Origin of the sequence: Nocardia gipuzkoensis (assembly GCF_021183645.1) — a bacterium.
Taxonomy (GTDB): domain Bacteria; phylum Actinomycetota; class Actinomycetes; order Mycobacteriales; family Mycobacteriaceae; genus Nocardia; species Nocardia abscessus.
Genome location: NZ_CP089225.1, coordinates 6,569,725 through 6,682,488 on the forward strand (window position 1 = coordinate 6,569,725; position 112,764 = coordinate 6,682,488).

The 112,764-nt window shown below is 68.6% G+C and carries 111 protein-coding genes and 1 pseudogene (2 of these 112 cut by a window edge); 59 read left to right on the forward strand and 53 right to left on the reverse strand.

Annotated elements, in window-relative coordinates:
* Positions 1-61 carry the beginning of a family 1 glycosylhydrolase gene (locus LTT66_RS29995; RefSeq protein ID WP_233061919.1) on the reverse strand. The gene continues 1,259 nt to the left of window position 1, outside the view, so the window shows 61 of its 1,320 coding nt (coding positions 1-61); it begins with the start codon at positions 59-61; the stop codon falls past the left edge of the window.
* 390 nt (positions 62-451) lie between these two features.
* Here LTT66_RS29995 and LTT66_RS30000 point away from each other — a divergent pair, with 390 nt between their 5' ends.
* From LTT66_RS30000 to LTT66_RS30030, 7 genes are all read left to right on the forward strand, one after another.
* Positions 452-934, forward strand: coding sequence for a nitroreductase family deazaflavin-dependent oxidoreductase (locus LTT66_RS30000; protein ID WP_233061920.1), 483 nt, complete (start codon positions 452-454; stop codon positions 932-934).
* A gap of 63 nt (positions 935-997) precedes the next feature.
* The gene (locus LTT66_RS30005; protein WP_233061921.1) at positions 998-3,292 is read left to right on the forward strand and encodes a molybdopterin-dependent oxidoreductase; all 2,295 of its coding nucleotides are present in this window, start codon (positions 998-1,000) and stop codon (positions 3,290-3,292) included.
* A gap of 185 nt (positions 3,293-3,477) precedes the next feature.
* Positions 3,478-4,473: a LysR family transcriptional regulator gene (locus LTT66_RS30010; RefSeq protein WP_233061922.1), complete on the forward strand. Its 996-nt coding sequence runs from the start codon at positions 3,478-3,480 to the stop codon at positions 4,471-4,473.
* Positions 4,470-5,132: a transcriptional repressor LexA gene (gene lexA / locus LTT66_RS30015; RefSeq protein WP_181723106.1), complete on the forward strand. Its 663-nt coding sequence runs from the start codon at positions 4,470-4,472 to the stop codon at positions 5,130-5,132. Before LTT66_RS30010 ends, lexA begins: the two co-directional genes overlap by 4 nt.
* Before the next feature lie 71 nt (positions 5,133-5,203).
* Positions 5,204-6,187, forward strand: coding sequence for an NAD-dependent protein deacetylase (locus LTT66_RS30020; protein WP_233061923.1), 984 nt, complete (start codon positions 5,204-5,206; stop codon positions 6,185-6,187).
* 129 nt (positions 6,188-6,316) lie between these two features.
* Positions 6,317-7,159 (forward strand): ABC transporter permease, encoded by an 843-nt coding sequence (locus LTT66_RS30025; protein ID WP_233061924.1) that lies wholly within the window; start codon positions 6,317-6,319, stop codon positions 7,157-7,159.
* A gap of 71 nt (positions 7,160-7,230) precedes the next feature.
* Positions 7,231-7,749, forward strand: a complete 519-nt coding sequence (locus LTT66_RS30030; protein WP_233061925.1) for a substrate-binding domain-containing protein — start codon at positions 7,231-7,233, stop codon at positions 7,747-7,749.
* 9 nt (positions 7,750-7,758) lie between these two features.
* Here LTT66_RS30030 and LTT66_RS30035 read toward each other — a convergent pair whose 3' ends face one another.
* Complete coding sequence (locus tag LTT66_RS30035; protein WP_233061926.1) at positions 7,759-8,616, reverse strand: aminoglycoside 6-adenylyltransferase; 858 nt, start codon at positions 8,614-8,616, stop codon at positions 7,759-7,761.
* 117 nt (positions 8,617-8,733) lie between these two features.
* On the opposite strand from LTT66_RS30035, the gene LTT66_RS30040 reads away from it, so the two are divergent.
* Complete coding sequence (locus tag LTT66_RS30040) at positions 8,734-9,504, forward strand: 2-phosphosulfolactate phosphatase (RefSeq protein WP_233061927.1); 771 nt, start codon at positions 8,734-8,736, stop codon at positions 9,502-9,504.
* 18 nt (positions 9,505-9,522) lie between these two features.
* On the opposite strand, the gene LTT66_RS30045 is transcribed toward LTT66_RS30040, so the two are convergent.
* The 6 genes from LTT66_RS30045 to thrS form a co-directional block, all read right to left on the reverse strand.
* On the reverse strand, positions 9,523-10,140 hold the full coding sequence (locus LTT66_RS30045; RefSeq protein ID WP_233061928.1) for a TetR/AcrR family transcriptional regulator: 618 nt from the start codon (positions 10,138-10,140) through the stop codon (positions 9,523-9,525).
* Between the two features lie 83 nt (positions 10,141-10,223).
* Positions 10,224-11,741: a flavin-containing monooxygenase gene (locus LTT66_RS30050; RefSeq protein ID WP_233061929.1), complete on the reverse strand. Its 1,518-nt coding sequence runs from the start codon at positions 11,739-11,741 to the stop codon at positions 10,224-10,226.
* On the reverse strand, positions 11,738-12,595 hold the full coding sequence (locus tag LTT66_RS30055; protein WP_233061930.1) for an SDR family NAD(P)-dependent oxidoreductase: 858 nt from the start codon (positions 12,593-12,595) through the stop codon (positions 11,738-11,740). The genes LTT66_RS30050 and LTT66_RS30055 overlap by 4 nt, the downstream gene beginning before the upstream one ends.
* Positions 12,579-13,481: an alpha/beta fold hydrolase gene (locus tag LTT66_RS30060; protein WP_233061931.1), complete on the reverse strand. Its 903-nt coding sequence runs from the start codon at positions 13,479-13,481 to the stop codon at positions 12,579-12,581. Before LTT66_RS30060 ends, LTT66_RS30055 begins: the two co-directional genes overlap by 17 nt.
* On the reverse strand, positions 13,478-14,821 hold the full coding sequence (locus LTT66_RS30065) for a cytochrome P450 (RefSeq protein WP_233061932.1): 1,344 nt from the start codon (positions 14,819-14,821) through the stop codon (positions 13,478-13,480). The genes LTT66_RS30060 and LTT66_RS30065 overlap by 4 nt, the downstream gene beginning before the upstream one ends.
* Positions 14,822-14,894: 73 nt before the next feature.
* Entirely contained in the window at positions 14,895-16,133 is a 1,239-nt protein-coding gene (gene thrS, locus LTT66_RS30070) for a threonine--tRNA ligase (RefSeq protein WP_233061933.1), read from the reverse strand.
* A 282-nt stretch (positions 16,134-16,415) separates the two neighbouring features.
* Here thrS and LTT66_RS30075 point away from each other — a divergent pair, with 282 nt between their 5' ends.
* The 5 genes from LTT66_RS30075 (at position 16,416) to LTT66_RS30095 (ending at position 22,709) form a co-directional block, all read left to right on the forward strand.
* Positions 16,416-17,708, forward strand: a complete 1,293-nt coding sequence (locus LTT66_RS30075; RefSeq protein WP_233061934.1) for an ABC transporter substrate-binding protein — start codon at positions 16,416-16,418, stop codon at positions 17,706-17,708.
* Complete coding sequence (locus LTT66_RS30080) at positions 17,705-19,519, forward strand: ABC transporter permease family protein (protein WP_233061935.1); 1,815 nt, start codon at positions 17,705-17,707, stop codon at positions 19,517-19,519. The genes LTT66_RS30075 and LTT66_RS30080 overlap by 4 nt, the downstream gene beginning before the upstream one ends.
* Before the next feature lie 49 nt (positions 19,520-19,568).
* Positions 19,569-21,251: a tetratricopeptide repeat protein gene (locus tag LTT66_RS30085; RefSeq protein ID WP_233061936.1), complete on the forward strand. Its 1,683-nt coding sequence runs from the start codon at positions 19,569-19,571 to the stop codon at positions 21,249-21,251.
* Between the two features lie 122 nt (positions 21,252-21,373).
* Entirely contained in the window at positions 21,374-21,985 is a 612-nt protein-coding gene (gene purN, locus LTT66_RS30090) for a phosphoribosylglycinamide formyltransferase (RefSeq protein ID WP_233061937.1), read from the forward strand.
* Between the two features lie 121 nt (positions 21,986-22,106).
* Positions 22,107-22,709 carry a histidine phosphatase family protein gene (locus LTT66_RS30095; RefSeq protein WP_233061938.1) on the forward strand — a complete coding sequence of 201 codons (603 nt, stop codon included), beginning with the start codon at positions 22,107-22,109 and terminating at the stop codon, positions 22,707-22,709.
* A 112-nt stretch (positions 22,710-22,821) separates the two neighbouring features.
* Here LTT66_RS30095 and LTT66_RS30100 read toward each other — a convergent pair whose 3' ends face one another.
* Positions 22,822-23,439: a DoxX family protein gene (locus LTT66_RS30100; protein ID WP_233061939.1), complete on the reverse strand. Its 618-nt coding sequence runs from the start codon at positions 23,437-23,439 to the stop codon at positions 22,822-22,824.
* Between the two features lie 157 nt (positions 23,440-23,596).
* Positions 23,597-24,544, reverse strand: coding sequence for a non-homologous end-joining DNA ligase (gene ligD, locus LTT66_RS30105; RefSeq protein WP_233069447.1), 948 nt, complete (start codon positions 24,542-24,544; stop codon positions 23,597-23,599).
* Positions 24,545-24,655: 111 nt separating this feature from the next.
* Here ligD and atpE point away from each other — a divergent pair, with 111 nt between their 5' ends.
* From atpE to LTT66_RS30120, 3 genes are read left to right on the forward strand one after another with little or no spacing between them, the layout of a single operon-like run.
* Positions 24,656-24,856, forward strand: a complete 201-nt coding sequence (gene atpE / locus LTT66_RS30110) for an ATP synthase F0 subunit C (protein WP_233061940.1) — start codon at positions 24,656-24,658, stop codon at positions 24,854-24,856.
* 4 nt (positions 24,857-24,860) lie between these two features.
* Positions 24,861-25,325, forward strand: coding sequence for a F0F1 ATP synthase subunit B family protein (locus tag LTT66_RS30115; protein ID WP_233061941.1), 465 nt, complete (start codon positions 24,861-24,863; stop codon positions 25,323-25,325).
* The gene (locus tag LTT66_RS30120) at positions 25,312-25,851 is read left to right on the forward strand and encodes a F0F1 ATP synthase subunit B family protein (protein WP_233061942.1); all 540 of its coding nucleotides are present in this window, start codon (positions 25,312-25,314) and stop codon (positions 25,849-25,851) included. Before LTT66_RS30115 ends, LTT66_RS30120 begins: the two co-directional genes overlap by 14 nt.
* 108 nt (positions 25,852-25,959) lie before the next feature.
* Here LTT66_RS30120 and LTT66_RS30125 read toward each other — a convergent pair whose 3' ends face one another.
* Positions 25,960-27,165, reverse strand: coding sequence for a site-specific integrase (locus LTT66_RS30125; protein ID WP_233061943.1), 1,206 nt, complete (start codon positions 27,163-27,165; stop codon positions 25,960-25,962).
* A gap of 1,160 nt (positions 27,166-28,325) precedes the next feature.
* Here LTT66_RS30125 and LTT66_RS30130 point away from each other — a divergent pair.
* The 4 genes from LTT66_RS30130 to LTT66_RS30145 all read left to right on the forward strand — a co-directional run bounded on the left by LTT66_RS30130 (position 28,326) and on the right by LTT66_RS30145 (position 32,164).
* Positions 28,326-29,279: a coiled-coil domain-containing protein gene (locus tag LTT66_RS30130; protein ID WP_233061944.1), complete on the forward strand. Its 954-nt coding sequence runs from the start codon at positions 28,326-28,328 to the stop codon at positions 29,277-29,279.
* A gap of 63 nt (positions 29,280-29,342) precedes the next feature.
* Positions 29,343-29,978, forward strand: coding sequence for a maltokinase N-terminal cap-like domain-containing protein (locus tag LTT66_RS30135; RefSeq protein WP_233061945.1), 636 nt, complete (start codon positions 29,343-29,345; stop codon positions 29,976-29,978).
* Between the two features lie 104 nt (positions 29,979-30,082).
* The gene (locus LTT66_RS30140) at positions 30,083-30,679 is read left to right on the forward strand and encodes an HdeD family acid-resistance protein (RefSeq protein WP_233061946.1); all 597 of its coding nucleotides are present in this window, start codon (positions 30,083-30,085) and stop codon (positions 30,677-30,679) included.
* Between the two features lie 54 nt (positions 30,680-30,733).
* Positions 30,734-32,164: a S8 family peptidase gene (locus tag LTT66_RS30145; RefSeq protein WP_233061947.1), complete on the forward strand. Its 1,431-nt coding sequence runs from the start codon at positions 30,734-30,736 to the stop codon at positions 32,162-32,164.
* Between the two features lie 182 nt (positions 32,165-32,346).
* On the opposite strand, the gene LTT66_RS30150 is transcribed toward LTT66_RS30145, so the two are convergent.
* Positions 32,347-33,183 (reverse strand): alpha/beta fold hydrolase, encoded by an 837-nt coding sequence (locus LTT66_RS30150; RefSeq protein ID WP_233061948.1) that lies wholly within the window; start codon positions 33,181-33,183, stop codon positions 32,347-32,349.
* Positions 33,180-33,767, reverse strand: coding sequence for a TetR/AcrR family transcriptional regulator (locus LTT66_RS30155; RefSeq protein ID WP_332909647.1), 588 nt, complete (start codon positions 33,765-33,767; stop codon positions 33,180-33,182). The genes LTT66_RS30150 and LTT66_RS30155 overlap by 4 nt, the downstream gene beginning before the upstream one ends.
* A gap of 145 nt (positions 33,768-33,912) precedes the next feature.
* Between LTT66_RS30155 and LTT66_RS30160 the strand changes: the two genes are divergently transcribed.
* A complete protein-coding gene (locus LTT66_RS30160) occupies positions 33,913-34,743 on the forward strand; it encodes an alpha/beta fold hydrolase (RefSeq protein WP_233061949.1) in 831 nt (276 codons plus the stop codon).
* A 44-nt stretch (positions 34,744-34,787) separates the two neighbouring features.
* On the opposite strand, the gene LTT66_RS30165 is transcribed toward LTT66_RS30160, so the two are convergent.
* A complete protein-coding gene (locus LTT66_RS30165; protein ID WP_157230012.1) occupies positions 34,788-35,030 on the reverse strand; it encodes a MarR family transcriptional regulator in 243 nt (80 codons plus the stop codon).
* A 201-nt stretch (positions 35,031-35,231) separates the two neighbouring features.
* Here LTT66_RS30165 and LTT66_RS30170 point away from each other — a divergent pair, with 201 nt between their 5' ends.
* From LTT66_RS30170 to LTT66_RS30185, 4 genes are read left to right on the forward strand one after another with little or no spacing between them, the layout of a single operon-like run.
* Positions 35,232-35,516 (forward strand): hypothetical protein, encoded by a 285-nt coding sequence (locus tag LTT66_RS30170; RefSeq protein WP_043725354.1) that lies wholly within the window; start codon positions 35,232-35,234, stop codon positions 35,514-35,516.
* Positions 35,516-36,109 carry a DUF6879 family protein gene (locus LTT66_RS30175; protein ID WP_233061950.1) on the forward strand — a complete coding sequence of 198 codons (594 nt, stop codon included), beginning with the start codon at positions 35,516-35,518 and terminating at the stop codon, positions 36,107-36,109. Before LTT66_RS30170 ends, LTT66_RS30175 begins: the two co-directional genes overlap by 1 nt.
* The gene (locus tag LTT66_RS30180; protein ID WP_181723136.1) at positions 36,060-36,896 is read left to right on the forward strand and encodes a helix-turn-helix domain-containing protein; all 837 of its coding nucleotides are present in this window, start codon (positions 36,060-36,062) and stop codon (positions 36,894-36,896) included. Before LTT66_RS30175 ends, LTT66_RS30180 begins: the two co-directional genes overlap by 50 nt.
* Before the next feature lie 42 nt (positions 36,897-36,938).
* On the forward strand, positions 36,939-37,112 hold the full coding sequence (locus LTT66_RS30185; protein WP_233061951.1) for a sigma factor: 174 nt from the start codon (positions 36,939-36,941) through the stop codon (positions 37,110-37,112).
* Positions 37,113-37,274: 162 nt separating this feature from the next.
* Here LTT66_RS30185 and nuoN read toward each other — a convergent pair whose 3' ends face one another.
* The 14 genes from nuoN to LTT66_RS30260 all read right to left on the reverse strand — a co-directional run bounded on the left by nuoN (position 37,275) and on the right by LTT66_RS30260 (position 54,025).
* Positions 37,275-38,900: an NADH-quinone oxidoreductase subunit NuoN gene (gene nuoN, locus LTT66_RS30190; RefSeq protein ID WP_233061952.1), complete on the reverse strand. Its 1,626-nt coding sequence runs from the start codon at positions 38,898-38,900 to the stop codon at positions 37,275-37,277.
* Entirely contained in the window at positions 38,897-40,522 is a 1,626-nt protein-coding gene (locus LTT66_RS30195; RefSeq protein WP_233061953.1) for an NADH-quinone oxidoreductase subunit M, read from the reverse strand. The genes nuoN and LTT66_RS30195 overlap by 4 nt, the downstream gene beginning before the upstream one ends.
* On the reverse strand, positions 40,519-42,405 hold the full coding sequence (gene nuoL, locus LTT66_RS30200) for an NADH-quinone oxidoreductase subunit L (RefSeq protein WP_233061954.1): 1,887 nt from the start codon (positions 42,403-42,405) through the stop codon (positions 40,519-40,521). Before nuoL ends, LTT66_RS30195 begins: the two co-directional genes overlap by 4 nt.
* Position 42,406: 1 nt before the next feature.
* Positions 42,407-42,706, reverse strand: a complete 300-nt coding sequence (nuoK, locus tag LTT66_RS30205) for an NADH-quinone oxidoreductase subunit NuoK (RefSeq protein ID WP_036536861.1) — start codon at positions 42,704-42,706, stop codon at positions 42,407-42,409.
* Positions 42,703-43,533 carry an NADH-quinone oxidoreductase subunit J gene (locus tag LTT66_RS30210; protein WP_195068226.1) on the reverse strand — a complete coding sequence of 277 codons (831 nt, stop codon included), beginning with the start codon at positions 43,531-43,533 and terminating at the stop codon, positions 42,703-42,705. The genes nuoK and LTT66_RS30210 overlap by 4 nt, the downstream gene beginning before the upstream one ends.
* Positions 43,530-45,428 carry an NADH-quinone oxidoreductase subunit NuoH gene (gene nuoH / locus LTT66_RS37265; protein ID WP_332909648.1) on the reverse strand — a complete coding sequence of 633 codons (1,899 nt, stop codon included), beginning with the start codon at positions 45,426-45,428 and terminating at the stop codon, positions 43,530-43,532. The genes LTT66_RS30210 and nuoH overlap by 4 nt, the downstream gene beginning before the upstream one ends.
* The gene (locus LTT66_RS30225) at positions 45,421-47,943 is read right to left on the reverse strand and encodes an NADH-quinone oxidoreductase subunit G (RefSeq protein ID WP_233061955.1); all 2,523 of its coding nucleotides are present in this window, start codon (positions 47,941-47,943) and stop codon (positions 45,421-45,423) included. Before LTT66_RS30225 ends, nuoH begins: the two co-directional genes overlap by 8 nt.
* Positions 47,940-49,262, reverse strand: a complete 1,323-nt coding sequence (nuoF, locus tag LTT66_RS30230) for an NADH-quinone oxidoreductase subunit NuoF (RefSeq protein ID WP_233061956.1) — start codon at positions 49,260-49,262, stop codon at positions 47,940-47,942. Before nuoF ends, LTT66_RS30225 begins: the two co-directional genes overlap by 4 nt.
* On the reverse strand, positions 49,259-50,029 hold the full coding sequence (gene nuoE / locus LTT66_RS30235; protein ID WP_233061957.1) for an NADH-quinone oxidoreductase subunit NuoE: 771 nt from the start codon (positions 50,027-50,029) through the stop codon (positions 49,259-49,261). The genes nuoF and nuoE overlap by 4 nt, the downstream gene beginning before the upstream one ends.
* Positions 50,026-51,360 carry an NADH-quinone oxidoreductase subunit D gene (locus LTT66_RS30240; RefSeq protein WP_233061958.1) on the reverse strand — a complete coding sequence of 445 codons (1,335 nt, stop codon included), beginning with the start codon at positions 51,358-51,360 and terminating at the stop codon, positions 50,026-50,028. Before LTT66_RS30240 ends, nuoE begins: the two co-directional genes overlap by 4 nt.
* Positions 51,360-52,136 (reverse strand): NADH-quinone oxidoreductase subunit C, encoded by a 777-nt coding sequence (locus LTT66_RS30245; protein WP_233061959.1) that lies wholly within the window; start codon positions 52,134-52,136, stop codon positions 51,360-51,362. Before LTT66_RS30245 ends, LTT66_RS30240 begins: the two co-directional genes overlap by 1 nt.
* Positions 52,133-52,687, reverse strand: a complete 555-nt coding sequence (locus tag LTT66_RS30250; RefSeq protein ID WP_043691073.1) for a NuoB/complex I 20 kDa subunit family protein — start codon at positions 52,685-52,687, stop codon at positions 52,133-52,135. The genes LTT66_RS30245 and LTT66_RS30250 overlap by 4 nt, the downstream gene beginning before the upstream one ends.
* 51 nt (positions 52,688-52,738) lie before the next feature.
* Entirely contained in the window at positions 52,739-53,107 is a 369-nt protein-coding gene (locus tag LTT66_RS30255; RefSeq protein ID WP_408638874.1) for an NADH-quinone oxidoreductase subunit A, read from the reverse strand.
* 498 nt (positions 53,108-53,605) lie between these two features.
* Positions 53,606-54,025, reverse strand: a complete 420-nt coding sequence (locus LTT66_RS30260; protein WP_233061961.1) for an Rv3143 family two-component system response regulator — start codon at positions 54,023-54,025, stop codon at positions 53,606-53,608.
* Between the two features lie 141 nt (positions 54,026-54,166).
* Between LTT66_RS30260 and LTT66_RS30265 the strand changes: the two genes are divergently transcribed.
* From LTT66_RS30265 to LTT66_RS30275, 3 genes are read left to right on the forward strand one after another with little or no spacing between them, the layout of a single operon-like run.
* On the forward strand, positions 54,167-55,708 hold the full coding sequence (locus tag LTT66_RS30265) for a hypothetical protein (protein WP_233061962.1): 1,542 nt from the start codon (positions 54,167-54,169) through the stop codon (positions 55,706-55,708).
* 3 nt (positions 55,709-55,711) lie between these two features.
* Positions 55,712-56,155 (forward strand): hypothetical protein, encoded by a 444-nt coding sequence (locus tag LTT66_RS30270; protein ID WP_233061963.1) that lies wholly within the window; start codon positions 55,712-55,714, stop codon positions 56,153-56,155.
* On the forward strand, positions 56,152-57,744 hold the full coding sequence (locus LTT66_RS30275) for an FHA domain-containing protein (protein ID WP_233061964.1): 1,593 nt from the start codon (positions 56,152-56,154) through the stop codon (positions 57,742-57,744). Before LTT66_RS30270 ends, LTT66_RS30275 begins: the two co-directional genes overlap by 4 nt.
* 28 nt (positions 57,745-57,772) lie before the next feature.
* Here LTT66_RS30275 and LTT66_RS30280 read toward each other — a convergent pair whose 3' ends face one another.
* Complete coding sequence (locus LTT66_RS30280) at positions 57,773-58,627, reverse strand: class I SAM-dependent methyltransferase (RefSeq protein WP_233061965.1); 855 nt, start codon at positions 58,625-58,627, stop codon at positions 57,773-57,775.
* 61 nt (positions 58,628-58,688) lie between these two features.
* Positions 58,689-59,552 carry a LysR family transcriptional regulator gene (locus tag LTT66_RS30285; RefSeq protein WP_228820753.1) on the reverse strand — a complete coding sequence of 288 codons (864 nt, stop codon included), beginning with the start codon at positions 59,550-59,552 and terminating at the stop codon, positions 58,689-58,691.
* Positions 59,553-59,709: 157 nt separating this feature from the next.
* On the opposite strand from LTT66_RS30285, the gene LTT66_RS30290 reads away from it, so the two are divergent.
* Genes LTT66_RS30290 through LTT66_RS30310 form a run of 5 tightly spaced genes read left to right on the forward strand, consistent with a single transcriptional unit; the run spans position 59,710 to position 64,622 of the window.
* Positions 59,710-61,152, forward strand: coding sequence for a form I ribulose bisphosphate carboxylase large subunit (locus tag LTT66_RS30290; RefSeq protein WP_195068237.1), 1,443 nt, complete (start codon positions 59,710-59,712; stop codon positions 61,150-61,152).
* Between the two features lie 20 nt (positions 61,153-61,172).
* Entirely contained in the window at positions 61,173-61,595 is a 423-nt protein-coding gene (locus tag LTT66_RS30295; protein ID WP_233061966.1) for a ribulose bisphosphate carboxylase small subunit, read from the forward strand.
* Complete coding sequence (locus tag LTT66_RS30300; protein ID WP_233061967.1) at positions 61,585-62,601, forward strand: AAA family ATPase; 1,017 nt, start codon at positions 61,585-61,587, stop codon at positions 62,599-62,601. The genes LTT66_RS30295 and LTT66_RS30300 overlap by 11 nt, the downstream gene beginning before the upstream one ends.
* Positions 62,602-62,616: 15 nt before the next feature.
* Positions 62,617-63,732, forward strand: a complete 1,116-nt coding sequence (locus LTT66_RS30305) for a class 1 fructose-bisphosphatase (protein ID WP_233061968.1) — start codon at positions 62,617-62,619, stop codon at positions 63,730-63,732.
* Positions 63,733-63,743: 11 nt separating this feature from the next.
* The gene (locus tag LTT66_RS30310) at positions 63,744-64,622 is read left to right on the forward strand and encodes a phosphoribulokinase (RefSeq protein WP_195068240.1); all 879 of its coding nucleotides are present in this window, start codon (positions 63,744-63,746) and stop codon (positions 64,620-64,622) included.
* Positions 64,623-64,690: 68 nt separating this feature from the next.
* On the opposite strand, the gene dinB is transcribed toward LTT66_RS30310, so the two are convergent.
* On the reverse strand, positions 64,691-65,932 hold the full coding sequence (gene dinB, locus LTT66_RS30315) for a DNA polymerase IV (RefSeq protein WP_233061969.1): 1,242 nt from the start codon (positions 65,930-65,932) through the stop codon (positions 64,691-64,693).
* A gap of 161 nt (positions 65,933-66,093) precedes the next feature.
* Here dinB and LTT66_RS30320 point away from each other — a divergent pair, with 161 nt between their 5' ends.
* The 3 genes from LTT66_RS30320 to LTT66_RS30330 are packed head-to-tail and all read left to right on the forward strand — an operon-like array spanning position 66,094 to position 68,516.
* Positions 66,094-66,441, forward strand: a complete 348-nt coding sequence (locus LTT66_RS30320) for a BlaI/MecI/CopY family transcriptional regulator (protein WP_063048914.1) — start codon at positions 66,094-66,096, stop codon at positions 66,439-66,441.
* Between the two features lie 17 nt (positions 66,442-66,458).
* Positions 66,459-67,388: a M56 family metallopeptidase gene (locus LTT66_RS30325; protein ID WP_233061970.1), complete on the forward strand. Its 930-nt coding sequence runs from the start codon at positions 66,459-66,461 to the stop codon at positions 67,386-67,388.
* Positions 67,389-68,516: a winged helix DNA-binding domain-containing protein gene (locus LTT66_RS30330; RefSeq protein ID WP_233061971.1), complete on the forward strand. Its 1,128-nt coding sequence runs from the start codon at positions 67,389-67,391 to the stop codon at positions 68,514-68,516.
* Here LTT66_RS30330 and LTT66_RS30335 read toward each other — a convergent pair.
* Positions 68,497-69,264, reverse strand: a complete 768-nt coding sequence (locus LTT66_RS30335; protein WP_233061972.1) for a TetR/AcrR family transcriptional regulator — start codon at positions 69,262-69,264, stop codon at positions 68,497-68,499. The two genes, LTT66_RS30330 and LTT66_RS30335, sit on opposite strands and share 20 nt — an antisense overlap.
* Before the next feature lie 98 nt (positions 69,265-69,362).
* Here LTT66_RS30335 and LTT66_RS30340 point away from each other — a divergent pair, with 98 nt between their 5' ends.
* Together LTT66_RS30340 and LTT66_RS30345 are read left to right on the forward strand one after the other, a co-directional pair.
* Positions 69,363-70,325 carry an ATP-binding cassette domain-containing protein gene (locus LTT66_RS30340; RefSeq protein WP_233061973.1) on the forward strand — a complete coding sequence of 321 codons (963 nt, stop codon included), beginning with the start codon at positions 69,363-69,365 and terminating at the stop codon, positions 70,323-70,325.
* Complete coding sequence (locus LTT66_RS30345; RefSeq protein ID WP_195100286.1) at positions 70,322-71,146, forward strand: ABC transporter permease; 825 nt, start codon at positions 70,322-70,324, stop codon at positions 71,144-71,146. The genes LTT66_RS30340 and LTT66_RS30345 overlap by 4 nt, the downstream gene beginning before the upstream one ends.
* Positions 71,147-71,215: 69 nt before the next feature.
* On the opposite strand, the gene LTT66_RS30350 is transcribed toward LTT66_RS30345, so the two are convergent.
* Both LTT66_RS30350 and LTT66_RS30355 read right to left on the reverse strand, forming a co-directional pair.
* Positions 71,216-72,646 carry an MFS transporter gene (locus LTT66_RS30350; protein WP_233061974.1) on the reverse strand — a complete coding sequence of 477 codons (1,431 nt, stop codon included), beginning with the start codon at positions 72,644-72,646 and terminating at the stop codon, positions 71,216-71,218.
* 13 nt (positions 72,647-72,659) lie between these two features.
* Entirely contained in the window at positions 72,660-73,460 is an 801-nt protein-coding gene (locus LTT66_RS30355) for an acyl-CoA thioesterase (protein WP_233061975.1), read from the reverse strand.
* A 54-nt stretch (positions 73,461-73,514) separates the two neighbouring features.
* Here LTT66_RS30355 and LTT66_RS30360 point away from each other — a divergent pair, with 54 nt between their 5' ends.
* The 6 genes from LTT66_RS30360 to LTT66_RS30385 all read left to right on the forward strand — a co-directional run bounded on the left by LTT66_RS30360 (position 73,515) and on the right by LTT66_RS30385 (position 77,175).
* Complete coding sequence (locus LTT66_RS30360; RefSeq protein ID WP_233069449.1) at positions 73,515-73,988, forward strand: winged helix-turn-helix transcriptional regulator; 474 nt, start codon at positions 73,515-73,517, stop codon at positions 73,986-73,988.
* Between the two features lie 55 nt (positions 73,989-74,043).
* Positions 74,044-74,457, forward strand: a complete 414-nt coding sequence (locus LTT66_RS30365; RefSeq protein WP_233061976.1) for an NUDIX hydrolase — start codon at positions 74,044-74,046, stop codon at positions 74,455-74,457.
* A 32-nt stretch (positions 74,458-74,489) separates the two neighbouring features.
* Positions 74,490-74,990, forward strand: a complete 501-nt coding sequence (locus tag LTT66_RS30370) for a hypothetical protein (RefSeq protein WP_233061977.1) — start codon at positions 74,490-74,492, stop codon at positions 74,988-74,990.
* 184 nt (positions 74,991-75,174) lie between these two features.
* On the forward strand, positions 75,175-75,915 hold the full coding sequence (locus tag LTT66_RS30375; protein WP_233061978.1) for an MSMEG_1198 family transcriptional regulator: 741 nt from the start codon (positions 75,175-75,177) through the stop codon (positions 75,913-75,915).
* A 165-nt stretch (positions 75,916-76,080) separates the two neighbouring features.
* On the forward strand, positions 76,081-76,872 hold the full coding sequence (locus LTT66_RS30380; protein ID WP_233061979.1) for a DUF2599 domain-containing protein: 792 nt from the start codon (positions 76,081-76,083) through the stop codon (positions 76,870-76,872).
* Between the two features lie 15 nt (positions 76,873-76,887).
* Positions 76,888-77,175, forward strand: a complete 288-nt coding sequence (locus LTT66_RS30385; protein ID WP_233061980.1) for a hypothetical protein — start codon at positions 76,888-76,890, stop codon at positions 77,173-77,175.
* A 22-nt stretch (positions 77,176-77,197) separates the two neighbouring features.
* Here LTT66_RS30385 and LTT66_RS30390 read toward each other — a convergent pair whose 3' ends face one another.
* A complete protein-coding gene (locus tag LTT66_RS30390; RefSeq protein ID WP_233061981.1) occupies positions 77,198-80,956 on the reverse strand; it encodes an nSTAND1 domain-containing NTPase in 3,759 nt (1,252 codons plus the stop codon).
* A 163-nt stretch (positions 80,957-81,119) separates the two neighbouring features.
* On the opposite strand from LTT66_RS30390, the gene LTT66_RS30395 reads away from it, so the two are divergent.
* Positions 81,120-82,556 (forward strand): phenylacetate--CoA ligase family protein, encoded by a 1,437-nt coding sequence (locus LTT66_RS30395; RefSeq protein WP_233061982.1) that lies wholly within the window; start codon positions 81,120-81,122, stop codon positions 82,554-82,556.
* Positions 82,553-83,695, forward strand: coding sequence for a ThiF family adenylyltransferase (locus LTT66_RS30400; RefSeq protein ID WP_233061983.1), 1,143 nt, complete (start codon positions 82,553-82,555; stop codon positions 83,693-83,695). The genes LTT66_RS30395 and LTT66_RS30400 overlap by 4 nt, the downstream gene beginning before the upstream one ends.
* Positions 83,696-83,702: 7 nt before the next feature.
* Here the strand turns inward: LTT66_RS30400 and LTT66_RS30405 are convergent, their stop codons facing one another.
* The 5 genes from LTT66_RS30405 to LTT66_RS30425 form a co-directional block, all read right to left on the reverse strand.
* Positions 83,703-84,455 (reverse strand): MSMEG_1198 family transcriptional regulator, encoded by a 753-nt coding sequence (locus tag LTT66_RS30405; protein WP_233061984.1) that lies wholly within the window; start codon positions 84,453-84,455, stop codon positions 83,703-83,705.
* Positions 84,456-84,567: 112 nt separating this feature from the next.
* Positions 84,568-85,167, reverse strand: a complete 600-nt coding sequence (locus LTT66_RS30410) for a GTP-binding protein (RefSeq protein ID WP_181719691.1) — start codon at positions 85,165-85,167, stop codon at positions 84,568-84,570.
* On the reverse strand, positions 85,148-85,522 hold the full coding sequence (locus LTT66_RS30415; RefSeq protein WP_233061985.1) for a DUF742 domain-containing protein: 375 nt from the start codon (positions 85,520-85,522) through the stop codon (positions 85,148-85,150). The genes LTT66_RS30410 and LTT66_RS30415 overlap by 20 nt, the downstream gene beginning before the upstream one ends.
* The gene (locus tag LTT66_RS30420; protein ID WP_043691167.1) at positions 85,519-85,944 is read right to left on the reverse strand and encodes a roadblock/LC7 domain-containing protein; all 426 of its coding nucleotides are present in this window, start codon (positions 85,942-85,944) and stop codon (positions 85,519-85,521) included. The genes LTT66_RS30415 and LTT66_RS30420 overlap by 4 nt, the downstream gene beginning before the upstream one ends.
* Before the next feature lie 2 nt (positions 85,945-85,946).
* Entirely contained in the window at positions 85,947-88,295 is a 2,349-nt protein-coding gene (locus LTT66_RS30425; RefSeq protein WP_233061986.1) for a sensor histidine kinase, read from the reverse strand.
* A 253-nt stretch (positions 88,296-88,548) separates the two neighbouring features.
* Between LTT66_RS30425 and LTT66_RS30430 the strand changes: the two genes are divergently transcribed.
* A complete protein-coding gene (locus LTT66_RS30430; RefSeq protein ID WP_233061987.1) occupies positions 88,549-90,102 on the forward strand; it encodes a succinic semialdehyde dehydrogenase in 1,554 nt (517 codons plus the stop codon).
* Between the two features lie 68 nt (positions 90,103-90,170).
* On the opposite strand, the gene LTT66_RS30435 is transcribed toward LTT66_RS30430, so the two are convergent.
* Both LTT66_RS30435 and LTT66_RS30440 read right to left on the reverse strand, forming a co-directional pair.
* Positions 90,171-90,665: a DUF779 domain-containing protein gene (locus LTT66_RS30435; RefSeq protein WP_233061988.1), complete on the reverse strand. Its 495-nt coding sequence runs from the start codon at positions 90,663-90,665 to the stop codon at positions 90,171-90,173.
* 73 nt (positions 90,666-90,738) lie between these two features.
* Positions 90,739-91,953 (reverse strand): helix-turn-helix domain-containing protein, encoded by a 1,215-nt coding sequence (locus LTT66_RS30440; RefSeq protein WP_233061989.1) that lies wholly within the window; start codon positions 91,951-91,953, stop codon positions 90,739-90,741.
* 142 nt (positions 91,954-92,095) lie between these two features.
* On the opposite strand from LTT66_RS30440, the gene LTT66_RS30445 reads away from it, so the two are divergent.
* The gene (locus LTT66_RS30445) at positions 92,096-92,518 is read left to right on the forward strand and encodes an MmcQ/YjbR family DNA-binding protein (protein WP_233061990.1); all 423 of its coding nucleotides are present in this window, start codon (positions 92,096-92,098) and stop codon (positions 92,516-92,518) included.
* Between the two features lie 4 nt (positions 92,519-92,522).
* Here the strand turns inward: LTT66_RS30445 and LTT66_RS30450 are convergent, their stop codons facing one another.
* The 4 genes from LTT66_RS30450 to LTT66_RS30465 all read right to left on the reverse strand — a co-directional run bounded on the left by LTT66_RS30450 (position 92,523) and on the right by LTT66_RS30465 (position 95,121).
* Positions 92,523-92,846, reverse strand: coding sequence for a hypothetical protein (locus tag LTT66_RS30450; RefSeq protein WP_043691216.1), 324 nt, complete (start codon positions 92,844-92,846; stop codon positions 92,523-92,525).
* 94 nt (positions 92,847-92,940) lie between these two features.
* Positions 92,941-94,080, reverse strand: coding sequence for an alkaline phosphatase family protein (locus LTT66_RS30455; RefSeq protein ID WP_233061991.1), 1,140 nt, complete (start codon positions 94,078-94,080; stop codon positions 92,941-92,943).
* A gap of 42 nt (positions 94,081-94,122) precedes the next feature.
* Positions 94,123-94,434 (reverse strand): nuclear transport factor 2 family protein, encoded by a 312-nt coding sequence (locus LTT66_RS30460; RefSeq protein ID WP_043691172.1) that lies wholly within the window; start codon positions 94,432-94,434, stop codon positions 94,123-94,125.
* Between the two features lie 60 nt (positions 94,435-94,494).
* Positions 94,495-95,121, reverse strand: a complete 627-nt coding sequence (locus tag LTT66_RS30465) for a TetR/AcrR family transcriptional regulator (protein ID WP_233061992.1) — start codon at positions 95,119-95,121, stop codon at positions 94,495-94,497.
* A gap of 38 nt (positions 95,122-95,159) precedes the next feature.
* Between LTT66_RS30465 and LTT66_RS30470 the strand changes: the two genes are divergently transcribed.
* The 7 genes from LTT66_RS30470 to LTT66_RS30500 all read left to right on the forward strand — a co-directional run bounded on the left by LTT66_RS30470 (position 95,160) and on the right by LTT66_RS30500 (position 101,639).
* A complete protein-coding gene (locus LTT66_RS30470; RefSeq protein WP_233061993.1) occupies positions 95,160-95,633 on the forward strand; it encodes a Rossmann-fold NAD(P)-binding domain-containing protein in 474 nt (157 codons plus the stop codon).
* 523 nt (positions 95,634-96,156) lie between these two features.
* Positions 96,157-97,503 carry a type 2 lantipeptide synthetase LanM gene (locus tag LTT66_RS30475; RefSeq protein WP_233061994.1) on the forward strand — a complete coding sequence of 449 codons (1,347 nt, stop codon included), beginning with the start codon at positions 96,157-96,159 and terminating at the stop codon, positions 97,501-97,503.
* 2 nt (positions 97,504-97,505) lie between these two features.
* A complete protein-coding gene (locus LTT66_RS30480; RefSeq protein ID WP_233061995.1) occupies positions 97,506-98,774 on the forward strand; it encodes an MFS transporter in 1,269 nt (422 codons plus the stop codon).
* Positions 98,775-98,966: 192 nt separating this feature from the next.
* On the forward strand, positions 98,967-99,203 hold the full coding sequence (locus tag LTT66_RS30485; protein ID WP_233069450.1) for a transposase: 237 nt from the start codon (positions 98,967-98,969) through the stop codon (positions 99,201-99,203).
* Between the two features lie 226 nt (positions 99,204-99,429).
* Entirely contained in the window at positions 99,430-100,494 is a 1,065-nt protein-coding gene (locus LTT66_RS30490) for an SDR family oxidoreductase (protein WP_233061996.1), read from the forward strand.
* A gap of 11 nt (positions 100,495-100,505) precedes the next feature.
* A complete protein-coding gene (locus tag LTT66_RS30495) occupies positions 100,506-100,706 on the forward strand; it encodes a hypothetical protein (protein WP_233061997.1) in 201 nt (66 codons plus the stop codon).
* A gap of 48 nt (positions 100,707-100,754) precedes the next feature.
* Positions 100,755-101,639, forward strand: coding sequence for an LLM class F420-dependent oxidoreductase (locus LTT66_RS30500; protein WP_195068263.1), 885 nt, complete (start codon positions 100,755-100,757; stop codon positions 101,637-101,639).
* On the opposite strand, the gene LTT66_RS30505 is transcribed toward LTT66_RS30500, so the two are convergent.
* From LTT66_RS30505 to LTT66_RS30520, 4 genes are all read right to left on the reverse strand, one after another.
* A complete protein-coding gene (locus tag LTT66_RS30505) occupies positions 101,620-102,894 on the reverse strand; it encodes an MFS transporter (RefSeq protein ID WP_233061998.1) in 1,275 nt (424 codons plus the stop codon). The two genes, LTT66_RS30500 and LTT66_RS30505, sit on opposite strands and share 20 nt — an antisense overlap.
* A complete protein-coding gene (locus tag LTT66_RS30510; protein ID WP_233061999.1) occupies positions 102,891-104,018 on the reverse strand; it encodes a PLP-dependent cysteine synthase family protein in 1,128 nt (375 codons plus the stop codon). Before LTT66_RS30510 ends, LTT66_RS30505 begins: the two co-directional genes overlap by 4 nt.
* Positions 104,019-104,119: 101 nt before the next feature.
* A complete protein-coding gene (gene lpqS / locus LTT66_RS30515; RefSeq protein ID WP_233062000.1) occupies positions 104,120-104,548 on the reverse strand; it encodes a putative copper homeostasis (lipo)protein LpqS in 429 nt (142 codons plus the stop codon).
* Between the two features lie 166 nt (positions 104,549-104,714).
* Positions 104,715-105,332: a TetR/AcrR family transcriptional regulator gene (locus tag LTT66_RS30520; protein ID WP_233062001.1), complete on the reverse strand. Its 618-nt coding sequence runs from the start codon at positions 105,330-105,332 to the stop codon at positions 104,715-104,717.
* A 139-nt stretch (positions 105,333-105,471) separates the two neighbouring features.
* Here LTT66_RS30520 and LTT66_RS30525 point away from each other — a divergent pair, with 139 nt between their 5' ends.
* The gene (locus LTT66_RS30525) at positions 105,472-106,536 is read left to right on the forward strand and encodes a Rieske 2Fe-2S domain-containing protein (protein ID WP_233062002.1); all 1,065 of its coding nucleotides are present in this window, start codon (positions 105,472-105,474) and stop codon (positions 106,534-106,536) included.
* Between the two features lie 61 nt (positions 106,537-106,597).
* Positions 106,598-107,683, forward strand: a complete 1,086-nt coding sequence (locus LTT66_RS30530; protein WP_233062003.1) for an NAD(P)H-dependent amine dehydrogenase family protein — start codon at positions 106,598-106,600, stop codon at positions 107,681-107,683.
* A 12-nt stretch (positions 107,684-107,695) separates the two neighbouring features.
* Here the strand turns inward: LTT66_RS30530 and LTT66_RS37535 are convergent, their stop codons facing one another.
* Both LTT66_RS37535 and LTT66_RS37270 read right to left on the reverse strand, forming a co-directional pair.
* Positions 107,696-107,824, reverse strand: a complete 129-nt coding sequence (locus LTT66_RS37535) for a TetR-like C-terminal domain-containing protein (protein ID WP_408638693.1) — start codon at positions 107,822-107,824, stop codon at positions 107,696-107,698.
* Positions 107,825-107,973: 149 nt separating this feature from the next.
* Positions 107,974-108,195 (reverse strand): annotated as a pseudogene (locus tag LTT66_RS37270) (WHG domain-containing protein); the annotation flags it as partial.
* A 186-nt stretch (positions 108,196-108,381) separates the two neighbouring features.
* Between LTT66_RS37270 and LTT66_RS30540 the strand changes: the two are divergent.
* Both LTT66_RS30540 and LTT66_RS37275 read left to right on the forward strand, forming a co-directional pair.
* On the forward strand, positions 108,382-109,569 hold the full coding sequence (locus tag LTT66_RS30540; RefSeq protein ID WP_456299741.1) for a lipase family protein: 1,188 nt from the start codon (positions 108,382-108,384) through the stop codon (positions 109,567-109,569).
* Positions 109,570-109,875: 306 nt separating this feature from the next.
* A complete protein-coding gene (locus LTT66_RS37275) occupies positions 109,876-110,517 on the forward strand; it encodes a hypothetical protein (protein WP_332909649.1) in 642 nt (213 codons plus the stop codon).
* 46 nt (positions 110,518-110,563) lie between these two features.
* On the opposite strand, the gene LTT66_RS30550 is transcribed toward LTT66_RS37275, so the two are convergent.
* A protein-coding gene (locus LTT66_RS30550) for an FHA domain-containing protein (protein WP_233062005.1) crosses the window boundary here: on the reverse strand, positions 110,564-112,764 show its 3' portion. Its footprint extends 262 nt past the window's final position; the window shows 2,201 of its 2,463 coding nt (coding positions 263-2,463); its start codon lies off the right edge, out of view; it ends in the stop codon at positions 110,564-110,566.

The following is a 112,764-nucleotide window of genomic DNA, read 5'->3' on the forward strand; positions in this document are numbered from 1 at the left end:
CGAGCAGGACCGCGGTGACGGCCGCGAGAGCGGCCGAGACGCGGCGGTGGTGGAAACGCATCGAACTCCTGTTCCGAGATGGATGACGGCGCTCGTGGACCTCCGGCACGCGATCGGGTGGGGGTGGAGTCCACGGGGGAGAGGGTAATTGGTCACTTGTCCGTTTTCTCGGTGTCGGGGGAGGGAAGTGTGGGTCGGACGGGTTGTCGACGTGCCCGGTGATGGTCGGAAGCTGTGGCCCGATGGGGGAATGAGGGCCGGTCAACCTACTTTAAGCATGTGGATACATAGATATGCGCATCTAACAATTTATCCCACCTCACTTCCTTGTAACCGCACAAAAACAAAACCAGCAAGGAAGGAGAGGGGCAGGACGAATGCTCGGTGTGACATGACCCTCTGTACGGCGCGCTGATTCATCTCGGCACGAGGGCCGTGTCAGGATTCGTGCATGGTCGCGAATCCGTTGCCGCGAGTGGCGCGGCGGCTCGCCCAGCGGCGCTGGGTGATGCGGTCGGCGCCGCTCGTGCTCCGGGTGGAGCGGTTGCTGCGGCGGGTGAGCGGTGGGCGGATGGGCGTCCTGGACTTGGCCGGGTTGCCGTCGATCGAAGTCACCGTGGCGGGGCGCAGGACCGGGCTCCCGCGCACCACGTCACTGCTCTACGTCCCGCGCGGTGCGGACTTCATCGTTCTGGGGTCGAATTGGGGAAGTCCCGCGCATCCGGTGTGGTCGGCGAATCTGCGTGCCGCGCGGACCGCTTCGGTCCGGCACAAGGGGGAGCAGTTCCCGGTCACGGTACGGGAGATCACCGGTGTGGAGCGAAAGCCGTTCTGGGATCTAGCGGTCGCGTTCTGGCCGGGCTACGCGATGGAGTACGAACTGTCCGGCGGCCGGGTGTTCCGAATCTTCGAGCTGCGTCGGCAATCTCTCTGAGCCGGTGTGGGATCGGGAATCGAGCGGCGGCCCGGTGTCGGTGGGGGCGGTTACGGTGGGCAGGTGACCACGCATCTGACTCACTGGGGTGCCTTCGAGGCGGACAGCGACGGCGAGCGGCTCACAGAGGTACGGCCGTGGCGTGGTGATCCGGAACCGACGCCATTGATCGACAACGTGGCTTCGGCGCAGCATCATCCGACTCGGATCGACCAGCCGTACGTTCGCCGTGGTTGGCTGGAGAACGGGCCGGGTCCCGGTCCGCGCGGGTCGGAAGCCTTTGTCCCGGTGTCGTGGGAGCGGGCGTTGGACCTGCTGGCCGGCGAACTCGGTCGGGTGTATCAGCAATATGGCGCGGAGGCGGTTTACGGCGGCTCGTACGGCTGGGCCAGCGCGGGGCGTTTTCATCATGCCCAGAGTCAGCTGCACCGGTTCCTCAACTGTTTGGGCGGCTATGTGCGCCACGTGAACAGCTACAGTCTGGGCACGTCGACGGTGTTCCTGCCCTATGTCATCGGCGATATCGGCTGGGTGACGCAACAGGCGACAGCGAAGGCCGTGCTGGCCGAACATTCCGAGCTGGTGGTGGCCTTCGGCGGTCTGTCGCCGAAGAACGCGGCCGTGTCGCCGGGCGGCGTCTCGCGGCACAACACGCGCGGCTGGATCGCGGCGGCGCGGGCGCGGGGCTGCCGGTTCGTGTCGATCAGCCCGCTGCGCGACGACACCCCGCCCGAGGGTGACGCCGAATGGATCGCCCCGTTGCCGGGAACCGACGTCGCGATGATGCTGGCGCTGGCGCAGGTGCTGGACGCGGAAGGGTGGACGAACCAGGAGTTCCTGCGCGAGTGCACGGTCGGCTACGACCGCTTCGTGGCGTACCTGCGTGGCGCGGTGGACGGCGTCGCGAAGGATCCGGAGTGGGCCGCGGCGATCACCGGTGTGCCCGCGGGCCGTATCCGGGCGTTGGCGCGTGAGATGGCTGCCGCGCGGACGCTGGTGACGGTGAGCTGGTCGCTACAGCGTGCGCGGCATGGTGAGCAGCCGTTGTGGGCGGGTGTGGCGCTCGCGGCGATGCTGGGGCAGATCGGGCTCCCCGGCGGCGGGTTCGGGCACGGCTACGGCTCGGCGGCGAGCGTGGGGGAACCGGCGCGTGTGCCGGTGCCGCGGCTTCCGCAGGGGCGCAACGGCATCGACGTCTTCATACCGGTCGCGCGGATCGCAGATATGCTGCTGAATCCCGGTATGGCCTACCGGTACAACGGCCGTGAATTGGTGTATCCGGATGTGCGGTTGGTGTATTGGTGCGGTGGAAATCCGTTCCATCACCACCAGGATCTGGCCCGTTTGCGTGCCGCGTTCGCGCGTCCGGACACGGTCGTGGTGCACGATGCGTTCTGGACGGCTACCGCGCGGCACGCCGATATCGTGCTGCCGTCGACGATGTCCATCGAGCGTGACGACTACGGCGTGGGCGAGGGCGACAGTGTGTTCTTTCCCATGAAGGCGCTGACCAGCCCGCGTGCGCAGGCGCGCGACGACTATTCGATTTTCGCCGCGGCGGCCGATCGGCTCGGTGTCGGTAAGGAGTTCACCGAGGGACGCTCCGCCGGTGAGTGGTTGCGGCAGCTGTACGAGCAGTGGCGCGTCACGCAATCACGTGCGGGCCACGAGCTGCCGGATTTCGACACGTTCTGGGCGGGCGAGAGTCTCGAGCTCCCGGTGCCGGACCCGCGGCAGGTGCTCGCCGCGGATTTCCGGGCCGCCCCGGACCGGTACCCGCTCACCACGCCCAGCGGGAAGATCGAGATATTCTCCGAGACCATCGCCGGTTTCGGATACGCCGATTGCCCGGGGCATCCGGTGTGGTCGGAGCCGGAGGAGTGGCTCGGTGGTCCGGCGGCAGAGCGGTACCCGTTGCAGTTGGTGGCGAATCAGCCGCGGACCAAGCTGCACAGCCAGCTCGATGTGGGGGCCTACAGCCGGTCGGTCAAAATCCAGGGACGGGAGCCGATTCGGATGCATCCTTCGGACGCCGCGGCCCGTGGTCTGCGTGCCGGTGCGGTCGTGCGGGTGTTCAACGAGCGGGGTAGTTGTCTGGCCGGACTGGTGGTGGACGACGGTGTGCGGGCGGGTGTCGCGCAGCTGTCCACCGGGGCGTGGTACGACCCCGACCCGGCCGACCCGACGTTCTGCCGTCACGGCAATCCGAATGTGCTCATCGCCGACCGTCCCTCCTCCACGCTCAGTCAAGGCTGCGCAGGGCAACTCACGCTGGTGGAGGTCGAGCGCTATGCGGGTCCGATCACCGAGGTGGACGTGATCCGCCCGCCACGGACAGCGGATGTGCCCGAACTGTAGGCGCCGTTCACCGCGGTCGCCGTTGGTCGGCCAGCTCGGTACCTACCGATCGGATGAACATCGAACGGTTGTAGGTTGATCCTCGCCTGATCGCGATTTCTGGTTCATATGAGCAGGGAAGTTCGCGGAGGTCGCATAAGGGCACGGCAATATGGACAACGGTTGGTTGTCGATGGAGGTCTCCTGTGGAGCTGGATCTCGCGGCGTTGCGCGCGTTCGTCGTGGTGGTGGAGGAGGAGCAGTTCGGTCACGCCGCGGCTGTGCTGGGAATCAGTCAGCAGGCGGTGTCCAAGCGCATCGCGAAGCTCGAATCGCAGTTGGGGGCGGAACTTCTCGACCGCGGGCCCGGTAGCAGTGTGCCGACCGGCGCCGGTCGTCGGTTGTTGCCGCATGCGCGGTCGCTGCTCGCGGGCGCGGAGGCCGCGGTGCGGGCGGTGCGCGCGGAGGTGCGGCCGTTGCGGGTAGCGGTGCTGGGCAAACGTATGGCCGCGACCGAATTGATGGAGTTCTATCTCGCGCGTCATCCGCATTCCGACACCGAGGTGGTGATCTCGAACATGATCACGACCTCGCGGGAGGCGTTGCGCAGCGGCATCGTCGACGCGGCCCTCGCTCGCGCGTACGGCGGCCCGGTGACGTTGCCCGATGACATTGTCGCCGCTCCGGCGTATCTGGAACCGTTGTATCTGCTGGTGGGCAAGGATCATCCGTTCGCGGGACGGTCGACTATCGCGTTGCGGGAGATCGCCGGGCAGCCGGTGTGGGTGCCGGGGGCGGCGGTGCCGTCGGAGTGGGCGGACTTCTATCGAGATCTCAGCGCGTTCAGCGGGATTCCCGTCGACACCACCGGCCCGTTGGTGAATATGGCGGAGATCGTCGAACGCATCGCGCATTCGTCGTCGCTGACGACCTTCACCGGAGACGGGGGCCAGACGCCGTGGCATCCGAACGTGCGCCGCTTGATGATCGTCGATCCGACACCGGCTTATCCGCTGGCGCTGCTGTGGTCGGCGGGCAATCGGCATCCGGGGCTGCGGCATCTGATCACGCACGTCGCCGACAACTACAACCGGGACACCGCCGCCGCCTGCTGGGTTCCCGAATGTGATCGGGAACTGTTCGCGGTGCCTGTCGCGCCGGGCATGGATCGTCGGCCGGTGCCTCTACCATTCCCCAGGTGACCGGATACGACCAGCTCGACGCGTTCGAGCACCTCGACACCTCGACGTTGCCGCCGCGACAGCAGCGGATTCTCGCTACGATTCGGGACTGGGTTCTCCGGCACGGGTATCCGCCGAATACGCGCGAGATCGGTGACGCGGTGGGTCTGCGGTCGGCGTCGTCGGTGTCCAAGCATCTGAAGAGCCTGGAGGAGCGCGGTTTTCTGCGGCGCAGCCGGACGGTGTCGCGTCCGATCGACGTGCGGATGTTCCTGCAGCCGCCCGCGCGGCGGGAGACCGCGGACGACGCGGTGGCGGTGCCGGTGGTCGGCGATATCGCGGCGGGCGCTCCGATCCTGGCCGAGGAGCATGCCGAGGACACGATGACGTTGCCGCGTGAGCTGGTCGGGCGGGGCACGGTGTTCGGGCTGCGGGTGCGCGGTGATTCGATGATCGAGGCGGCTATCTGCGACGGCGACATCGTGGTGGTGCGCAAGCAGCACGAGGCGCATTCGGGCGAGATCGTGGCGGCGATGATCGACGGGGAGGCGACCGTGAAGGTGTATCGGCGGCGCAACGGTCATGTGTTTCTGGAGCCGCGCAACCCGGCCTATGAGGTGCTCGACGGCGACGAAGCGATCGTGCTCGGCAAGGTCGTGTCGGTGATGCGGCGGGTCTGACCTGGGTGGACCCGCGCGGCGCGGAGTGCCCGGCGCGGCCTTCCCGCGGCGAGCGCCGTACCCTGAACACCATGTCGGACGTCGCGCGGACGCCTCCCGGGGCCGGGTTCGAGCAGCTGGTGCGCTTGCTCAGCGGGCGCCGGGTCGTCGCGCTGACCGGCGCGGGGATTTCGACCGACAGCGGGATCCCGGACTATCGCGGTCCGTCCTCGCCGCCGCGCAACCCGATGACCTATCAGCAGTTCGTCGGCGATCCGGTGTTCCGGCAGCGGTACTGGGCGCGTAATCACGTCGGCTGGCGGCGCATGGACGGGTCGCGCCCCAATCCCGGGCATTTCGCTCTGGCGCGGCTGGAACGCATGGGCGTGGTCACCGGGCTGATCACCCAGAACGTGGACTTGCTGCACACCAAGGCGGGGCATCGGCGGGTAATCGACCTGCACGGTACCTACGCGCGGGTGCGTTGCCTGGGCTGCGCGGCCCTGGTCTCGCGGATGTCGCTGGCCGATCGGCTGGAGGCGGTCAATCCGGGCTTCGCGGCGGCCGCGATGACCGACGGGCTGGAGGTGGCGCCCGACGCCGACGCGGTGGTCACCGACACCGGCGGTTTCCGGATGGTCGACTGCGTGCACTGCGGTGGGATGCTGAAACCGGACATCGTCTATTTCGGGGAGAACGTGCCCAAGGAGCGCGTCGCTGCGGCGTACGAGCTCGTCGACGCCGCGGACGCGCTGTTGGTCGCGGGGTCGTCGCTGACCGTGATGTCCGGGCTGCGATTCGTGCGGCGCGCCGCGCAACGCGGCCGTCCCGTGGTCATCGTCAATCGCGGTCGCACGCGCGGCGACGAGCTGGCGGCGCTCACGCTGGACGCGGGGTGCTCGACCGTGCTGCCCGCCCTCGCCGAGCGGCTGGACGAAACTGGCATCAACGCAACGGCTCCGGGCCGCGAAGCCGGGATGGCCGAATCCGCTCGGTGCGATGCACTCGACCGGGACGACCGGCCGGGCAAAATCCGAGCCCAGGCAGCGACTGCGCGTAGCCCGCATCGTTGCTGATGGGGGCGGTGATGAGCACAGAGGCGGTGCCGCGCACGAGTTCAGGATCGTGCTGATCGCAATCATTCTGTGAACCGGTCGCGCGCCTTACTGTTCCGGACAGTACTTCTCGTGTGAGGACCGTGTCCGATGACGTTGCAGTTGGATCCGACCACATCTGCGCCCCCTTCCCCTCCGGCCGGGGCGACCGCCGAAAGCTCGGCTCCGTTCACCCGCAGGTTGTTCGGCCTGGCCAGGGCCTCCTCTGGACTGATTCTGGCGGTGATCATCTGGCAGCTGGGCGCCAGGTCCTGGCTCGGCACGACCACGCCCGCGCCGACGGAGGTGCTCGAGGCCGGGTGGGAGCTGATCCGCTCGGGTGAGCTGTGGCAGCATCTGGCCGCCTCCGGGCGGCGGGTGGCGGTCGGGCTGGCGATCGGTATCGGCATCGGCCTGGTGTGTGGCGTGGCGGCCGGTTTGTTCCGGATCGCCGAGGATCTGGTGAACGGCCCGCTGCAGGCGTTGCGGATGCTGCCGACGCTGGCGCTGGTGCCGGTGTTCATCATCTGGTTCGGCATCGGTGATTCGTTCAAGATCGCGCTGATCATCGTGGCGCCCATCTTCCCGATCTACCTGAACGTGCTGGCCGGTATCCGTGGCGTGGACCGGCGTCTGGTGGAGGCGGCGGAATCATTGGGACTCAATCGGTTCGAGCTGACCACGACGATCATCCTGCCTGGCGCGCTGCCGCAGATCTTGGTCGGACTGCGGCAGGCGCTGGGCATCGGCTGGCTCACCTTGGTCGTCGCGGAGATGCAGACGACGCCGGTGGGTCTGGGCTTCTTGATGAACGATGCGAAGGAGTTCCTGCGGACCGACCAGATCTTCCTGGTTCTGGTGATCTACGCGGTTCTGGGTTTGCTCACCGATCTGTTCGTGCGCATGCTGGAACACCGGTTCCTGTCCTGGCGCACCGGATACGAGGGGAAGTAGATGACCGCCACCGTCGGGACCGGTGTCCGTATTCGCGGGGCGGCGCGCGCCTTCGGCGGCCGCAAGGTGCGTTGAAGGCGGAGGGAATTCAGGCGCAGCTGGTTCATCTGCTCGCCACCGACGCCGAAGCTCCGCTCAACGGTGGTGATATCGCGGCGGTCGCGCTGCCGGATGTGAACCCGTCGTCGTTCTTCCAGTCGTTCCTGGCCAAGGGCTTCCACCAGGTCGACTCGATTCACGACAACCATCCCGATCTCGCGGGGACCAGCTCGTCGGTGAGCAGCCAGGAGTTCCTCGACAGCCATCCCGATTTCGGCCGCGCTTGGCAGTCGGTGCTGGTGGAGGCCAACCGGTATGCGAAAGAGCATTGGGACGACTACGTGAATTACGAAGTTTCCCAGTCGAAGTCGCCGGAAGCGGCGGTGCGTGCCACAGCGCGTCCGGGGTACATTCCCGATGAGATCTTCGCGCCGATCGGCATCCAGTTGCTGACGGGCACCAAGCAGTTCCTGGTGGATCAGAAGAAAATCCGGGAGGACTTCAGCCTGGAGGAGTGGTTCTACCGGCCGGATCGGCCCGAGCAGAGCTGAGGGCGCGGGTCAGTCGATGGATGCGTCGGGCCGGGCGGTGCTGATCCGCTCGGTGTTGGCGAGCACCCTATCGCGCAGATCCAATGCCGGACAGTTGTTTTCGCGGCAGACATCGGCGGCGAGTGCGCTGAACGTGTGGGCGAGGGCGTGGACTGCGGTGAGGATCTCGCGGCCGGTGTAGCGGGGGAAGAAGTCCGATGGGGCGTCGCGGAATCGGGGGTCGAGCCACTCGTGCAGGTGATGGCCGTTGTGCCAGTGGTCGATGCGGCCGCCGGAGCGGGCGGTGGTGTGCCATTCGGCCATCGTCAGCAGCGATTCGCGCAGCTCGGCGAGGCGCAGCATCGCGGGCCACAGATCGCCGCGCGCGACGTAGACGGGGATCTGCGTGGCCTCGAACCAGAATTCGCGCTGGGTGGACTCGATTTCGGCGGCGGTGGGCCGGGCGGGGGTGTGGCTGCCGGTGGCGGGCGGAAGGGCGGTGGTACTGCCGTCCTTGTCCAGCAGCACGCGGTAGCCGCGCTGATACAGCTCGTCCAGACCCTCGGCGATCAGGTCGTCGAGTCGGCCGGGACCGGCCAGGGTGAAGTCGACTTTGCGGCCCTCGGCCAGGACCACCAGGCAGGTCGGCCAGTGCGGCTCGTCGTTGTCCAGGTGGATGTTCACCAGGACCGGGCCGATCGCGCGCAACCAGTCGTCGGCGCCGACGAGCTCGCCGGTGCCGGGGCCGATGAGTTCGATGTCGAGATCGGAGAACTCGTCGACGCGGGTTCCTCGCGCCCGCGATCCGGTCTGGATCACCGCCGAGATGCCGGGGTGCGCGGCGGCGAACTCGATGATCCGGTCGACGACGAGGTCGGCGTCCTCCATGCGTTCCTTTCCCTTCGAAGGAGGGTGTCCGGTGTGACCGTCATCCTTCCCATCGGGTAGCGGGGACGCCATAGATTTTCCAGATGATCGGAACGGCCGGTTGTGGGAGGGATGTGCGTGCAGGAGATCGCCGAGTGGGCGCGGCAGCGGCCTTGGGGTGTGGGGCTGGAGTGGGGCTCGGCGGGGGCGATGGCGCTCGGGCCGGGCAGCGCGTGCGTGGTCGTGGTCGACGTCCTGTCGTTCACGACGTCGGTGTCGGTGGCGGTGGAAGCTGGGACACGCGTGCTGCCCTATCCGTGGCGCGACGGTGGGGCCGCGGAGTTCGCGGCCCGCCGTGGTGCGGCGCTGGCGGTGGGGCGGCGCGCTGTCTCCGAGCGGCAGCCGTGGTCGCTGTCTCCGGCGGCGTTGCGGGCCGCGCCGGTCGCGGCGCGGCTGGTGCTGCCCTCACCCAATGGTTCGGCCATCGCCGCGGCCGTCAGCGGGGTGCCCGTGGTCGCGGCGTGCCTGCGCAACGCGAGCGCCGTCGCCCGCTGGATCGTGGCGCGGGGATGGGGCACCGCGCAGCGGCCGGTCGCGGTGATCGCCGCGGGCGAGCATTGGCCCGGTCGCGACGTACTGCGGCCCGCGGTCGAGGACTGGCTCGGAGCAGGCGCGGTCGCGGCGGCGCTGGCGCGCGAGGGAGCCGGACCGCTGTCGCCGGAGGCCGGCGCCGCCGCGGCGACCCAGCAGGGGATCACCGACGTCGCGGCGCTGATCCGCGATTGCGCTTCCGGCCGGGAACTGGCCGACGGCGGGTTCGCGCAGGATGTCGCGGTGGCCACCGAACTGGACGTGAGTTCGGTGGTGCCGGTGTTGGCCGAGGGAGCGTTCGCCGACGCCGCCGGATGACCTTGCGCGCCGCGGCACCTAGATGTGCGGGCCGACCAGCGCGATCGCGGATTCGACCGCGACGTCGACGATGCCGGCGATGTCCTCGCCGTCTTCCACGGTGGTGGCGATGAGTTCCCGGAAGCCGCCGAACAGGATCGTCGCCACCTGGCGCGACGGCGGGCGCAGTCCGGCGGCGGCGAATTCCGTGGTGTCGGCGAGCTTCTGGATCAGCGCGACGAACGTCTCGCCGACCTCGCGCTGCAACTGGCGGGCGTCGTCACCGAGGGCGGGTACGACGCGGATCCAGCTGAGGGTGATGGACAGATCGTCCTGTGACGTGCGGATCCAGGCCTCGATGGCTTGGCGCACCTGGGTGCGCCACGGCATGTGCGGGTCGACCGCGGCATCGATCTGCTGGATCGTCTCCTTGTTCCGCTCGGTCAGCAGCGCGATGAAGCAGTCTTGTTTGCTGGTGAAGTGCTCGTAGAAGGTGCGTCGGGAGGTGCGGGCGTGGCGGACCACGTCGGCGACGGTCGAGTCCTGGTAACCGCGTTCGCGCACCGCGACGGCCATGCCGTCGAGGAGGCGACGGCGAAACCCTGAATCCGGGCCGTCGTCGGCGGAGCTGCGGGGTACGGGCTCGGCGCGTGTCACGAGAATCAGGTTAGTTACTCCGGTCGGCTCCTCGCCTCCCGCCCGAATCCCGCACCGGGCCGCGGCCCCGCGTCGCAGCGCTGTCAAGCCGTGACCTGCTCGGAATTGTGTCCCGGTTGCGCGTGCCCGCTGCCGGTGGCGTCGGCGGCCGGGGCGCCTCGGCGGGTGAAGCGGATGGTGCCGTCATCGATGCGGCCGTAGCGCAGCGCGATCACGTCGTGGCCGTAGCTCATCCCCAGCCGCCACGGGGCCCGGGAGCCTGCCTTGGGGAATCGGTCGATGGCGCGCAGCACGTAACCGGCCTGGAAGTCCAGCAGCGGCGTGGGTGACACGGCGGGGTCGGGCCACGGGGTGGTTTGCTGGTAGCCGCCTGCGTCCATGTGCCGCAGCAGGCGGCAGACGAATTCGCTGACCAGGTCGGCTTTCAGCGTCCAGGACGCGTTGGTGTAGCCGATGGTGAAAGCGAAGTTCGGCACGCCGCTCAGCATCATTCCCTTGTAGGCCATGGTGTCCGGCAGCTCGACTTCCCGTCCGTCGACGGTGAGCTGGATACCGCCGAGTGCGAGCAGACGCAGACCGGTCGCGGTGACGACCACGTCGGCCTCGAGTTCGCGTCCGGACCTCAGGCGCATTCCGGTCGCGGTGAATCTGTCGATGTGGTCGGTGACCACGGTGGCGCGGCCCTCGCGGATCGCGCGGAACAGGTCGCCGTCCGGCACCAGGCACAGTCGTTGATCCCACGGCTGGTAGACCGGTTTGAAATGGGTGTCGACGTCATAGCCGTCGGGCAGTTGCCTGACGGTCAGGTCGCGGATGAATTTCCGCATGCGCTGGGGCCGTCGTCTGCTGAATTGGTAGATGAGGGTGCTGATCAGCACGTTCTTCCAGCGGACGATGGTGTATGCCCGCCGTGGTCCCAGTAGTCGCCGCAGCCGGTTCGCGACCGTGTCCTCGGCGGGGACGGGGAAGATGTAGGTCGGTGATCGCTGCAGCATGGTCACTTGTGCGGCGGTCTCGGCCATGGCCGGGACCAGGGTCACCGCGGTGGCGCCGCTGCCGATGACGACCACCCGTTTGCCCGCGTAGTCCAGCTGTTCGGGCCAGTGCTGCGGATGCACCAGTTGGCCGCCGTATTCGCCGAGTCCGGCGAATTCCGGCGTGTACCCCTCGTCGTAGCGGTAGTAACCGCTGCACACGAGCAGGAAATCGCAGGTGATCTCGCGGGTGGCGCCGTCGTGTTCGACGAGCACGGTCCAGCGTGATTCGCTGCTGGACCACGACGCCGCCGTCACCCGATGCCCGTACCGGATGAATCGGTCGATTCCGGCGTCGGCGGCGGTGTCGCGGATGTAGCGCAGGATCGCGGGACCGTCGGCGATGGCTCGGGCCTGGGTCCACGGGCGGAATCGGTAACCGAGGGTGTGCATGTCGGAGTCGGAGCGGACGCCGGGGTAGCGGAACAGATCCCAGGTGCCGCCGAGAGTGTCACGTGCCTCGAGGATCGCGTAGGTGCGGTGGGGGAATGCCGCCTGCAGGTGGTGGGCCGCGCCGATGCCGGACAGCCCGGCGCCGACGATCAGGACGTCGAGGTGTTCGCTCATGCTCGCGCTCCCGTCGTGTCGCGGGTGCGCAGGCTGCGTTCCAGCAGCGCGACCACGCCGTAGTAGTGGGTGGGGGTCACCCGGGCCAAGAGGTCGAACAGGTAGGCGTCGGGTCCGACCAGGATGCGGGACTTGCCGTGTTCGACGCCGCGGCAGATGATTTCGGCCGCTTTCTGCGGCGTGGTCAGGGTGACCGCCTCGAATTCCGCCGCCATCTGCTCGTGCGTGCGCCCCCGGCCTTCGGGGTCCTTGCGGACGCGGGCGTTGCGGGCGATGTTGGTCCTGATGCCGCCGGGGTGGACGTTGACCGCGGACACCCCGGTGCCGCGCAGTTCCTGCCGCAGGGCGTCGGTGAACCCGCGCACGGCGAATTTTGCCGCGCAGTAGGCGCTCTGGTTGGGCATGCCGAGCAGCCCGAACACACTCGAGGTGTTGACCACGACGCCGTGATCCTGCTCGACCAGGAGGGGCAGGAACGCGCGGGTGCCGTTGACGACGCCGTCGAAATTGATCCGCCGCAGCCATTCGTCGTCTTCGGGGACCGCGTCGAGCACCGAGGAAGACGTCGCGACGCCGGCGTTGTTGAACACCGCGGCCAGCGGCGCGGTCAGCCAGTCGCGGACTTCGTCGGCGAAGGCGAGCTGGTCGGCGGCGTCGCGCACGTCCAGGACGCGGGTGAGCACCGGGCCGGTCAGCGCGGCCGCCGTCTCCTTCAACCCGACCCCGTCGATATCGGCGATCGCGACGGGCGAGCCGCGGCGGGACAACAAGTGGGCGAGGCTGCGGCCGATTCCGGAGGCCGCGCCGGTGATCATGACCGGGCGGCCGGACAGCGGTCTACGGGTGCGGGGCATCGGTGCTCCTGCTTTCGGACGTGCGGATGTGTTCGTGGATGAGGTCGACGAGCATGGGCCACACCGCGGCGGGCAGGTCGTGGCCCATGCCCGCCAGAGTGCGCAGGCGAGCGCCCGCGATGGCGCGAGCGGTCGCGGCCGCGCCGGTCGGGGCGACCATCAGGTCCCGGTCGCCGTGCAGGACCAGTGTCGGCGCGGTGACCGCGCGCAGTTCGCCGGTCCGGTCGCCGGATTTGAGGATGCCCGCGAGCTGCCGGGCGACGCCCGCGGCGGGGGCGGGGTCACGGTCCCAGGTCATGGCCGCGGTCGCGCGCACCGCGGGCTCGTCGAACGGGTATCCGGCCGAGCGGATGTGCCGGTATATGCGCACGGTCCGATCGATGTGCTCGTCGCGGGTGCGGGCCGGGCGGCTGAACATCAACCGCCAGGTGGACCAGGCGGGGCGGCCGACCCCGGCGGCGCCGGTGGTGGACATGAGCGAGGTCAGGGACGCGACCCGGTCGGGGTGCCGGGCGGCGACGGTCTGGGCGATCATTCCGCCCATCGACATGCCGGCCAGATGCGCCGAAGGCAGGTCGAGCGCGTCGAGCAGGCCGACGGTGTCGGCGGCCAGATCGGCCAGCGTGTACTGGTCGGGATGCCAGCGCCCGCCCAGCATGCCCAGCGGTCCCGGTGGCGGGAAGCGGCCGTGCGTCGAGCGGCCGACGTCGCGATTGTCGAAACGGATGACGTGGTAGCCGCGTGCCGCCAGCAGCTCGCACAACCCCTGCGGCCAGTCGTGGAATTGCTGCCCCAGCCCGGAGATCAGCAGCAGCGGGACGCCGTCGCCGTGCTGGGTGTAGGCGAGGGTGATGCCGCGGCCGACTTCGGCGAACTGCTCGGTCATGCCGTCACCTCGGCGGCGCGCTCCAGGGTAGACGCGGTGTTGCGTGGTGCGCGACGACGCACCACGGCGCGGCCTTTCTTCGCTGGGACGAGGGCGACGCCGCGGAAGTGTGCGCGTTCGTCGCGGGCGTCGGTCGGTTCGAGGGTGAAGTCACGCAGCAGCGTGCGCAGCACGACGTTCATCTCCATCGTGGCGAACGCGGCGCCGATGCAGCGGCGGCTGCCGCCGCCGAAGGGGATCCAGGTGAACGTGCCGGGCCGGACACCGACGAATCGATCGGGGTCGAAATCGCGGGCGTTCGGGAACAGGTCCTCGTTGTCGTGCATGAGCCGGATGCTGACGACGATCTTCTGCCCCTTCGGCAGCGTCCACCGGCCCAGCCGCAGCGACTCCGCCCGCACCTGACGGGCCGTCGCGTCGATGACCGGCCGTACCCGCTGCACCTCCAGCAGCGTCGCCTCGCGCAGCTGCGATCCACCGGCGTCGGCTTCGGCGACCAAGCGGCGCAGCACATCCGGGTGCCTGCGTAGTCGCTCGATCGTCCATGACAGGGTCGTCGCCGTCGTCTCGTGCCCGGCGGTGAGCAGGGTCAGCAGTTCGTCGGCGATCTCACCGCGCGACATGGCCGAGCCGTCGTCGTAGCGGGCTTGCAGCAGCATGGCCAGCACGTCGTCGCGCTCGTCGATGCGGTCGTCGGCCGCGCGGTCGATGAGCCGGCCGACGATGGCGTCGTAGCTGCGGCGGTAGGCCGCGAACCGGGCCCAGGGGCCGAATCGGCCGAGTGTCCGTTTGGGCACCGGAATCGCGGCGAGGGCCGATCCGATCAGGACCAGTTTGGGCAGCAGCTCGCGCAGTTGCTCGAACTCGGCGCCCTCGGCGCCGAACACCGCGCGCAGGATCACGTTCAGCGTGATCCGCATCATCGAGTCCATCGTGGCGAACTCCTGCCCCGTGGGCCACGTCGCCATCTCGCGGACCGTTTCCTCCTCGATCAGCGATTCGTACACGGTCAATCGGCGGCCGTGGAACGGTGGGGTCAGCAGTTTGCGCTGCTTGCGGTGTTCGGCGCCGGTCAGCGCGAACAGCGACCCCGGCCCGAGGAATTCGCCGAGGTTGACGTCGATGTTGTCGACGACGTCGGTTCCCGCGGTGAACAGCGCTTTGATCTCGGCGGGGTCGGCGAGCACGACCGACCGTCCGAATCTGGGCATCTGGATGGTGAAGGCCGAGCCGTAGCGGTCGTGCATGCGCCGCCACGTGCGGGTGCGGCCGGTCAAGATCTGCAGGTTCTGCACGATCGGCGGGGTGGATGGACCGTCGGGCAGTCGCACAGCGGGCATAAGCCCACCTCCTCGCGTGGTACTTCGATGTACCACTGGTACGGTACGCTCACGTACCGCGGTGTGACAAGGGTTACACCGACACTTCTTCGCCCGCGGTATCCCACAGTTCGCCGCTGTGCGCGGCGAGAAGGTTCCCGATGCGGGCCAGCGCCTCGGCGACGGGCAGCGGGCCGAGCCGGCGGCCGTCGCGCAGCCGCAGCGCCACACCGTCGGCAGCGGCCTCCTCGGCGCCGATGACCGCCTGATACGGCACGAGGCGATGGTCGCGGATGCGTGCCCCGAGGCTGCCGCGATCCGGTGGCGAGACCACCACGCGCAGCCCGAGATCGCGGCAGCGCCGCTCGAACTCCGCGCCCGCCGCCTCCTGGACATCGGTCACCGGCAGCACGGCCAGCTGGATCGGCGCCAGCCATGCCGGGAACCGGCCGCCGTGACATTCGATCAGATGGGCCACGGCTCGCTCGACGCTGCCGATGATGCTGCGGTGCACCATGACCGGCCGGTGCGCCGCGCCGTCGGCGCCGGTGTAGTGCAGGTCGAACTGCTCGGGCTGATGGAAATCGACCTGCACGGTGGACAGGGTGGACTCCCGTCCCGCGCTGTCGCGGACCTGCACGTCGATCTTCGGGCCGTAGAACGCCGCTTCGCCTTCCACTGCCTCGTAGGCCAGGCCCGAGGCGTCCAGGACCTCGGTGAGCACCGCGATCGAGCGCTCCCACAAGTCCGGTGCGGCAACGTATTTCCCACCCGGTCCGGGCAGGGACAACCGGTAGCGGGCCGCGCGGATACCCAGCGCGGCGTAGGCGTCACCGATCATGGCCAGCGCCGCGGCGACCTCGGCGGTGACCTGATCGAGGGTGCAGAAGATGTGCGCGTCGTTGAGCTGGATCGCGCGCACCCGGGTCAACCCGCCCAGCACGCCCGAGAGTTCGCAGCGGTACATGCCGCCCAGCTCGGCGATCCGCAGCGGCAGCTCGCGATAACTGTGCGGGCGGGAGCGGAACAGCAGCGCGTGGTGCGGGCACAGACTGGGGCGCAACACCATCTGCTCGCCGCCGAGGTCCATCGGCGGGAACATGTCGTCGCGGTAATGCTGCCAGTGTCCGGAGGTTTCGTAGAGCTCGCGCTTGCCGAGCACCGGCGAATACACATGGCGGTAGCCCGCGCGGCGTTCGGCGGCGCTGATGTAGTCCTCCAGCGCTTGGCGCACGGCCGCGCCGTCGGGCAGCCAGAACGGTAGTCCCGCGCCGATCAGCGGGTCGGTGTCGAACAGATTCAGCGCGCGGCCGAGTGCGTGATGGTCGGGCATGGTGGTCTCCTCGTGAACAGCGGGCGAGTGACCACAAGACGAAGCCCCGGGGCACTCGCCCCGGGCTTCGATGAAAGCGTCGATCAGCGCACCGGGACGGATTCCGGCGTCGTCGTCACAGCAGCGCGCTTCACGCCGGCGACGTTAGCAGACGCGGCAGCCGCGAGGCACGGGGAATTTCGGCGGGCGGCGAACCGGTCGCGAAGATCGCCGAGTGCCCACCGGCGCGACGGATTTGACGCATAATCGAGTTCGATTGGCACGCAAAGGCATCGGGGGACGATGGGGACGCGCAGAGCGGTGCTGCGAGCGGGAGTGGTGCTCCCGCTGACTGCCGCGTGCGCGCCGGACCTGCTGCTGGGCAGCTCGGAGGCGGTGCGCGTCGGCGTGTCCTGGAGCGGATCGGAACTGGCCGCCTTCCACGCCGTACTGAAGGGACTGGAGGTAGCCTTCGACGTCGAAGTGATCCCCCTCGGGGACAACACCGACACCGCCTTCACCGCAGGCGGCCGGTCCGCCCCCGACGTGGTGTTGCTGCCGCAGGCGGGGCGGGTGCGGGAGCTGGCCCGGCGCGGCGAACTGCGGCCGATCCCCGAGACGGTGTGGACCGATGAACGCGGTGCCCGCTACGCCCAGCACTGGCAACTGTTGCTGCGCCACGAGGGCCGTGCGTTCGGCGTGCCGTTCAAAGCCGCCGACAAATCACTGGTGTGGTTCGATCGTCAGCAGTTCGCCACCTACGGTTTGGGCGATCCGACGGGATGGACCCTGCCCGACTGGGTGGACCGGATGGAGGTCCTCGCGCAGTCCCCGATTCGCCTGCTCGCCTTGGCCGCCGCCGACGGATGGGTGCTGACCGACTTCTTCGAAAACGTCCTGCTCGCCGAATCCCCGAGGTTCTACGACGAATTGGCATCGAAGAACAGGCGAGAATGGGACAACCCGGCGGTGCGGGCCGCCCTGAAACATCTGGGCATTCTGTGGGGACATCGGCACGCGTTCCCCGGAGGCGTCGGAGTCGCGTTGACGCGGCAGTTCTCCGACGCCGTGCGGGATGTGTTCCAGCATCGCCGCGCCGCGGCCGTCGTCGCCCCCGATTTCGCGGAACCGATCGTACGCAGCGGGGTACGCGCGTCCGGCCGCCAGGTCCGGGACGTCGTCGGTGTGGCGCCCTTCCCCGCGGTCACCCCCGCGTCGGGGCGGCCGAAGATCGTCGGCGGCGACGTGCTCGTCGTGACCCACGAAGCGAACCGTCGCGCCGAAGACCTGGTCGAGAAACTGGCCGGTGCCCGCGCCCCACTGCCCTGGATCGAGCGCAACGGCGGCTTCCTCGCCCCGAACCTGCGCACCGAGGCGGAGTACTCGCCGCTGCTGGCGTCCTCGGCGCGTGAATTGAACGCCCGCAGCGCCTTCGACCTGTCCGACCGGATCGGCGCCGTGGGCGGACGGGCCGGATTGTGGCGGGCGCTGACCGAGTTCCTGATCGCCATCGGCGACGGAGCGCCGACACCGGTGGCCGAGGCCACCGACCGCGCTATCGCCGCGCTGGACGACTTCGAGCGGCGGCGCCGATGACGCTGCCGCCGGATTTCGAAGTCAACGGGCTGCGCATCGAGCTGGCCACCCGCCGCATGCGCGGACCGCTGGTCCCCGGCGGCCGGCCGCGGCGCTGGCTCGGGCGGCTCACCGGACTGCCCGCGGCGGTCCTGACGGTAGCCCTGCTGGTCCTGCCCGCCGCGTGGACCGTGGTCATCGCCACCCGGGCCCGCCCGGCGGAGGTGCTCGCGTGCGCGATCGTCGCGGCGAGCGCGCTACTGCCGGTCGTGCTGCGCAGACGGACCGCGCTGCCACGGAGCCGAATCCCGCTCTGGCTGACGGCGATCGGTGGTACGGCCGGCGGGCTATGGCTGCTCGTCGGCACGATGAGCCCCGACGGGAGAGGCGCCTACCTGCGCACACTGGTGTGGGTGGGGTTCGCAGTCGGGCTCCTGCTGCTGGCGTTGGCGATCGCCTGGTGGGGGCGTGCGGCGCGCTGGCTGTGGCTTCCGCTGATCGTGCCCTTCGGAGTGTCGGCGTTCGTGTCCGGCGTGGCGTTCCGGGTGATCTTCGGTTCCGGCGCACGATGGCTGCACATCGAGGACGCCGGGATCTACCGATGGTGGCTCGCGGCGATGCTGGGCTCGGCGTTCCTGTGGACCTGGCTGGGTTTCCTCACCGCGCTGTTCCGAGCCGGAATCCATGCGATAGAAGCCGATCCGGCGCGCGCGGGGTACCTGTATCGCGACGACGGCCGGCCGCTGGTGTTGCGGCTGTACGAATTGCTGCGGCCGGTGCTGCTGATCGCCGGGCTCGCGGTAGGGGTCGCGGCCGCGCGAGTCTTCGACGTCGTGCTGATCGGCGTCCCCGGTGCACTGGAGTACCAGGTGGACAGCGCCACCGTGCACTGGTGGCGCCTGTCCGCCGACACCGGCTCCGGCGCCGCGGCGGCCTACGCGCTACCGCTGGCGGTGCTCGTGGGCGCGGTCGCCTGGCTACTGCAGGTGGACGTGCGCAGACATCGCGCGAGCTGGTCGGCGGTGCGCGCGATGACGGTGCCGGGGCGGCGTCGCATCGGCGCGGTGCGGGCGGCGGGCATCGGGCTGGTCTCGGTGCTGGTGCTGTTCCCGATCGGCGTGCTCGCCTACACCGGCGTGCGCGGACACGACGGATTCGGATTCGCGGCCGTCGCTCTGGTGTGGGGCGACGACGGACTGTGGCGTTCGCTGCAGACCACCGCGTGGGTCGCGGGGATCGTGACGGTGGTCGTGGTGACCGCGGCGGCTCCGGTGGCCTACCGGCTGGCCGCGCTGCGCCCCGACGGCACCGCCGCGCGAGTGGCCGTGGTGGCGCTGGTGGTGCTGGCCGTGATCCCCGCGCAGACCTACCTCGGGCCGATCGATGGTCTCGTCGATACCTATGAACTGTCCGGGACGCGGATTCCGCTGATCCTCGTGCACGCCGCCGCCGGTTTGCCGATCGCCATCCTCGTGCTGCGCGGCGCGATGCTCGCCCCGCCGGGCAGCGGCGCGGCCGACGCCCTGCACGGTCTGGCCAGTCCCGGCACCATCGCGCGGCGGTTGCTGGCGACCTCCGGGCCCGCGCTGGGAGCGGTGGCGGTGCTCGAATTCGTCCAGGTGTGGAACGACTTCTTCATCGGGCTCGTCGTCAGCGGGGCAGGAGCCAGCCCGTGGTCGCTGCTGCTGTGGGGCGAGGCGCGCCAGTTCGGTGAGAACGCCGCACAAGTGGCCGCCGGATCGCTGGTCTCGGCGGTGCTGCCGGTGGCGCTGCTGCTGGCGACCTGGCGGCGCTGGGTGGTGCCGGGACTGACCGGGGGAGTGCTGCGATGAGGCGGGCCGTGCGGGCGCGGTCGCGCGGCGCGGCGAGGAAGGAGCCGCGGTGAGCGCGCCGACCGAACGCACCGAGCCGGCCGGGCAGACCGCCACGCCGAGATCGACGGTCTGGCTGGGGTTTGTGGGCACCGCGTCGGTGGTGGCCTACACGGTGCTGTTCGAATTGGTGCGCACCCTGGTGGTGAATTCGTTCGGCGAGAACAGCGTGGTGCAGTTCTTCAACGGCCCGCTGCGATGGTTGTCGGTGCTGTTCATCGCCGCGGCGGCGACGTACGCGCTGTCCCGGTTCGCCGGCGGATATCGCACCAAGCTGCGCACCGCCCGCGAGATGGATCTGATCGCGGGTCTGGTCGAACCGGGGCCCGCACTGGCCGACCCGAGACCACGGGCAGCCGTGCCGCGGCCGCGCCGGGTCGCCGCCCTCGACGGGCATCTGATCGCCGCGGTACTGCGCGACCTGCCGGTGCACGACTACGAGACGGTCGCGCTGTTGGCCGTGCTCAACGCCATTCGCGACACACCCGGCCGGCTGCCAGTGGCGCGGGAACCCTCGGCCCGCACCGCGCCGATGCTGCTGCAGGGCCTGTGCCGCCGCGGTGTTCTCGCGCAGGCCGGCGCCCAGCGGTTCAGTGTGCGGCAGGTGCCCAGGCTGCCGGATCGCGCGACGGTCACGGCGGGCCCGCAGTGGGGTGCGGCGCTCACCGCGCTGCTGCACCACTACGCGGACCGAGCAGGACGGTGGGCGATCGCGCTGGAATCGCGGCGCTTCGCCGTGGGCGCGCGCCGGTGGTTCGAGGTCGAGGAGCCGTATCTGCGCACTCTGGTGTCGGCGTGCGCGAATCCGGGCGCGGATTTTCCCGCCGCGGCGCTCGCGCACCTGATCGGCATCGGCGACGCACTGGACGTGTGGTATGCGCGCATCGGATTGCGAGCCAACGAGCGTGGTGTGCCCGAGGATCTGTGTTCGCTACCCGGGCTCGATGAACTGAACCGGGATCTGGTGAAGCTGCGGGCAGACCGGCTGGCCGAACGGCCGCGGGGCTATCGGCCCCGGCGGCTGTCCACGAGCCTGGCCGCCCGCTGGGAACACCACACCGCGCTGGCCGGACTGGGCGCCGCGCCGCTGGATCTGGACGGAGTCGCCGACCGGCTCGAAACCGCGTGGTGGCTGTTGCCCCGCGACGATGTCGCGGGCGAGGTGTGCGCGCTGATCAACCTCGCCGTCGTGCACATCCGGCAGGGACGCCTCGACGCCGCGCAGGATCGGCTGGAGCTGGCCGAATCCCTCACCCGCGCCGGCATCGATCCCGACGGCCGCGCCCAGACCCACGAGACGATGGGCGTCCTGTGGTGGGCCCGCGGCGAACCCCGCCGCGCCCTGCGCTGCTGGCAGCTCGCCCTCACCGCGTACCGCGCCCTCGACGACGACCCCGGTATCGGCCGCTGCCTGCAACATCTCGGCTCCGCCGTGATCGTCGCGCCCGACCACGCCACCCTGCTGCTGCCGGACCCGTCCCTCACCCGCGTCGAGGCCCTGCGTCAAGCCACCGGATGGCTCGCCGAAGCCCGCCGCAGGCACCCGGCGGCTCGCCACGCCGAAAGGTATACCGCACAGGCTCGTTCGGCTCTGCGCGCCGACCGGGGATTCCGCGACCTGCTCTCGTCCCGCGCCCCGCTGTCCCACATCGACCGATGGCCCGCGGCCGTCGAAGACGACGCCCCTCGCTGACCGCGCCGTGGTGCGTCGGTGACCGTCGAGTCCGGCCGTCGGCGCGGCACTCGGTCGGGCCCGTCCTCGGCGGCGCGTGTGCCGTCGCCGGTGAACGAGCGTGTGTGCGAGACTACCCAATCATGCCGGAGCTTCGTGTCGCTGTGATCGCCTCCCACAACGGGTCGAATCTGCGTGCGCTGCACCGAGCTTCGCTCGTCGCGGACGCACAGTTCCGCATCGAGCTGGTCATCAGCAACAACAGCGACTCCGGCGCGCTGCGCTACGCCCGGGACAACCGGATCCCCGCCCGCCACCTGTCCGGGCGCACCCATCACGACCCGGACGAAGCCATCCGCGCCGCACTCGTGGAGCACTCGGTCGACCTGGTGGTGACCGCCGGATACCTGAAGAAGATCGGGCCGCGAACCAGGAGCGAATTCGCCACCCGGATCATCAACGTCCACCCCGCGTTGCTGCCCCGCCACGGCGGCCCCGGCATGTACGGCAGGCACGTGCACCAAGCCGTGCTGGAGTCCGGAGACCTCGTCAGCGGCGTATCGGTCCATCACGTCTCCGGCGAATACGACGCCGGACAGGTCATCGCCCAGGTCGAAGTGCCGGTGCGATCGGGCGATACCGCCGAGACGCTCGGTGCGCGGGTCCTCGAAGCCGAGCACACCTTGCTTCCCGACGTGGTGCGGCAGATCGCCCACGACTCGGCCGCGCGCCCGCCCACCCGAGCCCACCTGTGAACGATCACCCCACCGACATGCGCTCGGCCCGCCGCGACAGCAGGCAGCACGCCTGCCGAACCGTCCCCCAGCGGCAGGTGCCCGCCGCCTCGGCGGCGAACGTCGAAAACGCGCAGCGGTGATGACGCGATCCACCGTCCTTCTGATTCGTCACGCGCAGCCTTTCATCCCCCACCCAGGCGGCCCCGATGACTATGAGCGCTCGCTGACCGACGAAGGCGAACACCAAGCCCAGCGACTTGTCACCGAGCTGGCCGCCGCGGATCCCGCCGCGATCTACTCCAGTCCCTTCCTGCGCGCCATCCGAACGGTCGCGCCGCTGGCCCGTTTCACCGGCATCCCGGTCGAGACCGACAACGCATTGCGGGAATGGGACTCCGGCATCGGTCCGACACCCGACTACGCCCGTCACTACTCCGCGAGCTGGGCCGAGCCCTCGTCCGCCAGACCCGGCGGCGAGAGTCTGCGACAGCTCTCCGACCGCGCCACGGCGATCCTGACAAAGTTGGCTCAGCGGCACCGCGGGCACACCATCGTGATCGGCAGCCACGGAACCTTCATCTCCCGCGCGCTGGTCGGCTTCGGTCGCCACGACGTGGGCTGGACCTTCCACCGGGAGATGCCGATGCCCGCGGTCTACCGGCTGGACTTCGAAGACGAAATCGTTCGAGCCAGGGGGCCGGGCCTGCCACCGGCGGCGCCGAGAACGAGAAGTGGCTTGTAGAAGTCGCCGATATCGAACGCGGCGTCGGTGAAGCTCGAGGCCCGCCTCAGCGCGGTTTGCGCGTTCGAATCGGCGGACACAATTGGGCTGCAATGTATCTCGCGGCGAATTGCTATTCGGCAGTCCAACCGAGCTCAACTGCGTTGTTGTGCATGAAGTCTTCGACCGTGGGCAGCGTGAGGAAGGAAACGGCATACAGGACAACGAGCATCCCGATGGCAACGGCCCAGTCGCGAGGGCGGGTCGTCGGCAGACCGGCGCCGTCGTGTCGGACGGCAGCGGTGCGGGCCGGACGCAGCCCCATCTGCGGGAGCCGACGGTAAGCGGGCCTGAGCTTCCACGACGCGATGGCGCAGATCGCGAACATCAATGGCACCGACCACGACTCGACACTGTCGCCGACTGCCAGGTGTGACACCACGGCACCCGACCACAGGAGAAAGGCACCCGTGTACGCCCATTCCTTGATCAGCGCGAATCCGGGCGCAATGATCGCGACGGCCGCACCGACCTGCCACGCACCCAGAATATAGGCGAAGAAGTGCGGGTATCCCAGGTGTTGTAACTGGATTTCTATCCATTCGATCGTCAGCAGGTTCCACACCGATCCGGAAACCAGCTCGAAGACGATGACAAATGTGGTGGCCCAGTATGCGAGGGCTCGGATCCGGGTTCGGTCGCTTCGCGTGACGGGGCCCGACTTCTCCGTCGTCGCGGTTGTGGTCTTCATAGTGTGGAGGGCGTCTTGTTCGGTCATGCCCTCGAGACACCGCCGAGCACTGAAATATGACACGATACGACGTGACATGCGCCACTGAAGCTGTCTCCGTAGGCGACCCCGTCGGCCAGCTACGATGCCCCAACTCACCAAGAACGTCATGTGGCATCTAACTGAATAATCCCCATTTCGCTTCGTGCGGGGACTTGTCGGGGCGCAACCCCCGCCAGCTGGGGTGGCGCAGCCCCTCGGAGGTCGCCTCGCGATACTCGATGTCTGCGACGAGGACGGGCTCCACCCAATGGGCGGCCGCGGCGACCGCGCGCGGCGGCGGAATGTCGAAGGGGGTGTCCGGACGCGACAGCTCGTTCAGGCGGGCTTGCAGGGAGCGCCGGTCGCGCATGGTCCAGCCGGTACCGACATTACCCACGTGCACCAGCCGGTCGTGGTCGTCGTAAGCGCCGAGCGCGAGCGAGCCGAACGTCGCGGAGAAACGACCCGAGCCGGGCAGCCAACCCGCGACGACGACCTCCGTCGTCTTGCGCAGCGGTGTTTTGATCCACAACGGGGAGCGGCGGCCGGGGTAGTAGGCCGAATCGAGGCGCTTGGCGACGATTCCCTCCAGATCGTGCTCGCGGGCGACGTCCGTCAGGGTGCCGGGATCGACATCCGAGTAGTACGGCGGAGTGCGGGCAAGCGGCCGGTCGAGCGCGAGTGCCGCCAAGCGCTCGCGGCGCTCGGTATAGGGCAGCTCCATGATGGAGTTACCGCGCACAGCCAGCAAATCGAAGGCGAGATACTGCGCCGGGAATCCGCGCAGCAACTCCGCGCTGGGCGAGACCACATGCATACGCCGCTGTAAGCGACCGAACGACGGTACCCCCGTCGCGGGATCGGGCGCGACGATCTCCCCGTCGAGAAGTATTCCACCGTGCTCACCGAGATCTTGCAGCACGGCCGTGAGCTCGGGAAACGAGCCACTGAGATCTCGATTGTTGCGACTGTAGAACCGGCAGTCCTCGTCTCGGCACCGCGCGATGGCTCGGATGCCGTCCCACTTCATCTCGAACGCCCACCGTCCGCGCTCCTGCGGTGGCCGTCCGGAGACGGCCAGCATCGGCGCCGGCACTGACAGCACCGCCTCAGCATATCTTCAGCAATCGATGCGGGTGAGGAGTCGTGAACAAGGACGATCGTCCAGGCGGCGGCCCTGCTGGCGGGCGGACTGATGATGGTCGGCGGCGCGATCGGCGCGGGCTACGGCAACGGGATGGCGGGCTCGGCGCTGATCAACGGCATTTCCCGGCAACCGGAGGCCGAAGGCAGGCTGCGCGGCAACTACCTGATGGCGGTCAGCCTGGTCGACGCCGTCTACTTCATCAACCTGACGTTCATGGCCCTGTTCGCGTTCGCGGCGCCAGGAAAATAGCGCCATGGCCACCGACAACCGGGCCGAGCAGAATTTCCTGATCCCCAACGGCACCTTCTTCGCCGAACTGGCGATATTTCTGCTCGTGCTCGCCGTGATCTGGCTGTTCGTCGTGCCGCCGATCCGCGACGTGCTCGCCGAACGGGAAGCCCGCGTGACCAAGACCGCCACCGATGAGCAGCGGGCACGTGAGCTCTTCGGGGCGGCCGAGCACCGGTATCGGTCCTCGGTGGCACAGGCACGCGGCGAGGCGGCGCGGCTGCGTGCCCAAGCCCGGTTCGACGGCCGGGCGACCCTGATCTCGACCCGCGAGCAGGTGCAGGAACAGTCCGACGAGATGGTGGCAGCGGCCACGATCCAGCTGCGAGCCCAGGCCGACGCGGTGGCGGCGGGGCTGCGCGAACACATCGACCCGCTTGCCGGGGAACTGGCCGAGCGAGTGATCGGAGGAGACGGTGAACGAACGTGACGGCATCTACGACATCACCTGGAACTGGCCGGTATTCCTCAGTCAGCTGTTCGGCTTCGCCGTCATCGTGGGCGCACTGGTCAGATGGGTTGTTCCGCAGGTGCGGGCGATGATGCTGCGCGCGCAGCAGACGATTCAGCGACAGCTCGAGGAGAGTTCGCAGGCCACAGCTCGATTGGCCGCGGCCGAGCAGGCTTTCGCCGAGACGGCCGTGACAGCCCGCGCCGAGCTGGCCGAAATTCATGAGCAAGCGAGCGCCGACGCGGAGCGGATCATCGCGGAACTGCGGGGAGCGACTGCCGCGGAGATCGAGCGGGTGCGCCGACACGGCATGGACCGCGTCGAACAGGTGCGCAGGCAGTTGCGCGAGCAACTCGGGCACGCCCTCACCGTCGCGGTGCTCGACCGTGCCGAGTCCGTGGTGCGCGAGCGCCTCCAACTGCCCCGAGCCAGATCCGACAGCATCGATCGATTCCTGGATGATCTGGCGGTTCAGGCGGAACTCGCCGATGAACTGCGCGGCTAGCCGCGATCTCGTTGCTCTTCCGCGCAACCCGAGGCCACTCTCTTCGTCACCGAAGGAGGGGTGCCGGGAAACCGGGGAGTGTGGGTGGTGGCCGCACGCTCGTATCGCCTACAGGCCGAGTTTGGTGACCGCGTTGTCTTCCAGCGGGTTGGCGGTGCGAATGTAGCCGTGGACGGTGCGCGGGTTGGACCAGCGGCCTTGGCGCATGATCTCGCGGTCGCTGGCGCCGCCGAGGGCAGCCTGCGTGGCGAACCCGGCGCGCAGCGAATGACCGGAGAACAGGGCGGGGTCGAGCCCGGCCCGGGCGGCATAGCGCTTGACCAGCTCGGCGACCGCGCGCCCCGACATGGCGTGGTCGCCGATCACGCCGTGGCGGTTGATGGTGGGGCACAGGGGCAGGTCCGCGTCGGTGAGCGTGGTACCGGTGAAGCCGTGGCAGCGGTGGATCTCGGGTGCCGTCGGCTGCGCGTCGGTCAGCCAGGCTCGCAATCCGGAAGTGCCGGTCGCGGCGTGGATTTCGCGCATCCGCAGCCAGTCGGCGAAAGCGCAGACGGGGCAGGTGGCGGGTCGGCGGCCGCGCGGCAGAGCCACCCGCTGTTCCGCGGCACCGGTCGGGTCGGTTTTCGTCGCGGGCAGCCGGATCAACAGGATCGGTTCTCCGGTGGTGTGGTCGAGGCCGACTTCGACATCGCCGACCCGCAATCCGGCCAGTTCGCTGCGGCGCAACGCACCGGCGAAACCGATGAGCAGCACGAGCGCGTCCCTACGGCGAGCGGGTTCGGTGGGCCAGCCCGGTTCGGGAAGCCCGCTCAAGAGCTGATCGAGGGTGTGCAGTAGGACGGGGCGTTTGCGTTTGGGCTGGCTGCGCCGGGTGCGGCGGATACCGCGCAAGGTCAGGCGCACCACGTCCGACCGCGTCGGTGACGGCAGGCCGTTCGCCGCGTGCACCGCCGCGATGGCGGCCGACTTGCGCTCCAATGTCGCTGGGCTGAACGCCCATCCGCCGGTGTCGCGGCGGGCGTCGGCGGCCGCGGCGAGGTAGACCGCGACATCGAGCGCATCGGCGGGCAGCGCTTGCCTGCCTTCGGTGCCGCACCACGCCGACCAGGCCACCCAGTCGGACCGGTAGGCGCGCAGCGTGTTCGCCGATTGGGACGCTTCGAGATACCGGCGCAGCGAACCGGCTTGGTCGTCGTCGAAACGGTCCCGCACCAGCCGCAAGGCCGCGGCATCGACCAGCACGCTGCGCACCCCGCGACGCAACTCGGTGCGCACCGACTCCGGGACCACCACCACGCTGGATCGATCGTCCATGGCTCCCGCGTTCACCTCGGCGACTGACTGTCCGCGCCAGATCACTCGGCGCGAGAATTCAGCCTACGGCACCGTGGGCGCGCGCCCGCGATCAGAAGGGGCGATGCGCGGCGGAAGCCGACGGTCGTCACCGGACGCCGCGCCATTCGTCTTCGACCCACGCAATCAGCAAGCGTCACAGTGACGTTGACGGAAGGGCTTCCCCCGTGTCGCGCAAAGGGTTGGCGTCGACGTCGGCCGGTGGCCTAGCAGCCCTGACCTTCACCCCCTGATAGGGCGATGACCAGCCAATATCCGGCCATCATCACGAGAATCCCCATGCTGCTCACGGCACGCCAGGTCCGGCCGATCCGATGGCGATACGTCCAAAAACACGCCGGCAGGAGAACTCCGGCGGCCAGCATGACTCCGGCGCTGGAGACCCGAAAGACTTGAGCAGCTCTGAATTCCGTATCGCGTAATGCCTTACCGGCGCCGGGCGGGCCGTCGTTCAAGAAATGCCCAAAAGACCTGTCGCAGTAGTCACCGCCCCCCGCGAGTGAAGAGTGCGTAACCGCCCAAGAAGATGGCCGGCTCGACGAACACTCCCGCTTTCCGACCACAACACCCATCACCGACAGTATCGAACAGACACGATCGCCCACGGCAACCCGCGGCCCTGGCCGTGCGCGGGGACCAAGGCGGCATGGACGACGAGCGTTTCCGTCAGACCGCAGGAGACTCCGACAGATCAGATGCCGACCTGACAGGTCTCCGATCAGGGGTGCCCAGTTTTCGGATGATTCCGTTGCAATTACGTTTCGTAGTTCACAACGCTACGTAACGAAATATTTCCGTGGATGTCGACCCTCCGGTGGAATCTCTAGCCCCCGATAAGGTTCACTTATCGGGTGTCAGGGCGTACGCGACGATCCAGTCCGGGCGAGTCCCTTCATGCCTTTCGTTTCGTGGTAATTCGTCGTAGATAACGAAACAAACGCTACGATTCCGTGGTGTCGAACGTGTGCAACTATCCGGGCTGTTCCCGTCCCATCACGCGAGGAGCTGGGCCCGGCCGTCCCTCGGAGTACTGCGACCGCGCCGATCACACGCGCTGGCGTGCATGGCGGGAACGGCAACGGCAACAACAGGAAGCGGAAGAGGCGACCACTACCGTCACTGTGACGCAACCGGGCCCGGTGACCGTTGCCCGCTTGCGCGCCGATGAGTTGCTCACCCAGTTCCGCGGGCTCGCTGAACAGCTGAACACCACGCTGCATGCCGCGGTCGCGGAGTTGTCCACACTCGCCGACCCGTCGGTCGCCGAGGCCCAGGTGCAGGCAGTTCAGGTCGAGGCGGCACGGCGGATCGCCGAGGCGGAAGGCGCCACCGTGGCGGCCGAGCAGGCGCGGCGGGAGGCGCAGGAGGCCAGGCAACTGGCCGAATCCGCCGCCGAGGACGCGGCAGGCGCCGCCGAGCGGGCGGAAGCGCTGATCGCCGAGGCGAACTCGGCGCGCGACGACGCGCTGCGTGAGGTCGAACGCGTCACCAAACAGGCCGCCGACGAGGTGTTCGCCGCTCGCAGCGACGCCGAAGCCGAGGTCCGCGCCGTGCGCCGCGAGGCCGCCGAGCAGATCGAACGCATCGAACAGCACGCCGCGGAACAAGTCCAGCGCGCCGAGCGCCGCGCCGAATCCGAGATCGCGCACGCCCAGCAGGAAGCGGCGGCGCGGGTCGCGGCCGCCCACTCCGAACGCGATCTCGCCGCGCAGCGCGCGGCCGACGCCGAACGGGCGACCGAGCGCGCCGAACGAGCCGCCGCCGAGCGCGCCGAAGCCGCCGAGGAGGCGCGCGCCGAATGGCGCCGGGTCCGCGCCGAACTCGACGCCGCCCGAGCCGAACTCACCGAAACCCGTCGCGCCGCAGCGGCCGAGCTCGCCGCCGCCCGAGCCGAGGCCGCCGCCGCCGTCGAGAAGGCACGCGCCGAAGCAGCCGAGCGTCTCCAAGCGCTCGACGAGGCCCGCGCCCAGACCCTCGCTCGCGCCGAACGTGCCGAAGCCCAACTCGACGAACTGCTCGCCGAGACGCGCCGCAAATCGGCCGCTACCGGACCGGATGCTCGCCACGACGGCTGACGAACGAAATGCCCGATCTAGACTCCCGGTACCGCCGTGGGCGACTTGGAGGAGGACGCGGGCATGTCTGTCATCTATCGAACCACCATGGTCCCGACCAAACTGCAGCTGCTGGCCGCTTGGTTGCCCGGCCGCACCTGGTACCGCGGTGGACAAGATCCGGATCTGCGGAAAGCCGGCGGTTTCCGGCTCGATGACCCGGACGGGGAAGTCGGGATCGAATTCATGGTGCTCACTGATCACTCCGGCGAGCAGTCGCAGACCTATCACGTCCCGCTGACCTACCGCGGCTCGCCCCTGCCGGGCGCGGAGGAAGGACTCGTGGGAACCTCTGAGCACGGCGTCCTCGGCACCCGCTGGGTGTACGACGCCACCCGTGATCCGGTCGCGGTGTCGCGGATCGTCGCGCTGCTCACCGGGAATGCGTTGCCTCAGGCCCAAAGCGAAAGCGACACCCCCGACTTGTCGGTGTCGGTGCAGATCACAGAGACGCTGTCTCTCACACATGGATTCGGAGTTCCGCACGACGGATCGTCCTACACCGACATCCCGGTAGGCGAGCGGATCGTTCGGGTCGGCCGACTGTTGGAACCCACTGCCGCGCCGGACGAAGTGGCGACCGCCGGCAAGGTCAGTGCCCCGTGGCGTGTCGACGAGGCGACCACCGCACGCGGCCTATTCCTCTGGATGGCGGCGTGATTCGGGAAAGCCGATTCGCTTCTGACTCGATCCGCTTGCGACGAATAGGCGCCCGGGCGGGGCAAATAGAGCGCTAACCCCGGTCTCGGTCATATCATGTAGCTATGCCCGAAACCGGAGTCGAAGGGCGTACGCAACCACTGGCCGGCGAAGCCCGGCAGGCGGTACTGGTGGCCGGTGCCTGTTCGATGATCATGGGTGTGGCCCTGGCGGTGTGGCCGCACAAGTCGTTGCTGACGGCCGAACTGCTGTCCGGCGGCTATCTGCTGCTCAACGGAACTGTTCAGCTGGTCGTCGCGGTCGGCGCTCGTTTCGCCACACCGCTGCGAGTGCTGGTGGTCGTGAGTGGCGTCCTGTCGGCCTTGCTGGCGATGTTGTGCTTCGCGGGCGGGAATTCGACGCTGTTGCTGTCGTTCTGGATCGGGTTGGCGTGGGCGATCCGCGGGATCTGTCATGCCACCGTGGCGGTGTGGGTCGACGACCTGCCCGGCCGCGGGCGGCAGGAGCTGTTCGGCCTGGCCACACTGACGTTCGGCGTGCTGGTCGGTGCGCTGCCGTTCGAGTCCCTGGACGCACTCGGCTGGGTGGCCGGTACCTGCCTGCTCGCACTCGGTGCCACCGAAGCGTTCTTCGCCGCGGGCACCCGGCGTGACCCGGTCGCGGCGCCTGGCGTCGCGCCGACGGTGCATCTGCACGGCTGAGCCGCACAGCGCATCCGGTGGCGGGCCATCCGCAACCCAGGTTGACTGGATGCCATGGCATCCCAGCATTCAGAGCTCCGGTCGCCCGCGGAGCTGATCGTGGTCACCCATGGCGCCGACACCGCGATCACGCCCATCGCGCTGCGCGAAAGCCGCAGCGTGCAGGCTCATCTGGGTGAATTGCTCCCCGCCGGAGGCGAACTGGTGCGCGTCTTCGGACCGGCCAACCGCTTGGAGCGCAGGCTCGCAGGCACTGCGCACGAGGATGCCGGTGCGGAGTACCTCAATTACTTCTCCGTCCAGGGCGTCGCCGGCGAGCTCGATGAGCTGGCCACGCGGTTGCGGGCCGCCGACGAGGTGGCGGCGGCGTATGTGAAGCCACCCGCCGAACCGCCGATCGCGCCGGACGCCGCGGTGGCTGTCACCGATCGCTCGACCGACGAAGCGCCCCCGGTGACGCCGGATTTCGGCGAACGGCAGGGCTACCTGGACCCCGCCCCGCAGGGAATCGACGCCCGCTGGGCCTGGACGGTGAAGGGTGGCCGCGGGTCCGGCGTGCGCGTGGTGGACATCGAGGGCGCGTGGCGGTTCACCCACGAGGACTTGCGGGTCGACCAGGGCGGCGTGATCGGCGGCAGCCCCGCGCCACAGCTGGGCTGGCGCGACCACGGCACCGCCGTCGCCGGTGCGATCAGCGGCGACGTGAACGCCTACGGCATCACCGGCATCGTGCCGGAGGCATACATTCGCGCGGTGTCGATCTTCGGATCCGGGTCGGCGGCCGCCATCCGCTCGGCCGCGGACGTGCTGAAGCCCGGCGATGTGATACTGCTCGAAGTGCACCGTCCCGGACCGCGTTTCTCCTATGCCAACCGGGTGGATCAACGCGGCTACATCGCGATCGAATGGTGGCCCGACGATGCGGCGGCGATCCGGTACGCGGTCGCTAAAGGCGTCATCGTGGTGGAGGCCGGCGGAAACGGCGGCGAGGACCTCGACGCCGCGCTCTATGACACCCGGCCCGCGGAGTTCCCCAGCACCTGGCGCAATCCGTTCCGCGGCGGCGAGGCCGACTCCGGAGCGATCATCGTCGGAGCCGGCGCACCCCCGCCCGGATTCCACGGCCGAGACCACGGCCCGGCTCGCTCCCGATTGGAATTCTCCAACTACGGTGAGCGAGTCGACGTGCAGGGATGGGGCCTGGAAGTCACCACCACCGGGTACGGCGACCTGCAGGGCGGTCCGGACGAGGACCTCTGGTACACCGACGTGTTCAGCGGAACCTCCAGCGCATCCCCGATCGTGGCCGGCGCTGTCACCAGTTACCAAGGAATGAGCGCGGCCGCGGCCGGGCGCAAGAAACCCGCCGAGGTGCGCGCCAGGCTCCGCGAAACCGGCTCGCCGCAAACCGATGCGCCGGAACGGCCCGCCACCCAGCGCATCGGCAACCTCCCGGATCTGAAGTCGATGATCCTGCCCCGGTAAGCCGAAACTCTCGCGGAACAGCACGGCGTTTGTTCGGCCATCCGCGGTTCCGATTTCGCACAAGTCAATCAGCCCGAGGCATAGTTGTGCATAGTGGAATCGGCGTGCTCGAGCGGCGTTCGCAGCGGCTTTCGGCTTCGCACACTGGCAAGGGAACTTTCGCGCCCGTTGCCGAGCGACGGTCAGCCCACGCGTGCGGCCAGCAGCAGTTCCAGCAGCTGCTGGGCGAATTCGGCGGGCGCGTCGGTGAATCCGCTGTGCCCGCCGGGGAACTCGGTCAGCGGGATGTTCAGTTGCGCGGCGAGTGCCTCCGCGGGACGGTGGGGAAGTTTGCCCTTGCTGTCGCGGCCCGCGCCCAGCACCAGACGGTCGGTGACCGGCGCCAAAGCCGCCACGTTCGGCAGATAGGAGGTGATCGGACGCAGTTCGTGCGCCATGCTGCGCGGGGCGTTGGCGTGCAGCCGTTCGATCATCGCGGCGGCGCGCGGCGACAGGCCGGCCGGATCCGGCATGTCGACGCCACCACCGATGCCCTCGAGGAAGCGCGCGCCCGCGGCGGCCAGACCCTCGGTGGCGAACAGTGCGCACACCTCCTCGACGAACGCCTTGTGCTCGGCGGCGTCGGGCAGCACGCCGAACGACGGCGGTTCGTGCGCGATCACCAGCCGCAACCGCCGCGGACGCCGGGCGAGCAGGTCCAGCGCGACCACCGCACCGCCGCTGCCGCCGAATACATACGCCTCTTCGCCCTCGGGCGTGAGGTGTTCCAGCAGCAGGTGGGCGTCCTCGCTCTGCACTTCGACCTCGATGTCGGCCGGTGGTCCGGGGTCGAGCACACTGCGGGAGTAGCCGCGCGGATCCACGGCCACCACGGTGAAATGCTCGGCGAGCGGCTCGATGACGGGATCGAAAACCGCCGCGTCGCCTCCGCTGCCGGGCAGCAACAGCAGCACCGGCCCGGCACCGCTGACCTCGTAGTACAGCGTGGCCCCGGGGACTTTCACCGTCTCGGATCTCATGATTTCTCCTTGTCGTCGGACGGCCACTGCTCGAGCGTGATGTGCAGGGCCTCGATGATGCGTTCCCAGGACTCGGCGGTGGGGCGCGCATGCCCGAAACCGCCGGTCGCCTCGAGCACGCTGTATCCGTGGAAGGTGCTGCGCAGCAGGCGGACCGCGTCGGTTCGGTCGGGTTCGGCCAATCCGTAGGCGCGCAGCATCCCGTAGGTCAGCTCGACGGCGCGCAACGCGCCGGTCGCGGTGCGCGCCACCTCGGGGTCGAACGGGAGCTGGGTCGCGGCGTAGCGGCCGGGGAAACGCAGTGCGAAGTCCCGCCAGGCATGGGCGTAGGCGACGAGCGCGTCGCGACCGGCGCGACCGGCGATCGCGGCGGCGATCAGCTCGGTCTTCTCCGTGGCCGCCAGCACGGCCACTCGGGCGCGCAGCTCGCGGAGATTCTTGACGTGCGAATACAGGCTCGCGTCCTGAACGCCGAACTTCTTGGCCACCGCCGACATGGTGAGGTTGTCCAGCCCGATCTCGTCGGCGAGATCGGCCGCGGCCCGCGTGACCCGCTCCGCGGTGAGCCCTGCTCGCGCCATCATGTGCCCACCTCCAGAAAACTAGGATGATTAGTTTATAACCTAGGCAACATAGGTTTAGCAATCGCGGCGAGGCCCGGCGATGAATCGCGCTCGTGCGCACCGTCTGCATTCGCGGACGGGAAAACCGATCGCACGAGGAGAATTCATGACCCGGATACCGCCGGCGGTCACCGCCGCAACGCTCGACGTCCCAGGCGCGCACCTGTACTACGAGCTGCGCGGCACGGGTCCGCTGCTGGTGCTGGTCGGCGCGCCGATGGACGCCGCCGCGTTCGCCCCCGCGGCCGAACTGCTCGCCGCCGACCACACCGTGCTCACCACCGACCCGCGCGGACACCGCAGCAGCACACTCGACGATCCCACCCGGGACTCGACTCCGGAACTGCGCGCCGAGGACCTCGCCCGGTTGATCACGCAGGTGCACGCCGGGCCCGCTACGGTCTTCGGTTCCAGCGGTGGCGCGGTGACCGCACTCGCGCTGGCGCAGGCGCGTCCGGATCTGGCCACCACCGTGATCGCGCACGAACCCCCGATCAACGCGCTGCTCGCCGACCGGGACGCGCACCGCGCCGCGACCGAGGACATCATCGCGGCCTATGCCGCAGGCGACGTGCTCGGCGCGTGGCGCAAATTCTTCGCGTCGGCGAACATTCCTATGCCGGAGGAGGTGCTCGCGCATATGTTCGGCCCGCAGCGCGACCCGCAGCAGATGGCAAGCGAGCGCTATTGGTTCGCCCACGAGATCCGTGGCACCACCACCTGGGAGCCCGACCTCCTCACCCTGCAGGCTGTGCCTGTCCGTCTGGTGGTGGGCATCGGCGCGGATTCGGCCGGGCAGTTCTGTGATCGCACCTCGCGCGCGCTGGCCGCGGCGCTCGACGTGGCGCCCACGATGTTTCCCGGCGGACACACCGGGTTCGCCGACGATCCGGCCACCTTCGCCGTCCGGCTGCGCGAGATCTCGAGCACGTCATGACACCGGAAGGCGCCGAATCACCGTGACCATGGCGCCGATTCAGCTCACAAAGTGAATCGGCGTCCCTTCGCGGCCCACTCGCCCCGGCCCCTCGGCGTGATGGCCCAGCGGCCCCGGTGCCGGCAATCCATGATCAAACCGCGCGACTGTAGACGCAGCAACGCGCTGCGCACCGACCATGCGGTCAGTCGCGCCTGCTGAGCCAGTTGCTCGACGGTGAGCAATCCGCCCGGCGCCAGCACACCCAGCACCGCGAAATCGGCGGCAGTCCTGGGTCGTCTCATCATGTCGGAGCCTTTCCTTCGGGGAGAAGGACAACCGGGGGAACGACATCGCCGCGATGGCCCCGAGTTGCCGAATCGACGGTAGAAGGCGCACGTATGCGCCCGCCACGATTTTGCGCGACTTTGCGAACCACGTTGACCGGCAACGCCTGCGGTGGGGACGATTGCACGACATCGTCCGCTAGCTCTCGCAAAGGATCAGCTATGAACCTGCGACTTCTCGGATCCGGATCCGACCATGGAGCTTGTCCCGCCGTGTACGCCACCGACACGGGCGTGCTCGTGGTGCAGGGCGATGCCACCGACCGGACCGGGACGGTTCTCGTGCCACACCAGTTGTTGGACTGGCTGGAACCAGGGATGCGGCTACGGGTCGAGGCGAGCGGGACGTGTGGAGCGGTGCTGGTGGCCGGTGAGCCGGTCACCGATCCCGAACTGCTCGCCCAGTTGACTCTCGACTGTCACGAAACCGCCGTGGTGGTGCGCTGATGCTGCACGTGGTAGGCGACCGCTGTTTCGAGCCGCTGTTCCGGGCGGCTCGATGGCGCGCCTTCCATCTGGAGGTTCGAGACAACTACGTGCTGGAGGACGAGCAGGAAGCGCTGCGCCGCTTCGGCGCCGGAGTAGCGTACGAACGAGAGGAACAGCCCGAGTCATGGAAAGCCTGGGATGCTCTGATGGTCGAGTCCGCCGGTCGCGGGGTGGTGCTCGAACGACTAAGGGTCGTGACGGTCCCGCACTCCGACTACACCCGGTGGCTGTTGTCGGCGACCGACGACAACATCGCCACCGGCGAAATAGTGCGCTGGCTGCCGCGGCATCTGGTCGAGCCGGCGGACCTGCCGCACGACGACTACTGGCTTTTCGACACGAACACGATCGCGTTCAACACCTTCGCCGAGAGCGGGGCGTTCGTGGGTCTGTCGATCACTACTGACCCGGCGCTGGTCGCCCGCTGCCTGCAGGTGCGGGAACGGCTGTGGCCCAAGGGCATTGATCATCAGCGATATTGCGAGAGCGAGCACGTACCCGATGAACGGAGTGTCGGACGCACGCGAGGTGCTGGGTGCGCGCCTGCGTGAACTGCGTCGCGCCGCCCACCTGACCGGCCTGGAACTGGCCGCGAGGTGCGGCTGGCATTCGAGCAAGGTCTCCCGGATCGAGGGCGGCAAGCAGACGCCTTCGGAAGCCGACCTCGCCGCGTGGTGCGAGGCCTGCGGCAATACCGCCGTGCTGGACGACTTGGTCGCCAACGCGCGCAATCTGCAGTCGATGTATCTGGAATGGCAACGCAGCGTCGCCTCCGGACACGCGCACAGGCAACGGCAATCGATCGACCTGGAGGCGCAGACCACACAGATCCGCTGGTACGCTCCCGACACGCTGCCGGGACTGCTGCAAACCGAGGGTTACGCACGCGCGATCCTGACCGCCTGCATCGCCGTCACCGGCGGACGCGACGACCTGGAGGACGCGGTGGCCGCGCGCATGGCCCGCAAGCAGGTGCTCTTCCGGGTGAAACACCGATTCCACTTCGTGGTCAACGAGACCGCGCTGTGGCGCACGGTCGGCGACGCCGCCACCATGGCCGAGCAACTCGCCTACCTGCTCGCGGTGATGGCCAACCCGAGGGTCCGGCTGGGCCTCATCCCGATCTGCGCCGACTACCGCGCCCCCGCGACGAACTTCGTCATCTACGACCGCGCGCAGGTGCTGACCGAAACGGTCTCGGCCGAGCTGACCATCACCCGGCCGTCGGAGATCGCACTGCACGAGAAGACCTTCGCGATCCTCGCCGACCAGGCCGAGTACGGCGACCGTGCCCGATTGCTGATCGCGAACGCGCTGGAACGCCGGCGCGGCGGCTAGGGCGTTTGGACGCGGCCTGCGGACATGGCCCCCCATTGGCTGATGTCGCTCAGTACGCGCGAGGGCGATCTGTTCGAGGGCTTCCGAGCTCGCGCGGAGGCGATCGCCTACCGGCTGCTGGGCTCGGCCGGTGACGCCGAGGACGCGGTGCAGGAGGCGTTTCTGCGGTGGGATGCGACGCCCGCCGAAGCGGAGAACCACTCCGCTGGGTCGTGACGCGGCGCCGCGGTCGCACGCGGCCGCGTGCCGAACCGCCGGTCCGCACGGCGTGGACCGGTGGCTCGGTAGGCACGGAACTTCCCTGGCCCGGCACGCCGGGGAGACAGCGGTGCCGCCCCGCTGTCGCGCGGCGGCGGCACCAGAGCACCTGCGGCTCGGTCAGCGCACGAATGTCGCCGCGTGGTCGGCCAGATCCAGCAGTGGCTGCGGATAGACGCCGAGCACGATGGTGACCGCGGCGGTGATCGCCACGATCGTCGTGGTCAGCGGCGGGCTGACCAGCACCGGAGCGTCAGCGGGCGGGTCGGTGAAGAACATCAGCACGATGACCCGCAGGTAGAAGAACGCCGCGACGGCACTGCAGATCACGCCGATGATGACCAGCGGTGTCGCGCCACCCGAGGCGGCGGCCTCGAACACGGTGAACTTGCTGACGAAGCCGCTGGTGAGCGGCAACCCGGCGAAGGAAAGCAGGAACAGCGCGAAAACCGTTGCCAGCCATGGAGAACGGCGGCCGAGGCCGGCCCACCGCGCCAGGCCGGTGGCCTCGTCCCCGTCCGCTTCGCGGACCAGGCTGACCACGGCGAACGCGCCGAGCGTGCCGATGCCGTAGGCCGGCAGATAGAACAGCACCGCCGCGACGCCGCGGTCGTTGGCGGCCACCGGGCCGATCAGCAGGAAACCGGCATGGGCCACCGAGGAATACGCGAGCATCCGTTTGACGTCGGTCTGGGTGATCGCCATGACCGCGCCGACGGCCATGGTCGCGATCGCGACGGCCGCGAGGATCGGTCGCCAGTCGTCGCGCAGACCCGGCACGGCGACCTGCAGCACGCGCACCAGCGCACCGATCGCGGCGATCTTGGTGGCCGCTGCCATGAAGCCGGTGATCGCGGTGGGGGCGCCCTGGTACACATCCGGCACCCAGGACTGGAACGGCACCGCACCGATCTTGAACAGCAGACCGACCGCGAGCATCGCGACGCCGAGCACCGCCAGCGTCGCGTTGTCCGGATGCTGTGCGATCGCGTCCGCGATGCCGCCGAGCCGCACCGTGCCCGCCTGGCCGTACAGCAGCGCGACGCCGTAGAGGAAGAACGCCGAGGAGAACGCGCCGAGCAGGAAGTACTTCAGCGCTGCCTCCTGCGACAGCAACCGCTTGCGCCGGGCCAGCCCGCACAGCAGATACAGCGGCAGCGACAGTACTTCGAGGGCGACGAACATGGTCAGCAGGTCGTTGGACGCCGGGAACAGCAACAGGCCGCCGACGGCGAGCAGCGTCAGGGGAAACACCTCGGTGGTCGCGATACCCGCGCGCAGCGCCGCTGCTTCGGCCGCGCTTCCGGGCACCGCCGAAGCCTGCGGTGTGAACGCGTCCACACCGCGTTCGAGGGTGGCGGCGGCCCGGCTCCACGTTCCCGGGCCGGATCGAGCCTGCTGACGTGGTTCGGCGCCACGCTCGGCGATGAACAGCACACCGAGGATCGACACGACCAGGATCGTGCCCTGCAGGAACAATGTGACGCCGTCGATGGCCACGGCGCCCGCGACAGCGGTGCTTTCGGTGCCCGCGAGCGCCACGACGGCGGCCAGCGCGGCGGCCAACCCGGCAAGGCTCAGCACCAGATGAGTGGCGTAGCGGTAGTGCCGGGCGACGAACGCTTCGGCGAGGACGCCGAACACGGCGACGCCGAACACGATGAGCATGGGGGACAGGGCGCCGTATTCGATGCTCGGCGCGGGAATGCTCGCGGCGAGCGTCGTGGTGGAGGCGAGGACGTTCACTTGTGGGCACCTCCGGGATGCTGGGCCGGTCCCGCTTCGGGCCGTGGGGGTGCCGAGGGTGCGGGATCGGTCCGGCCGATGGTGGTGAGCGTTTGGCTCACCGCGGGATTGATGAAGTCGGTGAGGACTTTCGGGTAGATGCCGAGGAACAGCAGCGCGGCGATCAGCGGGACCACCACGGCGAGTTCGCGCGGCGCCAAGTCGTAGATCCGCTCGTTGCCTTCCTTCACCGGCCCGGTCATCATCCGCTGGTAGAGCCACAGCACGTACAGTGCGGCGAGCACCAGCGCGACGGCGGCGACCACGGCGGCGAACTGGTAGCGGGCGAATGTCCCGATCAGCACGAGGAATTCGCTCACGAACGGGGCGAGGCCGGGCAGCGACAGCGTCGCCAGACCGGCGATGAAGAACGTGCCCGCGAGCACCGGGGCCACCTTCTGAACGCCGCCGTACGCGGCGATGAGCCGGGTTCCCCTTCGCGACACCAGAAATCCGGCCACCAGGAACAGCGCGGCGGTCGAAATGCCGTGATTGACCATGTACAGCGTCGCGCCGGTCTGGCCCTGGCTGGTCATGGCGAAGACGCCGAGGATGATGAACCCGAAGTGGGAGATCGAGGTGTAGGCGATCAGGCGCATCACGTCGGTCTGCCCGATGGCCAGCAGGGCGCCGTACACGATGCCGATCACCGCGAGCGTGATCACCAACGGCGCATAGGTGTCGGACGCGTCGGGGAACAGCGGCAGGCAGTAACGCAGCATGCCGAAGGTGCCCACCTTGTCGACCACCGCCATCATCAGCACCGCGCTGGAGGGAGTGGCCGCGACAGCGGCATCCGGCAGCCAGGTGTGCAATGGCCACAGCGGCGCTTTGACCGCGAAGGCGAACATGAACCCGAGGAACAGAGCATTGAGCACCGCGGGTCCGGCGCCGAGCTCTCCGGCGTTGGCCGCCGCGACCACGGTGCGGAGATCGAAGGTGCCCGAGGAACCCTCGCCCAGTCCTTCCCGGGCGGTGAGCACATACAACCCGATGACCGCGGCCAGCATGATCAGCCCGCCGAACAGGTTGTACAGCAGGAACTTCACCGCCGCGCGCGAGCGCTGCCTGCGCTGCAGCGCGTCCCCGGTGCGTGGCCCGAATCCGCCGATGAGGAAGTACATCGGGATGAGCATCGCCTCGAAGAACACGTAGAACAGCAGGATGTCCAGGGCGAGGAAGGAGATCAGCACCATCGCCTCGACGAGCAGGATGAGCGCGACGTAGGTGTGCGCCACCCGCTTTCCACCGCCGACTTCACGTTCGTCGTGCCAGCCCGCCAGGATCAGCAGGGGAACCAGGCCCGCGGTCAGCAGCACCAGCACCAGCGCGATGCCGTCCAGCCCGAGGGTGTATCCGGCGCCGAACGTCGGAATCCACTGATGGGATTCGACGAACTGGTATCGGTCACCTGCGGTGTCGAACCGCACGGCGAGCCCGATGCCGAGACCCAGCACCAGCACCGAGATGCCCAGTGCCACGGCGCGTGCGAGGGTGCGTCGCGCGGCGGGCAGTACGAGCACGATCGCGGCACCGGCGACCGGAACCAGCCACAGCGTCGTCAACCAGGGGAACTCGCTCACCACAACCTCACCGCCAGCAGGGCAGCGGCCACCAGGGCCGCGCCGGTGAACATGGACAGGGCATAGGACCGCACGAACCCGGATTGCACTCGCCGGGCGCGCGCGGACAACCCGCCGATCAGCGCCGCGGTGCCGTTGACGACGCCGTCGATGCCACGGTTGTCGAGGAAGACCAGCGCCCGGGTCAGGTGCTGTCCGGGCCGCATGAACGCGGCTTCGTTGACCGTGTCGCCGTAGAGGTCGTGGCGTGCCGCGACGGTCAGCCCGGAGACGGCTTCGGGGGCGGTCTCGGGGATGTCGCGCTGCGCGTACTGCGAGTAGGCCACCGCGACACCGACGGCGACCACGCCGAGCGCGAGTATCGTGACCAGCGCCGCGGGCACGGTTTCGGTGCCGTGGTGGGCGCCGACGACCGGTTCGAGCCAGTTCTGCAGCGAGGAGCCGAAGACGAACACCGCGCCCGCGCCGACCGAGCCGAGGGCGAGCAGGATCATGGGACCGGTCATCACCGCGGGGGACTCGTGCGGGTGGGTGTCCGGTTCCCAGCGGCGCTCGCCGAAGAACGTCATCAGCATGACGCGCGTCATGTAGAACGCGGTGAGACCCGCGCCGAGCAGCGCGACCAGACCCAGCGCGATCCCGCCGACGCCGCCTTGGTTGAACGCCGCCTCGATGATCCGGTCCTTGGAGAAGAACCCGGCGAACGGCGGGACCCCGATGATGGCGAGGTAGCCGAGGCCGAAGGTGACGTAGGTGATCGGCAGCAGGGTGCGCAGGCCGCCGTAGCGGCGCATGTCGGTTTCGTCGTTCATCGCGTGCATCACCGAACCGGCGCCGAGGAACAGTCCGGCCTTGAAGAACCCGTGGGTGAGCAGATGCATGATGGCGAAGGCGTATCCGGCGGGGCCGAGTCCGGCGGCCAGCACCATGTAGCCGATCTGGCTCATGGTGGAGGCGGCCAGTGCCTTCTTGATGTCGTCCTTGGCGCAGCCGATGATTGCGCCGAACAACAGGGTGACCGCGCCGACCAGCACCACCCCGAGCCGGGCGTCCGGGGCGAGGTCGAAGATCGCGTTGGAGCGCGCGATCAGGTACACACCGGCGGTGACCATGGTGGCGGCGTGGATGAGCGCCGACACCGGGGTGGGGCCCTCCATGGCGTCACCGAGCCAGGATTGCAGCGGCACCTGGGCGGACTTGCCGCACGCGGCCAGCAGCAGCAACAGGCCGATCGCGGTGAGCGTGCCCTCGCCGGCGGCGGGCGCACCGCCGAAGACGACCGCGAAGTCGACCGATCCGAACGTCGCGAACATGACCATCATCGCGATCGCCAGGCCCATGTCGCCGACCCGGTTCACCACGAACGCCTTCTTGGCGGCCGTTGCCGCGGAGGGCTTTTCGTGCCAGAACCCGATCAGCAGGTAGGAGGCCAGGCCGACGCCCTCCCAGCCGAGGTAGAGCACGAGGTAGTTGTTCGCCAGGACCAGCAGCAGCATGGCCGCGAGGAACAGGTTGAGGTAGGCGAAGAACCGCCGCCGCGCCGGGTCGTGGCTCATGTAGCCGATCGAGTAGACGTGGATCAGCGAGCCGACGCCGGTGATCAGCAGTGCGAAGCACATCGAGAGCTGGTCGAGTTGCAGCGCGAAGTCGGCCTGGAGGCCGGCCACCGGAACCCAGCTGAACAGGTCCACGTGTACCGCGCGGTCGGCGGTGTCGCGGCCGAGCATGTCGGTGAAAGCGAGCACGGCGATCCCGAACGAGGTCAGCGCCGTCGCGGTGCCGAGCAGATGACCCCACTTGTCGGCGTAGCGTCCGGTCAGCAGCAGGACGATCGCACCCGCCAGGGGGAGGGCGGGCAGCAGCCAGAGCGTTGCGGTGTCCACGTCAGAACTTCAGCAGGTTGGCGTCGTCGACCGAGGTCGAGCGGCGGGCGCGGAAGATGGTCATGATGATGGCCAGGCCGACGACCACCTCGGCCGCGGCGACCACCATCGTGAAGAACGCGAACACCTGCCCGTCGAGGTTGGCGTGCATCCGGGCGAAGGTGACGAACGCGAGGTTCACCGCGTTGAGCATCAGCTCGATGCACATGAACACCACGATGGCGTTGCGCCGCAGCAGCACGCCGGCCGCGCCGATCGTGAACAGCAGGGCGGACAGGAACAGGTAGTTCTCGGGATTCACCGGTTGCCTTCCTCGTCGCTGGGGGTGTCGGTCCCGTCCGATGCGGGCGTGGTGCCGACCGAGATGACGGCCGCTTCGGTCAGCGCCCTGGTGCGGCGGTGCCGCAGGATGGTGCTGACCGACAGCTCCTCGAACGACCCGTCGGGCAACCGCGCGGGGACGTCCACCGCGTTGTGCCTGGCGTAGACGCCGGGGGTGGGCAGCGGTGTCGCGCGATGCCCCTTCTCGCGGAACCGGCGGCGCGACAGCTCGCGCTGGTCGGTGCGGGGCCCGAACTGCTCGCGATGGGCCAGCACCATGGCGCCGATGGTGGCGGTGATCAGCAGGGCGCCGGTGAGTTCGAAGGCCCACACGTAGCGCAGGAAGATCAGCTCGGCCAGTTCGCCGATCACATCGCGGCCGGCGAATCCGGATGCGGGGAAGGTGATTCCGGATTCGCGGACGCCGTGAGCGATGCCGCCGCTGAGCAGCAGCCCGAAGCCGAGGCCGACCGCGGCGGCGGCGAGGCGCTGGCCGCGGATGGTTTCCTTCAGCGACTCCGCGGAGTCGACGCCGACGAGCATCAGCACGAACAGGAACAGCATCATCACCGCGCCGGTGTAGACCACGATTTGCACGACGCCGAGGAACAGCGCGTCCTCGGCGATGTAGAACGCGGCCAGCGCGATCATGGTGGCCGCCAGGCACAGGGCGGAGTGCACCGCCTTGGGGGCGAAGACCATGCCGAGCGCGCCGAGCACGGCCAGCGGGGCGAGGATCCAGAACTGGACGGCCTCACCGGTGGAGGCGCGGGTCAGCGGCTCCGCGGCCAGGATCAAATCGGTCACCGTGGTGCTCCTTCCACGCCGGCGGTGGCGGGTTGCCTGGGCGCGTCGGTGGCCGTGGCGCCGCTGGTGGCCGGTGCGTCGCCGGGGACCCGTCCGAGGTAGTAGTCCGCCTCGTCGGTGCCGGGATGCATGGCGTGCGGCGGTGCGGTCATCCCGGGCTGCAGCGGGGCGAGCAACCGGTCCTTCTCGTAGATCAGGTCGGCCCGGTTGTCGTCGGCCATCTCGTAGTCGTTGGTCATCGTGAGCGCCCGGGTGGGGCAGGCCTCGATGCACAGTCCGCAGCCGATGCAGCGCAGGTAGTTGATCTGGTAGACCTGGCCGTATCGTTCACCGGGCGAATAGCGTTCGGTCTCGGTGTTGTCGGCGCCTTCGACGTAGATCGCGTCGGCGGGGCAGGCCCATGCGCACAGTTCGCAGCCGATGCACTTCTCCAAGCCGTCGGGATGCCGGTTGAGCTGGTGCCTGCCGTGGTAGCGCGGCGCGGTCGGCGTTTTCTGCTCGGGGTAGAACTCCGTGTTGGGCTTCTTGAACATGGTCGCGGCGGTGACCGCGAAGCCGGACAGCGGCTCGAACAGGCTGCTCTTGGCGCGGGTGGCGTCGCGGGCGTGCGCGTCGGCGGGCAGTGGCGGCACCGGGAAGCCGAGGAACACCGTCGAATCGGCGGAGTCCGCGTCCACGGGTTCCTCGACCGGTGGCGGTGTGCCCGCCGCCCGGCCCGCCCGCAGGAACCGCAGCACCAGCAGTCCGGTGACCGCCAGGCCGCCGATCACCAGGATCGGGGTCTGCACCGGGTAGCCCTCCGCTTGCAGCACCCGTGCCGCGGCCACCACCATGACCCAGGCCAGCGAGGTCGGGATCAGCAGTTTCCAGCCGAGATTCATGAACTGGTCGTAGCGCAGCCGGGGCAGTGTGCCGCGCAGCCAGATGAACACGAACAGGAATGTCCAGACCTTGGCGGTGAACCACAGCACCGGCCACCACCCGGAGTTCGCGCCGTCCCACATGTTCAGCGGCCACGGCGCCCGCCAGCCGCCGAGGAACAGTGTGGTGGCCAGCGCGGAGACCGTCGCCATGTTGACGTACTCGGCCAGCATGAACATGGCGAACTTGAGCGAGGAGTACTCGGTGTGGAAGCCGCCGACCAGTTCGCCCTCGGCCTCGGGCAGGTCGAACGGTGCCCGGTTGGTCTCGCCGACCATCGAGACGCAATAGATCAGGAACGACGGCAGCAGCAGGAACACATACCAGGTGCCTTCCTGCGCGGACACGATGCCGGAGGTGGCCATGGTGCCGCCGAGCAGGAAGACGGTGGCGAAGCACAGCGCCATCGCGATCTCGTAGGAGATGACCTGCGCGGTCGAGCGCAATCCGCCCAGCAGCGGATAGGTGGAGCCGGAGGACCATCCGGCCAGCACGATGCCGTAGACGCCGATGGAGGTGATCGCGAGGATGTACAGCACCGCCACCGGAAGGTCGGTGAGCTGCAGCGGGGTGGTGACACCGAAGACGGACACTTCCGGCCCGAAGGGGATCACCGCGAACGCCATGAACGCGGGGACCACCGAGATGACCGGGGCCAGAATGTAGATCGGCTTGTCCACGATCGCCGGGACGATGTCCTCCTTGAGGGCCATCTTCACGCCGTCGGCGATGCTCTGCAGCGAGCCGAACGGCCCGGTGCGGTTCGGGCCGATCCGCATCTGCATGCGGGCCACGATCTTTCGCTCCGCGAGCACCGCGACCAGCGGAATCAGCATCAGATAGACGAACACGGCGACGGCTTTGGCGATCACGAGCCACAGTGGGTCGTGTCCGAAGCCGGTCGGGGTGTACGGGGCGGCGGAGGCGGCGGGTGTCACCGCGGACGCCGTGACGAGCGCGGCGAGATCACTCATGGCGGTGCTCCTTCATCCTCTCGTCGGCGTGCCGCAGGTGCACGATCGCGCCGGGCTGGACGGCGAGCTGCTCGGCGATGGAGCAGCCGGGGGAGTGCTGCGGCAGCCATACCACGCGGTCGGGCAGGTCGCTGATCATCAGGGGGAGCGTGACGGCGCCGCGGCTGGTGGCGACGGTGACCGGATCGTCGGGTTGCGCGCCGAGCTCGGCGGCGGTGGCGGCCGACAGGCGCACCACCGGGGGACGGGCGATGCCCGCCAGATTCGGTTCGCCGTCCTGCATGCGGCCCTCGTCCAGCAGCATCCGCCAGCTGGCGAGCACCGCGGTGCCCGGTTCGGGGCGTGGCAGCGGATGCGGCCGGTGCGTGGGCGCGGTAACGGGCGCGCCGTCCCACACGCCGAGTTCGGCGAGTTCGGCGCGGGCGGATTCGACGTCCGGCAGGTTCAGGCGCACCGACATCTCACCGGCGATGGCGTGCAGTACCCGCTGGTCCGACAGTGGCGCGGTCTGACGGCGGACCATGTCGTCGCCGAGCGCGGCGGCGAACGGGCGCGGCCGCCCCTCCCAGGTGCGGAAGGTGCCGGGTTTCTCCATGGCCGCGGCCACCGGGAACACCACGTCGGCGCGTTCGGTGACCGGGCTGCGCCGCAGTTCCAGGCTCACCACGAACCTGGCCGCGTCGATGGCGGCCAGCGCGGCGGCCGGGTCGGGCAGGTCGGCCACGTCGACGCCGCCGATGACCAGCGCGCCGAGGCCGGAGGCCGCCTCCAGGATGGCCGTCGTGTCACGGCCTGCGCCGACCGGCAGCTCCGGCACGTTCCAGACCGCCCGAACCTGTTGGCGGGCGCGGGGATCGGCCACCGGCCTGCCACCGGGCAGCAGGCAGGGCAGGGCGCCCGCTTCGACCGCGCCGCGTTCGCCTGCCCGGCGCGGCACCCAGGCGAGGGCGGCTCCGGTCTCGTCGGCGAGACGTACGGCGGCCGACAGCGTGCCCGCCACGCCCGCCATCCGCTCACCGACCATGATCACCGCGCCGGGTTCGCGCAGCAGTCGGGCCAGATCCGCGAGCTGCGCCGGATCTGCGCCGGGCGTGGTGATCTCGCCGGTGCGGATGGCGTCGAGCAGATGCGGTTCGGCGCCCGGCACGGCCCGCATCAGCCGCCCGGACATGCGGTCGAGCCCGCGCGAGGAGTACGGCGCGAGCGAGTAGATGGGCAGGCGGCGTTTGCGGGCGGCCTTGCGCAGTCGCAGGTAGACGATCGGTGACTCTTCTTCGGGTTCGAATCCGACGAGCAGGACGACCGGCGCGGCCTCCATGCTGTCGTAGGTCACCGTGCCGTCCTGACCGGCGACGCGGGATGCGAGGAAGTCGGCTTCCTCCGCCGAATGCGCGCGGGAGCGGAAGTCGATGTCGTTGGTGCCGAGGGCGACCCGCGCGAATTTGGCGTAGGCGTAGGCGTCCTCCTCGGTGACCCGGCCGCCGACGAGCACGCCCGCGTTGCCGAAGGAGGCGGCCAGCCCCTCCGCGGCCGCGGCCAGTGCCGCCGACCAGGAGGCCGGGGCGAGTTCGCCGTCCCAGCCGCGCACCAGCGGGGTGGTGAGCCGATCGGGTTCGGTGGCGTAGGCGAAGGCCCAGCGGCCCTTGTCGCAGTTCCACTCCTCGTTGACCTGCGGGTCGTCACCGGCCAGCCTGCGCAGCACCTTGCCGCGCCGGTGGTCGGTGCGCTGTGCGCAACCGGAAGCGCAGTGTTCACAGACGTTCGGGCTGGACACCAGGTCGAACGGGCGGGCGCGGAATCGGTAGGCGGTCCCGGTGAGCGCGCCGACGGGGCAGATCTGCACGGTGTTGCCGGAGAAGTAGGAGTCCAGCGGTTCGGCCTGCGCGGTGCCGACCTGTTGCAGCGCACCGCGGTCCATCAGCTCGATGAACGGGTCGCCGGCGATCTGCTGGGAGAAACGGGTGCAGCGGGCGCAGAGCACGCAGCGTTCCCGGTCCAGCAGCACCGCTGTCGACAGCGGAATCGGTTTGGGATAGGTGCGTTTGCGTCCCTCGAACCGGGATTCGGCGCGTCCGGTGGACATCGCCTGGTTCTGCAACGGGCACTCGCCGCCCTTGTCGCAGACCGGGCAGTCGAGCGGATGGTTGATCAGCAGCAGCTCCATCACGCCCTCCTGCGCCTTGTCGGCGGCAGGGGAGGTGAGCTGGGTGCGGACCACCATGCCGTCGGCGACGGCCATGGTGCAGGAGGCGACCGGTTTGCGCTGCCCTTCCACCTCGACCAGGCACTGGCGGCAGGCGCCGACCGGGTCGAGCAGCGGATGGTCGCAGAAACGGGGGATCTGGATGCCGATCAGTTCGGCGGCCCGGATCAGCAAGGTGCCGGGCGGCACGCTGACCGTGGTGTCGTCGATGGTCACGGTGACCAGATCGGCGGGAGCAGGCGCGCTGGTCTTGCCGCTCACCGTGGCCCGGCCGCCGCCGGTGATCGAATCGCTGCGCGAGACCGGTTTCATCGGACCTCTTCTCCTGACTCGGCCCATGCGGTGGCGCGCGCCGGGTCGAATGGACATCCGCCGAGCCGCAGGTGTTCGGCGTACTCCTCGCGGAAGTACTTCAGCGAGGAGATGATCGGGCTGGCCGCGCCGTCACCGAGGGCGCAGAACGACTTGCCGTTGATGGTGTCGCTGATATCGAGCAGCTTGTCCAGGTCGGACTCGGCGCCGGTGCCCGTTTCGATCCGTTCCAGCAGCTGCACCAGCCAGTAGGTGCCCTCCCGGCACGGGGTGCACTTGCCGCAGGATTCGTGCGCGTAGAACTCCGTCCAGCGCAGTACCGCTCGCACCACGCAGGTGGTGTCGTCGAAGATCTGCAGCGCCTTGGTGCCGAGCATGGATCCCGCGCTCGCGACGCCCTCGTAGTCGAGGGGCACGTCGAGGTGTTCCTCGGTGAACAGCGGCGTGGACGAGCCGCCCGGAGTCCAGAATTTCACCCGGTGCCCGGCGCGCACGCCGCCCGCGTAGCCGAGGAGTTCGCGCAGTGTGATGCCCAGCGGCGCCTCGTACTGCCCCGGCCGGGTTACGTGACCCGACAGCGAGTAGAGGGTGAAACCGGGGGACCTCTCGCTGCCCATCGAGCGGAACCAGGTGATGCCGTTGCGGATGATGGGAGGCACGCTGGCGATGGATTCCACGTTGTTCACCACGGTCGGGCAGGCGTAGAGGCCCGCGACGGCGGGGAACGGCGGGCGCAGGCGGGGTTGGCCGCGGCGGCCTTCCAGCGAGTCCAGCAGCGCGGTCTCCTCGCCGCAGATGTAGGCGCCCGCGCCCGCGTGCACGAGGAGTTCGAGGTCGTAGCCGGAGCCGAGGATGTCGTGACCGAGGAAACCCGCTTCGTAGGCCTGGGCCACCGCGGCTTGCAGCCGCCGCAGCACCGGAACTACCTCGCCGCGCACGTAGATGAACGCGTGTGCGGCGCGGATGGCGTAGGCGGCGATGACGACGCCTTCGATCAGCGCGTGCGGCGCGGCGAGCATGAGCGGAATGTCTTTGCAGGTGCCCGGTTCCGACTCGTCGGCGTTCACCACCAGGTAGTGCGGTTTGGTGACGCCGTCGGGTCCGGCGCCCTGCGGGATGAAACTCCACTTCATGCCGGTGGGGAAGCCCGCGCCGCCGCGGCCGCGCAGGCCCGCGTCCTTGACGGTCTGGATCACCTGGTCCGGTTCCATCCGCAGGGCGGTGCGCAGCGCCTGGTAGCCCTCGTGGCGCAGGTAGGTGTCCATCGTCCAGGACTGCGGGTCGTCCCAGTAGGTGCTCAACACCGGAGTGAGCGTCATCGCGAGACCTCCGGATCCTGGTGCGGTGCGGGCGCTTTCATGCCCCGCTCCCGAGCGACGCGCAGACCGGCGAGTGTCGCCTCGCCCGCGGCGCCGTCGAGGACGCCGGGGCGCTCGTCCGGGAACCCGGCCAGGATGCGCGCGGTCTGCTTGAACGTGCACAGCGGCGCGCCGCGGGTGGGGGTGACCTGCGCTCCGGCACGCAGGGCGTCCACCAGGGCACGCGCGGATTCGGGGGTCTGGTTGTCGAAGAACTCCCAGTTGACCATGACCACCGGCGCGAAGTCGCAGGCCGCGTTGCACTCGACGTGTTCGAGCGTGATCGACCCGTCCGCCGTGGTCTGGCCGTGCCCGATGCCGAGGTGGCGTTCGAGCGCGGCGAGGATGGCGTCGCCGCCCATCACCGCGCACAGCGTGTTGGTGCAGACGCCGACGTGGTAGTCGCCGGTGGGTGTGCGCCGGAACATCGAATAGAAGGTGGCGACGGCGGTGACTTCGGCGCCGGTCAGCCCTAGTTGTTCCGCGCAGAACTCGATTCCGGTGCCGGTGACGTAGCCCTCCTCGGACTGCACCAGGTGCAGCAGCGGCAGCAGTGCGGAGCGCGGGTGCGGGTAGCGCGCGATGATCTCCTTGGCGTCGGTTTCCAGCCGCTCGCGCACGAAGGGCTGGTAGGGCTCGGGCCGGGTTTCGAGCTTCAGCAAGACTGGCGTGCTACCTGCCACGCGGCCACCGCCGTCGGTGGATTCGCTGTGCGATGTCGGGTTCATCGGTCCACTCCGCCCATGACCGGGTCGATGCTGGCGACCGAGGCGATGACGTCGGCGACCATGCCGCCCTCGCACATCGCCGCGACCGCTTGCAGATTGGTGAACGAGGGGTCGCGGTAGTGCACACGGTAGGGCCGGGTGCCGCCGTCGCTGACCATGTGTACCCCCAGCTCGCCGCGCGGCGACTCCACGGCCACGTACACCTGGCCCGCCGGAACGCGGATGCCTTCGGTGACCAGTTTGAAGTGGTGGATCAGCCCCTCCATGGAGGTGCCCATGATCTTGCCGATGTGCCTGGGGGAGTTGCCGAGGCCGTCCGCCCCGATCTGCAGGTCGGCGGGCCAGGCGATCTTCTTGTCGTCGATCATCACGGGGCCGGGCCGTAGCCGGTCCAGGCACTGCTCGACGATCTTCAGCGACTCCTTCATCTCCTCCACGCGGATGACGTAGCGGCCGTAGCAGTCGCATCCGGTGGTGGTGGGGACGTCGAATTCGTAGTTCTCGTAGCCGCAGTAGGGCTGGGCTCGGCGCATGTCGTGCGGCAGGCCGGTGGCGCGCAGCACCGGGCCGGTGATGCCGAGCGCCATGCACCCCTGCAGGTCGAGGTAGCCGATGTCCTGCGTGCGGGACTTCCAGATCGGGTTGGCGGTGAGCAGGTGTTCCATGTCGCGCAGCCGTTTGGGCAGCAGGGCGAGCAGTTCACGGACCTTCGTGACGCCGTCGTCGGGCAGATCCTGCGCCAGGCCGCCGGGGCGGATGAACGCGTGGTTCATGCGCAGCCCGGTGATCGTCTCGAAGACGTCGAGGATCAGTTCGCGTTCCCGGAAGCCGAACAGCATCGGGGTCAGCGCGCCGAGTTCCATGCCGCCGGTGGCCAGGGCGACCAGGTGGGAGGAGATGCGGTTGAGCTCCATCAGCAGCACGCGGATGATCGTGGCGCGCTCCGGAATCTGCTCGGTGATGTCGAGCAATCGCTCCACGCCCAGGCAGTACGCCGTCTCGTTGAAGAACGGCGACAGGTAGTCCATGCGGGTGACGAAGGTGACGCCCTGGGTCCAGTTGCGGAATTCGAGGTTCTTCTCGATCCCTGTGTGCAGGTAGCCGATTCCGCAGCGGGCTTCGGTGACGGTTTCGCCTTCGATCTCCAGGATCAGCCGCAGCACACCGTGCGTGGACGGGTGCTGCGGGCCCATGTTGACGACGATGCGTTCCTCGCCCGCGCCGGCCAGCGTGTCGGCCACCTGGTCCCAGTCCTGCCCCGCCACGGTGATCGTGGTGGGCTCGGGCGCGGTGCCCTCGGCGAGGCCGGGCTCGGTGTCGGTGTCGTTCATCAGCTGTATGCCCTCCGCTCGTCGGGCGGCGGGATGCGCGCGCCCTTGTATTCGACCGGGATCCCGCCGAGCGGGTAGTCCTTGCGCTGGGGGTGGCCGCGCCAGTCGTCCGGCATGGTGATCCGGGTCAGCGAGGGGTGCCCGTCGAACCGGATGCCGAAGAAGTCGTAGGTCTCGCGCTCGTGCCAGTCGGTGGTCGGGTACACCTCGTAGAGCGAAGGGATGTGCGGGTCGGCGTCGGGGGCGGAGACCTCCACCCGCAGGCGGCGGTTGTGCGTGATCGACATGAGGTGATAGACGGCGTGGAGTTCGCGGCCGGAATCCTCCGGATAGTGCACGCCGTTGACGCCCAGGCAGAGCTCGAAACGCAGTGCGGGATCGTCCCGCAACGCGCGGGCGACCGACGGCAGATGCTCCCGGTGCACGTGCAGGGTGAGTTCGCCGCGGAAGACGATCACCTTCTCCAGCGCCGTGTCCAAGCGGGTGCCGATGGCGGTGAGCGCGGCATGCAGCGCGTCGACCACCTCGTCGAAGTACCCGCCGTACGGGGCGGGAGTGCTGCCCGGCAGGATGACCGGGCGGACCAGGCCGCCGTAGCCGGAGGTGTCGCCGGTGCCGGACACGCCGAACATGCCGCGGCGCACGCCGATCACCTCGGCGCCGGGCTGCGCGGAATCCTCTTCGGGCAGGGTGCCCTCCGGGCCCGCGGTGGCAGCGGCATCGATCGCGTCGTGCGCGGGCGGGGCGTCGGTGTCGTCGGGGGTGTCGAAGGTCATCGGAGCAGACCCTCCATCCGGATGGTCGGGGTCGAGGCGAGCGCGGCCTGTTCGGCGGCGCGGATGGCCTCCTCACGGTTGACCCCGAGCGGCATCTGCTGAATCTTGGCGTGCAGTGCCAGGATCGCGTTGAGCAGCATCTCCGGCCGGGGTGGGCAGCCGGGCAGGTAGATGTCGACCGGAACGACGTGGTCGACGCCCTGCACGATGGCGTAGTTGTTGAACATCCCGCCCGAGGACGCGCAGACGCCCATCGCCAGCACCCATTTCGGTTCGGTCATCTGGTCGTAGACCTGGCGCAGCACCGGGGCCATCTTCTGGCTCACCCGGCCGGCGACGATCATCAGATCGGCCTGCCGCGGCGAGGCGCGGAACGCTTCCATGCCGAAGCGGGCGATGTCGAAACGTCCCCCGCCGGTGGCCATCATCTCGATGGCGCAGCAGGCGAGCCCGAAGGTCGCCGGCCATAGGGAGCCCTTGCGCAGGAATCCGGCGAAATCCTCGACCGTGCTCAGCAGGAAGCCGCTGGGCAGTTTTTCCTCGAGACCCATGTTCTACTGACTCGCTTCCATTCGTCGGCTACGAATTCGGCTGCGCGGCATTCAGTCCCAGCTGAGGCCGCCGCGCCGCCATTCGTAGGCGTAGGCCACCGAGACGTTGAAGATGAACAACGCCATCGCGGCGAGACCGAAGAGACCGAGCGCATCGAAGTGCACTGCCCACGGGTAGAGGAACACGATCTCGATGTCGAAGATGATGAACAACATCGCGGTGAGGTAGTACTTCACCGGAAAGCGTTGTCCCGTAACGTTTCCTGGCCCACCGGCCACGGCATGCGGCGTGGGTTCGATACCGCATTCGTAGGGTTCCAGTTTCGCCCGGTTGTGCCGTTTCGGGCCGACCAGGGCCGATAGGGCGATGGAGAACAGCGCGAACGCCGCCGCGATCGCGCCGAGCACAAGCGTCGGCATCTCGATATTCACGACTGCACTTCCCCTCCTTGCGAGCGGCAGCTGACAACAGCGTCCGAGGCGGGCTGACGTCGTTGTCCGCCTCGGCCAGACTCGCCCCTCGGCTTCACCTGGGAGCGGTCATTACCAGTTCCGCTTCCATGTGAGGTACGGCACAGCCTACAACCGAACGGGCGGCCCGCACCGGGTTTGGCGACGTCGTTTCATCGAATTCGGTACAAGCATTTATGACCGAAACGGTGGTAATCCGCGCGGCGGGCCCGAACTCTTGGCTGAACGGTCAGTTGGCGGCCGGAAATGCCGGGTATCGCGACGTCGAATGTGGTCCCGAGCGGGTTCGGAGTCGGCAACGGCGACAGCGACGCGAAGGCCGGGAGCCTCGACCGCACCGGGGTTCGGGACCCGTTCGACCGGGAGCGCGGCACGGTCGTGCGCGGAGGAGCACTAATTCAAGATCGCTATGAATAGCTGACGCGGGCGGAGGGGAGTAGGCGACGATCAGGCCGCGGAACGGCCGCGCAGCAGTGCCACGACGGCCTCGGTGAGCCGGAGCGGGTCGATGGGGTGCGCCACCGCGGCCTCCGCGCGCGACCAGCTGGCCAGCCAGGCGTCATCCGGACGGCCGGTGAGCACCAGCAGCGGCGGGCACGGATCGACTTCGTCCTTCAACTGCTTGGCGATGCCGAGCCCGCCCACAGGGGCCGCCTCGCCGTCGAGCACGGCCAGGTCTATGCCGCCCGCGTCCAGCTGCGCGATCACCACGGGGGCGGTGGCCACCTCGAGGTACTCGAACGCCGGTAGTTCCGGGTGCGGGTGCTTGCCCAAGGCCTGGATCACCTGACGCCTGGTGTCGGCGTCGTTGCTGTACACGAGAACCCGCAGAGGGGTGGAACGAGTGGAATCGGCCACGATCGGCATGGTACGTCCGAGAGGGCGGGGCGCGTGGCAGGTTCGGCGCAGTTTGTTGCCGCGCGTCGTCCACCGCGCGTCACCGGTGTGGTCGCGGGTCGAAAGCCGATGACAAGCAGTTGACAAGAATCTGCCGGTAGAGTCCGCCCAATGCGGGGAGATATCACGCAGGCCCTCGTCGACACCGACGTGTGGACCGATGAAATGCTGGGCAACGCCGGGATTCCGGTGATCGACGTTCCGTTCGTGACCATCGGCAGTGGGATCGGATCGTTCGTCACCTATGACACGCTCCGGATCTTCGGTGTGCCCGCCGAGGCGATGGCGGTACTCGGTCCGCAGGAGCACCCCTGGGCCTCCTATGAGTATCTGACGAGGGTCTCCCAGATTCCCCGCGGCGAGCGCCTGCGCAGCGACTCGGCCTCGACGCCGGACAACATCTGGGGCTTCCCCTCGTACGCGGTGCGCGAGGCCATCGCCGACAAGTCGCTCAAAGCGCTGTGGAACGTCTTCGTCGAGCCGATCTTCGCCAATTACTACACCCCGCGCGCCGGTCAGGCGTTCGACGCCATGGAGCGCGAGTTCCACCGCATCGGTTACGCGCGCTCCCTGCATCGCGGCCACGTGCGCATGGTGCGCAAGCGCCACGGCGGCGGATACTTCACCATCCTCACCCCGCCCGCCGGGTCGACGCCGACCAAGCGCGTCGCCTTCCGCAGCACATATGTCCATGTGGCGGTGGGTTATCCGGGCTTGAAGCTGTTGCCGGACCTGCAGGAGTATCGCGAAACCCATCGTGATCCGACGCGCGTGGTCAACGCCTACGAGCCGCACGAGCACGTCTACCAGGCGCTGCAGCGGCGGCCCGGCACCGTGCTGATCCGCGGCAGCGGAATCGTCGCGAGCCGCGTCCTGCAACGGCTCATCGACGACCGGGACAAGCACCGGCTCGACACCCGGATCCTGCACCTGTTTCGCACCTACATCGCCGGCCCGCACGGCAAGAACATCTTCAGCAGACGCAAGGGCGGCGACGGATGGGCCTACCAGGGGTTCAACTATCCGAAGTCGGTGTGGGGGGGTCAGCTCAAGCAGAAGGTGCGCAATCTGCAGGGTGAGGAACGGGCGCGGGCATACAAGGAGATCTCGGGTACCAACACCCCGATCCGGGACAACTGGCAGGAACAGCTGCGCCGTGGCCGCCGAGAGGGGTGGTACCAGGTGATGGCGGGCACGATGCGGGCTCCGCGCCCGGCCGGGGGACGGCAAGGCGTGGTCGCGACGATTCTTCCGGACACCGGTGCGCCGCTGCCGTTTCCGCCGCCTGCGCAACCGTTCGACACGACCGTCGACTACATCATCGACTGCACGGGCTTGGAAGCCGACATCCGCGAGCACCGGCTGCTGGCCGACCTGCTCGACCACACCGGCGCCGGGCGCAATCCGCTCGGACGGCTCGACGTGGACACCACATTCGAGCTGATCGGCACCCGCAGCGGCCCCGGACGGATGTATGCCTCCGGCAGCGCCACGCTCGGCGGGCCGTTCGTCGGCGTGGACACCTTCCTCGGGCTGCAGATCGCCGCGCAGGAGATCGCCGACGATCTGGCCGCGGTCGGATTCTGCCGCAGGATGGGGCCGCTGCGCTCGACGCGGCAATGGTGGTTGTGGGTTACAAACGAGAAGATCTGAGCGATGCTTCCTACTTTGAACGGGCGAATCCAGACCCGGCTTCTCGCGCTGAGCGTGATCGGCTTCGTCGTCGCGCTGATCATCACCCCGGTTCTGCCGACCGGTTCGTTGAGCATCGGTCAGGCCTACCGGGTGACATTGTCGGTCCTGCTGGCGACCGTTCTGGTCGGTGTGCTGTGGGAATTGCTCTACCATTTCCTGCAGCAGTTCCGCTGGGAAAAGGACTGGCCGACCCTGTTCGGTTTCGTCACCATCCTCAACGAGGGAGCGCTGATGTGGGTCCTCGTGCGTCACACCACCGTGGTGCTGCCCGAGCATCTGCGTCCGTCGCTCACGGCGTTCGGAATCCAGTTCGTCGTCACGTGGGTCGTCTTCTGGCTCACCGTGAACGGGCCGATGCGGGTGGTGTTCCACCGGTGGCGATTCCAAGGCGGCCGGTTCCTGTGAGCGGGCAGATCGAGGCGTTGCCCGGCGCCCATCTGGTGGCGAGCGCGGGCGGCGCGGTCGTGGTCGTCGCGCACCGTGGCGCCGGCGCCGTCACGGCGGACACGGTGGCGGCCCGGACGATGACGGCGCTGCTGGACATCGTGCGCGAAGCCGTCGCGCGCGACCGGCGCCGCAGCGGGCGCGCGGTGGCGCGGCTGGCCACGACCTGGCTGATGAGCCTGTCCAACGGTGAAGAGGACGAGGTCGAATTCGGGGTGATCACGCCCGTGGACAATGGCCTGGCGGTGTTCCTGCACGGTGGGGTCACCGCGGTGCTCGCAGGGTCCGGCCACACGGAGGTGCTTCGCGGCCGGGACGCCGGATTCACCGTCGACCGTATGGTGACGCCGGCGCCGGGCAGCGGCGCGGGATTGTTCGTGGACGAGGCCGGGTGGACCGCCCAGTCCCTGCCGGAGCGCGGGATCTTCGCGCTCGGCGCGGGGACGGTACCGGGGTCGGGCGCGGTGCTGTGGTCGGTGGCGGCACCGGGGGTGATCGGCGGCGAACCGGCGATCGACGGCGTCACCGAGTCCCTGGGCCGACCACGGGCGGGTTCCGCGCCCCCACCGCCCCTCGCCGAGCCCCACGCGGCATCGGCGCCGGAGCCGACCCCCGGACCGCAGCGGGCAGCGGAGCCGCCGCGCGTCGAGCCCCGATCGGCTCCCGAATCGCGGCCCGCCGCGCAACAGCCGCTCGCCGCCGGGTCGCAATCACAGGTCGCCGCCGGACCGCAGGCGCTGCCGGAACCGCACCGACGCGAAGCACGGCCGGAGTCCGAGCAGGCGTCCGCGCCGCCGCCCCAGCGGGCGCCGAGCCTGCGCAAGGACGAGGAAGCCGCCGACGCCGCGACCGAAGTCGACCTGCAGGCCTCCGCGCGGCAGGCGACGCCGCGCCAAGGCATGACACCGTCGGTGGCGCAACCGCTTCCGCCCAGCCCGGAGCAGGCGCGGCCCGCGCACCGCACCGATCGGGACTACGCGATCGCCAACGATGCGAACCTCGCCGAGACGATGGTGCCCTCCGCCGAGGTAGTCGCGGACGCGCTCGGGTCGACCGGCTCGAACACACTCGGGCATCGGGTGATCGTGCACGGATTCCAATGTGCCCGGCATCATCACAACGATCCGCGGGTGTCGTTCTGCGCGGTGTGCGGGATCCGGATGGACCAGCTCACCTGCGTGCTGAGCGAGGGGGTGCGCCCCCCGCTGGGTGTGCTGCTGCTGGACGACGGCACGTCGTTCGTCCTGGACAACGACTGTGTCCTGGGCCGCGAGCCGGAGCACTCGGAGGCCGTCGCGCGCGGGGCGCGCCCGGTGCGGCTGGAGGACAGCTCGGGGGGCATGTCGCGAGCGCACGCGGAGATCCGCCTCGTCGACTGGGACGTGACGGTCGTGGACGGCGGCTCCACCAACGGCACCCACATTCGTCATCCCGGACGCCAAGACTGGGTTCGCGCGGTGCCGGGCCATCCGGTCACCCTCGCACCCGGCGCCCAGATCCAACTGGGTGGCCGCGTCCTGACCTTCGACTCCCAGCACGGGCAGCTGTAGCCGCGCCGGCCGATGCGGCGCACCGCGCTCAGGCGTGGCGGAAGCGGATGATTCCCGACCAGGGATTGCGCATGGGTTTCCGTGGGTCGGGCTGGGGCAGGTAGGTGAACGGGCGCAGGTACCACGGCGCGCGGCGGAACTTGCGGGCGTGCAGCAGGAGGCTCTCCAGCTCGATCGGCTGCCAGCCGAGTTCTTCGAAGAAGCGGACGCCCTCGGGCGGTTCGAACTTCATCGGCGCGTTGGCGAAGGTGTCGCCGGAGCGCATCTTCTTCATACCGAGGCTGAGGTCGAGCAGCCACCAGGCGATCTCGGGGCGGGCCAGGGCGTTCGCCAGATCGGTGACGGTCTCCGGGTCGAGATACATCAGCAACCCTTCGGTGAGCACCAGGGCCTTCGACGCGGGAGCGGTGACCGGGCCGATCGCGCCGAGCGCCTCGTCGAGGAACTTCGCCCTGGCATCGGGATCGGCGAGATCCACTGCTCGGCGGACGAGCACGCAGTGCGGCGCCGCATCGGCGAGCGCCTCGTCCTTCTCCGCGACGATCCCGGGCAGGTCGGCTTCGATCCACAGCAGATCCGCCGGTAGCTCGAGCCGATAGGGGCGGGTGTCCAGACCGGCGGCGAGGTTCAGCACACGGTCGCAGCCCTCGCCGATCGCCTTGGCGATCAGGTCGTCGATCAGTTTGGTCCGCGTGACGATCGGCCAACCGTTGCGCATCACCGAGGGCGCGGCGGCGGCGATGGCGTGGCCGCGTTCACCGGCGAGCCGGTCGGCCAGCGGGTCGCGAAAGAGCGCGTCGGAACGCGCCGTCTCCCGCGCCCGGTACGCGGCGACCCAGCGTGCGGTGTCCGACACGTTGGACGGTATATCCCCTCCGGTCATGCGGCCAGTTTGTCATAGCCGCGGCCGGTGGTTTCGTCCCGTGCCGGGAGGGGCGGGCAGGTCAGTGCGGGTGGAAGGCGTCGGAGCCGACCTCGGCGGGGTCGAGCAGATGGGTGAGGAACAGGCGGGTGGTCGGGGTCGGGGTGCGGGTGGTGACGGCATGCCACGGACGGTCCAGCGGGGTGCCCTCCACCGGGAGGACGCGCAGCACGCCGTTCTCCAGATCCTGGGATATCGCGTCGCTGTGGATCAGCGTGACGCCCAGACCTTCTCGCGCGGCGGCCAGGGCAGCGCCGTGTGAGCCGAGGGTGAGCGTGGGCGGTTCGATCCGAAGCTGGTCGAGCAGCGCGAGGGTGGCTTCGCGGGTGCCCGAGCCGCGGCCGCGCAGCAACCAGGTGGTGTGCAGCGGGTCCAGTTCCGGCAGGCCGACCACGACCAGGCGGCTCGATCGCCGCGCGCGCACCACCAGCCCCGTGCCCCGTGGCGGACGCCCCGCGATGACGAGATCCGTTTCGTGGTGCTGCAATTCCAGGAACAGCGCGTCGCGCGGGTGCACCGACAGGCTCAGCTCGATATCGGGGAACCGGCGGCGGAACGAGGCCAGCGGCCGCAGCAGGACGTATTCGCCCGCGGTGGCGACCACGCCGATCCGCAGCCGTCCGGTCTCGGCACGGCGCACGGCGGCCTGGGCCTCTTTCATCAGCCCGAGAATTCCGCGGCAGTACTCGGCGTAGACGCGACCCGCCTCGGTGAGCGCGATCCCGCGCCCGGCTTTCGCGACGAGCTTGGCGCCCAGCTGTTTCTCGATGTGCGCGACGGCCGCGGAGACGGCGGCCTCGGTGATGTGCAGCTGCGTGGCGGCCCGGCGGATGCTGCCTTGGCGGGACACGGCCAGGAAGGTTTCCATCCGAGCCGCACTCACCATACCCACCGAAGAACGGTAACAAACTCAATGAATATGTTGGGTGTCGCGAGGAACAATCAAATTGTTTGTCGGTATCCGGCCCGTCATCCTGGAAATCCCAAGGCACGCCCGTTCACCCGGGTGCGGGTGTCCCCCCAGTGGCACAGCAGGAGGAACGATGGCCGAAGAAATCGAACGTGACCGCTGGGATCCGGGTGTCCAATCCTATGCGTCGATGGGCTATTACGCCCCCGACTACCAGCCGTCGGAAACCGACGTGCTCGCCGTGTTCCGGGTGACCCCGCAACGTGGCGTCGATCCGATCGAGGCCGCTGCCGCGGTGGCGGGTGAATCCTCCACGGCGACGTGGACGGTGGTGTGGACCGACCGGCTCACCGCGCACTCGCGCTATCAGGCGAAGTGTTACCGGATCGATGAGGTTCCCGGGCGACCGGGAGAGTACTTCGCCTATATCGCCTACGATCTCGACCTGTTCGAGGAAGGGTCGATCACGAACTTGACCTCCTCGATCATCGGCAACGTGTTCGGATTCAAGCCGCTGCTCGCGCTGCGGCTGGAGGACATGCGCATTCCGGTGGCGTACGTGAAGACGTTCCAGGGGCCGCCGCACGGCACGGTGATGGAACGCGAATATCTCAACAAATACGGCAGGCCGCTGCTCGGTGCGACGGTGAAACCGAAACTCGGGCTATCGGCGCGCAATTACGGCCGGGTGATCTACGAGGCGTGCAAGGGCGGCCTGGATTTCACCAAGGACGACGAGAACATCAACTCGCAGCCGTTCATGCGCTGGCGTGACCGGTACCTGTTCGCGATGGAGGGCGTGAACCGGGCGATGGCCGAGACCGGCGAGATCAAAGGCCACTACCTGAACGTGACCGCGGCATCGATGGAGGAGATGTACGAGCGCGCGGAGTTCGCCAAGGAGCTCGGCAGCGTCGTCATCATGATGGACCTCACCGTCGGATTCACCGCGATGCAGTCGATGTCGCACTGGGCGCGCCGCAACGGGGTGCTGCTGCATCTGCATCGCGCGGGGCATTCCACCTACACCCGGCAGAAGACCCACGGTGTCAGCTTCCGTGTGCTGGCCAAGTGGTGCAGGCTGATCGGCGTCGACCATCTGCACGCGGGCACCGTGGTCGGGAAGCTCGAGGGCGACCCGGCGACGACGAAGGGGTTCTACGACACATTGCGGGAGAACCACATTCGGACCGAGCCGGCCAACGGGATCTTCTTCGACCAGCACTGGGCGAGCCTGCCGGGTGTGATGCCGGTGGCCTCCGGCGGCATCCACGCCGGGCAGATGCATCAGCTGCTCGACCTGTTCGGCGACGACGTGGTGCTGCAGTTCGGCGGCGGCACGATCGGGCATCCGCTCGGCATCGCCGCGGGCGCGGAGGCGAACCGGGTGGCGCTGGAGGCGGTCGTGCAGGCCCGCAACGAAGGCCGTGACCTACTGAAGGAAGGGCCGGAGGTGTTGCGGAAGGCTGCCGAGATCTGCCGCCCGCTCGACGTCGCGCTGGCCACCTGGGGCGATGTCACCTTCGACTACACCTCCACCGACGCGCCGGACGCCGTGCCGACGGTCAGTCGCTGAGCAACCAGGAAGGACAAGCCATGTATCTCCGGCACGGAACGTTCTGCTACCTCCCGCCGCTGACCGACGAGCAGATCGCCGCGCAGGTGCGCTACGCGCTGCTCAACAGCTGGCCGGTCTCCATCGAGTACACCGACGATCCGCATCCGCGCAACGCCTACTGGGAGATGTGGGGGTTGCCGCTGTTCGATCTGGACGAGCCCGACGGCGTGCTGGCCGAGATCAACGCCTGCCGGGCGACTTTCCCGCGCCACTACGTGCGGGTGCTGGCCTACGACGCGCGCTACACCAGGCAGAGCACGGCGCTGAGCTTCCTGGTGCAGCGCCCGCCCGACGAGCCCGGCTTCGTGCTCACCCGCACCGAGGGCCCGGACCGCCGGCAAACCTACGGCCTGCACTCGTACGCCACGACCGTCCGCCCGGGAGACCGGTATGGCGGCTGAGCGCAACGGCTCGGGATTCCGTCTGCACCGTCCGGGGGCCGAGGTCCCCGGCGCGGTGCGGACGGCGCCCGCCGAACCCGAGGCGCCGGAGATCCTGGACGAGGACGCGGTGCTGGATCTGTCCACCGACATCGCGGGCCACGACGTGGAGGAGACGCTGCGCAGGCTGGACGCGGAACTGATCGGGCTGGCGCCGGTGAAGCGGCGGGTGCGCGAGATCGCGGCGCTGCTGCTGATCGATCGCGCCCGTCAGCGGTTCGGGCTGAGCTCGTCGCGGCCCACCATGCACATGAGCTTCACCGGCGGGCCCGGCACCGGCAAGACCACGGTGGCGTTGCGGATGGCGCAGATGCTGCACGCCCTCGGCTACATCCGGAAACCGAAGGTGCACACCGTCACCCGGGACGACCTGGTGGGCCAGTTCATCGGGCACACCGCGCCGAAGACGAAGGAGGCGCTGGCCAAGGCGGCGGGTGGCGTGCTGTTCATCGACGAGGCCTACTACCTGTTCCGGCCGGAGAACGAACGCGACTACGGGCAGGAGGTGATCGAGATCCTGTTGCAGGAGATGGAGAACGAGCGCGCCAGCCTGGTGGTGATCTTCGCCGGGTACCCGGATCGGATGGACCGCTTCTTCTCCGCCAATCCGGGACTGTCCTCGCGGGTGGCCCATCACCTGGAGTTCGCCGACTACACCCACGCGGAACTGCTCGGCATCGCCGAACTCATGGTGGCCGCGGAGAACTTCCGCTTCGAGGACGCGGCGCGGACGGCGTTCGGCGAATACCTGGAACGACGGATGGCCCGTCCGCGCTTCTCCAACGCGCGCAGCGTGCGCAACGCCCTCGACCGGTGCCGGCTGCGCCAGGCCAAACGTCTCGTCGAGCTGCGCAGACCGCTGACCAAGACCGATCTGATCACGCTGACCGACCGGGATGTCTACGGCAGCAGCGTGTTCACCGAACCCGAGCCACCCGGCGGGCCGGCCGTGCGAGCCCTCCGGTGACGAGATCGAGGCGCGATGCCAGAAGGACTGAAAACCCTCACCCGCTACACGATCGAGCAGGAGCACCGGCATCCCGGATCCTCCGGTGAGTTCTCCGCCTTGGTGAACGTGATCGCGACGGCGACGAAGATCGTCGCGAATCAGGTCACCCGGGGCGCGATCGCCGGATCGATCGGTGCGGTGATCAATCCCGCCCGACTCCCACCCGTGAATCCGGACAATCCGCCACCGACCGTGCATCGCGAGCTGGACGCGATCAGCAACGACATCATGGTCGCCGAAACTCAGTGGACGGGTCATCTTTCGGCGTTGCTGTCCGAGCAGATCAGCGACATCCATCCGGTGCCCGACACGCATCGGCGCGGCAAGTACCTGTTGGCGTTCGATCCCCTGGACGGTTCGTCCAACATCGACGTCAACCTGCCGGTGGGCACGATCTTCAGCGTGCTGCGTGCGCCCGCGCGGGGCGGCGGCGCCACCAGCACTCCGAGCGCGAAGGATTTCCTGCAGCCGGGCGTCGAGCAGGTGTGCGCGGGGTTCACCCTGTACGGGCCCGCGACCATGCTGGTGCTGACGACCGGTAGCGGGGTGGACGGATTCACCCTGGACCGGGAGATCGGCGCGTTCGTGCTGACCCACCCCCGGATGCGCATCCCGGAGGACACCTCCGGCTTCGCGATCAACGCGGCCAACGAGCGATTCTGGGAACGGCCGGTGCGCCGCTACGTGCACGAGTGCCTGGACGGCGTGGACGGCCCGCGCGAGCGCGATTTCAATATGCGCTGGGTGGCCTCGCTGGTCGCCGACACCTTCCACATCCTCACCCGTGGCGGGGTCTACCTGTATCCGCGCGACACCCGCCCGCCCACCCGCCCGGGCCGGGTCGCGTTGCTCTACGGCGCCAATCCGATCGCGTTCATCGTCGAACAGGCCGGCGGTGCGGCGACCACCGGCAGCGAGCGGGTGCTGGAGGTGACGCCGGGCGAGGTCCACCAGCGGGTGCCGCTGATCTTCGGCTCCCGCAACGAAGTCGAGCGCATCGAGCGGTATCACCGCGAACCCGACGAGGGACCCAGCTTCGACAGCTCGCTGTTCGGCACGCGCTCGCTGTTTCGCCCGGCCCAGCGCTGAAGAGGAGAACCATGTCGGTCAAGCACCCCGTCGTCGCGATCACCGGGTCCTCCGGCGCGGGGACCTCCAGCGTGACCCGGACCTTCCAGGAGATCTTCCGCCGCGAAGGGATCAACGCCGCGATCGTCGAGGGCGATTCGTTCCACCGCTACGACCGCAACGAGATGAAATCGGCCATGGCCGAAGCCGAGCAGAACCGCAATCTGCGGTTCTCGCACTTCGGTGAGGAGGCGAATCTGCTGAAGGAATTGGAGACGCTGTTTCGCGACTACGGCGAGACCGGTGTCGGGACCGTGCGCCGATATCTGCACGACGAGACCGAGGCCAAGCCCTACGGGCAGCCACCAGGGACCTTCACGCCGTGGGAGGAACTGGCGCCCGGCAGTGACCTGCTGTTCTACGAAGGTCTGCACGGCGCGGCGGTCACCTCCACGGTGGATGTGGCTCGGCACACCGATCTGCTGGTCGGCGTCGTGCCGATCATCAACCTGGAGTGGATTCAGAAGGTGATCCGGGACAAGACCGAGCGCGGATACTCCAGTGAGGCCGTGATCGACACGATCCTGCGGCGGATGCCGGACTACGTCACCTACATCTGCCCGCAGTTCTCCCGCACCTACGTCAACTTCCAGCGGGTGCCGACCGTGGACACCTCGAATCCTTTTATCGCGCGGACCATTCCGACCGCCGACGAGAGCTTCGTGGTGATCCGGTTCGCGGATCCGAAGGTCATCGACTTCCCGTATCTGCTGTCGATGCTGCACGACTCGTTCATGTCGCGGACCAATTGCATCGTGGTGCCCGGCGGCAAGATGGAGCTGGCCATGCAGCTGATCTTCACCCCGCTGATCCTGCGGCTGATGGACAAGCGGCCGAAGCGGTCGTACTGAGCATGCGCGGGTCCGGTCCTGGTCGGCTGCGCAAGGGCTGGACGGGCGTTCGCGTGCGGCTGAGCTGGTCAATCGGGCAGCAGGGGTACCGAAAGGCCCTCGCCGCGGTGCAGGAGGGCGGCGCGGGTGACGGCGGCGGAGCCGAAGCGCTTGCGCAGGTCGTCGAGGGTCGTGTCGAGGGTGTTGGCGGCGCGGGGCTCGAAGGGCAGGGTGAGCTGCACGGCGTCGGCGTCGTCGAGGTTGGTCAGCGCGAGACCGATCAGAGTGAGACCGCGTTCCTGGATCAGCGGCATCGCCGCGGTGAGCAGCGCGCGGGACGCACTCAGGATCGTCGCGGTGTGGTCGGTGGCCTCGGCCAGGGTGTGGGACCGGGTGGCCCGGGTGAAATCGTCGAAACGCAGGCGAAGCACCACGGTTCGGCACACGCGGTTGGCCGCGCGCAGGCGTCTGCCGAGCCGATCGGTGAGTCCGTGCAGGTAGGCCTCGATCTCGTCGGGGGGACGACGCCTGCGACCGAGGGCGCGCTGGGCGCCGATCGAGCGCCGCCGCCGACCGGTCTCGACGCGGCGCGGGTCACGCGCCCAGGACAAGGCGTGGAGATGGCGGGCCGCGGCGGGGCCGAGTATCGCCCGCAGCGGGCTCTCACCCAGCTCGGCCAGCTGACCGACCCGGGTGATACCGTGCTCGTGCAACGTGCGTGCGGTGACATCGCCTACACCCCATAGCCTTTCGACCGGCAGCGGATGCAGGAAGTCCAGTTCGCCCCCCGGCGGCACCAGCCGCAACCCGTCGGGTTTGGCGACCGCACTGGCCACCTTGGCCAGGAACTTGGTACGGGCGATCCCTACCGAGATCGGCAAGCCGACGCGCTCGCGCACTTGGGCGCGCAGCCGCGTCGCGATGGCGACCGGCTCACCCGAGATCCGGCGCAGCCCGCCGACGTCGAGAAACGCCTCGTCGATGGAGACGCCCTCCACGACGGGAGTGGTGTCGCGGAAAATGTCGAAGACGGCTTTGCTGGCCTCGGCGTAGGCGGACATGCGCGGGGGCACCACGATCGCGTGCGGGCACAACCGGCGCGCCTGCCCGCCGTTCATCGGGGTGCGCACGCCGAACGCCTTCGCCTCGTAGCTGGCGGCCAGTACCACCCCGCCGCCGACGATCACCGGCTTACCGCGCAGCCGTGGGTCGTCACGCTGCTCGACCGAGGCATAGAAGGAATCGAGATCCGCGTGCAGGATCGATGCGTCCGCCCGCGCGAGTATCCGGGGCCTGCCGGATCGGGGGACGGGCGCTTCGGACACGAACATATGTTCGCACAAGGCTCCGACATGCGCCGTCGAGCCGGGTCGATCTACTGGTTGCCTCAGTAGTAACCCGCCTCTGCCGGTAACCTGTTCCCACGACGGGGCACAGCGCGGATGAGGGAGTCGGTACGGTGCGTGGATTCGGGGATCTGGAGGCGGTGATCATGGACCGCATCTGGGATCAGGACGCAGAGGACACAACGGTGCGCGAGATCTTCGACGAACTGTCGGCTCGGCGGGACATCGCCTATACAACGGTGATGTCCACCATGGACAACCTGCATCGCAAGGGCTGGCTGGCACGCGAACGCGCGGGCAAGGCCTATCGATATTGGCCGACGCTCACCAGGGAAGAGCACAGCGCCCGGCTCATGCTGGAGGCATTGGGTTCCGGTGGCCGCTCGGATCTGGTGCTGAGTCATTTCGTCGACCGGATCAGCGCCGAGGAGTCGGCCGGACTGCGTGCCGCGCTGCGCAGACTGGCGGCGCGCAAGTCACCAGAAGTGCCGTGAGCCTTGCCATAGCTCTGATGCTGTACGGCAGCGTCGTGGCGACCTTCGGTCCGCCCGTGCTGCGCGGTCTGACCCATCGCGGTATCGCGCCGCGGCTGGGTGTGATCGCCTGGGTCGTCGCGATCGTCGGTGCGCTGAGCGCGTGGGGAATCGCGGCGACCCTGGTGACCGTCGAGTTCGCCACCTACTGGGGACATCCGAAGGACGCGTTGCGCGCCTGCGTTTCGTTCCTGTGGTCCCCGATGCACGTGCACGGCGCCGCGGCCACCCGAGCGGCCACGTTCGCGGTGGCGGCGCTGGTCGCCACCGGTACGGCCGCGCTGGTGGCGCGCGCGGTGGGCGTCGTAGTGGACATGCGCAGGCGGACCAGCGTCCATGCGCGGGCGGTCCGGCTGGTCGGCAGGCCGGTGCCGGGTATCGGGGCGGTGGTGCTCGATTCGCCGGAGCGTCAGGTCTACTGCGTGCCGGGACGGCCCGACACCATCGTGGTCACCACCGCCGCCCTGGACGCGCTGGACGACGATCAGCTGGCCGCGGTCCTCGCGCACGAACGCGCGCACCTGTCCGGCAGGCACGCGGTGTTGACCGCGGTGCTGCGTGCGGTGGCCACCACGCTGCCGGGCCTGCGGTTGTTCCCCGTCGGCGCGGCAGAGATCGCGCGCCTGCTGGAGATGTGCGCCGACGACAAGGCCGCCGACGAGCACGGGTCGCTGTCGCTGCTGGGGGGACTGCTGGCGATCGTCGGCATCGTCGAGCCCGCGCCGCCGGGTGCGCTGGCCGCGGCGGGCACCGCGGTGCTGGCCCGTGCCGAACGGCTGGCCGACCCGGTCGGCTCGATCCGGCGAGCCACCACCCGCACCGCCCTGCTCGGTGTGATCGCGATGACGGTGACCGGGTCGGCGCTGGCCGTGGCGATGGTGGCGGGTCTCGGCGCACTGCTGAGCTGAGTGATAGGGGAACACCAGTTGCAGGTCACCTGGGATCAGGTCTTCGCCTGGCGGCTGCATCGTCAGTATGTGCGGTCTCGTGCGGACGAGGGGGTGGCGGCGATCGCCGAACGTCTGTGTGGCGTGCAGGCCCAGGTCACCTCCGCGGCGGAACTGGCGGTCGCATTGCGCAGCCTGCAACCGGAACCGGGCGGACTGGTTCGCGCGCTCGAGGACGGCACGTTGCTGAAGACCTGGGCGATGCGCGGCACCCTGCACGCGCTCACTCCGGACCTGGCCGCGGCCTGCCTGGCGCTGATCGGCTCGGCACGCACCTGGGAGAAGCCGTCCTGGCAGAAGAACTTCGGCGCCTCGCCCGCGGAGGTGGCGGCGCTGACCGAGGCGGTCGCGGAGGTGCTCGACGGCGCGGTGCTCACCCGCGAGGAACTGGTCGAGGCTCTTGTGTCCGAGCCGGGATTCCACCGGCTCGGCGAGGAATTGCGCTCCGGCTGGGGCGCGCTGCTCAAACCCCTGGCCTGGCAGGGGGTGCTGTGCCACGGTCCGGCGCGGGGCACCAAGGTGACCTTCACCAGTCCCGCGCATCTGGTGCGCGACTGGCCCGGACTGCCCGAACCGGATGCCGCGGCGCACGTGGCGGTGCTCGGCTATCTGCGCGCCTACGGCCCGGCGACGCCGGAGACCTTCGACGCCTGGCTCAGCCGCAACAGTCTGCGCAAGACCACGGTCCGGCGCTGGTTCGCCGAGCTGGGTGAGTTACTCACCGAAGTCGAGGTGGAGGGCCGGCGCGCCTTCCTGCCGACCGATCAGGTCGACGCGGTGGCCGACGCCGCGCCGAGCGCGTCGGTGCACCTGCTCGGCGCCTTCGACCAGTACGTGCTGGGGCCCGGCACCGGTGACACCGTCGTGCTGCCCGCCGCCCACCGCGGGAAGGTGAGCCGCACCGCGGGCTGGATCTCACCGATCGTCGTCGTCGGCGGACGCATCGCGGGCATCTGGGAACTCACCGAGGACGCCGTCACGATCACGATGTTCGACGGTGCGCCGCTGCCGAAGCGCGGGCTGGACGCGGCTGTCGCGCACGTTGCGCTGGCGGCCGGGCGCGAGAAGCTCACGGTGCGAGCGGCGTAGCGCGGTCGCGGTGGGTCACATAGTGTTCCAGGCCGTCGAGGATGCGCTGTAGCCCGAAACCGAAGTGGTCGAAATCCGGGCCGAACGCGTCGTCCGACAGCGCGGCCATGACCGGGTAGCGGCCGCTGGCCATGGCTTGTTCCAGCTTGGGGACCTGCGCCTGCCAGAATTCCGCGTCGGTCAGGCCCGAGACGCGTTCGGCCTCTTGCTCGTACAGCTGCGTGCGGGCCGCGCCCAGCACGTAGCCGGAGACCATGATCACCACCGACACGAGTTCGCGATCGGGCAAACCCATCGGCCGGATCGCGCCGAGCACATTCTCCATGCCTTCCATCGCCCCGGGGCCGAGCACCGGGCGTGACTGGTTCACTCCGATCAGCCATGGGTGGCGCCGGTACATGGCGAGGGATTCGTAGGCGAGGGTTTCCAGTGCGCCACGCCATCCGTCGAGACGATCGCCGAGGCCGTCGATCGGGGCCTGCACCCGGTCGAGCATCAGATCCAGCAGTTCGGCCTTGCCGGGCAGGTACCGGTACAGCGACATGGTTCCGGTGCCGAGCTCGGTCGCGACCCGGCGCATCGTCACCGCGGCGAGGCCCTCGCCGTCGGCCACCGCGATCGCCGCGTCGACGATCCGGTCCAGCGACAGACCGGGTTTCGGCCCACGGCTCGGCCGGGGGCCCGCACCCCAGAGCAGGTCGAGGGTGCGGGCGATGTCGCCGCTGCCGCTGGTCTCCGTGCCGGTCATGATCGTCAGCTTATCCGCTTGGCAGAAAACTGGGTACGCAGTACTCTAATTCGAGTACGTTGTACCCAGTTTTCGGGTACACCACGGGAAGGTGAGTAGTGAACGATTTCGCGGTCCTGGCCGAGGGACTGGAGAAGAGATACGGGGACAAGCGAGCCCTGGACGGATTCGATCTGACCGTGCGGCGCGGCACGGTGCACGGGCTGCTCGGGCCCAACGGCGCGGGCAAGACCACCGCGGTGCGCATCCTGTCCACGCTGATCCGGCTGGACGGCGGCCGGGCGAGCGTGGCCGGCATCGACGTCGCCCACCGGCCGCGGGAGGTGCGCGCCCGCATCGGGCTGACCGGCCAGTACGCCGCCGTCGACGAAGTGCTCACTGGGCGGCAGAACCTGGAGATGTTCGGCCGGTTGTTCCACCTCGGCGGACGCCGGGCCAAGCGGCGGGCCACCGAACTGCTCGAGCGTTTCGACCTGACCGAGGCCGGTGACCGCGGCGTCGGCAAGTACAGCGGCGGCATGCGCCGCAGGCTCGATCTGGCGGCGTCGATGATCCTCGCGCCGGACGTGCTGTTCCTCGACGAGCCCACCACCGGACTCGATCCGCGCAGCCGCGGCGAGGTCTGGGAGTCGGTGCGCGCCTTGGTCGCCGACGGCACCACGGTGCTGCTGACAACGCAGTATCTGGAGGAGGCGGACAAGCTCGCCTCCCGGATCACCGTCATCGATCAAGGACACGCCATCGCCGAGGACACCCCGGACGGATTGAAGAGCACCGTGGGCGGCGACCGCATCGAGGTCGTGGCCGCGGACGTGGCCGACCTGCCCGCCGTCGCCAAAGTGGTAGCCCGGGTGTGCGACGGCGAACCGGAGACCGACGACGCCGAACGACGGGTATCCGCGGCGGTCACCGAGCGCGTCGCGGCGCTCACCGAGGTTGCGCGCACACTCCAGGACGAAGGTGTGGACGTGGAGGACATCGGTTTGCGCAGACCCAGTCTCGACGACGTCTTCCTGCAGTTGACCGGCCACCGCACGACCACCGAGGAGGCGACCCGATGAGCACCGTGGACCTCACCCCGAGCCGTACGCGTTCCCGCGCCTACTGGGCGATCGCCGATTGCTGGAATATCGTGCGCCGCGGGCTGACCCACTATCAGCGTCAGCCGATCAACATCGCCTGGCAACTCGGCTTCCCGATCCTGTCGGTACTGCTGTACGGCTATGTCTTCGGCAGCGCGATGAGCGTGCCCGGCGGCGGTGACTACCGCAGCTTCCTGATGCCGGGCATGTTCGCCATGACGATGGCGTTCGGCTTCATCAACACCGCGACGGTGGTCGTCTACGACGCCACCAACGGCGTGATCGACCGCTTCCGCTCGATGCCGATGGCCTCTTCCGCGGTGGTGTCCGGGCGCGGCGTCACCGATCTGATCGTGGCCTGCGCCGAGTTGGCGATTCTGATGCTGACCGCCCTGGTCATCGGGTGGCGGCCGGACGGAGGAGTACTGCGTGGCGCCGCGGCCTTCGGTCTGCTGCTGTTGCTGCGATTCGCGCTGATCTGGGTGGGTGTGTGGCTCGGGTTACTGGTGCCGAACCCGGAGGCCGCGGGCGGGCTGTTCGCGGTCGCCTTCCCGCTCACCATGATCTCCAGCATCTTCGTCGCACCCCAGCTGATGCCGGACTGGCTGGGCGTCATCGCGGCGTGGAACCCGATCTCCTCCACGGTGGCCGCGACCCGGGAGCTGTTCGGCACGCCGGTCGGCAGCGGAGATTCCTGGGTGGAACAGCACGCGTTGCTGATGGCCGTGGTGTGGCCGCTGATCATCACCGCGATCTTCCTGCCGCTCGCGGTCCGGCGATTCCAGCGCCTGAGCCGCTGATCCGTCGCCGTGTGAAACCCCGGTCGACGCCCGGCATCTGCTGATGCCGGGCGTCGGCCGCGTCCGGGCTCAGGCGACGACCGACTCGGTGACCGACGCGGATTGCACGGCAGCGGTTTTCGGCATGCGGGCGGCCATGCCGACCAGACCCGCGATGACCGCCACCGCGGCCGTCGCGTACCACCCGCGCCGGAACGCGTCGAGTGCCGCCTCCGGACCGGTGGGTGTGCCGAGCACGGCGACCAGGACCGCGACCCCGACCGCCAGACCGATCTGGCGCGCCATGCTCAACACGGCCGATCCGGTCGCGAACCGCTGCGGCGGCAGTCCGCTCGTGCCCGCCGCGAAGGCGGTCGGCAGGGTGAGGCCGACGCCGATACCGCTGACCACCATCCCGCCGAGCAGACCGCCGAGGTAGTCGGGCGTCAGGGTGATCGCCCGCGCCCACCACAGCATGCCCGCGCCGAAGACGACACCGCCCGCGGCGATGACCGGCCCCGCCCCGATCCGGCCGATCAGCCGCCCCGCCAGGACGGCGATCACCGGCACCATCAGCGGGCCGGGCGCGATGGCCAGACCGGTGCGCAAGGCCGACCAGCCCCAGACGTTCTGCGCCCACAGCACCACCGACAGCAGCATCGCGCCGAAGGCGACGTTGAAGAACACCGCGTTGGCGGTCATCCATGCGAAGTTGGGTGCGCGCAGCAGCGCCGGATCCACCACCGGACTGTGGTGGCGGGCCGAGGAGAAGACGAACGCGACCGCCAGTATCGCCGCCACCGCGAAAGCGACCAGCACGCCCGCCGAGGACCACCCCCAGTCCGCGCCCTTGACCAGTCCGAGCACCAGTCCGGCGATCGCGCCGACCAGCAGCGCCGCACCCAGCAGGTCGGGCAGCCGCCCCCCGTCGCCCGGCGGATCGGGCAGCATCCGCACTCCGGCGACTACGGCGATCAGGCCGATCGGCACGTTCACCAGAAATACCCAGCGCCAGCCGAATTCGACGAGAACGCCGCCGAGCACGGGACCGAGCGCGGCGCCGAGCCCGCCGAAGGCGACCCACAGCCGGACCGCCGCCGCGCGGCGCTGCGGCGGGCTGGCCGCCAGCACCAAGCCGAGCGAGGCGGGCGTCAGCAGCGCGCCGCCCACGGCCTGCACGACGCGGAACACGACCAGTGACCCGACGTCCCACGCCGTCGCGCACAGTGCCGACCCGGCGACGAACACCACGAGCCCGAGCAGGAAGGTGGTGCGGATGCTGCGGCGGTCGCCGAGTCGTCCCGCCGGGACCAGCAGGGCGGCGAACACGATCGCGTAGGCGTTGAGCACCCAGGACAGCCCCGAGATCCGCGCTCCGCCGAAATCGGCGGCCATATCCGGCAGGGCGACATTGACGATGAACAGGTCCAGGCTCGACAGCAGCACGCCGATCGAGACGACGGCGAGCACGGCCCGGAAGTCGGCGGCGGCCCGGCTCGGCTTCGTAGCGGAGGAATGCACGATCGTCTCCGTTTCAGCCGAGCACACGGCGGGTCTGCCGGGCCGAGGCGAGCAGCAAGCCACTCCGGTCCCAGATCGAGGTGTCGTCCACCGACCAGCCGCCGCCGGTCGACGCGTTCACCGTGCGCACCAGCACCGGCAGCCCGCCGGTGGGTTCGGCGTGCAGGTGCATCGACAGCGCGACGGTGGGGATCGCGACGGGTGCGCGCAAGGTGGGAAAGACGGCGGGCGGCAAGGCGTCGGCGAGGATGGCCAGCGCCGCCGCGTCCGCGGGGATCTCGGGAACGAGTCCGATCCACGCGCACATCATCCGTTCGTCCGCGCCGGTGAGCGGCAGTGGTCCGGCGGCGGGGCGGATGTCGAAATGAGCTCCCGCCGGCACGATTTCGGGTGGGAGGGCGAACGGCGCACAGGCTTGGGGATCGGGTACCCGTGGTGCGGGCGGGCCCGCGTACTCCTCGACGCCGGTTTCCACGGTGCGTCCGAGTGTGACCGACGCCGCGGCGATCGGACTGCCGTCCTGGTCGGCGCGCACCTCCAGCGCGACGGTGCTGCGGCCGACGACGTGCTCGGTCGCGTCGAAGGTCAGCACGCCCTCTGTGGGGCGGCCCGAGAACCGGAGATCCACGGCCCGTACCGGCAGCGGTTCGGTGGCCGCCGCGCGTGCGACCTCGATGAGCAGTGCCGCGATCACGCCGCCGTGCGGTCCGGTCCATCCCCGCCAGGAGCGGTCGACCCGCGCTGCCCAACCGCCGGAACCGGTCTCGGTGAGCGCGAATTCCTCGGCGAGAGTCCGCGTAGTGAGTTGCTTCATGCAACGAACCATAAGGTGGTGAGTTCTATGAAGCAACTGACTATGCTGGTGGATATGCGCAGGACGAGCTTCGAGAACATGAACTGCTCGCTGGCCCAGTGCCTGGAGGTGGTCGGGGAGTGGTGGACGCTGCTGATCGTGCGCGACGCCCTGTTCGGCGTAACGCGCTTCGACGACTTCCGCGCGCGCCTCGGGATCGCCCGCAACGTGCTCACCCAGCGCCTCGAGCACCTCGTCGAGCACGGAGTGCTGACCAAGGAGCCCTACCAGGACAACCCGGTGCGCCATGACTACCGGCTCACCCCGAAAGGCCGCTCGCTGTGGTTGGTCGTCACCGCGATGCGTCAATGGGGGGACGAATGGGCCGCGCCGGACGGCCCGCCGGTGCAGACGAGGCACACCGGTTGCGGACACCTCGCGACCGTCGAGCCGGTGTGCTCCGAGTGCGGCGAACACATCGCCCCGCGCGACCTGCGTCCGGTTCTCGGCCCCGGAGCCAAGGACGCCTCCCTGCTCCCGTCCCGCTGAGGCGAGCGGCGACGCCCGTCCCGCGTCCGGCGCGGCGCGGCGTTAGGCTGCGGCGGTGGCGGACGGGCGAGTGCGGCAGTTGATCGACACGGTGGCGTGGGTGCGCATCGAGGAGGGGCGGATCCTCTGCGCCAGGCCGCGGGGTAAGGACGTCTTTTATATTCCCGGCGGCAAGCGCGAAGGCGGCGAAACCGATCTGCAGACGCTGCTGCGCGAGATCGAGGAGGAACTCACCGTCGCACTGCTGCCGGAGACCGCCGCGCACGTCGGCACCTACGAGGCGGTGCACGGCCCGGCGGACGGTGCGGTGGTGCGGATGAGTTGCTATACCGCCGACTATCGCGGCACCCTCGCCGCCAGCAGCGAGATCGAGGAAGTCGCGTGGTTCCGCTACGCTGACCGCGCCCTGGTCCCGCCGGTCGACCAGTTGCTGTTCGACGATCTGGTGCACGCGGGCCTGCTGCGGTGAATCGCGGGCCGAACAGCGCTACCGTCGGCGGTATGTCGTGGCTTCGGGCACTCCTGCGTTACGCCGCCTACGCGCTACGGGTACTGCCGCTGGCCGTGCGGCGGATTCCGACCCGGCTGCGCGTGCCGCGGCGAATGCTCGGCGAATCGGTTCTCCCGCACAAGTTCTCGGCGGCGCGATCGGTGTCGCACTCCCTGCTCAGTGGCGCGGTCGGTTTGCTGACCTGGTTCCTGGCGGTGCTGGCGGTCATCGCCGCGTTCCGGGGCATCTGCTATCCGCTCGTCACAGGAGAAGACGATCTCGCGGGCTCCTGGGGCGGGCCCACCTTGGCGGGCGCATGGGCGGTGCACGCGGCGCTCGGCATCGGGCTGCTGCCGGTCTGGCTGCTCGTCCTGGCCGGGCTCGGCGCGTTCCAGTTGCGGCTGGCCCGCGGGCTGCTCGGCCGGAACGGACCGTGGTGGCCGGTTCCGGTCGCGGTGGCGCTGGCCGTGGGCGGCGCCCTGCTGTTGCGCGCGTGGCTGCGGCAGGTGTGAGGCAGGTCCGCCGTCGCCTGGGTCACCGGTCACCCGCTCGCGGGCGCGTTCGGATCGTTTCCGCCCGGCGCGCCCGGTGACGAGCAACATGTTGCTCGACGGAGGCATTCCGGAGCGAAATCTGTTGCGAAGCACCGCATTCGGGCTCTTGCGTTGATCGGCATCCACCGTCGAATATCGCGCTATGGAATCAAGCTTGCGGCTGCTGGTCGCCTCACCGCTGGGTCAGATCATCGCTCCGACTCTGTCGCAGGCGTTTCCGGCGTCGAATGTCTGCGTGGCCGGCGACGGAGACGCCGTCCGCGGCGAGGTGGTCGGGCGTTTCCGCTTCGACGTCGTGCTCTGTGACCTGATCTGGAACCATCCGGACTCGGAGTATCGCTTCGATGGCTTGGACGTCATCGACCTGCTACGCGACAGCAACCGCCATACCGCGGTTCTGCTCGCGGCCCAGGGCCACAGCATGGAGCGTGACCACCTCGACGAGGCCCGGGATCGGTCCGGCGAGATCGCCGAGTACTACGACAAATCCTCGGGCGTGCCCGCCTTGCTCGAGGCCGTGCGGCGGGCGGCCACCGGCGGGAGTACGCCCCTGTCGCCTCCGCGGGAGGGACCACCGTCGTTGTGCACGCTCTTCGGCGATCCGCATGGCCGCACCGCCGCACGACTGGCCGGCGCGATCGCCGCCGGATCGGCATGGGACTACCCGTCACTGGCGCGGGTGGCCAAAGTGGGCGGGCACACCGCGAACAAGGCGACGAACGCCTACATCGGACCGATCATTCGGGAACGCGGAGAGCTACCCGACGATACGCCGCTGACCCAGGGCGCGGTCTTCCGATGGTGCGGTGAGCACGCGCACTATCTGATCAGCTGGTGCCGACGCAACGGGCACGCGGATGTACTCGGCCCGCGATTCGTCTGACGCCCCGCGCCGCCCCAGCGTCGGCAGTTCCAGCGCTGCGGCAAGATCTTGCCCGGCACGCCGAGAATCGGCTGTTCCTTGCCGATTGCCACAAGGTGGCGGTCAATCCTGTCCTCCGTGCTTCGATGACCGTTCTTCCTCGATTTCTCGTGCTTCCATCGAAGTGTGCCTGCCGATAACTGGCGGCATTCCCCCGCACCTACGCTGGAGTACTTCATGTTCCATGAGTCCCTGCGCTCTGCGCGCTTCCGTGGCGCGGCGCTCGCGACCGTCCTCTGTGCGCTCGTGTTCGGCGCGGTGTTGCCTGCCCCGGCGCAGGCGGACGCGCGATACCCCGTGGCGTGGACCAAAATCGGAATCTACCCGCAAAGCGCTCCCTCCATGGGTTCGGGGCAGATCGGAAAGGCGCTACCGGACGGCGCTGTGGTGACGATCGTGTGCGAGCAACGGGGGCAGTCGGTGTCGAACGGCTTGAACACCACCGATATCTGGGAGCGGCTCGACACGGGCGCGTGGTTGCCGAACGCCTTCATCAAGACCGGTGTCGACGGCTGGACGCCCGGCGTTCCCCGGTGCGACGAACTCGCGAAGAAGGCACCGGCGAACACCCAGGATCGCTCGGCCGACCGAGCCGAAGTCGAAAAGGCGACTCGCTCGGTCTGCGGGGACTACGTGGCCTCGTTCAAGTGGATCAAGCGAGACGGCGTCGAATCGCTGAGCGTGGTGCCGACCGACTGCGGACGCTTGACCGCGTTTGTCAACAAGCAGGCGTCGTTCGACGAGCTGTACCACAAGGTTCGCGCCAACTGGGCCGACAATGTCTACTGGAGCATGCACAATCAGTGGACTTGCCACGCGGACTGGGCGCCGCCCTATCTCAAGAACGAATGGAACCTGGAGCAGGTGCGGCCCAATGTCGGCTATTGGAACACCGTGTTCAAGGGTTGCAATCCGTAGAAGGGTCGGGCCGTCGTGTTGCTGCTTCCGGTGATGCTGATACTCGCGGGCGCCGCGGGATTCGTTCTCCTCCGTGGGCCCCGAGCCCGGCTTCCGCGAATCTGGAGCAGTGCCTTCGCGGTCGCCGGATTGGTGTCGGTATGCGTCGGTGCGGTGCTCTTGTACAACTCAGCGATCGAGGCCGACGAGCGCGGGGTGTCGGCTTCGGAGACGATGTTGTGGTGGGAGTACGCCGTTTTCGTCGCTGGACTCGTGTGCACGGTGTCGGCGTGCTTCGTGGCGCTGCTGTGGCGACGGCGATGAACGTCGAGGCTCCCTTGCGGAACTAGCCTGCGCACAGGTCGTACCGTGGGACGCCGGGCAGGTAACGCTGCCATTCCGTAGCGGTCAGGAGCGTGCTTCCACTGCGGCACAGGGCGGCGGCGACGTGCTCGGGTTCGGTTGCCCACAGCCGTACCACCTTGTCCGGCCCGGCCGCGAGCAAGAGGTCTCCGCGCAGACCGTAGACGGCGTCGTTGACTCTGCCGGTGTAGGCGCTGAGCACGGCGGATCGTCGCGGCCGGCGGGGATCGGAGATGTCCCACACCCAGATTCCGTTGTCGCTGGCGCCGCCGACGAGGCGCGTGCCGTCCGGACCGAAGCTGACGCTGATGATCGCGTCGGCGGCCCCGGCGAGCGTGGACAGCGGTCGCGGCGCGCCTGATTCGGAGACATCGAACAGCTGCACGGTATGGTCCATGCTGCCCGCGGCGAGGACCTGAGCCGTCGGGCTGAATGCCACGGAGGTCAGGTCGTTGGTGAACCCGGACAGTCTCGGCAGTTCTACCGGGCGGGCGCGATCACGGATGTCCCAGCGGCGCACCGACTCGTCGGAGGTGGCGACCGCCAGGTTGTCCCCGGTGCTGTCGATGGCCACGATGCCGGGCAGCCCTGGTCCCGCATCGAGGTCGGCCAGCCGTTGCGGCGCGGCGGGATCGGTGGTGTCCCACGCGGTCACGACGGGATCGTCCTGACCCGCGACCACCAGTATCGTGGCGTCCGGGGAGTAGGTCAGGCTGGCGACGATGCCGTTGACGGCGCTTATGGTCGATGTCAGCCGGGGCTGCCACGGATCGCGAACATCCCAGAGCAGCACGCGACCGGATCTGGTGGCGACCGCGGCGGAGGAGCCGTCGAGCGACAGGGCCACCGCGCCGCAGGTCTTCTCCTCCGGGCCCACGGGAAGTGCCGGGTACTCGACCGGGGTGGCCGGGGCGCCGACGTTCCACAGGTGGGCGGTGCCGTCGCCGGCGCCCGCGCCGACCAGCACGAGTTCACCCCTGCGGTCGATCGGCGTCTGGAAGACGACACTCTGCGCCCCGCGCAGGATCGGGCCGGGCAACGGCCAGATCCGCACCGCGCCGTCCAGGCTTCCGGTGATCACCGCACGGCCGTCCAAGGCGAATCGAACCGAGACCACGATGACCGGATTGGGCAGTTCCATCTCCAATTGCCCGGAGTCCAGCCGCCATACCCGGGTCTTGTTGTCCGAGCTGCCCGCGGCCAGCCGGCTGCCGTCCGGACTGAACGCCACGTCGTTGACGTAGCTGGTGAACCCACGCAGCGGTGCTTGGGCGGCCGGGCGCGCCGGATCGCGCACATCCCAGCGGCGGACCTCGTTGCCGCGTCCGGGGGCGGCGAGGACGGTGCCGTCCGGTCCGAACTTCAGTGCGTGCGCCTGTGCCGTCGACCCGTCGGGAGCAACGTCGGCCAGCAGCGGTGGCGAAGCGCCGCTGCCGGCCCAAATGCGCAGCGAGCCCGCCATTCCGGCAGCGGCGACGAACCGGCCGTCCGGGCTGAACGCGACCACCGGCGCACCCGCGGGTAGTTCGAGTGCGCCCAGTGGCACCGGGGCCCGGGGATCGGTGATGTCCCAGCGCGCGATGGCCGACGAGGCGGTGCCCGCGGCGAGCGAACGTCCGTCGGCACCGATGGCGAGGTTGCGATACACCGCGGCGGCGGCTCCCAAGGTGGACCGGCGCTGCGGAGCCGCGGGATCGCTGAGATCCCAGAGATCGATGTGGTCGTTGAACGAGGCGGCGAGCAGCGATCCGCTCGCGGTCATCGATATGGCGCCGAGTACGTCGCCGGGCTTCGCCGCCGTGATGTGACCGGCATGCTGGGCCGTGCCGCCCGGGGCCAGACGCAGGATGTCGATGGAGGAGTCGCTCCTGCCGACGGCGAGAACGCCTCCGGCCTGGTCGGTGGCGACCAGCGCGCCGCCGTCGGGGCCGAGCAGACGGTTCGGGGTGTGCACCGCGGAACTGTCCAGCAGTGCCGAACGCGCCTCGAGGGTCGGCTCGAGCCGGAACGCGGCGAGGGCGAGCTGAGCCGACAGGGCGGGATCCGTGCCGCGCAATCGTTCTGCCTGCGCGGCGATCTGACGCGACATCGCCTCGTCACGGGCCTGCGCCGCGTTGGAGCGCGCGACCAACGCCACGACGGTCAGCACGATCGCCGCGACCAAGGCGATCGCCAAGCCGACGACCATTTCCTGCAGGATACGGGTACGGCGTCGTTCCCGTGCGCGCACCTCGGCCTGGTGCGCGACGCTCGCGGCGATGTACTCGCGCTCGCTCTGGTTGAGATCGCGATCGTGGCCGTCGGTGTTCGCCCAGTCCTGGACGAATTCCAGTCTGGCCGGGCCGAGCAGCAGACTCGGGTCGTGGTCGTTGTCGAGCCAGACGTGGGTGGCCTCGGTCAACCGGCGGTGCACCGTGAGGGTCTCGCGATCCTGGTTCACCCATCGCGTCATCCGCGACCACGCGCCCACCAGCGCCTCGTGCGTGATCTCGACGGTTTCCTCCTCGACCGTCAGCAGCCGGTGCGAGGCGAACCGCTCGATCACGATGTTGACATCCGACACGGAGTCGTCGTCGAAGAACAACTCCGGGCGCTGCACCCGCCGCCGGGTGATCGCCTCCTCGTCCACGTTGAGCAGCCGCAAGAACGTCCGGCGCGCGATCTGCCGTTGCGGCTCGGTGAGTCCTCGCAGCACCGTCTCGGCGGTCTGCTCGACCGCGCCGGCGATGCCGCCGACGGCGTTGTAGTCCGCCACCGTCATCCGCCGACGGGTGGAGCGCTGCCAGGTCTCGAGCAGCGCGTGCGACAGCAACGGAAGCGCGCCGGTGTCATGGGCGGCCGTCGATCCGCGCGGCGCGAGCTCGACCACGAGCAGGTGAACCAGCTCGTCCTCGACCGTCCAATTGGCTTTGCGAGCCGGTTCGACGATCGCTTCCCGCAGTGCTTCCTTGGTGAGCGGGCCGACCAGCACCGACTGGTGGGCCAGCGCGTCGTGCAGGACTGGCTGCTCGGCCGCATGGTGGTAGAAGTCGGCTCGCAACCCGAGCACGTAGGTCCGCTCCGGAGCGGCGGTGGTGAGCGCCGTGAGGAATTCGGCTCGCTCGGCAGGGTCCGGGCACAGCGTCCAGGTCTCTTCGAATTGATCGATGATCACGACCTCGGCCGCTGTCACCGCCGCGAGCGCGCGGGCTGGATGGGCCCCCGGCGTGATCACCGACACCGTCCTGCCCGCCTGCCGCAGCGCGGGCAGCAGTCCGGCACGCAACAGCGACGACTTCCCGGAGCCCGACGCGCCGATCACGACGAGAATCCGGTGTGGCGACCCGGTCAGCGCCGCGATGCGCTGGTGCAACTCCTCCGTCAATTGCGTGCGACCGAACAGCCATTCGGCGTCGTCCGGTTGAAAGGCCTCCAGGCCGAGGTAGGGGATCGGGCCCTGGTGACGTTTGCGGCCGGTGGTCGGGCGGACCTGCCGGACGGCGGCCAGCCACCGCTGCTGCGCCTGGGCATCGTGAACGCCGCACGCGGCCAGCACATCACGAAACATCCGCTCGTTCTGCTCAGTGGGCACATGATGACCGGCGAACCATCCGCTAACAGTGCCGTGCAGGCATCCCGACCGTTCGACCACCTGCCGCACGGTGAGCCCGGCGTCGGTGCGCAGGCGCCGGAACGCGACCGCGAATTCCTCCCGATTGGAGACCGGCAGCGATTCCGGCCCCGTTCCTCCCCCGTGTGCCATGAGGGGATTCTATCGGCCGCGGGGTGCGGCCGCCGCGTGTCGTACGGACCTTGTATTGACTACTTTCTGCCGCGTCCACGCTGCTCAGACGATCTTCTCAGCCCGCAGTTCGCCGACGCCGACCGTGGCACGCACAGCGGCGGGTGGGAAGGAATCACCGAATATGTCCGCTCCACTGTTGTTACCCGTCGACACCACTCCCGGATTCGACCGGGCATTGGATGTCTTTCACCGCGCGGCGCATCATGTGCCGGCCTACCGCGAGTTCCTCGCCCGGCATGAAATCGACCCGGCAAACGTCCGGACTGCGGCGGAATTCGCCGCTGTGCCGCCGATGACGAAAGGGAACTACCTGCGGCACTATCCGCTCGAGACATTGCTGTGGCACGGCGACGTCACGCAGGCGGGCACCTGGTCGTGCAGCTCCGGATCCTCCGGCCGGCCGACCTATTGGCCGCGCGACCTCGTCGCCCACGAGGAGGCGATCGAGCTCTACAGCCGGATGTTCCGCGGGCACTTCCAGACCCACCGGCGTTCGACGCTGCTGGTGATCTGCTTCGCCATGGGCAACTGGATCGGCGGCACGTACACCTACACGGCGGCGCTGGCATTGCGCGGCCGTGGACACAAACTGTCGGTCATCACCCCGGGTATCGAACTCGAGACGATCCTGGCGAACATCGCCGAGCTGGGTCCGCGCTACGACCAGGTCGTTATCGCCGGATATCCGCCGTTCGTCAAAGACGTGCTCGATCATGCGCCCGAGGAGGTACTGCGGCGGGATCTGCGGGTGCTGCTCGCGGGCGAGGCCATCACCGAGCAGTGGCGCGACTACGTTCTCGAACGGATCGGCAAAGCCGGGCGCCCCGACGACATCTGCGTCGTCTACGGCACGGCCGACGCGGGCATCATGGGCTGCGAGACCCGGACCACCATCGCGGTCCGGCGAGCGGCGCAGCGGGATCCCGCGCTGCGGGAAGCTCTGTTCGGCGCCGGGCATCACCAGCCCACCTTCGTGGAGTACGACGCCGACTTGCGATACACCGAGGTGGACAGCGAGGGCCGGTTCCTGTTCTCCGCCGACACCGCTATTCCCCTGGTGCGCTATCGGGTCAACGATGTCGGAGAGGTCATGTCCGCCGCGCGTCTCGCGGACACGCTGCGCGAGCACGGCCACCGGTTGCCGGTCGTCACCTCGACGGACTCCTGCGGTTTCCTGGCGCTGCACCGGCGCACCGATGTCGCGGCATCGTTCTACGCACTGGAGATCTATCCGGAGAACATTCGCGCCGCTCTGGAGGACCCGGTGGTCGCCCGCACGGTCAGTGGCAAGTTCGTGCTGGCGGTCGAACACGACGACCGGTTCGAGCAGAGGCTGCATCTGCGTGTCGAGCTGCGCGAGGGCGCCTGCCCGGCAGGCGGGTTCGGGCCGATGCTGCAAGGCACGGTCACCGAGGCGCTGCGGCGCACCAATGACGAGTACCGGCGCCTGCACGCGACGCTCGGCGCCGCGGTCGAACCGGTGATCAGTCTGCACCACTTCGGCAGCGCGGGCTTCGAGGCCGGTATCAAGCACCGCTGGACGCAGGTGCGGGCATGATCGAGATCTTGCATCCCGTCGCCGACCGCGGGCGCATCGCCGAGCTGCTCGCACCCCGATCGGAATACCGATTCGTCGATTGCTGGACCAGCGCACTGCCGGAACTGGCCGTCATCGATCGCCCCGAGTTCGCCGCCGGGACAGCGGCGGCCGGACACGCACTGGCCACCTATATGGCATCCGCCCTGGATGACGGTTCGATCGATCGGATCAGCCGCTTCGTCGTCTTCCCGTGGCGCAGAACCATCGTCAAACTTCCCGATGCGGAGCATTTCTGGCGTCTTCGCACTGCCCGCAATCGGCACTTGCTCACCGGTGACGAGCAGGAGGCGTGGTCGCGGGCCTTGATCGGCGTCGCGGGGCTGAGCGTCGGCGCCTCGGCGCTGGCCGTGTGCGCACTGACCGGTGCGCGGCGATTCCGTCTCGCCGAACGCGACACCCTCGGATGCAGCAATCTGAACCGGCTGCAAGGATCGGTGTGCGACGTGGGCGAGCCGAAACTCACCCTCGCGCAACGCCGCACCTTCGAGCTGGATCCGTACTGCGAGATCACGGGCTTCCCGGCCGGCTACCAGCCCGAGACGGCCGCGGGTTATCTCGGAGTGCCGGGGCCGGGGGAGCGGCTGTCGGTGGTGATCGAGGAGATGGACGACTTCGCGATGAAAGTCGACATCCGGCGCAGGGCCCGTGCGGCGGGAATCCCGGTGCTGATGGTCACCGATCACGGGGACAACGCTTTCCTGGACGTGGAACGCTATGACCTCCAACCGGACTATCCGCTGTTCCACGGAAAGGCGGGTGAGGTGACCGAACTGTCGCCGAACGACCTTCGTGACCCGCGCCGCCGGATCGAGTTGGCTGTCGCGATCGTCGGCAGCCGCATCAGCCCCCGCACGCGCTATTCGCTCACCCAGGTAGGGCACAGCCTGGCTTCCTGGCCGCAGCTGGGAACAGCGGTGTCGCTGGCGGGCGCGCTGGCGGGTGTGGCGGCGAGGGCGATCGTCTGCGGCAAGGAGTTGCCTTCCGGGAGGTACCGCATCGATCTGGACGAGTCGCTGTTCGGCCGCCGGGAAATCGCCGAGCACAGCTGGAACGAGTTGGGGGAAGAAGAATTCCTGGCGAAGCTCGAGTTCGGCTAGCACCGCGTCAGGTATCGGTCGCCGGTTCGTCCGGCGACCGATACATCGGACGTAAGACGTCGGCGTGACCATTCCTGCGGCACCAGCTGGTCAGGTACCGAGCGTGCAGGCCGCACCATCGGTAGACGGCGCCCAAGGTCATCGGCAATCCGGCTTCGTGCTCGCCGCGCTGCACGATGATCGGGCCGAGATAGGTGCTGGTCACCTTGTTCGCGGTGTTCACCCCGACCTGGGCCGCACGAGCCAGGGACGGTGCGTCCGAAGCACGGCCCGCGGCGATCGCTCCCGCGAGCCGACCCGCCGTGGAGCCGCGCTGACCGCTGAAGAAGGTGTAGAGCGGGGTGCCGGAACCCGGTGCCACATCGACGCCGGCCTTCGCGCCGACCGCGGCGGACCGGATGGCCTCGAGCAAGTCCTCGACGCCGGAGGACTTGGCGCACACCCCGGCGACCTCGGGACGCAATCGAGCCTCGTCCAGCAAGTCCTGCTCCATGCTGTGGCCCTGAGTCGCCATCAGGACCGGTGCCAGTCGGTTGGCTTTCGCCAGCATGTTCACGACATCGAGACCGTCGAAGGAAAATTCCAGGGCCGGGTTGTTCCAGACCAGGTCGGCCACCACGACATCGAAACGGAAGGTTGCGGTGATCGCCTCCTGAACCGTGCGCCGGTCCGGCGCGACGATGACCACCGCCTCGTGCAGCGCCTGTGTCAAAGCCGGAGCGATGACCTTGCCCAGTGGAGAGGCGATCAATATCCTCATCCCGGTTCCCATGCGCCAATCTTTATATGGGACAGGATGTTCGAGCAAGCCGATCGGTCGTCGCGCCGAAAGGTTTGCCCATGCAGGCAATTAGGCGACCGCCCGGTTCTGATCAGGTGGTCGCGTGCGCCCGCTGTGCCCGCTGGATGAGGTGCTCGACGAGAGTGAGCAGAACGTCTTTGCAAGATCCGCGGTCACGGGCGTCGCAGAGCATGACGGGGGTGACCGAGTCCAGGTCGAGGGCGTCGCGTACTTCGTCGATGGTGTAGTGGGGGGCGCCGTCGAAACAGTTCACACCGACCATGAACGGCAGGCCGCGCCGTTCGAAGAAGTCCACGGCGGCAAAGGAGTTGCCCAGCCTGCGCGTATCGGCGAGCACGACGGCGCCGAGCGCGCCGCGCGCCAGTTCGTCCCACAGGAACCAGAACCGGTCCTGGCCCGGCGTGCCGAACAGGTAGAGCACCAGGTCGCGGTCGATGGTCAGTCTGCCGAAATCCAGTGCGACCGTGGTCGTGGACTTCTGCTCCACGCCCGACAGATCATCGATGCCGGTGCTCACCTCGGTGATCAGCTCCTCGGTGCGCAGTGGCGCGACTTCGCTGATCGCCGAGACCATGGTGGTCTTGCCGACGCCGAACCCGCCGGCGACGAGGATCTTGACCGACGCGGCCAATTGCGGTGTGCCGCTCGGGTCAAAGTTTTCGGATTCCATCCAGTACCGCTCGCAATATGTTGAGGTCATCGGGTCCGGCCTCCGTCGGAACGGGAGCGCGGAAGATCAGTTGCCCGTCGCCGATCAGGTCACCGACGAGGATCTTCGTCACCGCCAGCGGCAAGTGCAACTGCGCGGAGAGTTCGGCGACGGTCTGCGAAACCCGGCACAGCCGAAGAATATCTGTGTACTCGGGTTCGCTCCGCCGCAGTGTGGACGCGGAGTTGTCCACGACCACGGTGGTGAGCATATCCAGTTCGGGTCCGGTGAAGCTGGTGCGGCCGCGCGTGAGCGCGTACGGACGGACCAGCGGGCCTGCCGCCTCGTCGAACCAGGGCTCACGTGGGTCGGTCATGGCCGGTTCTGCTCGACCTGTCCGACGAGGTCCTGGCGCGGGGTGGTGGACAGGTAGCTGCCGACGCGCTGAACGGTCAGATTCATCTCATAGGCCACCATGCCGAGGTTGGCGGACTCGGCGGCTTGCAGGGCCAGGCAGGCGTTGTCGCCCGCGGAGGTCACGAACAGTACCGCGCGGTCGAGCTCGATGACCGCCTGCCGGACGCCGCCGCCGTCGAATCGGTTGCCCGCGCTGCGCGCCAGTCCGTAGAGCGCCGAGGACATCGCGCCGAAGTGTTCGGCGTCCTCTCTGCTCATACCGCTGGACCGGCCGAGTAGTAGCCCGTCGGTGGACAGCACCACCGCGTGGCGCACGCCGGCCAGCCGGTCGACGAGATCGTCGAGCAGCCAATTCAGATCACCTGCGGGAGAAGCGGACACCCCTAGCCTTCCTGTTCGTCGGGGATGGTGGCGCGGCGGCCCTGTCTGGTCCCGTTCTCGATGGCGGACATCAGATCACGGGCTTGTTCGGCGGAGCGTACGGATTGCGCGGCGGCGGCCTGTTCCTGAACCGGCTGCGTCAATTGCGGTGCGAGATTGGTCTGCCGGTTGCGCCGGGGCAGCGGGGGACGGCCGTCCGGGCCCGGGTTCGTCGGCGCTTCGGTGTACGGCCGCGGTGCGTAGCGCGGGGGCGTGGCGGATTCGGTCGCCAGCGTCGCGACCGAGGACGCGGTGGTCTGCGCGGAGTCACCCGCCTCATGGGTGGCTACCGGTGCGGCGATGAGACTGCGGCGGCTGCCGGGATCGGTGAGTTCCGCCGGTCGCTGCGGCACGCCCGAATCACCGACGACCAGGGCGGACGGAATGATCACGATGGCCTTGATGCCGCCGTAGTCGGACTCCGACAGCCGCACCGAGATACTGTGGCGCGCGGCGAGCTGCGCGACCACGAACAGTCCCAGCCGGGAGTCGGCCGACAGTGCCGCCACCCCGAAATCCGGTGGATTGCGCAGCGTCTCGTTCATCCTGGCCAGGTCGGCCTCGGACATGCCCATGCCCTGGTCGGCGATCTCGACCACGACGCCTTTGCCGACCACGTTGCCTGCCACCTCCACCCGCGACTGCGGCGGGGAGAAGGAGGTCGCGTTGTCCACCAGCTCGGCGAGCAGGTGGATGAGGTCGGCGACCACCGTGCCGAGGACGTGGATTTCGGGCAACCGCGCCACCCGGACCCGGGTGTAGTCGAGGGTCTCGCCGACAGCGCTGCGCACCAGGTCGACGAGCGGGACCGGGTTGCGCCACTGCCTGCCCGGCTTGCCGCCGCCGAGGATGGTCAGATTCTCGGCGTTGCGCCGCTCGCGGGTGGCGAGGTGGTCGAGCCGGAACAGCGTGTCGAGCAGGACCGGATCTTCCTGGCGCTGCTCGGCTTCGTCGAGAATTTCCAGCTGCCGGTGCACCACGATCTGGCTGCGGTGCGCGATGTTCAGGAACACCGCTTTCACTCCCTCGCGGGTGCGGGCTTCGGCCACCGCCGCGGAGACTGCCGCGGAGTGCGCGTGCTGGAACGCCTTGGCCACCTGGCCGATCTCGTCGCTGCCGTAGTCCAGGTTCGGGGATTCGGCGGCGGGATCGACGGCTTCACCGTCGCGCAGCCTGCGCAACATGTCGGGCAGTCGCTCGTCGGCCAGCGCGAGCGTTTCTCCGCGCAGCCGCTTGAGCCTGCGGATGACGCGGTTGGCCAGGACGACCGCGACGACGAGCACCAGAAAGCCGACCAGCAGCATGCCGCCACCCGTGACGGCGGATCTGGTCGCCGTCACGACGGCCTTGTCTTCGGCGATCTGCTGGACATCCTTGTTGTACACCGACCAGGCATCGAGCAACCCGCGGCTGACCTCGGCCGCCGCACGACGCCATTCGTCGGTGTTCAGCGGAAGCGCAGGCAAGGTCGATTGCCGTGTGCTCGGATTCGCCGAGGAGGGCGATGTGGTCGCGGCAGCCGTCGCGGCGCTGACGCGCTGGACGATGGCGTTCTCCATCGCGGTCAGCTGTTGCCAAGCCGTGCCGGTGGACAGCGCCTGCAGGCGGGCTTTGATCGGGCCGTCCAGTTCGGTGATGAGGGTGGCGATTTCGGTGTGATAGAAGCCGGTCTGGCGGGTGTACTCGTCGATCGGGATGAGCGGGGGAGTGGCGCCGTGGACGTAGACCGCACCGAGGGCGTCGCTGCGCGCCATGGCCTCGCTCACGTAGAACAGGCGGATGCCGGCTACGGTGCCCACGGCGATCTCGCTGTCCGGCGCGCTCTGCACGGTGGACTTGGCGCCGGTGGGGATCGGGTCGAGCAGCCGGTTGTAGAACATGTACGCGTCCGGGATGGGCAGTGCGCCCGCGTCGGCGGCGGAGCGGACCGTGGTCAAGCTCTGCGTCAGCATGACCAGGTCGGCGTCGTCTTCGGTGATCTTGGACTCATCGACGTCGCGCAGGTTCGCCGAGGCCGCGAGCAGACGCCGTACCGCCGCGTCCACGCGCATGCGAGCGGTGCCGAGCGCGGCGGCGAGGGTGTCGTCGCCGGATAGCTGGGAGAGCGTCAGCTGGCGTTCCTGCTGGACCGCGTCCATGACCTCACTGGTCACCGGGATGGCGTTCTGACTCTCCGCGGCCCAGTCCTTGGCTTTCGTTCCTTCGGCTACCAGGTAGCCCGCGCCGCCCAAACCGGCCAACAGCAGAGTCAGACTCGGAATGAGCGCGATAGCCAGAATCCGGGTGCGGACCCCGAGCCTCGCTCTGAACATCGGCATAACGTAAACCACGAACCCGGCTATCCGGACGTCCGGTCCCGGTGAGTGGGACTGGATTTGACCAGAGCGGCAGCGTCGTGCGTCGCCGATGAGTACTGCCCGGACGCAGCACTGAGCTACCTGATATTCGGCACGGATTCCGCTGTGGACGCCCCCGTCGCGAATTCCGCCCACGGCAGGTTCATAGCGGGCGGCACGGGGCGTAGATTGTGTGTATCTCGAAGTTACTCACAAGTAGGAGGCAACGATGCCCGCGCCGAAAGCCGATGTATTCGATCGCCTCAGCGCGCTTGCCGCGATCGAGGCGCCCGCGGATCGTCAGCGCAGGACGATCGCGGAGACGTTCACCGGAGATCCGCTGGGCAGCGTGCCGGTGGGCACCGCGGCCGATGTCGCGGCCGCCGTGGACCGGGCCCGAGTCGCGCAGCAGCGCTGGGCGGCCCGGCCGGTATCCGAACGCGCGGCGGTATTGGATCGTTACCGTGCGCTGGTGGTGGAGCACCGCGAGTTCCTGATGGATGTGGTGCAGGCCGAGACCGGCAAAGCGCGCTGGGCCGCCCAGGAAGAGATCATGGGCCTGATGTTCGCGGCCCGCTACTTCGCGAAGACCGCACCCGGCCTGCTCGGCGCCCGCCGGGTACCAGGCGCCTTCCCCGTGCTCAACCGCGCTTCCGTCCGGTATCAGCCGAAAGGCGTGGTCGGCGTCATCGCGCCGTGGAACTACCCACTGCTGCTGTCGATCGGCGATTCGATTCCCGCACTCATCGCGGGCAACGCCGTGGTGGTCAAGCCCGACAGCCAGACCCCGTTCTCCACGCTGGCAGGCGCCGAACTGCTGTACCGGGCGGGCCTGCCGCGTGAGCTGCTCGCGGTCGTTCCCGGGCCGGGCGGCGTGGTCGGCACCGCGATCGTCGAGGCGTGCGACTACCTGATGTTCACCGGTTCCTCGGCCACCGGCCGCACCCTGGCCGAGCAGTGCGGACGCCGGCTGATCGGCTTCTCCGCCGAACTCGGCGGGAAGAACCCCATGATCGTCGCCGCGGGCGCCGACCTGGACAAGGCCGCCAAGGCGGCCGTGCGCGCCTGCTTCTCCAACGCCGGACAGCTGTGCATCTCGATCGAGCGGCTCTACGTCGAACGACAAGTCGCCGCGGCCTTCACCGAGAAGTTCGTCGCCGCCGTGAACGCCGCGAAACTCGGCGCCGCCTACGACTATTCGGCCGATATCGGCAGCCTCATCTCCGAAGCGCAACTGGAAACGGTGTCCAAGCACGTCGCGGACGCCACGTCGAAGGGAGCGAAGGTGCTGACCGGCGGCAAGGCGCGCCCGGATCTCGGTCCGCTGTTCTTCGAGCCGACCGTGCTGAGCGAGGTGACCGACGAGATGGAATGCGGTCGCGACGAGACCTTCGGTCCGCTGGTCTCCATCTACCCCGTCGACAACGTCGAGGAGGCCGTTCGCCTGGCCAACGACACCGACTACGGCCTCAATGCCTCGGTGTGGGCGGGCAGCAAGTCCGAAGGCGAGCGGATCGCGGCGCGATTGCACGCCGGGACGGTCTGTGTGGACGAAGGTTACGCACCGGCCTGGGGCTCCACTGCGGCGCCGATGGGCGGCATGGGCATTTCCGGTGTGGGGCGCCGCCACGGCCCGGACGGCCTGCTCAAGTTCACCGAACCGCAATCGATCGTGGTCACCAGGTTCATGAATCTCGACCCGCCGAGGCTGTTCCCGAAGGGCAAGTGGCAGCCGTTCCTGATGTCCGTCGCCCGCAGCTTGCGTTTCCTGCCGGGACGCTGAGCCATGACGTCCGCCCGGGTGGTCGTGCCCACCCGGGCGGACAATCCGCCGGTCGGCTCGTGCAGGGGTCACGCCAACCGGTCGGCTCCGGTGCGCGGCGGTCCTCCGGCCGCCAGCGCCGCCGCTTCGTCATCGGTGAGCAGCCGTGATCTGAGGACGAAGCGCATGTTCTCGAGCGCGTCCGCGGCCGAGCCGCCGGGCTCGTCGGCCACATCCACGGTCAGGTGGGTGTGCTTCCAGTGCTCGTACTGTTCGCCGCTGATCCATAATTCGGTGTGCCAGGGAAGGTTTCCCAGCAGGACGTCTTCGCCGTCGATCCGGGATTCCCGGATGGGCAGCCACCGTGGCCGGCCACCGTCGCGGCGTCCGCCGGACTCGTGCAGCAGCACCGCTCCGTGCTGGTCGATCACTCGGCGCAAGACGGCCCTGGCGCGGTCGGTGATGTCCACCCGGTGCGTTCGATGCGCCGCCACCGCACCGCCCGGCCGGCGTGGCCGGCGCGGCCGGAGCGCGTCGGGTAGTCGGCGATCCCGGAGTCCCGCCCCCGGTCTGGTGTAGCTCATGATCCCTCGCAGATATCTCGGACCGGCCCCACTATGGTCGGCGGAGGTTGGTGCGAGGTTGGTGCGGAAATCCTCAGTCGCGCAATGCCGTATGCAGCCGAGCCGCCACCGTCGCACGACGCAGGTCGTCCGGCGGGAGCAAACGCAACGCGTGCTCGTGCACCGCGATATCGCGGGGTGCGCGTTCGCCGAACGCCACGGCGTGCTCGGCTCGGTCGCCGGCGAGCACGGCCGTCCGCACCCCGACGTCGAGGTAGTCGCGCCACCGCAGCACGCCGGGCGCCTCCGAACCGGGTAGCAGCGGTCCCTGGTACAGCCAGACCGCCGAGGTGGTGTCGCCCGCGGTGATGGCGGCGAACAGTTCGACGGCGTCGCAGGCGACCGGACCGGTCAGAACGTAACGGCGATTGCTGATTTCGCCGCCGATCGCGCGACGCAGGTGCGAGACGTCGGCCTTGAGCGTGCTGGTGGAGACCGCGCGGTCGCCGTACAGGGCGGCGTGCAGCTGCTCCGGGGTGAAGCCGTCCGGCTGGAGGGTCAGCAGTGCGAGGATCTCCAGCTGTCGCGGCGGAAGGGAAAGCGGCACACCGTCACAGAGCAGACGTGCGGCGCCGAGGCATTCCAGCCGGATCCCCGGCGCGGGCGCGGGCGCGGTGGTACGCAGCATCGTCTCCACCGCCGTCACCAGCGCGCGTACCGAGGTGAGCACCGCGGGATGGGAGCGGTCCCAGGAACTGGACAGATCCAGCGCGCCGACCTGTCTTCCGTCGGGTCCGTGGATCGGCGCGGAATAGCAGACCCAGCCGTGCAGGGCGGCCACCAGGTGCTCGGCGGAGAACACCGTGGCGGCGCGATCGGAGTGCAACGCGAGCGCCAGACCGTTGGTGCCCATGTGGCTTTCGTCCCAGCAGCCGCCGGGCGCGAGGTTCACCTGCTCGGCCTGCCTGCGCAGTGCGCGGTCGCCGCAGGACCACAGGACGGTGCCCGCCGGATCGGTGACCACGGCCAGATACCCGGAGTCCTCGGTGACGGCCTTCAGCTCACCCGCGAGCGCAGACACCGGCCCACGCAGTGGGGACGCGGCCCATAGGTCGCCGATATCGTCCACGCCGGGCGCTTCGGTGGTGGCGGGATCGACAGTGTGCAGTGACCGCCGCCAGGATTGCGCTACTTCCCTGCGCAGCACGGTATGCCGGGGCGGGGCGGTGGTCTGGGGAGCTGTCGCCCAGCGCTCCCATTCTCTTTGCAGGTCGACCCGCTGTTGGGTGAGGGTGTGGAACTGCGCCACGTGGAAGACCCGTCGTCGTGTGAGTTCATGATCGCTCTCTCATTCTGGCGGACGCCGAGTGGAGTGGCGAGCGGTTCGAGTCCTACCGGCCGGTCGGGGAGGATTCGGTGCGAGTGGAGTCACGACGCCATAGGCTGCCGGCATGGCGACCGGTTTCCAGCGGGCATGCCTCGCCGATATGCACGAGGTGGCCGCGGGCATGCCCCACGTGACGCGCGTCGACGGACCGCGCGGTAACCCGATCTATCAGGTCGGGGGTAAGTCGTTCGTGTTCTTCCGCAATCCCCGTCCGGATGCCGTCGACCCGCGGACCGGTGAGCGCTACGCCGATGTCATCGTGATCTGGGTGCCCTCGGAGTCGGACAAACAGGCGCTGGTCCAGGACCCGGGCTCGCCGTTCTTCACGACCCGGCATTTCGACGGGCATCCGTCGGTCCTGGTGCGCGCGGCCCGGCTCGGCGAGCTGAGCCGTCGCGAACTCACCGAGGTCATCCAGGACGCCTGGCTGGCCAGGGCCTCGCGCAAGCGCGCGGCGGACTGGCTGGCCGCCCATCCGCCGCGCTGAGCGGTCACTTCCGGATGAAAATGCCTGCGACGTCGGCGTTCTTGATCGGGGTGTCGGTATTGGCCTGGGCGCCGCACAGCAGATCGACGGACACCATCGTCGCGTCCACGGCGGTGCCCGCGGGCTCGCGGTCGTCCTGGCTCTGCTGCTTGACGAACTTGGTGATCGTCGTGCGCTTGGTGTCCTGGTCCTGCTTGACGTACTCGCTGCACGGGGTGTCACCGCCGCGGTTGAGGGCGCGTTCGATGTCGGTGCAGCCCGCGAGCGCCATGGCGACCATCGCGATCCCGAGGCCGGTTCGGCCGGTCCGTGACAGCGTGGCGTTCATGGTCTCCTCCTGAGGTTCGGGCACGGCGATGCCGCCGCGATCGGCTCCAGACTAGAGCCCGCGCGCGCTGATGTTCGCCGACCGGCCGGTCCGGCTAGGCGCGGTAGACGCACAGCGGGACGTTCATCTCCGCCGCGGTGAGCGAACCGTGGTGACCGATCAGCCAGGACTGCAGCGGTTCGGCGCCGGTGCGGATGACGCCACGCCGCCCACTCGCGACCACGACCAGATCGCCGATGCGCCGCGCGATCGCGTGCTCGACCGTGGGACCGAACCAGCCGCGGGCCACGATGTCGTCCTTGCCGAGCACATCGAAGTCCGGGCCGAGGGTGGCCTGCCAGGCCGCCGCGACGTCGGATGCGGCGCCCGGCACCGTGTAGACGTGCCGGGCGCGGGGCTCACCGCCGAGCGCTCGGACGCCTTCTTGCAAGGCTGGTGTGGTGTCGAAATCGATGCGGTCCTCCAGTTGCACCATGCCGTGGTCCGCGGTGACCAGCAGCGCCGCGCCGGGTGGCAACTCCTCGGCGAGGGTGGCGGCGAGCCGGTCGGCGTTGGCGAGTTCCAATTCCCACGACCGTGACTCGGGCCCGCGCACGTGTCCGGTCATGTCGAGGTCGCCGTGGTAGGTGTAGACCAGTGCGCGCGGCCCGGCGCGCAGCGCGTCGCCGACACCGGCGACGAGATCGCCGAAGGACAGCTGGGGCCGGAACTCGCATCCGCGCAGAACCGCTTTGGTCAGTCCCGACCCTGCCTGATCGCGCGGTGATACCTGGGCCACGGCGATGCCGTCGGCGGCGGCGCGCTCGAAAACTGTTGTGCGAGGCTGGAACTCCTCCGGGACGAGTTCGCTTCGCAGATCGGACTTGGGAACGCCGTGCAGCCGCCAGGACAGCGGGGTGAACAGCCGGTCGTAGCCGGGGACGTGGAACAGGTAACCGACGATTCCGTGTTCGCCGGGCGGAACGCCCACCCCGAGCGAGGTGAGGCTGGTGGCGGTCGTCGTCGGGAAGCCTGCCGTGAGCCGGACCGGTGCCAGACCGGACAGGAACGGCGCCGCAGCGGGATTCGCGACGAGGTGCTCGTAGCCGAGCCCGTCCACCAGCAGGACGCAGACGCGGTCGATATCGAGCCCGAGTCCGAGCCGGTCCTGCTCGCCGGGGACGCCGAGACCGGCGAGGACAGAGGGAAACAGATCGGCCAGAGAACCCGTACCGTAACGCGGCGCGACGAACACGAAGTCAGAATGTCAACGTCGACGGGGGCATGGCAAGGGCGTTCAGGCTTGGCCCGTCTCGAAACGGCTCACCTTGCCGTCGCGCAGGACGAACCGCCAGGTGGTCCGCATCGAACCCCACCGCGAATTGGTGTAGTCGGCAACCAGTTCGATGCCGTCGTCGCCGACGGACTCGACCCGCATACGGGCGTTGCTGTCGAAGATCTCCGCTTCGGTCCACTGGACGAGGTTGCGCTCGACGCCGTCGTCGGACATCGTGGCATCGTCGGTGAGGACCGCGTAGAACCGATCCTGGTCGTTGGCGTTGAGCGCGTCGACGAACTCCTGCACCGTCGGATCCAGCTGCGCGGTCATCCGTGTCGTCCTCTCGGATCGGTGTGAGAAGCATCGGATAGCAAATGTCTGGCGTTCACTCTAGGCCAGCGGTGGCGTGCTGGGCTCGATCACTGTCGCGAACGTCCGCATGACGTCTTCCACCAGCGCCGGGGCGGTGGTGCCGAACTGTACCGCGCGCTTTTCCAGCTGTCCGTCCAGCCACAGCGAGGCCAGCCCGTGGCCGAGTCCCCAGAACATGACCGCCATGGTGTCGGCTTTGTCGGCGGGCAACACTCCGGCACGCACACATTCCGCGATCGTGTCGGCCAGCACCCCGAACGCCGCGTCGCCCGCGGCCATCGTGTCCGGGTGCTTGTCGGGCTGGGAGAGTTCGGGCCGGAACATCAAGCGGAAGTAGGCCGGTTGCTCGCGGGAGAACCGCACATAGGTGTTCGCCAGTGCGGTCAAGGCGGCCAAGGGCGTCTCCGCTTCGGCGCGGGTCGCCGCCAGTTGCGCGCCGAGCAACTGGAAACCCTGGGTGGACAGCGTCGCGAGCAGCGCGGAACGGTCGGGGAAGTGGTGGTACGGCGCCGCTGTGCTCACCCCCGCCTCGCGCGCCACCCTGCGGAGGCTGACCGCCCCGAGCCCCTCTGTCTCGATCAAACGCAGGCATGCGGCCAGCAGTGCGTCGCGTAGGGCGCCGTGGTGGTAACTGGTCCGCGTCACCGTCCGAGCGTATGCGACGCCTCCTGGACATCCTAACTATGCGGTGCTTAGATTGCGACGGCTGGGTGGCCGCCGTCGCGGGCTGCGCCGAGGTCCTGCACGTGGCGTCTCCGTTCCCTTCGACCCCGCCGGACGACGAGAACGAGCTCATCGACACCGCGGTCGAAGGAACCCTGCGCGTGCTGCGGGTCTGTGCCGCCGCGGGTACGGTGCGCCGGGTGGTGCTGACCTCGTCGATCGCGGCGATCGCATACGGTCACGCCGACGATGCCCTGCGCACCGAGGCGGACTGGGGGCAGTCGCTCGGTGAGCGGTGTTGGAACGGTCTCACCGATCCAGGCCAGGCCCACATACTGGGAACGAGCAGCGACGGGCGCTGCCAACGGAAACCGGCATCCATACCTCATGCGGAAGCGGAGAAGCTACCCGCCGCTGCCGCGGTCAGCGACGGCGCCCCCAGCCGACGCATCGAAATACTCACTCTTGCAATTTGTTTCACACATCCCCCTTGACGTTGTTCCCGCACCGTCGCACTCGCTATCGGCGCGATCAGCTCGCCCCCTCGACTGTACCGAAATCTTCAGCAGCCCAGTGTGATTGACCATTATTGCCCGATTGCCCCTGGTCGGGGCACTGCAAGAGCCCGCCGCCACGAGCTGCGCACAGTGTGATGCTCATCACTACCCGATCGGCGCCGTTGCGCCGCGTTCGAGATTGCGGATAGCTTCTTTTTCGGGGGAGCTCCTCTTGCAGTGTTCGTCTGTATGGCCCATGAAAGAGGTTTGAAATGTCGATCAATTTCGCTGACATCGCTCGGGATGCTGTCGTTTCCTCGGTTCTGGGGACGGTGGACGACGCGAGCGGTACCTGTGATTAATTGATTCGATGGTGGGGGGTTGGGTAGCTCGAGATATTCGGCTCCCCGTCATCGTTCGCCTTCTGTAGCCGACACGAGTAGCGGAGAGAGCTATTTATTCCGAGTTTGATCTCATCGTTCTGAAGTCGTTCGAGAATTGGCTTACGGACAACTATTCGGTGCCGGAATATCTGGACCTGCACCACGTCAAACGCGACGTGATGAGGTATCTCATCCCTCAGGTCGCCATCGCTGCCCAGCACGCTGGACTGCACGTCACCCACTCGAACTCCGAGGTCCTGGGCTCGCTCTCGGAGCAGGTCATGGCAGGTTCGAGTGCGGTGTGGGAACTCATCGTGGCGCCGCGGCTCGCCGAGACGCTGGCCGCCGCGGTGGCCTTACATGACGAGGTGCCCGAATGCGTCCGCGAGTCGGCGATCGTGCGCCCGGCGGTCGGAGACCCACACGGTGGGGGTCGAACCGCTACCGAAATCACCACCGAGCATGGTGCCCAATATTTCAAACCCAACCGGGTATCGAAACGGCAGCTGCTCGAAGATTTCACCAATGTCACAAATTTATCGGAGTGCTTTTTCGCACCGAGTGATCGGTGTTGGTCCGACGGCTACGTCCAAGACGGAATCGACTTATCCATCAGCCCTGTCGGCAGGGAAGAATTCTGGTTCCGGGCGGGTAGATTCGCCGCGGTGGCGGAGATGCTGTCGATTACCGATTTGCATTACGAGAATATCGCCACCACCGGCGGGAAAGTTGCGGTGATCGATGACGAGACCGTCCTGACGACGGCGTTGGCGCTGCGGCCGCGCAGCATCCTCACGACGTTGTTACTGCAGGATCCGGCGCAGGCGCGTATCGGTGTCGTGGCGGGACTGATGGCCGACCACACCACGGGAATGTCGAGAAACTTCCCGCGGATCACCGAGCCGACCGACGGCGGGGAGCTGAGCGTCGGGTTCATCGGCGAAAGTCGGCGCAGTCCCACGGCGATTGGCGCGCGCTACGGCAGCATCTGCGCCCACGAGGACAGCTTCGTCGACGGTCTGCGCTCCGGCTACGACCACATCCGCGCCCACCGCACCGCTGCTGTCGAGGTCATCGCCTCTCACGCCAGGAGTCTGCGCTCCCGGGTGATCGTCGACGCCACCGCGAACTACCGGCGCCTGTCGGCGATGGTCGCGACCTCACCACCCGACATCACCATCGCCGACCTCGAAGACCGCTTGGCCGGTGAGTTGCACGCCATCGCTCGCCCGTACGTCACCGATGCCGTGATCCGTTCCGAAGCGCGTCAATTGGCCGCGGGTGACGTTCCGATGTTTATGATCGACACCGCGTCCGAGAGGGTGCGCGATCAGTGGAATCCAGTGGCCAAAGTGGTGAGAAGCCCGGCGGCGGTGTCGATCTCGGTAATCACCGGTCTGGGCCCGGATCACGTGGGGCGCCAATGTGTGATGGCACGCGAGTATATCGGGCGGCTGCGCCGCATGCGACAGGAGGGGCAATAGCGATGCAACGCTGGGGCGGGACCATCGCCCGGCTACGGATAGCCGGTTTCACCTCGGCGTTCGGCAACGGCGCCACCGGAGTGGCGCTGCCGATCGTGTTGGCCCTGACGTTCACCGGCTGGCAGGTCGGCGTGGTCCTGGCCGCCCTCGGAATGGGCATGATGTACAGCTTCGCCCGCGGCGGCGTCGAGTCCGACCGCAGCCACCGCGTACACCAGATGATCTTCTTTGATGTCCTGCGCGCGGTCGCCACCGCGGCCATCGCGGCAGCGACTCTGCTGCCCACCTCCACCGGTTGGATGCCGACGGCGGTCTGCGCCCTGATCAACGGCGTGAGCGTGGGCTTCTACCGGCCCGCGCTGGCCGCCTACTGGACCGACGTGCTCGATCCGGAAACCCGCCGGGCCGGTCTGGCATCCAACGCACTGATCAACCGGACCGGTCTGGCCATCGGCGCCGCGACAGCCGGTGTCTTCGTCGCCGCGCACATCTCGGCATGGGTGCTGGTGCTGGACGCGGTGACGTTCGCCTTCGGCGCGCTGATCTGCATCGGGCTGGCCGAAGTCGCCGAGCGTTCGGATCAGAAGATGATGGACCTGCGTCTGTTCCGGATCCGGCGAACCAAGGAGTTCGACCTGCTGGCCAACTGGCGCACGATCTACACGACCCTGGCGACCTACCCCTGGCTGCGGGCAGTCATCTCGACCAGCATCATGAGCTCACTATTCTTGTCGATCTGCCAGGTTGCCGCACCACTGGTGCTCGTCGAGCACTACAGCGGCACCGAGATCGCGCTGATCCAATCGCTGCCGGTCGTGTTGCTGTTCGCGGGCAACCTCGCCGCCCGTATCGGCGACCCGCCGATGCCCGGCGCATGGCTGGCAGCAAGCTTGATCACCAAGCCTCTGTCCTACATCGCCATCGGACTGCACCTGCCGGCCCCAGTCCCCGCCGCGCTCGCCTCGGGATCCTCGTTCACCGACGCGGTCAACGGACCACGCCTGGCCAATACCATCGCCGAAGGATTCCCCTCCGCCGAGCGCGGCAAAGTCTTCGGCGCCCAGCAAGGCTCCGGCTCGCTGCTCTCGCCGGTCGGATTGCTCGTCGCCGGACTGGCAACCACCCTCACCCGACCCGAGGTGCTGCTCTTCGTCGCTGCCGCCGCCCTGGCGGTGCTGGCACTCGTCCCGTGCTTCAGATCCGGCTTCCTGCACTTCCGCATCACCACGTCACCGACGCCAGCCCCCGTGGCACAACCAGCAACCAGCTGAACTCCGCGCCTGGTCCAGCGTGGCCGCCCTGACCGCGGTGCCGGATCCGCCGTCGGTCCGTCACCGGTCAGGGCGCTACCTGGCTGAACATGCTCAACGATCAGGCCGCCGGTCTGTCGGCGGTGGTGCCCTCTGTGGCGTGTCGACACCGCCGCCGACTACGGTCCGCTGGACAAGGCAGCGCGAGGCCGGATCGGCACCACCCGGATCGGGTCGCACTGGGAAGACATGTACCGGATCGCGGTGCCGATGCACGCCGGAGAGGTATCCGGGCACGTGATCACCCGGATGCTGTCGCGCGACGGCAACCCACCCATCTCGGGCTGCATGGCCCGCCCACTACGGACGGATCTTCAAGACGCTGCACATCCTGCGCCTGGCCGATGGCGAACCCTACCGGCGGGAGGGCAAGGCCCCGGTCGAACCTGACCGAGGTCCGCCACGACCTGGGGCGGCGAATCTTTCACGGCCGCCTCCATCAAACACAGGCAGCGGCCAGCAGTGCGTCGCGTAAGGCGCCGTGGTGGTAACTGGTCCGCGTCACCGTCCGAGCGTATGCGACGCCTCCTGGACAACCTAACTATGCGGTGCTTAGATTATCTGAGCGGCGCTCAGATGAGCGCTGCGACAGCCACTCCACGAGACGGGTGAAGAAATGAGCACACGGGTATTGGTCACCGGCGCAACGGGATTCGTCGCCGGTCACGTCATCGCAGAGTTGCTGGAGCACGGCTACGCCGTGCGCGCGACGGTCCGCGACCTCGCCGACACCGGCAAACGAGCCCACCTGGTCGAGCTCGCGCGCCGGACCGGGGGCGAGCTGGAGTTCGCGCGGGCCGACCTGAACGGCGACGACGGCTGGGTGGCCGCCGTCGCGGGCTGCGCCGAGGTCCTGCACGTGGCGTCTCCGTTCCCTTCGACCCCGCCGGACGACGAGAACGAGCTCATCGACACCGCGGTCGAAGGAACCCTGCGCGTGCTGCGGGCCTGCGCCGCCGCGGGTACGGTGCGCCGGGTGGTGCTGACCTCGTCGATCGCGGCGATCGCATACGGTCACGCCGACGATGCCCTGCGCACCGAGGCGGACTGGACGGTGGTCGAGCGCAGCCCGGCCTACCCGAAGAGCAAGACGCTGGCCGAGCGGGCGGCTTGGGATTTCGTCGCGAAACTTCCGGCCGGCGCGGGATTCGAACTGGTCGTCGTCAATCCCGGCATGGTGCTCGGACCGGTGCTGTCCGCGGCGACGAGCACCTCGCACGAGCCGGTGCGCAGACTGCTCGCCGGGGACCTCCCGGGGACGCCCCGAGTCGGCTGGGCCCCGGTGGACGTGCGCGATCTCGCCGTGGCGCACCGGCTCGCCCTGGAGACGCCGGAGGCGGCGGGCAACCGCTACATCTGCGTGGGCGAGCACTTGTGGATGGGCGAGATGGCGCGCGTTCTCGCCGAGGAATACGGGCCGCGCGGGTTCCGGGTGCCGACCAGGGCCCTGCCGAACTGGGTCGTGCGTTCGGTCGCGATCTTCGACAAAGGCGTCCGGCTGACCCTGCCGACGCTGGGACGTACCGAGTCGCTCAGCGCCGAGAAGGCGCGGCGTGAGCTGGGTTGGACCATGCGCCCGGTGCGCGAAACACTGCTGGACACCGCCGAAAGCCTGCTGCAGCACGGGATCGTGGCGTCGCCGCGGCGTAAAGCCGGGCCGCGGGCGGCCGTGAGCGTCTGAGGGATGTCGTCATGCTGATCGCGACCTTGATCATCACCACGATCGCCATGGTGCGGCGCGCGTTCGCACGTCGGTCCCCGAGCGGCAGTTCCGCCGGGCTACCGGCCCCCGGCCCGGTCCGGCGGACCCTGCGCAGGCCGCTGCCGGTCGCCGCCGCCCTCGTCACGCTGCTGGGCATCGCGCTGGCGGCGGGCACGCTCACCCAGTGCTGAACGGGCCCCGATGCGAGCGGGTCCGGCCCGGTTCGCTAGACAGGACACGTGACTGCGCAGCGCCCCTTCCGGTTCGGTGTCAACATGGTGGTCCCCGAGTTCCGGTCGAATTGGATCGAAAAGTGCCGTCGGGCCGAGGAACTCGGTTTCGACGTGATCGGCGTGGCCGACCATCTCGGCCTGCCCGCGCCGTTCCCGGCGATGATCCTGGCCGCCGAGGCGACCGAGCGGGTGCGCTTGAACACCTTCGTGCTGAACACCGCGTTCTACAACCCCGTACTGCTGGCTCGCGACGTGGCCGGCGCCGACCAGTTCACCGACGGGCGTGTCGAACTCGGGCTCGGCGCGGGCTACGTGCAGGCGGAATTCGAGGCCGCGGGCATCCCGTTCGAAAGCGGGAGCAAGCGTGTCGACCACCTCGAGCAAACGGTGATCACGCTCCGCCGACTGTTCGCCGATCCGGAGTATCAGCCGCAACCCGCCCAGCCGTCGGGGCCGCCGGTGCTGATCGGCGGATGGGGTGATCGGTTGCTCGCCGTCGCCGCGCGGCACGCCGATATCATCGCCTTCACCGGCGCGGCGGCCGCACGCAACGGGGGCCCGCTGCAGATGGCCGGGCTCGCCGAGACCGAGGAGCGTGTCGCCTACGTCCGGGAACTGCTCGGCCCGCGGCTGGACAAGGTCGAGTTCAACATCCTGGTGCAGCGGGTCGTCCCGCCCGCCGAGCGCGCGAGCGTGCTGGAGGTCTTCGGCCCGGCGCTGCCGCCGGACGTCGCCGACTCCCCGGAGGAACACCCGATCCTGCTCATGGGCACTCCGCAGGAAATGGCCGACCGCCTGCGGGAGCGGCGCGACCGGTACGGCATCACCTACATCACTGTCCTCGAGGACAGCATGGAGAAGTTCGCCCCGGTCATCGCACTGCTGCGCTGACCGGGGGCGACTCATGGCAGCGGGTCGACGATGACGGCATCGGGTGACGATCCAGACGATGTAGCGCCGCCGCCGCGACCACACCGATAACACTCAGGCCGGCCCACACCGCCCAGTCCGACCCGGCGTCGCGCGCGGCGCCGACCACGGCTCCGGTGGCCAGATTGCCGACGAGAATGCCGACACCGACGACGGTGTTGTAGAACCCGTAGTGGGTGGCGACGAGCCTCCCGTTCGAGAGGGCCACGACGGTGTCCATCTCGAAGGGGAACACAGCCGCTGTCCCGACCGCCAGTAACGCCGCGGTGACCAGCAGCGCGACGGCCGCGACCGGTGCACCGAACCGGTCGGGACCGGGAACGGCCACCAGCGGCACGAACGAGGCCGCGAGAATCCCCATCCCGACGACCAGGCTCCGCCCGGTACCGCACCTTGCCCGCAACCACGCGGTGATGCGTAGCTGACCAGTGACCGCCACCACACCGGAGATCACGAACAGCGCCGACACCAGTGTCTGCGCCCGCGCGCCCGCGACGAACTCCGCCTGCAGTGGCAGTGCGAGATAGACCTGGAACGACAGCACATAGGAACCGACCATCGCCAGCGCGAACCACAGGAATCGGCGATTGACGATCACTGTTCGCCAATCCTCGAGCACCGAACTCTGCTCGCCGGACCCGTCCACGCGTCGCGTCGGCAGCGCGAACAACTGCGCCGCCGTCAGGATCGCGAACACGATCGCGGCGACACCGGCGGTCACCCGGAAGTCGACTGCCATCAACGCCAGACCGACCAGCGGCCCGGCCAGGATGCCCGCCTGATAGAAGATATTGAATACCGCGAAGGCCTCGACTCGCCGCTCGCCCGTATCCGCCGCCAGATAGGCTCGCACGGCCGGGTTGAACAGCGCACCGGCGAACCCGGTCGCTGCCGAGGCGATCAACAGGCCCGGCAGCGAAGTCGCGAATATCAGCAGCGCGAACCCACCTGTTCGCAGCAGACAGCCCGCGACGATCAGCGGCTTGTAGCCCAACCGATCGGCCAACGTGCCGCCGATCAGGAACATGCCCTGCTGAGAGAAGTTCCGGACCCCCAGCACCAGCCCCACCGCCCACGCCGCCAGACCGAGCGGCCCGGCGAGGTAACCGGCGAGGTAGGGCATCAGCATGTAGAAGCCGAGGTTGATGCCGAACTGGTTGATCATCAACAGCCGGGCGGCCGAGTCGAAGCTGCGGAACTTCGCGAAGACGGTCACTGTGCCCACTCTCGATCGTGGATGAACTGCCTGGGGTCGATGACGGTGGTGGACCGGGTCCAGGACCGCACTACGCGTTCTGCGGGATGAGCGATCGTGTCCGGTGCCGGCGGAGGCGGCGGGTCGAGCAGGCCGTGCTCCTCGCAGTAGGCGTCGTTGTAGACGGTGTCGAAGTAGCGGTGGGGCCCGTCGGGGAAGATCGCGACGATCCGCGCGTCGGCGTCGTAGGTCCGCGCCGCCCAGCCCGCGACGAGCCCGACGGCGCCGACGCTCCACCCTCCCGTCGCGTGATGGGTGGCAGCCAACGTCCGGCACGCCCATACCGCCTCCGACGGCGCGACCCAATGCACCTCGTCGAAGGCGTCGTAGTCGACATTGACCGGATGGATGCTCGATCCGAGCCCCCGCATCAATCGCGGACCCGCGGGCTGTCCGAAGATCGTGGACGCCACGGTATCGACTCCGATCAGCTGCATATCCGGATGGAACCGGCGCAACACCCGCGCGACGCCGGAGGAGTGCCCGCCGGTGCCGACCGCGCACACCAGCACGTCCACCCCGCCGAGCTGCTCGATCAACTCGAGCGCCAGCGACTCGTAGCCGTCGACATTGTCCGGGTTGCTGTATTGATCCGGGCACCATGCATCGGGCTCGCCTGCGAGCAACTCCCGCACCCGATCACGGCGGGCCTGCTGCCAACCGCCCGTCGGATGGGGCTCGGTCACGACATCGACCCGCGTCCCGTACGCGGTGAGCATCCGAGCGACGATCGGCTCCAGACCGGGGTCCGTCACCACGGTCACCGGATGGTGGGTGACGATCCCCGCCAGTGCCAACCCCAAGCCGAGGGTGCCGCTGGTCGATTCGATGATCCGCGCCCCCGGAGCCAGATCACCGCGCTCCTCCGCCCGGCGCACCATGTGCAGCGCGGGCCGGTCCTTCATACCGCCCGGATTGAACCCTTCGAGCTTGGCCCAGAACCCCCGCCCCTGCGGCGCCAGCGGCGCACCGACCCACAACACGGGAGTGTTGCCGATCAGCGTGTGCGGGTGCTGGGCAGGTCCCGGCGCGCCCACCAGAGCCGCCGAGCGATCGGTAAGTGCATCGAGCACGACCTTGTCCATGACTGTCGCTTTCTGTATCGAACTGCCCGAAGGCAGCGCAGACGTGAGCAGGCAGCGGACACCGGCCGACGGCACAACAACGTCGACCTGGCGCTGACCGATCAGCAGCGAGCGATACAGAATTGCGTGAGCATGACCCGGCCATCAGCAACGGGCAGCCTCGAGACCGGTGGGCCACGCACTCCTGACGGAGTGATCCCGCGAAGGCCGACGGCAGCGAGAAAAGTCAATGTCAGCGTGAAGATCAGCAGCTGCGATGCGAGATTCTCGGCGGCGCCACGCGGCACCGCCTTGGCGAGGCAGTGATCGAAATGGGCCACGCAATGGCCGTCGATGACATCGTGGGTCACGGCATGTCCGTGCCCGTCCGCGAGCGAGAGCGTGACATGCTCGACGCCCGCCGAGGTGCTGTGGATATGCACGTGCCCTTGGGCCATCGAGCAATCGACCATCGACACGACGAGCAGCACCGCCGCGAGCAGCCCGAGCACAGAGCCGGAAGCCGGAAATCGACCGGCGAGTGTCACCATGGCACGGCCGTAGCCGATCAGGCGCGCCCGGCCCGAGTCGTGGAGGTGTCGCACCGATGAGCCCGACAGGCGACCTCGTTCCTGTCCCGTCATCTCGACCGCAATTCTCCCGACACGCCTGCATTTATACCCCTTAGGGGTATGGCAAGCAAGTGTGGGGCTGTGGTCAGGTTTCGAGGTAGGTGACGATTCCGCCGATCAGTGCCTGGATGGCGTCATCGAGGTTGCCATAGGTGCCGAGGGTGCGTTCGGAGGTGATTCCGCGCATGGCTGCCGGGATGAGTGCGGCTACCTGCCGCACTTTGACCGGGTCGAGTTCGAGATCTGCGAAGGCTTTCTGACAAGCCTTGTCCCAGTTCGGCTTCCACGACGCGAGTTCGGCGGCGGTGAGCGGGTAGTCGCGTTCGAGTTCGGTGTGGTCGCGGGGGAGGGCGGCGCGGAGGGTTTCGATGGCGAGTGATTCGGGTTTGCGCAGTCCTACGGCCATCGCCGTGATCATGGCAGTCACTCGTTCGTGGAGTGTGCCGTCGGATCTGATTCCGGCGGGAAGGTCGCCGCGTTTGTCGGCGGTGTAGCGCAGGACTGCTGCCCACAGGCCGTCGATGTCGCCGAACTGGTATTTGACGACGCTCCAGGTGGCGCCGATGTCGCGGGCGATCCGGTTGCCGGACACCGCGGCGGGGTCGCCGGTCGCCAGCGTTGCGATCGCCGCCTCGAGCATGCTCTCCCGGGATTGGATCCCGCGCCGGTTGGCGCGTCGCCCGCTCGCCGTCAGTTCCGTCACGAGGCTCGAGTCTATCGGCCCTGAACAGCGAAACCCAGTTTCGTAGAACCCTCTTGAATTCTTTCACAGACGGTTCTACGCTCAGATCGCCGCGTGGGGTCTAGGAGACCAGCAGCCCGCGGGAGCGTGGAGGATCGATATGGCGAAACCACCACTGCCGATGGAGCCGACGGGTTGGTTCCAAGTGGCCTGGTGCGGCGAGATCGCGCCCGGCGCCGTGCACAGGATGAAGTACTTCGGGCGTGAGATGGTCGCCTGGCGTTCGGCGTCGGGCCGGGTCGCGGTGTTCGACGCCTATTGTGAGCACCTCGGCGCTCACCTCGGTTACGGCGGTCATGTGGTGGGTGAGAATCTCGTGTGCCCATTCCACGGCTGGGAATGGAACCATGCGGGGCGCAACGTCTGCATTCCGTACGAGAGTCATCCGAACAAGGGGCGCCGGATTCGCAGCTACCCCGTGGTGGAGCGGAACGAAGCGGTGTGGATCTGGTACGACGTCGAGGGCCGCGCTCCGTATTTCGAGGTTCCGGACATGTTCGAGGCATTCGGCGACGGCAAGACCGCCGCCGACTACTACCCTCCGGTGCCTGCGGCCACGCTGTATCGGCCGGGGTTGGAGCTGCACCCGCAGTATGTGATGGAGAACGGTGTCGATTTCGCGCACTTCAAGTTCGTGCACAAGACACCGTTCGTCCCGGAGTTCACTCGTCACGACTTCTCCGGTCCCGTTTCCTATGTCGACTTCACCATCGCCTTCGACGAGGGGGTGGCCGAGGACCAGGTCGACAGCGGCGTCGAATCGATCAACGCGGGCTTGGGATGCTCCATCACCAAGAGCTGGGGCATGGTCGACAATCGCACCATGCCCGCGGTGACTCCCGTGGACGAATACACCTCCGACGTCCGCTTCACCGTGTGGATCGGACGCAGACCCGGGGACGACAGCCCCGAGATCACCCGATACGGAAAGACCATGGCCGGTTTCGTCATCGAGCAGTTCGAAGCCGACATCCACATCTGGGCTCATCAGCGCTATTCGGATCCACCCGCGTTCTCGCGCAAGGAATTCGCGGGCTTCAAGGCCCTACGCGAATGGGCGATGCAGTTCTACCCCGACGACGGCCGGGCCGGCACCGCCCCCTACCAGCCATACAGCGTCGCCATCGAACCCAAGCGGCGCGCGGACGGCAAGCCGACCTCATGAGCCCGTTCGCCGTTCCGGCGCAAGCGTCAACGGTCGAACCGCAAATCGAAAGGCCTACGCAATGAGCACCTCCGACAAGGTTCGGGTATTCCAGGTCGCGACCGGCAACCTCGGCACCGAGATGATCAGCCGCATCCAGAACCATCCCGACCTCGAACTCGTCGGACTGCACTGCTATTCGCCCGACAAGATCGGCCGGGACGCGGGCGAGATCGTCGGCATCGGCACCATCGGCGTGACCGCCACCGGCTCGGTCGAACAGATCATCGCCGCGAAACCGGACGTGCTCACTTTCCACGGGGTGTTCCCCGACGAGGACCTTTACGAGAAAGTCCTCGAGGCGGGCATCAATGTCGTGACCACCGCGGACTGGATCACGGGATACCACCGCGACGCCAACCACCCGCATCCCGCAGGCCGGAAGGTCAGCGAGGTCATCCAGGCCGCCTGCGAGCGCGGCAACGCGACCTTCTACGGCACCGGCATGAATCCCGGACTGTGCCAGGTCCTCGGCATCGTGCACACCGCCGACGTGGCCGATATCGAGAACATCACCGTCACCGAATCGGTCGACGTCTCTTGCCACCACTCCGTCGACACCTGGAAAGCCGTCGGCTACGGTCGTCCGATCGACGACCCGACCATCCCGGACTCGCTCTACAAATACACCGCGGTGTTCGCCGACTCGGTTTACCTCATGGCCGACGCCTTCGCCTTGGAACTCGACGAGGTGCGTTTCAGCTACGAACTCGGCGCCTGCACCGAAGACGTCGACCTCGGCTGGTACTTCCTCCCGAAGGGCTCGCTCGGCGCCAACTACATCAAATATCAGGGGATCGTAGCGGGCGTGCCGCGCGTGGAAACCCACCTCGAATGGCAGATGACCCCGTTGACCGCGCCGGCCTGGAATGTCAAGGGCTGCTACATCACCCAGATCACCGGCGACCCGAACATCTATAGCAAACACATGGTCATCCCGCGCAAGGGCACAGATCTGTCCAACCCGGAGAACTTCGCCTCGATCGGCATGACCGTGACCGGGCTACCCGCCCTCAACTCGCTCCGGTCCGTCGTCGCCGCCCGGCCCGGCATCATCACCAGTGCCGATCTGCCACTGCGTGGATTCGCCGGGCGTTTCAAGCTTTGAACGGCGCCGGGTTCAGTTCGGCGTGGCGGTCGGTCTATTCGGTTCGTCGGAGAACAGTAGGGCGGGGTCGAACTCCATTCCGGTGAAGTGCCCGGCGAGTTCGACGGAGAGAACGCCGTGGAGCCGGGTCCAGAAGGACACGGCGCGGTGCAGCGCTGTGGTCGGTACCGAGAGGTCCCCGGCCCATCGGCGATGGGGTTCGAGGTGGCGTCGAACGGTGTCGCCGGTGGTTGCGACGGCAGCGCGGAGACGGCCGCGATCAGCATCGTCATGATCTCGTTCGAGATCTCGGTGGTGTCATCGGGCGCGTGGTAGCCGGGCACGGGTGTGCCGTAGATGAGGAAGTATCGGTGTGGGTCGGCCAGGGCCCATGTCCGGAGGGCGTCGGCAAGCCCGGTCAGGTCGGCGCCGGAGTCCCGGGCCACGCGCAGGGCGTCGGCGAGGCTTCGGTAGGCGTCGCGGATGAGCTCGGTGAGCAACTCGGCGCGGCTGGCGAAGTACCGGTAGTCCACCTTTTCCTGGCGCTTCGGCTCTCCGTCCGGCGTGTCGCTGAAGGCTCGCTCACGATCTCGGATTTGAATGCAAGCTGGCTGGTCGACGAATGCCGCGAACTACCCGTGGAGGTCAAGGTCGTGATCCGGCAATTTCTTCTTTCCCGCAGTAGCAGGCGCAGTGGTTCAGGTCGGGCCGGTAGTGCGATCGGCGGTGTGGCACTCGGGCTGCTCCTGGCGGCGACGGCAACCGCGGAACCGCTGTATCCACGGCCCGATCCGGACCCGTTCTATGCCGCCCCGGCGGATCTGGCGGCCCATCGGCCAGGGGATGTGCTCGGCGTGCGGGCAATGCCACCGCTGCCGATCTTCCCCGGCTCCACCGTCACGCTGGTCAAATTCCGGTCCTCCAATTCGCGTGGGGCGCCGATCGCGGCCACGACCACGGTTCTCACCCCCTTCGGCCGACGTCCCGGCGGGCCGCTGCTGTCGTATCAGCACTTCATCAACGCGCTCGGTACCAGCTGCGCGGTATCGCACGAGCTGTACGGCGACGATCCGAATCTGCTGGCGACCACGCCGATCTTGAACGTAGCGCTGGCGCAGGGCTGGCAAGTCGCGCTGCCGGATCACCTCGGACCGCAGGTCGCGCTCGGAGCCGCGCGTTTGGGTGGACAGATCGTATTGGACGGCATCCGGGCGTTGAAGCGGCTGCCCGCACTCGACCTGGAGCACAGCCCAACGGTGATGGCCGGCTACTCCGGCGGCGGCCTGGCCACCGCATGGGCTGCCGCGTTGCAGCCGACGTACGCACCGGAGCTGAAGCTGGCGGGCGCGGCCATCGGCGGTGCCCCGATGAACTTGTTGTCGATGGCGGAGGCGCTGGGTCTGAACCCGCACCCCTCGTTCGGGTTGGCCATGGCGGCGGCGATCGGTCTGGAGCGGGAGTACCCGGACCGGCTGCCGATCAGCTCGTATCTCAACCCGCGCGGCCTCGAGGTCGGTGAGGCCATGGCGAACAGCTGCAGCAACGATATCCTCACCGCCGGCATCGGCGGCAGCGCCGGCGAGTACCTCACCAGCACCTCGATCTTCGACAGCCGCGAAGCCCGATCGGTGGTGGAGGAGAACAGCCTGGAACTCTACGCCGGGGTGCCGGATACACCGATCCTCGAATGGCATTCGCCGGACGACCAGCAAATTCCGGTCGCTGCCATCGAGAACACCGTCCGCCGTTGGTGCGCGGCAGGGGTGCGGGTGCAGACGCTTCGGGTGCCCACGGTTGGACAGGGGCCCGCGGTTGAGCATCTGGCCCCGGCGGTCCTGGGCGCACCCGCGGTCATGCAGTGGCTCGACGCCCGGGTTCGCGCGGAGCCCGCCCCCACCAACTGCTGACGCGGCCCGACTGCTACGGCGCCCGGGCGAAGAAGTTCACCCATGAACGGGGCTGCCGATAGGGCTGCGTCGCTACCGTCAGGCACCCGGTCTCGCCCGCCCTCGACTGCACCGAAGATCGCCGCTGCGGCCCGGCGTCCGTGTCGTCGCTCCGCCGCGACCGCGCAGCTTACCGCACTGACCGCCAGTGAGACGAGAGGTGCTGGGACCAATGGGGTAGCCCACTGACAGTAGGGCGTGACTTTTTCGCGACCATTTCGTAATGTATCGGTGACCTATCCTCGACTGCTATCGGTAACCCACATCATGCCTGGTCAACACCGCAAACGGACCGCGGGCCGGAAGTTCACTTCCTTGGCCGCGGGTGTCATCGCGGCGACTGTCGCAGTCGTGCTGTGGGCGGCGATGCGACCGAGCACGGCTACTCAGAACGCCGCGGCGGTCGATTCGCCTCCGGCGTCCATCGTCGAAGCCGTACCGGCTCCGACCACCGTGCCGCCGACGTCTCAGGCCGCACCGGTAGCCGCCGCACAACCACCACCATCGGCCAAGCAAGCCGTACAACACCCACCCCCTCCGCCTCCTTTCGTGCCGTGTTCGACTGAACTCGCCGGCACACGGCCGCACGTGGCACAGGTGGGAAACCTGCTCAAGAAGACCTTCGGCGTCATCGACATCGGCGGCGCCATCGGCCGTGGCGACGGTGACCACGGTGCCGGCTTGGCGCTCGATCTCATGACATCCGATTCCGCGCGCGGCGACGCGATCGCCGATTTCGTGCTGGCCAATAAGCAGCGTTTCGGTGTGACCTACGTGATTTGGCGGCAGCGGTACAACGACGGTCACGGTTGGTCGTACCTGGAAGACCGCGGAAGCCCGACCGCCAATCATTACGACCACGTGCACGTGTCGTTCGAGAGGTCTGCCGTCGTGGACGTAACCTGCTGATCAGGCGCCGCCGCCGCTACCGCGGACCGGTCCGTGCCGGTCGGCCTCAAATCGGCGCCGGGCGGGCACCGCGGCGCCGTGGGCGCAGCTGGTAGAGGCGGTACCAGGCCAGCGCGAGGAAGAGGGCCCCTAGGCCGGCGACCACGCCCATATCGATGAGCCACGCGCCGATGGTGTGTTTCCACAGCGGGTCGGGTCCGCCCTCGTGCGGTGAGAGAGTGTCGAGGTCGAGAGTGGCGGCTCCCGCGCCGAACCCCCAACGGGCCGGCGCTATGTAGGACAGTTGCCCGAGGACGGGTGTGCCAGGGAGTCGCACCATCCCACCCGTGAGCACCAGTTGCGCCATCGAGAGCACGATCAGCAGCGGCAGCGTCTTCTCCGAGGTGTTCACCGACACCGATACCAGCAGGCCCAGCGCCAGTGATGCGATGCCGAGCAGCGCCATCGCCAGCATCAGCTCGAGCTCGACCGACATGAATATCCCCTTCGGCGGCATACTCACACCGATGGTGCCGATCAAGACCAGAACCACCGCCTGGAGGGTGGTGATCACGCCCAGGACCAATAGTTTCGACATCAGATAGACGCCCGCCGACAGCCCGGCCGCGCGTTCTCTGCGGTAGATCGTCTGCTCCTTGACGATCTCGCGAATCGAGTTACCGGTACCGACGAAGCATGCGGCGAATGCCAGAACCATGAGTTTGGTCTCGGCATCCACATTGGTTCCCGGCGCCCCGACGAACCCGTCGCCGGACGGCACCAGGGCGATGAGAGCGCCTAGTAGCAGCGGCATCACGCCGAGGAGCGCCAAGTAGCTCCGGTCCGATGCGATCACCGCCAGGTATCGCCGGCACAACGTGCTGAGCTGGCTGAACTTGGACTGCGGCGCGGGCGGAGGAGCCGGTGGTCGAACTTTCGCTGGGCCGACATCGTCGGTCAGTCCGACCGCCACGTAGTTCTCGTATCGCGGTGAGGTCCGGAACTCGCCGGCCCAGTCGCGATCGGGCTCGCGGTCGAATGCCTGGAACACCTCGGCCCAGCTGCGCTGCCCGAACTGCTGCAACCCCTCTGCCGGGGGCCCGTAATAGGCCAGCCGACCGCCGGGCACCAGAACCAGCAGGCGGTCGCAGGCATCGAGATTCGCCACGCTGTGCGTGACCACGATGACGGTCCGCCCGTCGTGGGCCAGTTCGGACAGCATTTCCATGACCGTTTTGTCCAGGCCCGGGTCGAGGCCGGAGGTCGGTTCGTCGAGGAACAGCATGGATGGCTTGGTCAGCAGCTCCAGCGCCACGCTCACGCGTTTGCGTTGTCCGCCCGAGAGCCTGTCGATCCGGGTGTCGGCGTGCCGCGTCAAGCCGAGTTCCTCGAGGACCTCATCGACCCGCTGCTCGCGCTCATCGCTGCGCGTATCACCGGGGAAGCGCAGTTCGGCCGCGTAGAGCAGGGCGCGCCGCGTGGGGAGCTGGTTGTGCAGGATGTCCTCCTGCGGCACCAGTCCGATCCGGTGCCTGAGTTCGTCGTACTCGGTGTACAGGTCGCGTCCGTCGTAGCGGACCGTCCCCTCCGTCGCAGGCTGCAACCCGGTGACCGCGCCGAGCAGCGTCGATTTGCCCGCTCCGCTGGGCCCGATGACGCCGACGAGCGACCGTTCCGGGATCGGGAAACTCATCTCGTCGAGGATCACCTTGCCTTCCGGCGTCCGGACGGTGAGGTTCTGGACCGAGACCGACACGTCGCCGGTGTCGACGGACTCCCGCAGTTCGTCGCCGATCAACCGGAAGGTGGCGTGCCCCATACCGAGCAAGTCGGATTCGGCGAGGTCCGCGGTGTCGACCCGCGAGCCGTTGACGTAGGTGCCGTTGTGGCTGTCGAGGTCGACCACCCGATAGCTGCCTTCGGCGATCACCTGCACTTCGGCGTGATGGCGCGAGACCATGAGGTCGGGCACGACGATGTCGTTGTCGGCGGCGCGCCCGATCCGGAGCTTGGGCGATGTGATCCGGACAACCGCGAGGGGATGGGTCACCGGAGACGACGATCGCGATACTCGCCGGGGCAGACCTGGTTGGAACTTCGTGACCGTCGCTTCATCATCGAGGATGTATCCGGGATCGGGGACGACCATCGTGTCTCCGGCGGCATCGGCAACGACATCGACATCGGACTCGTGGTCCGTTGCTTCCACCGAGCAGGCCAACTGTTCGCCGTCTACGGCGTGACCGAGCTGGAACGTCTCGTCATGGT

Excerpts from the sequence above, each read along its gene's own strand:
- LTT66_RS30250 (WP_043691073.1), bottom strand. The coding sequence starts at position 52,687 with ATGGGTCTCGAGGAAAAACTGCCCAGCGGCTTCCTGCTGAGCACGGTC.
- LTT66_RS30265 (WP_233061962.1), top strand. The coding sequence starts at position 54,167 with ATGCGGGGAGATATCACGCAGGCCCTCGTCGACACCGACGTGTGGACC.
- LTT66_RS30490 (WP_233061996.1), top strand. The coding sequence starts at position 99,430 with ATGAGCACACGGGTATTGGTCACCGGCGCAACGGGATTCGTCGCCGGT.
- LTT66_RS30390 (WP_233061981.1), bottom strand. The coding sequence starts at position 80,956 with ATGGCACACGGGGGAGGAACGGGGCCGGAATCGCTGCCGGTCTCCAAT.
- LTT66_RS30345 (WP_195100286.1), top strand. The coding sequence starts at position 70,322 with ATGAGCACCGTGGACCTCACCCCGAGCCGTACGCGTTCCCGCGCCTAC.
- LTT66_RS30140 (WP_233061946.1), top strand. The coding sequence starts at position 30,083 with ATGCCCGAAACCGGAGTCGAAGGGCGTACGCAACCACTGGCCGGCGAA.
- LTT66_RS30495 (WP_233061997.1), top strand. The coding sequence starts at position 100,506 with ATGCTGATCGCGACCTTGATCATCACCACGATCGCCATGGTGCGGCGC.
- purN (WP_233061937.1), top strand. The coding sequence starts at position 21,374 with ATGCCGGAGCTTCGTGTCGCTGTGATCGCCTCCCACAACGGGTCGAAT.
- LTT66_RS30360 (WP_233069449.1), top strand. The coding sequence starts at position 73,515 with ATGCGCAGGACGAGCTTCGAGAACATGAACTGCTCGCTGGCCCAGTGC.
- LTT66_RS30280 (WP_233061965.1), bottom strand. The coding sequence starts at position 58,627 with ATGACCGGAGGGGATATACCGTCCAACGTGTCGGACACCGCACGCTGG.
- LTT66_RS30050 (WP_233061929.1), bottom strand. The coding sequence starts at position 11,741 with ATGAGCGAACACCTCGACGTCCTGATCGTCGGCGCCGGGCTGTCCGGC.
- LTT66_RS30080 (WP_233061935.1), top strand. The coding sequence starts at position 17,705 with ATGACGCTGCCGCCGGATTTCGAAGTCAACGGGCTGCGCATCGAGCTG.
- LTT66_RS30335 (WP_233061972.1), bottom strand. The coding sequence starts at position 69,264 with ATGACCGGCACGGAGACCAGCGGCAGCGGCGACATCGCCCGCACCCTC.
- LTT66_RS30100 (WP_233061939.1), bottom strand. The coding sequence starts at position 23,439 with ATGAAGACCACAACCGCGACGACGGAGAAGTCGGGCCCCGTCACGCGA.
- LTT66_RS30425 (WP_233061986.1), bottom strand. The coding sequence starts at position 88,295 with ATGTTCAGAGCGAGGCTCGGGGTCCGCACCCGGATTCTGGCTATCGCG.
- LTT66_RS30525 (WP_233062002.1), top strand. The coding sequence starts at position 105,472 with ATGGCGAAACCACCACTGCCGATGGAGCCGACGGGTTGGTTCCAAGTG.
- LTT66_RS30020 (WP_233061923.1), top strand. The coding sequence starts at position 5,204 with ATGTCGGACGTCGCGCGGACGCCTCCCGGGGCCGGGTTCGAGCAGCTG.
- LTT66_RS30245 (WP_233061959.1), bottom strand. The coding sequence starts at position 52,136 with ATGACCTTCGACACCCCCGACGACACCGACGCCCCGCCCGCGCACGAC.
- LTT66_RS30405 (WP_233061984.1), bottom strand. The coding sequence starts at position 84,455 with ATGAGGATATTGATCGCCTCTCCACTGGGCAAGGTCATCGCTCCGGCT.
- LTT66_RS30240 (WP_233061958.1), bottom strand. The coding sequence starts at position 51,360 with ATGAACGACACCGACACCGAGCCCGGCCTCGCCGAGGGCACCGCGCCC.
- LTT66_RS30510 (WP_233061999.1), bottom strand. The coding sequence starts at position 104,018 with ATGGACAAGGTCGTGCTCGATGCACTTACCGATCGCTCGGCGGCTCTG.
- LTT66_RS30125 (WP_233061943.1), bottom strand. The coding sequence starts at position 27,165 with ATGGACGATCGATCCAGCGTGGTGGTGGTCCCGGAGTCGGTGCGCACC.
- LTT66_RS30320 (WP_063048914.1), top strand. The coding sequence starts at position 66,094 with ATGGACCGCATCTGGGATCAGGACGCAGAGGACACAACGGTGCGCGAG.
- thrS (WP_233061933.1), bottom strand. The coding sequence starts at position 16,133 with ATGCCCGACCATCACGCACTCGGCCGCGCGCTGAATCTGTTCGACACC.
- ligD (WP_233069447.1), bottom strand. The coding sequence starts at position 24,544 with ATGCTGGCCGTCTCCGGACGGCCACCGCAGGAGCGCGGACGGTGGGCG.
- LTT66_RS30025 (WP_233061924.1), top strand. The coding sequence starts at position 6,317 with ATGACGTTGCAGTTGGATCCGACCACATCTGCGCCCCCTTCCCCTCCG.
- LTT66_RS30450 (WP_043691216.1), bottom strand. The coding sequence starts at position 92,846 with ATGAACGCCACGCTGTCACGGACCGGCCGAACCGGCCTCGGGATCGCG.
- LTT66_RS30305 (WP_233061968.1), top strand. The coding sequence starts at position 62,617 with ATGCCAGAAGGACTGAAAACCCTCACCCGCTACACGATCGAGCAGGAG.
- LTT66_RS37275 (WP_332909649.1), top strand. The coding sequence starts at position 109,876 with ATGCCTGGTCAACACCGCAAACGGACCGCGGGCCGGAAGTTCACTTCC.
- LTT66_RS30160 (WP_233061949.1), top strand. The coding sequence starts at position 33,913 with ATGACCCGGATACCGCCGGCGGTCACCGCCGCAACGCTCGACGTCCCA.
- LTT66_RS30055 (WP_233061930.1), bottom strand. The coding sequence starts at position 12,595 with ATGCCCCGCACCCGTAGACCGCTGTCCGGCCGCCCGGTCATGATCACC.
- LTT66_RS30285 (WP_228820753.1), bottom strand. The coding sequence starts at position 59,552 with ATGGTGAGTGCGGCTCGGATGGAAACCTTCCTGGCCGTGTCCCGCCAA.
- LTT66_RS30310 (WP_195068240.1), top strand. The coding sequence starts at position 63,744 with ATGTCGGTCAAGCACCCCGTCGTCGCGATCACCGGGTCCTCCGGCGCG.
- LTT66_RS30430 (WP_233061987.1), top strand. The coding sequence starts at position 88,549 with ATGCCCGCGCCGAAAGCCGATGTATTCGATCGCCTCAGCGCGCTTGCC.
- dinB (WP_233061969.1), bottom strand. The coding sequence starts at position 65,932 with ATGTTCGTGTCCGAAGCGCCCGTCCCCCGATCCGGCAGGCCCCGGATA.
- LTT66_RS30115 (WP_233061941.1), top strand. The coding sequence starts at position 24,861 with ATGGCCACCGACAACCGGGCCGAGCAGAATTTCCTGATCCCCAACGGC.
- LTT66_RS30175 (WP_233061950.1), top strand. The coding sequence starts at position 35,516 with ATGCTGCACGTGGTAGGCGACCGCTGTTTCGAGCCGCTGTTCCGGGCG.
- LTT66_RS30135 (WP_233061945.1), top strand. The coding sequence starts at position 29,343 with ATGTCTGTCATCTATCGAACCACCATGGTCCCGACCAAACTGCAGCTG.
- LTT66_RS30270 (WP_233061963.1), top strand. The coding sequence starts at position 55,712 with ATGCTTCCTACTTTGAACGGGCGAATCCAGACCCGGCTTCTCGCGCTG.
- LTT66_RS30300 (WP_233061967.1), top strand. The coding sequence starts at position 61,585 with ATGGCGGCTGAGCGCAACGGCTCGGGATTCCGTCTGCACCGTCCGGGG.
- LTT66_RS30480 (WP_233061995.1), top strand. The coding sequence starts at position 97,506 with ATGCAACGCTGGGGCGGGACCATCGCCCGGCTACGGATAGCCGGTTTC.
- nuoF (WP_233061956.1), bottom strand. The coding sequence starts at position 49,262 with ATGACGCTCACTCCGGTGTTGAGCACCTACTGGGACGACCCGCAGTCC.
- LTT66_RS30075 (WP_233061934.1), top strand. The coding sequence starts at position 16,416 with ATGGGGACGCGCAGAGCGGTGCTGCGAGCGGGAGTGGTGCTCCCGCTG.
- LTT66_RS30445 (WP_233061990.1), top strand. The coding sequence starts at position 92,096 with ATGGCGACCGGTTTCCAGCGGGCATGCCTCGCCGATATGCACGAGGTG.
- nuoE (WP_233061957.1), bottom strand. The coding sequence starts at position 50,029 with ATGAACCCGACATCGCACAGCGAATCCACCGACGGCGGTGGCCGCGTG.
- LTT66_RS30295 (WP_233061966.1), top strand. The coding sequence starts at position 61,173 with ATGTATCTCCGGCACGGAACGTTCTGCTACCTCCCGCCGCTGACCGAC.
- LTT66_RS30000 (WP_233061920.1), top strand. The coding sequence starts at position 452 with ATGGTCGCGAATCCGTTGCCGCGAGTGGCGCGGCGGCTCGCCCAGCGG.
- LTT66_RS30065 (WP_233061932.1), bottom strand. The coding sequence starts at position 14,821 with ATGCCCGCTGTGCGACTGCCCGACGGTCCATCCACCCCGCCGATCGTG.
- LTT66_RS30255 (WP_408638874.1), bottom strand. The coding sequence starts at position 53,107 with ATGCCGACGCTTGTGCTCGGCGCGATCGCGGCGGCGTTCGCGCTGTTC.
- LTT66_RS30435 (WP_233061988.1), bottom strand. The coding sequence starts at position 90,665 with ATGAGCTACACCAGACCGGGGGCGGGACTCCGGGATCGCCGACTACCC.
- LTT66_RS30095 (WP_233061938.1), top strand. The coding sequence starts at position 22,107 with ATGACGCGATCCACCGTCCTTCTGATTCGTCACGCGCAGCCTTTCATC.
- atpE (WP_233061940.1), top strand. The coding sequence starts at position 24,656 with ATGATGGTCGGCGGCGCGATCGGCGCGGGCTACGGCAACGGGATGGCG.
- LTT66_RS30150 (WP_233061948.1), bottom strand. The coding sequence starts at position 33,183 with ATGAGATCCGAGACGGTGAAAGTCCCCGGGGCCACGCTGTACTACGAG.
- LTT66_RS30225 (WP_233061955.1), bottom strand. The coding sequence starts at position 47,943 with ATGAAACCGGTCTCGCGCAGCGATTCGATCACCGGCGGCGGCCGGGCC.
- LTT66_RS30145 (WP_233061947.1), top strand. The coding sequence starts at position 30,734 with ATGGCATCCCAGCATTCAGAGCTCCGGTCGCCCGCGGAGCTGATCGTG.
- LTT66_RS30470 (WP_233061993.1), top strand. The coding sequence starts at position 95,160 with ATGCGGTGCTTAGATTGCGACGGCTGGGTGGCCGCCGTCGCGGGCTGC.
- LTT66_RS30395 (WP_233061982.1), top strand. The coding sequence starts at position 81,120 with ATGTCCGCTCCACTGTTGTTACCCGTCGACACCACTCCCGGATTCGAC.
- LTT66_RS30415 (WP_233061985.1), bottom strand. The coding sequence starts at position 85,522 with ATGACCGACCCACGTGAGCCCTGGTTCGACGAGGCGGCAGGCCCGCTG.
- LTT66_RS30165 (WP_157230012.1), bottom strand. The coding sequence starts at position 35,030 with ATGATGAGACGACCCAGGACTGCCGCCGATTTCGCGGTGCTGGGTGTG.
- LTT66_RS30260 (WP_233061961.1), bottom strand. The coding sequence starts at position 54,025 with ATGCCGATCGTGGCCGATTCCACTCGTTCCACCCCTCTGCGGGTTCTC.
- LTT66_RS30035 (WP_233061926.1), bottom strand. The coding sequence starts at position 8,616 with ATGGAGGACGCCGACCTCGTCGTCGACCGGATCATCGAGTTCGCCGCC.
- LTT66_RS30060 (WP_233061931.1), bottom strand. The coding sequence starts at position 13,481 with ATGACCGAGCAGTTCGCCGAAGTCGGCCGCGGCATCACCCTCGCCTAC.
- LTT66_RS30375 (WP_233061978.1), top strand. The coding sequence starts at position 75,175 with ATGGAATCAAGCTTGCGGCTGCTGGTCGCCTCACCGCTGGGTCAGATC.
- LTT66_RS30460 (WP_043691172.1), bottom strand. The coding sequence starts at position 94,434 with ATGACCGCGCAGCTGGATCCGACGGTGCAGGAGTTCGTCGACGCGCTC.
- LTT66_RS30180 (WP_181723136.1), top strand. The coding sequence starts at position 36,060 with ATGAACGGAGTGTCGGACGCACGCGAGGTGCTGGGTGCGCGCCTGCGT.
- LTT66_RS30400 (WP_233061983.1), top strand. The coding sequence starts at position 82,553 with ATGATCGAGATCTTGCATCCCGTCGCCGACCGCGGGCGCATCGCCGAG.
- LTT66_RS30370 (WP_233061977.1), top strand. The coding sequence starts at position 74,490 with ATGTCGTGGCTTCGGGCACTCCTGCGTTACGCCGCCTACGCGCTACGG.
- LTT66_RS30290 (WP_195068237.1), top strand. The coding sequence starts at position 59,710 with ATGGCCGAAGAAATCGAACGTGACCGCTGGGATCCGGGTGTCCAATCC.
- LTT66_RS30530 (WP_233062003.1), top strand. The coding sequence starts at position 106,598 with ATGAGCACCTCCGACAAGGTTCGGGTATTCCAGGTCGCGACCGGCAAC.
- LTT66_RS30155 (WP_332909647.1), bottom strand. The coding sequence starts at position 33,767 with ATGATGGCGCGAGCAGGGCTCACCGCGGAGCGGGTCACGCGGGCCGCG.
- LTT66_RS30185 (WP_233061951.1), top strand. The coding sequence starts at position 36,939 with ATGTCGCTCAGTACGCGCGAGGGCGATCTGTTCGAGGGCTTCCGAGCT.
- LTT66_RS30410 (WP_181719691.1), bottom strand. The coding sequence starts at position 85,167 with ATGGAATCCGAAAACTTTGACCCGAGCGGCACACCGCAATTGGCCGCG.
- lpqS (WP_233062000.1), bottom strand. The coding sequence starts at position 104,548 with ATGGTGACACTCGCCGGTCGATTTCCGGCTTCCGGCTCTGTGCTCGGG.
- LTT66_RS30325 (WP_233061970.1), top strand. The coding sequence starts at position 66,459 with ATGCTGTACGGCAGCGTCGTGGCGACCTTCGGTCCGCCCGTGCTGCGC.
- LTT66_RS30355 (WP_233061975.1), bottom strand. The coding sequence starts at position 73,460 with ATGAAGCAACTCACTACGCGGACTCTCGCCGAGGAATTCGCGCTCACC.
- nuoH (WP_332909648.1), bottom strand. The coding sequence starts at position 45,428 with ATGAGTGATCTCGCCGCGCTCGTCACGGCGTCCGCGGTGACACCCGCC.
- LTT66_RS30170 (WP_043725354.1), top strand. The coding sequence starts at position 35,232 with ATGAACCTGCGACTTCTCGGATCCGGATCCGACCATGGAGCTTGTCCC.